This is a genomic window from Bacillus haynesii, from assembly GCF_001969855.1.
Taxonomy (GTDB): domain Bacteria; phylum Bacillota; class Bacilli; order Bacillales; family Bacillaceae; genus Bacillus; species Bacillus haynesii.
In genome coordinates this window covers 57,672-173,014 of record NZ_MRBL01000006.1, presented here as the reverse complement: position 1 = coordinate 173,014, position 115,343 = coordinate 57,672, and the positions used below count along the sequence as shown (strand labels likewise).

The following is a 115,343-nucleotide window of genomic DNA, read 5'->3' as shown; positions in this document are numbered from 1 at the left end:
TTGCTAAACAGATCCAGGCTGCCTGGGTGTCTTTTGCCCGATCCGGAAATCCAAGCACCGATCATGTCAGCTGGCCTGAATATGATGAAGATTTACGGAAAACACTCATATTTGATCAAAAAATTACGATTGAAAGCGACCCTCATTCAGAGAAGAGAAAGATGTTGACAGCCTCTAACCCGCAGATTTAGAACAAACGGCTGACCTGTGTGGTCAGCCGCTTTGATGATAGCGTTCGCTTTGAATGGCTTCAAGCGATTTGCCGCGCGTTTCCGGCGCCATACGGAGCCCGATGATCATATGAACGACGAGAAATGCAATCATGACGGCGCCGGCTGTTTTAAAGCCCAATCCCGTAATCATCGCAGGAACGACCAATGAGATGAGTCCGACGCCGATACGGACGATGAAGAACATGAAGCCTTGGGCGAGTGCCCTGTATTTCGTATGAAAAAGCTCTGCCGCCCACAGTCCGTAAAACGCCTGTGCTCCAAAACCCGCAGAAATGCCCCACAGGCATACGAATAATAAAAGCTCTGTGATGTTCATTGTGCCGAAGGTGAGGATGACCCATGCGGCGGTTGCCATAGCTGCTCCGATGCCAAAAAGCGTTTTCCGATTGACTTTATCGCCGAGACGGATAAAGACGAAGTATGTGGACGCCACTGTCAAAATCCATAAAAATGCCTGCAGCATGTTGGCTTGCGCCGCTGTTAAACCGCCGACCGTCTCATAGATATACGGCATGAAATATCCCATCGTCCCGGCAACAAGGTTCCAAAACGCGTAAATTCCGATGAGGAGAATCATGGCGTGGAGGTTCGCTTTGTTGGTCAACAGCTCTTTGATCGACGCCTTTTCTTCAACTCCTTTTGCTTTGTCTTCGGCTTCTTTTCGCTTTTGCTCCTCCCAGATGGACGATTCGTGAATCTGCTGCTGCAAAATCCAGGTGATGACTGCGACGACGAATAGTTGAGCAAAAATCAACCGGCTTCCCATTAAACCGAGCGGCGCCAAGGCAACCGATAACAGCAGCGTAAGCGCCGGTCCGACCGACCATGCCAGCTGCCCCCAGCCGACCCGTCCGGCCCGCTCATGATCAGGGGCCTCCTCAGCAATGTAAGTCCAAGCAGCCGGAATCGCTGCGCCTACCGCAATTCCCGTCACGATGTATCCGGTTAAAAGCATGGGAAAATTAAACGACACGGCGATCAGTAAAACGCCAAGCATATAGACGAATAGATCGTATTTGTATATGAATTTTCTCCCGTAACGGTCGACTAAAAAACCGCCGAGAAAAGCGCCGATCGCCGCGCCGAAACCATTTGCGCTTAAAGCGCCGAGAAGCCCGACCCGGGCGTCGTCCAACCCTAAATATTCAACCCATAACGAAAGCCCGCCGGCTCCCGCGACAATTGATCCCGCCTCCAAATAGTTGGACATGGCAACCGTGATCGTCGATTTCAAACTGCCTTTTTTTCTCCCTGGCATGATTCGCTCCCCTTTCAAATCAGAATTCTTTTCTGACAGAAGCCGGATTGATGCGTTGAATGCTGGATTTTTCCTTAGTGAGTCACGCAAAATTGTAAGCGTTATCATTTTCTGGTGATTCCGACCCTGCATCCGTTCCAGCCTGCGGGCTGTTCCGAATGTTTTGCTTATAGTATTACTTTATTCGGGAAACAAAAATAAATCAACATATAAATCAGAATATTACGTCTGAATAGTTTTGTTTTTGTTTGAAATTTTTTCTCGAAAAACTGCCATTATATCAATTTTTTATTAAAAAACCGAAACTTTTCCTCTGGAAAAATAGTATATTTAAACTAAGTATATTTTACTATGAGGAGGAATTTTTCAGATGAGTATATTAAGCAGGTTCAAAGACATTATGGCCAGCAATATTAACGCTTTGCTGGATAAAGCGGAGAACCCGGAAAAAATGGTGGATCAGTACGTCAGGAACTTAAACAGCGACTTAAACAAAGTAAAGGCGGAAACGGCGTCCGTCATGGCGGCCGAGCAAAGGGCAAAAAGAGAACTGGCGGATTGCCGGGCGGAAATCGACAAGCTCGAGCGCTATGCAATGAAGGCTTTGGAAGCCGGCAGTGAGGCGGATGCCCGAACATTTTTAGAAAAGAAAGCGGTGCTGGAAACGAAGGCGTCCGAATTAGAAACTGCATGTCAAACGGCGTCATCCAATGCGCTTCAAATGAAAAAAATGCACGATAAGCTCGTTTCAGATATCGGGGAGCTTGAAGCGCGCCGCGCCGAGATCAAAGCGAAATGGACAGCGGCGAAAACACAGGAAAGAATGAATAAACTCGGTTCATCTGCGGCAAATGCCAACCATTCAATGTCCGCTTTCGGCAGAATGGAAGAAAAGGCCAACCGGGCGCTTGATGAAGCGAATGCGATGGCTGAACTGAACGCCGCTCCTCAAGATGACATAGAAGACCTGAAGGCTAAATATGACAGCCCTTCTGACGTGAATGATGCGCTTGCCGCATTGAAAGCGAAAATGGCGGGTCAAAAGTCATAACAATTTGAAATGAATAAAGTGAGAGGTTAAGAGACATGGTGATTTCTTATAAATGTCCGGGCTGCGGGGATGACATGGCCTTTGCCGCTGAATCGGGCGCGCTCGCCTGCCGGAGCTGCGGGAGACAGGACAAGATTGAAAACATTCCGGAAGAATTGAAAACAGCGAGATTTACTGAAGATGAAGCAACAGAATATCATTGCCAAAACTGCGGCGCTATTTTGATCACTGAAAAAGAAACGACGGCTACATCCTGCAGCTTTTGCGGAGGAGCGGCAGTGATCGCCGACCGCCTGTCCGGAAACCTTGCTCCGGCAAAGGTCATTCCTTTTACAATCAGCAAAGAGGAAGCGGCAGACGCGTTTCGCAAGTGGTGCAGAAAAGGGCTGTTAACACCAAAGGGCTTTATGTCGGCTGACCGGATTAAAAGCATTACAGGCATGTATGTCCCTTTCTGGATGTACGATTTAAACAGCAAAGTTCAGGTCAGCGCCCGCTGCACAAAGGTACATAGGTATACACAGGGCGATTACATCTACACGAAGACCGAACATTATGATGCGTTTCGCGATATCAATCTCGACTACATCAAAGTCCCGGTGGATGCATCAGAAAAGATGAACGATGAATTGATGGACAAATTGGAGCCCTATCCGTATGATCAGCTGAAAGATTTTAAAACGGCCTATTTGGCAGGCTACATCGCTGAAAAATATAATTACGATGATGAAGAGCTTTTTCCGCGGGCGAAAAGCAAAATCAGCGGCTACATCGAGTCATATATCGATTCCACCCTATCCGGATACAGCTCAGTCGATGTGAAAACGAAACACGTCGATACGCAGAAAATGAAAAGCTTTTATGTGCTTTTGCCCGTCTGGATGGTCAATTACAACTACAAACAGAAGGATTACATTTTTGCCATGAACGGACAAACGGGAAAAGTCGTCGGCAAGCCGCCGATCAGCTCATTTAAAGAAAAGATGTGGTTCAGCGGACTGGCCGTCTTCATATTTGCGGTCTGGAAAATCATCGCTGCTGTGATGGGAGGCGGGGCGTGATGAGAAGTGTATTGAGAAGTGCAATGATCTTATGTATGATTTTCCTTGTCTTCATCCCTATAGCCTCCGGTGCGGCAGCCTCTGAACAGAAGCGGTATATTTATGATGAAGCCGGGCTTCTGACCAAACAGGAAATCGAGAAGCTGGAGACGCTGGCAGCCAAATTGGGCGCCGAACGGGAAACCGACTTTATCATTGTGACAACCAATGATACAAACGGCCGCGATGTGAAGAGGTATGCGGAGGACTTCTATGACGAAAAAGCGCCCGGCTATCAGAAGAAGCACGGAAATGCAGCCGTGTTAACGGTTGATATGGAGCATAGAGAAGTCTATCTTGCCGGCTTTAAAAAGGCTGAAGAATATTTGAATGACGCCAGGCTGGACAAAATTAGAGAAAAAATTACGCCGGATATATCTGACAACCATTACGAGGCCGCATTCGAAATGTTTATGAAAGCGGCGTATGATGATATGGAGAAGAAACCGTGGGCGGACAGCATTTTTTTTAAGACGTGGTTTCAATTGCTTGTGTCGGCAGTCATCGCGGCAATTGCCGTCGTCATCATGAAATACAATTCAGGCGGCAAAGTGACCGTAAGTGCAAGCACTTATATGAACGGTGATACATCCGGAGTGATCAGAAAGAATGACGAGTACATCAGAACGACCGTCACAAAACAGAGAAAACCGTCCAATAATAAAAGCTCTGGCGGCGGAACGACGAGCGGAGGACATTCGCACAGCGGCAGCCGGGGAAGCTTTTAGAAAGGGAAAGGAAGAGCTTAAATGGTGTTTTTTAAAAATCAATTTGCAAATGTAGTAGAGTGGGATGAATTTCGCGATGATATGATTTTCTATAAATGGAACAACCGCGAAATCAAAAAGGGGAGCCGGCTGATCATTCGCCCCGGTCAGGATGCCGTCTTTTTAAACAATGGAAAAATCGAAGGCATTTTCCAAGATGAAGGCGACTATGATATCGAATCCGAAATTATTCCTTTTTTATCTACTTTAAAAGGTTTTAAATTTGGCTTTAACAGCGGGATGCGCGCCGAAGTTCTGTTTGTCAACACGAAGGAGTTTACCGTCAAGTGGGGGACGAAGAATGCCATCAATATCCCGGCTGCAGGACTTCCGGGCGGCATGCCGATCAGGGCGAACGGCACATTTAACTTTAAGGTGAATGATTATGTCGCATTAATCGATAAAATTGCCGGTGTGAAAGATCAGTATGTTGTGGAAGATATCAAAATACGGATCACATCCATTCTTGATCAGCTTCTGATGAAGTGGATCACAAAAGAAGGAAAAGATATGTTCAACCTTCAAGCCAACGCCTTTGATATCGCAAAAGGGATCAGGGAAGACCTTGATATGGAGATTATCAGCGACGGTATGACGATAACAGGCTTTAACATTATGAGTTTCAATTATCCGAAAGAAATCCAGGATATGATCACGAAAAACGCATCCCACGGCATGGTCGGCGATCTGAACAGATATCAGCAGATTTCCATGACAGACGGCATGGCTTCAGGAAAGATGACAGGCGGCGGTGCCGCATCTGATATGGCCGGCATGATGATGGGGATGAACGTAGCGAACCAAATGATGAATCAGATGAACCAAAATCAGCAGGGACAGACACAGACGCCCCCAAGCGCGCCGCAGCCAGCGGCAAAGCCGAACTTCTGTCCGAACTGCGGAACGAAAACGGGCGAAGCCAACTTCTGTCCGAACTGCGGGCAGAAGCTTGTGTAAGCGAAGGGGTCGATTTAAGAAAGAAGATACCAGCAAAGTTGGTATCTTCTTTGTGAATGAGTGTTTTCACTACCGGCACGATCACCGGCAGACCAAGCTGGAAAACAGACGGAGCAGAAGCTGATCCTGTTGCGCAAGTCGGATCAATTGCATGATCAGAGCGCCCGCCGTATTCTATATATAACAATGTGAATGTCGGATGAAAAGAATGCGGCATACATCAATCAAGGATGTACAAAATAATTAAAGGAAACAACCTGGAGGAAAAGCGACATGGAATTAGGCATCAGCACCTTTGTAGAAACGACCCCTGATATCAAAACCGGAAAAGTCATCAGCCATGCAGAGCGGCTGCGTGAAGTAGTGGAGGAGATCGTCCTTGCCGATCAGGTAGGCTTGGATGTATTCGGAGTAGGAGAGCATCATCGCCAAGATTACGCAGCTTCTTCTCCTGCCGTCGTCCTGGCCGCAGCGGCTGCACAGACGAAGCGCATCAGATTAACGAGCGCGGTCACCGTGCTGTCGTCGGCTGATCCTGTCCGTGTTTTTCAGGATTTTGCGACGCTCGACGGGATTTCAAACGGCAGGGCGGAAATCATGGCGGGCCGCGGGTCTTTCATCGAATCCTTTCCGCTGTTTGGATATGATTTAGACGATTATAATGAGCTCTTTGAAGAAAAGCTTGATTTGCTGCTTGAGTTGCAAAAGTCGGAAAGGGTCACATGGAGCGGCAAGCATCGTCCGGCTATTCAAAATACAGGCGTGTATCCGCGCCCTGTGCAGAATCCGCTGCCTGTATGGATCGGAAGCGGCGGAAACCAGGAATCCGTCGTTCGCGCCGGCCTGCTCGGCCTGCCGCTGGTTCTCGCCATCATCGGCGGGAGTCCGCAGCAGTTTGCTCCGCTTGTTGAGCTTTATTATAAAGCGGCGGAACATGCCGGGCATGATGCCTCAAAGCTGACTGTCGCTTCCCATTCCCACGGCTTTATTGCAGAGGATACCGAGACGGCCGCCGATCGGTTTTTCCCATCCACCCAGCAGGCCATGAATACGCTCGCAAGGGAGCGGGGCTGGGGGCCGTACAGCCGGTCGAGCTTCGATGCAGCCAGAAGCTTTGAAGGGGCGCTCTATGTAGGCGATCCCGAGACGGTGGCGGAAAAAATTATTCATCTGCGCAAGAATGTCGGGATCACTCGATTTTTGCTTCACGTTCCGGTCGGTTCGATGCCGCACGAAGATGTCATGAAGGCGATTGAACTTTTTGGAACAAAAACGGCGCCGCTCGTCAGGGAAGAAGTGTCCCGCTGGGAGGCATCTGAAAGGTCATAACATAAAAGGCCCGCGCGTCGGTGCTCACGAATAGGAGAAGGATCGGCGGCTAACCGCTCAGGCGTCCTGCCTGAGCGCCGCCGTCATCACATCCTGTGAAAGTCAGCTTCCGATGCTCGGCCTTCCTAGACTGCAAGGGTTTTCAATCACGCTGAAAGGATGACAAAATCCCAAAACTAAGAGCAGTTTTGGGATTTTGTCAACAATTCTGAGGCCCGCGCTTTGCGCGGGCCTTTTATTTCATATAATGCTTTTTGAAATCCGGATGAATCGAAAATTTACGGCGCAAATGGATCAGGTTTTCGCCGAAACTTTCCTCCAATACCTCTCTGTGCTTCTCCATGATTTCCATCAGGTACAAATCATGAATCATCACTTCGGTAATCGGCATCACCAGGCCTACATGCATCGTCCAGGCTGCGCGGCTGTCTTTCCCGTGGGAGACAATGCCGGCCACGACTTCCGAATCGTCGACGCTGAATACGAGCCAGCGTCCGTCGTACTCTTCTGTAATTTGCGTGCTGCTGTCATGGAGATAGACATTGGCGAAGTCAGCTTCAATGTCCCCGTACGCAATGATGGTGACGATGACGCCTTTTTTTGCGGCCTCTTTGAGTTCCGGCTCCAATTCAGGAAAATCCTCTTTCCAAATTTCCAGGAGAATCCTTTTCCCGGCTGATGATATACACGCCTTTACTTTATCAAGAATCTCGCTTCGTCCGGTGATGTTCCAAATATTTTCCCGGTCATTTGCAGTGCGCTCAAACTTCTCGAAATGTTTTTCTGCCTGTTCAAAAGTCTCTTCCGCTTTCATCCGCCGGTTTTTAATCAGTTCCTTGGCGGGTACGGGAATGTATTGCGGTGTGTTGCCGTAGCTGACGAAAATATCGCCGCGGATCACGAGGCTCTCCAGCACTTCGTATATTTTCGAGCGGGGAACACCCGATTTTTTTGCCACCGCATAGCCTGTCAGCGGAGATTCTTCCAAGAGCGCCAAGTATGCTTTCGACTCATACTCGGTGAAATTCAGGTTTTTCAGTACGTCTAATATGTTTTTCTTCATAAGCCCTCCAGCTTCAACAAGAGTCGCTACCTTTGTCACTCATATTTTGCTGGATGTATTGATTTATTTCAAGTCCGCTGATACACTTTTTATAAGTGGTTACTCAAGTAGTCACTATATAAAAATCAGTATGGGGGGAGACACCTGATGGATAGCCTGCTGTCATACATATCGATTGCCGCCATGATGGTGGTGATACCCGGAGCTGATACGATGCTTGTGGTGAAAAACACGCTTCGATACGGTCCGAACGCCGGGCGCTGCAATGTTCTCGGGTTGGCGACGGGGCTTTCTTTCTGGACGCTGATTGCCGTTCTCGGCTTAGCGGTGGTGATTGCGAAGTCGGTGATTCTGTTCAATACGATCAAATACTTGGGGGCGGCCTATTTAATATATTTAGGCATTAAAAGCTTTTTCGCGAAAAAAATGTTTTCTTTGGAGGACTTACAAGCCGAGAAGAAGAAAACCGAAAACTCATCAAGCCGGCATTACAGGGATTCGTTTATGCAAGGATTGTTCAGCAACGTTCTGAATCCGAAAACTGTTTTGGTCTATATCACGATTATGCCTCAATTTATTAACTTAAGAGAAAGCGTTAACCAGCAGTTGATCATCCTCGCTTTAATCCTTACTTTTCTTGCTGTGTTTTGGTTCCTCATCCTCGTATATTTGATCGATTTCGCAAAGAAATGGCTGAGAAGCGTGAAATTCCAGAAGATCTTTCAAAAAGCTGCGGGTCTGGTGCTTGTCGGATTTGGCGTTAAAACGGGTTTAGATTGATATTGGAGAACGAGTGAGCGCTTTGGCTCACTTTTTTTGTTTATTTGTCAACGATTATTTGATAGAAAATACTAGATGAAATAAGAGTGCTATGGTTATTCGTTGACATTTTGACAACAATTCTATATATTTATACCGACTTGGTCTTTTGGCTGATAGATTGATACATTTTTAGTGTGAGAGGAGAAAAGCTCGTGGGTGAACAAAAGAAAAATCAGCTGGGAGCGTTGCTGAAAGAGCATTTGCGAAAAAGGTCATTATCTTTAAGAGAATTGAGCGAACGCGCTCAAATCGATAAAGCAACCATCTCAAGAATCATGAATGGCAAAAGAAAAGCAAACCTGAACCATTTGCAAAGGTTTTCTGAAAGCCTCGGCGTTTCTTTTGATGAGCTGATGACAGCGGCCGGCTATGCGATGGAGAAGGCGCGGGAAAGCGAACGTCAGGATATTCACTCGTCAGTTGCCGAAATTGAAGATGTTTTGCAAACCTCAAATGTCTATGATCGGTCCTTTACCATGGAAGAACTGAAAAACAAATTGAATGAGTACGAACAATATTCTCAGACGGAGGAAGGAAAGCGCACCATTATGGCTGAGTTTGAATCTAAGGTCGAGAAAGTCGCAGGCATTGGTCCTTTTCTGACCCGTTTGCACGACATGTACAGCAGATTTACCTCGGGGCGGGGGACGCCGCGTGAATTGCTGCTGATGGGCGGCGCTTTGCTGTATTTCATCGTTTCTGTTGATGTCATACCGGATTATATTTTTCCGATCGGCTATATTGATGATGCCGCAGCGGTTCATTTCGTTTTCAACCAGCTGACGCATAAATCATGATGGAGCATGTTCAAGATGAAAAGAAAGCATATCAACATTGACATCAGTCTGCTGCTCATTCTATTTTGTTTGTTTATCATCAGTCTGCTGGCCGTTTACAGCGGGTCGGGCCAGTATGAAACACAGGACCCTTTTTATTTTGCCAAACGGCAGGTCTTTTGGTATCTTGTCGGGTTTGGCGTCATGGCGGGAACGGCCTACATCGACTACGAGCTGCTTGAACGATTGGCGCTTCGTTTATTTGTGGGAGCCGTTTTTCTTTTGATTCTCGTTCATTTTTTTGGAACTTACAAAAACGGTTCGCAAAGGTGGATCAGCTTCGGGGTCATCGAAATCCAGCCTTCAGAATTTATGAAGATCATTTTGATTCTTCTGCTGGCTTCGATACTCAATCAATATCAGCATAAAAGTTTCTCCTTCACCGAGAGCATCATGCCGACGGGGAAAATCATGATGTACACGGTAATTCCGTTTTTCTTCATATTGGTTCAGCCTGATTTAGGGTCCGCATTGGTGATTTTATCGATCGCATTCACGTTGATGCTGGTCTCGGGGATTTCGGGCAGGATGATCATGTCCCTGTCACTTGGATTCATGGCATTGGTCGCCTTTTTGACATATTTGCACAATCATTACTTTGAGATTTTTTCAAAGATTATTAAGCCTCACCAGCTTGACCGGATATACGGCTGGCTCAGTCCCCATGAACATGCCTCTACATATGGATACCAGCTGACGCAGGCGTTATTGGGGATCGGATCGGGCCAGATGTCAGGAAGCGGCTTTACTCACGGAATCCAAGTTCAGGGAGGGAAAATTCCGGAGGCTCATACCGATTTTATTTTCGCTGTGATTGGGGAAGAATTCGGTTTTTTGGGTGCCGTCACATTAGTCTGTCTGTATTTTTTGATGATCTACAGAATCATTAGGATTGCGATCTCGTCCAACAGTCTGTTCGGTCTTTATATATGTGCGGGGGTTGCGGGGTTGATTGTATTCCAAGTGTTCCAAAATATCGGGATGACGATCGGGTTAATGCCGATCACGGGGCTCGCTCTTCCGTTTATCAGCTATGGCGGCAGCGCGCTGCTGACCAACATGATCGCTTTAGGTCTCGTTTTCAGTGTGAATATCAGATCTAAACATTATATGTTTGGGAATGATTGGGGATGAAGGTGTTCAAAATGATTCTTTCCCATCTAAAGAAACTGGATTATGTATTGATTGCCGCGGTTCTGTTTTTATCCGTGTTTGGCTTGCTGATGGTATACAGTGCCGGCTACCCCCTCGGATATATGAAGTATCATGATGGCAGCTATTTTTTTATGAAGCAGCTGCAGTGGCTGCTCATCGGTTTAACCTTTTTTTCAGCTGCCGTCTTTTTTCCTTACAAAGCTTACAGCAAACTCATCCGGTTTTTGGTGAAGATTTCTTTTTTGCTGCTGATTCTCGTTTTGCTGCCGGGAATCGGGATGGAGAAAAACAATTCCCAAAGGTGGATTCAATTCGGTTCGCTCATGATTCAGCCGTCTGAGGCTGTGAAGCTTGTGATGGTTATTTATTTCGCCTATGTGTATGCAAAAAAGCAGAGATACATCGCCGATTTCGGAAAGGGCGTCATGCCGCCGCTGCTGATTTTGGCCGCTGTGTTTTTTTTGATTTTAAAACAGCCCGACTTGGGGACTGCTGTTTCGATCCTGTTAAGCTGCGGAGCGGTTCTGTTGTGCGCCGGCCTCAGAATACGGCACTTGCTGCTTCTCGGAACAATGGCAGGGGCGGGCATCGCATATTTTGCTATGACAGCGCCGTACCGGTTAAAAAGGCTGACATCGTTCAGCGATCCTTTTCAAAATGAAAACGGAGACGGCTACCAGTTGATCAATTCGTACCTTGCCATTGATTCGGGCGGTTTATTGGGGAATGGATTGGGGAACAGCGTTCAAAAGCTGGGATTTCTTCCTGAAGCCCATACGGACTTTATCATGGCGGTCATCACCGAAGAACTCGGCGGTATCGGGCTGTTGATGATCATCGGGGCCTACCTGTTGATCATGTTCAGAGGCGTTCGGATCGCTGCGCAAATCGATGATCCGTTTGGAAAGTTGCTGGCAGTCGGGCTTACTTTCCAGATTATGATTCAAGCGTTATTTAACCTGGGCGCTGTTTTCGGCCTTCTTCCCATTACCGGAATTCCTCTTCCGTTTGTCAGCTACGGAGGTTCTTCGTTAATGTTCATGCTGATGTCAGCCGGGATATTGGTCAACCTCTCCTCACATGTTAAGCGGGGAGTTAAAAAGGATGAGACCTTTCTTTTGTAGAGGGCTTTTTCCAAATTTTGAAGTGGAGAATTTTAAATTTCAGCTTAAAGTTACAATTGTACAATTGACCAGATGATCCTGTCATCAGGAATATATCTTCTCATATCGTATTTGACGGTGACGCGTTTTTATCCATATAAACGCATTCATATTGATAAATAAAGGAAATCGTGATATATTCAAGATGTGAAACAGAATAATCTCTTTATATGAATGCATAAACTAAAAAAGACCGGAAGATGCGGCAACATCTCCCGGAAGCAACAGAGAGGCTCCATAAAAAGGAGTCGGCTCTATTTTTAGATCCCAATTAAAAAGTAAGATCGTCTTGGTGTGGGAATCAAGGGCGATCTTACTTTTTTTTGTCGTTAGATGACAGAATTGCCACTACAAGAATGCCGAAAGACACCATGAGTTGCAAGGCCTCTGATACTGTCACATGCTCACCCCCTTTCTCTCCAAGAGATGGAGGGTGAGCCGACCGCCCTTATATAGAACCGAACTGTTGCCAACCCTTATTATACCAAAAAGTAGAGCTGTTTCCACAAATGCCCGTTGACAAGTAAATTTGAAAAACCGCAGTTTTCTTAAAACGTTCTGCGGTCAAACTGAGTAAATGCTGTTTTTTCTTAGCCGGAACCCTGCTCATTCTTCTGCAGCTGATCTAGTGCAAAACAGGCCGGTTCATTAAACCCGGCCTGTTTGAAATATCTTGTTCATTTATGCGGGACGCGCGGCAAAAATCTGGAAGGTAACGCCGAACGGATCAGTGACAATGCCGTATGCGGGACTGAAATAAGTTTCCTTCAGCTCAAGCTTGACCTCGCCTCGCTCGCTCAGCTTGCCGAACAGCCGCTTGGCCGACGAAACATCAGCTGCCGTTACGCAAATGGACAATTGGTTTCCGCTTTGGAAAGGCAGTTCAGGAATGACGTCGGCGACCATCAGGACGGCGTCGCCGATTGTCAAAACGGCGTGTGCGATGAAATCCAATTCGTCTTCCTTAAAATTCGCCGCCTCATCTGCGGGGCCTTCACCAATCGTCTGACTGAACTTTACTTCGGCATCGAGTACATCACGGTAATAATCAATCGCTTCCTTTGCTCTTCCATTCATCAGGATATAAGGTGTGAATTGCGTTTTCATAGGGGGAACATCTCCTTTTTTTGTTGATCTAAGGAGATTGTATATTATAATGGTGACAGCTTATGTCATGGTTAAAAAATGATTGGAGGTTTTCATGTCTAAAGCGAAACGATTGAATGAAATGATCATGCTGGTAAACCGGAAAAAACGATTTACGGTCGGGGAGCTGGCGCGGGAATTCGGGGTTTCCAAGAGAACGGTTTTAAGGGATTTGCAAGAGCTCAGCGAAATGGGGGTGCCCCTCTATTCTGAAACCGGTCCCCACGGAGGATATCAGGTGTTAAATGAAAGGATACTTCCTCCCATCGCCTTCAGTGAGAACGAAGCGATCGCCATCTTCTTTGCGATCGATGCACTGAAGCATTATATATCCCTGCCGTTTGACGCCCAGTACGAATCCATCAAAAAGAAATTTTATTTAAATCTTTCAGGAGATATCCGGGATGCGATTGACAGTATGAAGGACCGTGTTGCTTTTTATACGCCTTATGAGCAAAAAGACGACATTCCGGTTTTAAAGGTGCTGCTTGAGGCGGCCGTTCAGCAAAAGGTGTTGATCATCGAATATGAAGCAAATGGCGCAGCAAGCAAGAGGAACATTCAGCCGATCGGAATCTATGCCAATCAAGGGAAGTGGTATTGCCCGGCTTACTGTTTTTTAAGAAAGGATTACCGCATCTTCAGGTGCGACCGGATCAAGTGGGCCGAGCTTGATGAACATATGGCTCCGATTGATTTGTCCGGTCTCAATTTAAAGAACCGTTTTTCGGCTTTGTCCCGGCCAAAGGAGACATTGGAATTATCCGCCGAGCTGACAAAAAAGGGAGTAGAGCGGCACGGTTCACTCAAATGGCCGCACCTTGAACTGCATGTAAGAGAAGACGGGTCCGGCGTGCTGAAAGGCGAAATCGCGCCGAAGGATATTGATTTTTTTGCGGATTATTTCATTTCATTCGGCCGGGAAGCGGTTATTCAGAAGCCTTCCGAATTAATCGAAAGGATGAGGCGGACATTATCCGATATGCTGAAACAATACGACTGAAATGAAGGCTCCGGTATACCGCAGCCTGCGTTTTTCTGCATTTAAAGCCTCGTAAAAACGCGTGAAGTTGCACATCTCCTTCATCACCCCGTTAAAGACACTCTCAGGAATCGAGAGTGTCTTATTTTTGCCGTCAGAAGAAATTTTTACCCAAAAAAGTTGACGTCAGAATTAAAAGTGAGTATCATTACAAATATGATATTAATATTACATTTGTGTTACAAAGAAAAATGATATGTTACGAGTTTAAAAGAAGATTGACAAAGGAGCATGCTTATGAAAAAAGCGATGGCTATTTTAGGATTCCTTGTACTCACAGCATCGCTGCTATTTATCATCAATAAAGGAACATCTCAAATAAACGCTTCACAAAATAGAAAAGCCGCGGTTCACACGGAATATTACAAAGACATCAGTTCGCTTTCTTTTCCGGTATTCAGCGATTTGAAGGAAGAAGATGCCCAGCTGGCCAACGATGCGGTAAAACTTCATTTAAAAAACTCCTATAAAGAATTTCAAAAAATCGTTAAAGATGCCGAAAAGAAGGATAAGGATGACGAAAACGTTTATGAAACGTCCTACAAAGTCAAATACAACGAGGAAGGCAAACTGAGCTTTTTAATCTATGACTATCAGTTCTCCGGCGGTGCGCACGGCATGTACACCGTTACATCCTACAACTTTGACTTTGACAAGCATAAACAAGTCGTGCTGACTGACGTATTAAACAATCAGGCGAAAATCGAAAAGGCAAAAAACTATATTTTCAACTATATCAACGAACATCCGGAGCAGTTTTATTCAGATCTTAATAAGAGCGATATCCGCTTGGATGAACATACGGCTTTCTATTATACAAGCAGCGGAATTTCAATCGTATTTCAGCAGTATGATATCGCCCCGTATGCGGCCGGAAACCAGGAAATAAAGCTTCCGTCGACGCTTTTATATTAGCCCGGTATTAGATCCAATATTCGTAATAGAAACAGAGAGAGCAAGTCATGAAACAGGAGAGTGAGCAGCAATGTCTGGCAAACCATCATTTCGCTGGGTTAAAATGTTGATTTTTTTAACAATATTAATAGGTGTAGCGGGGTACTCTTACAATAAGGTGTCAAGCAACAGTCAAGAGCCCCCTCAACCAAAAAAAGATCGCGGCCAATCCGGCCTCGGTGTCGAATCCATGGTCAGCGACAGCAAACAAGAGAGGTATGCCATCCACTATCCGGTGTTTCACATAAAAGAAATCGATGAACAAATAAAAGCTCATGTGAATCAAGAATTGGCCGCTTTTAAAGAGGATAACGCAAAGGCACGGGCTCAGGATGAAGACGGGCCTTTTGAACTGAACATCAAATATAAGGTTGTCTATTACACAAAAGATACGGCCAGTGTGGTGCTGAATCAATACATAGATGCCGGCGGCGTTTCGGGTACAACGTCTGTCAAGACGTTTAACGCTGATTTAAAACAGAAAAAGCTGCTGTCCCTTCAAGACCTGTTTGAAGAGAATTCAGATTTTCTGAACAGGATTTCAAGCATTGCCTATCAGGAATTGAAAAATCGGAATCCGTCTGCTGACATGGCTTTATTAAAAGAAGGGACAAGCCCTCAGGAAGAACATTTCAGCCGCTTCGCGCTCCTTGAAAACGAAGTGGAATTTTATTTTGAGAAAAAACAAACCGGTCTTGAGCAGTCTGTAAAAATAAAAAAAGATTGGGTAAAAGATATTTTAAAAGACCGATATCAGGATATGAAAAAGAATCGTCTTCAGGCAAAACCTGAGCAGAAGCCTGTTCCGCTTCCGAAACAAGCGAAAATAAATCCTGATGAAAAAGTGATTGCTCTCACATTTGATGACGGCCCGAACCCCACTACAACAAATAAAATATTAAACGCTTTACAGAAGCATGAAGGGCATGCGACCTTCTTCGTGCTTGGAAGCAGAGCTCAATATTATCCCGAAACGATAAAACGGATGCTGAAGGAAGGAAACGAAGTCGGCAACCATTCCTGGGACCATCCGTTATTGACAAGGCTGTCAAATGAAAAAGCGTATAAGGAAATTAACGACACGCAAGAAATGATCGAAAAAATCAGCGGACACCTGCCTGTACACTTGCGCCCTCCATACGGCGGGATCAATGATTCCGTCCGCTCGCTTTCAAATCTGAAGATCTCGTTGTGGGATGTTGATCCGGAAGATTGGAAGTACAGAAATAAACAAAAGATTGTCAATCATATCATGAGCCATGCGGGAGACGGAAAAATTGTCTTAATGCACGATATTTATTCAACGTCCGCAGAAGCGGCTGAAGAGATTATCAAAAAGCTGAAAGCAAAAGGCTATCAATTGGTAACTGTATCTCAGCTTGAAGAAGTGAAGAAACAGAGAGGATATTGAATAAATGAGAAGAAAGCGCCATATCGGCGCTTTTCTTTTGCAAGAAAATATAGGGAAAATGGTATTTGTTAAAAATTCCAAATATTTATACAATAGCATATGTTTCACATTGAAAGGGGAGGAGAATCATGAAACAATACAAACGGCTTTATGCCCGATTGCTGCCGCTGTTATTTGCGCTCATCTTCTTGCTGCCTCACTCTGCAGCAGCGGGGGCAAGTCTTAATGGGACGCTGATGCAGTATTTTGAGTGGTACATGCCGAATGACGGCCAACATTGGAAACGCTTACAAAACGACTCGGCATATTTGGCTGAACACGGTATTACTGCCGTCTGGATTCCCCCGGCATATAAGGGAACGAGCCAAGACGATGTGGGCTACGGCGCTTACGATCTGTATGATTTAGGGGAGTTTCATCAAAAAGGGACGGTTCGGACAAAGTACGGCACAAAGGGAGAGCTGCAATCTGCGATCAACAGTCTTCATTCCCGGGACATCAACGTTTACGGCGATGTGGTCATCAACCACAAAGGCGGCGCTGATGCGACCGAAGATGTAACCGCTGTTGAAGTCGATCCCGCCGACCGCAACCGCGTCATTTCAGGAGAACAGCGAATCAAAGCGTGGACACTTTTTCATTTCCCGGGGCGCGGCAGCACATACAGCAATTTCAAATGGCATTGGTACCATTTTGACGGAACCGATTGGGACGAGTCCCGTAAACTGAACCGCATCTATAAGTTTCAAGGAAAGGCATGGGATTGGGAAGTTTCCAATGAAAACGGCAACTATGATTACTTGATGTATGCCGACATCGATTATGATCATCCTGATGTCGCGGCAGAAATAAAGAGATGGGGAACGTGGTATGCCAATGAGCTGCAATTGGACGGATTCCGCCTTGATGCCGTCAAACACATTAAATTTTCTTTTTTGCGGGATTGGGTCCATCATGTCAGGGAAAAAACGGGGAAGGAAATGTTTACGGTAGCCGAATATTGGCAGAATGACTTGGGCGCGCTGGAAAACTATTTGAACAAAACAAACTTTAATCATTCAGTGTTTGACGTGCCGCTTCATTATCAGTTTCATGCTGCATCGACACAGGGAGGCGGCTATGATATGAGGAAATTGCTGAACGGAACGGTCGTTTCCAAGCATCTGTTGAAAGCGGTTACATTTGTCGATAACCATGATACACAGCCGGGGCAATCGCTTGAGTCGACTGTCCAAACATGGTTTAAGCCGCTCGCTTACGCTTTCATTTTGACAAGAGAATCAGGTTACCCGCAGGTTTTCTACGGGGATATGTACGGGACGAAAGGAGCCTCGCAGCGCGAAATTCCTGCCCTGAAACACAAAATCGAACCGATTTTAAAAGCGCGAAAACAATATGCGTACGGAGTACAGCATGATTATTTCGACCATCATGACATTGTCGGCTGGACGAGGGAAGGCGACAGCTCGGTTGCAAATTCCGGTTTGGCGGCGTTAATAACAGACGGACCCGGCGGGACAAAACGAATGTATGTCGGCCGGCAAAACGCCGGTGAGACATGGCATGACATCACCGGAAACCGTTCGGAGCCGGTTGTCATCAATTCGGAAGGCTGGGGAGAGTTTCACGTAAACGGCGGGGCGGTTTCGATTTATGTTCAAAGATAGAAGTATACAGTGATAGGACGGATTTTCTAAAGGAAATCCGTTTTTTTTATTTTCTCCTTCTTATAAAATTTCTTTGATTACATCTTATAATTAATTTTAACAAGGTGTCATCAGACCTAAAAAGGACTTGCTGACAGTTTGAATCGCATAAGTAAGGCGGGGATGAAATGGCAACGTTATCTGATGTAGCAAAGAAAGCAAATGTGTCGAAAATGACAGTATCGCGGGTGATCAATCATCCTGAGACTGTGACGGATGAATTGAAAAAGCTTGTTCATTCCGCAATGAAGGAGCTCAATTATATACCGAACTATGCAGCAAGAGCGCTCGTTCAAAACAGAACACAGGTCGTCAAGCTGCTCATACTGGAAGAAATGGATACGACAGAACCTTATTATATGAACCTGTTAACGGGAATCAGCCGCGAGCTGGACCGTCATCATTATGCTTTACAGCTTGTCACAAGGAAATCTCTCAATATCGGCCAGTGCGACGGCATTATTGCGACGGGGTTGAGAAAAGCCGATTTTGAAGGGCTGATCAAAGTATTTGAAAAGCCTGTCGTTGTATTCGGCCAAAATGAAATGGGCTACGATTTTATTGATGTTAACAATGAAAAAGGAGCCTATATGGCAACACGTCATGTCATTGGGCTGGGCGTCCGCAATGTTGTCTTTTTTGGAATCGATTTGGATGAGCCCTTTGAACGGTCAAGGGAAAATGGCTATCTTCAGGCGATGGAAGGCAGTCTGAAAAAACCGGCGATTTTCCGGATGGACAACAGTTCAAAAAAAAGTGAAGCACGCGCGCGGGAAGTGCTGGCATCCCTTGATGCACCGGCAGCGGTGGTTTGCGCTTCCGACCGCATCGCGCTCGGGGTCATTCGCGCGGTGCAATCGCTCGGCAAAAGAATTCCGGAAGATGTCGCGGTCACCGGCTATGACGGGGTGTTTCTCGACCGGATCGCTTCGCCTCGCCTGACAACGATCAGACAGCCTGTTGTTGAAATGGGAGAGGCTTGCGCGAGAATCCTGCTGAAAAAAATCAATGAAGCCGGAGCGCCGCAAGGCAATCAATTTTTTGAGCCGGAGCTTATTGTCCGCGAATCGACTTTGTAAGGCGTCTCATTCTGTTACCGTTAACAAGCTGAAAATGATTGTTCCTGTTATGCCGTCATGATAATTTCAGAATAAAAGCCGGTTCATCACAGCCGGACAACCAAAAAGGGGGAAACATGATGGAATATGCAGCGATACATCACCAGCCTTTCAGCTCTGATGCCTATTCTTACGATGGACGGACATTGCACATCAAAATCCGTACAAAAAAGGATGATGCCGATCACGTCCGCTTCATTTGGGGCGATCCTTACGAATACACCGGCGGCACATGGAATGCGAACGAGCTTGCGATGGCGAAAATTGCCGCAACAAGCACGCATGATTACTGGTTTGCCGAAGTGGTGCCTCCATTCAGGCGTCTGCAATACGGGTTTATCCTTACAGGCACTGATGAGCAAGACACTTTTTACGGAAGCAATGGTGCATGTCCGTTTGCCGGGAAAACGGCGGATACGGGCAAGCACTGTTTTAAATTTCCGTTTGTTCATGAGGCAGATACGTTTGATGCACCTGACTGGGTCAAATCAACCGTCTGGTATCAAATTTTTCCGGAGCGCTTTGCCAGCGGGCGGGAAGATTTGTCTCCGGAAAACGCTTTGCCATGGGGAAGCAAAGATCCCGAGGTGCACGATTTTTTCGGAGGGGATTTGCAGGGGATTATGGACAAGCTGGACTATTTGAAAGACTTGGGGGTGGGCGGCATCTATTTGACGCCGATCTTTGCCGCGCCTTCCAATCATAAATACGATACATTGGACTATTGCTCCATCGATCCGCATTTTGGCGATGAGGAACTCTTTCGCACGCTGGTCAGCCGGCTTCACGAGCGGGGAATGAAGATCATGCTTGACGCTGTTTTTAATCACATCGGCAGCGCTTCGCGAGAGTGGCAGGATGTCGTCAAAAACGGTGAAAAGTCCCGTTATAAAGACTGGTTTCATGTTCATTCTTTCCCTGTTAAAGAAGGCGGCTACGATACATTTGCGTTTACGCCCGAGATGCCGAAGCTCAATACCGCCAACCCGGAAGTTCAGGCTTATTTACTTGATATCGCGCTGTACTGGATACGCGAATTTGATATCGACGGCTGGCGTTTGGATGTGGCGAATGAAGTCGATCATGCGTTTTGGAAGAAGTTCCGTCAAGCCGTTACTGCAGAAAAGCCCGACATTTTTATATTGGGCGAAATCTGGCATCAGGCTGATCCGTGGCTTAGAGGAGACGAATTTCATTCGGTTATGAACTACCCGTTCACAGAACCGATGATTGACTATTTTGCAGACGGATCGATTTCAGCTTCGCAAATGGCGAGCCGCATCAATTCGCATCTCATGAGCGGGATGAAGCAGGTCAATGAGGTGATGTTTAATTTGCTGGACAGTCATGACACGAAGCGGATTTTGACAAGATGCGGAGGAGATGACAAAAAGGTGCGCTCTCTTTTGGCATTCATGTTTGCTCAGACAGGCTCGCCGTGCATTTATTACGGAACCGAAATCGGGCTGGACGGCGGGGATGACCCATTGTGCCGGAAGTGCATGGTTTGGGAAGAAGAGAAACAGAATCAAGAGATGCTCACATTTATGAAACGGCTGATCGCTTTGCGAAAACAAGAAAATGATGTATTGACATATGGAGCGCTCGAGTGGAGGCTGGTTGACGACGAAAACGATTTTGTCAGTTTTTCTCGAACACATGAAGGAAAAGAGTTGATCTACTTCTTCCACCAGGGCAGCGAGGTGCGCCGTGTCAGATTGCATGATTTGAAGATTGCAAGCGACAAAAGAATATATGATGCGTGGTCGGAAGAAGCGCTCCATCATGATGATGCGGTCGACATACAGCCAGGCGGTTTTTTCATTTTGGGGGCGGTTTAAATTCTGTTACCGGTAACAGAATTTAAACTATTGTAACCGCTTTCTATCGAGGATTACAATTGTCTCAGATTCTAAGATAGAAGGGGGAAAAAAGATGCAACATTTAAAAAAAGGATTTGTAGTCCTGCTGGCGTCAGTTCTGCTGTTCGGTCTTGCCGCCTGTTCAAGTTCAAAGGAAACGGGAGGCAGCGGCGGGAAAAAAGTGCTCACCGTGTCTGTGGAAGAGGTCTATAAACCTTACGTCGAAAGCATAAAGGAAGGTTTTGAAAAAGAGAATGATGTGACAGTCAAAATCGTTGAAAAGCCGATGTTTGATCAGCTTGAAGCGCTTCCTCTTGACGGCCCGGCAGGCAATGCGCCCGATGTCATGCTTGCGGCATACGACCGTATCGGCGGCTTAGGGCAGCAAGGGCATTTGCTGGAAGTCAAACCGTCTGATACAAAAAGCTTCGGCGACAAAGAAATGCAGCAGGTGACGGTTGACGGAAAAGTCTACGGAATCCCGCTTGTTATTGAAACTCTCGTACTCTATTACAATAAAGACCTGTTAAAAGCGCCGCCAAAAACCTTTAACGAACTCGAGGATTTAACAAAAGACAAGAGGTTCGCTTTTGCTTCTGAAAAAGGAAAATCGACCGCTTTTCTTGCGAAGTGGACGGACTTTTACATGTCATACGGTTTAATGGCCGGATACGGCGGATATGTATTCGGAGCTGACGGCACGGATTCCGGAGACATCGGTCTGAACAACAAGGGAGCCGTGGAGGCGGTGGAATACGCCGAAAAATGGTTCAGTGAATATTGGCCGAAAGGCATGCAGGATAATACGAGCGCTGACGATTTTATCCAGCAGACCTTTATGGACGGAAAAGCAGCGGCTGTTATCGGAGGCCCTTGGTCGGCTTCCAATTATAAAGAAGCTGGTTTGAACTACGGCGCAGCGAAAATCCCGACATTGCCGAACGGAAAAGAGTATGCCCCGTTTGCAGGCGGAAAAGGCTGGGTCGCCTCAAAATATACGAAAGAGCCGGAGCTTGCTGAAAAGTGGCTTCAATATGCCGCAAATAACGAAAGCGCTTACCGTTTTTATGAAGATACGAACGAAGTCCCGGCCAACCTCGTTGCGCGAAAGAAAGCAGGGGAGCAAAAAAGCGAGCTGACGTCGGCGGTCATCACGCAATACGAAACGGCGACTCCGACTCCGAATATTCCGGAAATGGCCGAAGTGTGGACAGGTGCAGAAAGCTTGATATTTGACGCGGCAGCAGGGAAAAAATCGGCTCAGGAATCAGCGGATGATGCCGTGCGCGTGATCAAAGAAAACATTCAAGAAAAGTATGTGAAATAAAACGGCGGTTTTAGCGTCCGGAAGAATAGAGGGCGAAAAAAATGAACAAAGACCAAACACTTGCAAAACGGAGCCGGAAGGCAGCGCTGTTATCGATAATTCCCGGTGCTGGCCAGATTGCAAACCGGCAGTTTTCAAAGGGGATCCTTTTTCTTGTCATCACAGGCTTGTTTATTTGTGAGTTAGCGGTTTTCGGTTATCAGGCGCTGATCGGTCTCGTGACGCTGGGGACTGTCCCGGGGGAAGACCACTCGCTGTTTCTCTTGATTGAGGGCACGCTGCAATTGATTTTGACGATCGTTTTTCTGATGTTTTACATCTTTAATCTGTATGATGCCCGGAAGACCGCCGCGATGAAAGCGGCGGGTTTGAAAATCAGCGAGACGGCTGGGGACATGATCAGGAATGCAGGTGACAAAGGGTTTCCGTATTTATTTACGCTGCCGGCATACCTCATGATGGTGTTTGTGATTATTTTTCCGGTGCTGGTGACTCTGTTTATCGCGTTTACAAACTACGATTTTTATCATATTCCGCCTAACAGTCTGATCGACTGGGTCGGCTTTAAAAATTTCATGAATATCTTTTTCCTTGGCTCGTATCGGCAAACATTCGCTGATGTACTGGGCTGGACGATCATCTGGACGATCTGTGCAACGACGCTGCAAATTGTTCTCGGCATCGTGACGGCGCTGATCGTCAATCAGAACTTTATTAAAGGCAAGCGGATGTTCCGGATCATCTTCCTGCTTCCGTGGGCCGTTCCGGCATTTATTACGATTATGAGCTTCGCCAACATTTTCAACGACTCGGCGGGCGCGATGAACGTTCAGGTGATCCCGCTTTTGAACCAGCTTCCGTTCGTCGACATCCCGGCTGTCGCATGGAAGACCGATCCGTTCTGGACGAAGACGGCTTTGATTATGATCCAGACGTGGCTCGGTTTTCCATACATTTATGTCATGGTGACGGGGGTGCTTCAGGCGATTCCCGGAGAGCTTTATGAAGCGGCAAAGATTGACGGCGCGACATTTATTCAGCGCTTTAAACACATAACGCTGCCGATGATTTTATTTGCGACCGCGCCCGTGATGATTACCCAGTATACGTTTAATTTCAATAACTTCTCGATCATCTATTTATTTAATGAGGGCGGTCCGGGGAGTGCGGGGGCCGGAGCCGGGTCAACCGATATTTTAATATCCTGGATCTATAAGCTGACGACGGGGACGTCGCCGCAGTATTCCGTGGCGGCTGCTGTCACACTGCTCATTTCTTTCATTGTCATCGGGGTTTCCCTGATTGCTTTTAAGAAATCGAATGCCTTTGGCAATGAGGAGGTCATGTAGATGAGAGGGATTTTAAAAAATACGCGGTTCACCGGGATGCTGAACAAGGTTTTGACCTATATATTTTTGACGTTTTTAAGCATCGTGATTATTTATCCGCTTTTGATCACGGCATCATCCGCATTTCGGGTCGGGAATGTAGCGGCTTTTACACTCGATTTTTCGGGCGCATGGACATTGGACCACTTTAAGCGGCTGTTTGCAGAGACGCTTTACCTCAATTGGTACGGGAATACGCTTGTGATCGCGTTGTCCGTTATGGTGTTCCAGGTGACGATCGTGACGCTTGCCGGCTATACGTACAGCCGCTACCGGTTTGCGGGCCGAAAAAAAAGCCTCATTTTCTTTTTGATCATTCAAATGGTGCCGACGATGGCGGCGCTGACCGCTTTTTACGTCCTGGCCATGCTGATCGGAGCTTTGGACCAATATTGGTTTTTAACTGCAATCTATATCGGCGGCGGAATTCCGATGAACACATGGCTGATGAAGGGCTACTTTGATACAGTACCGAGAGAAATCGATGAAGCGGCGCGGATTGACGGAGCGGGGCACCTGCGGATCTTTGCTTCGGTCGTTCTGCCCCTTGTGAAACCGATGCTTGCAGTCCAGGCGCTGTGGGCGTTTATGGGGCCGTTCGGCGACTATTTGCTGGCGAAATTTCTGCTTCGTTCGCCGGAAAGCCTGACTATCGCCGTCGGTTTGCAGACATTCATCTCCAATCCGCAGCAGCAAAAAGTCGCGCTGTTTGCAGCCGGAGCGATTCTTGCAGCTCTGCCGATTTGCATCTTGTTCTTCTTTCTCCAAAAGAACTTTGTGTCCGGTTTGACATCCGGCGGAACGAAGGGATAAACCGATGAACGACATGCGAAACGAAAAGCTGATCGGCCGCTTTCTTAAAGCAGCGGCATCACCGGCGGGCGTCATGCGCTGCAAACATGCATTCAGCTGGCTCGACATTTCTTTTCTGTTTATGTTTTTGTCGGCTTGTTTAATGGCGCCCATGACGATTGCGTTTATGAAAATGGACCGCTTCAATGCCGGGTATCTGATGCCGAACGTTGTTCAAGAGGCTGACGCGGCATTCATCAAGCAATTAAAAGGCTACCAATTGACAAACGGAAGATTGACAGGTGCAAATGAGCTGTACCTTGTGGAAAAAGGGAGAACCTTGCTGGCGGTCGATTTGAAGCATGAATTGAAAACAAGCGGTGAGAACGGGCGAATAAAGGCGGAAGGCTATCAAAACGCCCTCATCTTTCAGTCAGATCATCTGATCATCAGTGATCAAAATGGAACGGGGTTTTCTGTTCGCTATCCGGCAAAGGCCGGGCAGAATGATCTGGATGGCGGCCATTTGGGGGATTTTATCGGTGCAATGTGGTTTGCCCAATATAAGCCGCTCATCATCATGCTGGCCTGTTCGGCGGTTTTCATCATCTCGCTTTTTTTAACGGCCGTTCTGGCGGGAGGCATCTGGGTCTCCAAAAAATCCAACATGACCGGGATAAGGTCGTTTAAGGAAGCGGCCGCAACGGCGGTGTGCGGATCAGCGCTTCCGGCAGCAGCCGCAATGGCTTTCGGTATGATCCGCTTTGACTTCATCGTGATGCTGCTCATCCATTCATGCGGTAGTGCTTTGATGGTCTCTTTCATCTTCAGGCATATATTCAAAACCGGCCATCACAACGAAAATCTACAGTCAGGAGGAAATCATGGCAAATCAGCGGCTATTTGAGATCGACCAGTGGAAAATCAAAACAAACAAATTTGAGAAGGAACATAAACGCCTTCAGGAAAGTCTGACATCCTTGGCGAACGGCTATATGGGAATCAGGGGGAATTTTGAAGAAAGCTATTCAGGCGAAAGTCTCAAAGGCACATATATCGCAGGGGTTTGGTTCCCGGACAAAACGCGTGTCGGCTGGTGGAAAAACGGCTATCCCGAATATTTCGGGAAAGTGATTAATGCGATGAACTTCATCGGAATTGATGTATATGTAGACGACGAAAAAGTCGACCTCAATCAAAACGATATCGAATCGTTTGAATTGGAACTCAATATGAAAGAAGGCATCTTGCGGAGAAGCGCTGTCGTTCGTGTGAATCAAAAGGCTGTCAAAATTTCGTCGGAGCGCTTTCTTAGCCTTGATATCCAGCAGCTGTGCGCGATTCATTATGAAGCGGAATGCCTGAGCGATGAGGCGGTCATCACGCTTGTTCCTTATCTTGATGGAAATGTTGCAAATGAGGATGCCAATTTCGAAGAGCGGTTTTGGCAGGAAGAAGCGAAAGGCGCCGAATCTCATCGCGGCCATCTCGTAATGAAAACGATTGAGAATCCGTTTGGAACCCCGCGATTTACGGTGGCTGCTTCTATGTGCAACGTGACAGAAGGATATGCCAGCGAGCATTTTCAAACGGATGCGATGTACGCGGAAAACCGCTACTGTTACGAAGTGAAGCCGGGAACAAAGGCTTCTTTAAAAAAATTGATCATTGTCACTACGTCCCGGGACTTAGAAGAAGCGGAGCTTTTAGTAAAGGGCAGGGCGCTTTTGGCTGATGTTCTCCGGCAGGGATATGAAGAAGCGAAGCGGAGACATACCGAACATTGGATGGAAAGGTGGGCAAAAGCGGACATTGAAATTAAAGGGGATGATGAGCTTCAGCAGGGCATCCGGTACAACCTCTTTCAGCTTTTCTCGACATACTACGGAGCCGATTCGCGCTTAAACATCGGGCCGAAAGGATTCACCGGCGAGAAATACGGCGGAGCCGCCTACTGGGATACTGAGGCGTACGCCGTTCCTGTGTATTTGGCGACGGCCGAGCCGGAGGTGACGAAGAACCTGCTTTTATACCGCTATCATCATTTGGAGGCAGCTAAACGGAATGCCGCCAAACTGGGGCTGAAAGGGGCCCTTTATCCGATGGTGACCTTCACAGGCGATGAATGCCACAATGAATGGGAGATCACCTTCGAAGAAATTCACCGCAACGGCGCGATTTGTTATGCGATCTATAATTATGTCAATTACACAGGCGACCGTGACTATATGAAAGAATACGGGATAGACGTTCTCGTCGAAATCAGCAGATTTTGGGCGGACCGCGTCCACTTCTCAAAACGAAACAACAAATATATGATCCACGGCGTCACAGGACCGAATGAATATGAAAACAATGTCAACAACAACTGGTATACGAATTTGATTGCGTCGTGGACGCTTGAGTATACGCTCGAAAACCTCGCTATCCTCCCGGAGGAAAAACGCCGCCGGCTTGATGTACAGGAAGCCGAAATCGAGAGGTGGAAGGATATCATCGCGAGAATGTACTATCCATACAGTGAGGAATTAAATATTTTTATTCAGCATGATACATTCCTGGATAAAGAGCTTCAGGCAGCGGATGAACTTGAACCGGATGACCGCCCGCTCTATCAGAATTGGTCATGGGACAAAATTCTCCGCTCCAGTTTTATTAAGCAGGCGGATGTTCTCCAAGGCATTTATTTCTTTAATCATCGATTTACGATGGAAGAAAAACGGCGCAACTTTGAATTTTATGAACCGATGACGGTTCATGAATCGAGCCTCTCGCCGTCTATCCATGCGGTGCTGGCGGCTGAGCTCAAAATGGAAAAGAAAGCGCTCGAACTGTATAAGCGTACAGCGAGGCTTGACCTCGATAATTACAATCATGACACAGAGGAAGGGCTTCATATCACATCGATGACCGGAAGCTGGCTCGCCATCGTGCAAGGATTTGCCGGCATGCGAACCCGGGATGAGGCGCTGTCGTTTGCTCCGCTTTTGCCGAAGGAATGGGACGGTTATTCGTTCAACATCAATTATCGAAACCGGCTAATCAATGTGCAGGTCGAGGAAAACAGCGTCGTCTTCAACCTTTTAAAAGGAGATCCGCTTTCCATGACAGTTTATGGAGAGCAAATCGCACTGAACGGACGGTATGAAAGGAGGATGCCCGATGAGCCAATGGTGGAAAGAGGCAGTCGTGTATCAAATTTACCCGCGGAGTTTTTATGATTCCAACGGAGACGGATTCGGTGATTTGCAGGGCGTGATTCAAAAGCTCGATTACATCAAAAGCCTCGGAGCCGATGTGATCTGGCTGTGTCCTGTATTTGATTCCCCGCAGGATGACAACGGCTACGACATCAGCGACTACAGAAGCATATACGAAAAGTTCGGGACGAACGATGATATGTTTCAATTGATCGATGAAGTGCATAAACGCGGAATGAAAATCATCATGGATCTTGTCGTGAACCACACGTCTGATGAACATGCCTGGTTTGCCGAAAGCCGCAAGTCAAAGGACAATCCTTACCGTGATTATTATTTTTGGAAAGATCCAAAGGCGGACGGTTCAGAACCGAACAATTGGGGATCGATCTTTTCAGGATCGGCATGGACGTTCGATGAGCGGACAGGGCAGTATTATCTTCACTACTTTTCGAAAAAGCAGCCTGACTTAAACTGGGAGAATGAAGCGGTTCGCCGGGAAGTATACGATTTGATGACATTTTGGATGGACAGAGGCGTGGACGGCTGGCGGATGGATGTGATCGGTTCCATTTCCAAATATGTCGACTTTCCCGATTATGAAACAGATGACAGCCGTCCTTATGTCGTCGGCCGCTATCATTCGAACGGCCCCCGTCTGCACGAATTTATACAAGAGATGAACCGGGAAGTGCTGTCCCGTTACAACTGCATGACGGTCGGCGAAGCAAACGGCTCAGATGTTGAAGAAGCAAAAAAATATACGGATCCAAGCAGACATGAGCTGAACATGATTTTTACATTTGAACATATGGATATTGATACTAAACAGCATTCGCCGAATGGGAAATGGCAGATGAAGCCGTTTGATCCGATCGCTTTAAAAAAGACGATGACGAGGTGGCAGACCGCTTTAATGAATGTCGGCTGGAATACGCTTTATTTCGAAAATCATGATCAGCCGAGGGTCATATCCCGCTGGGGTAATGACCGCGAACTGCGCAAACAATGCGCCAAAGCATTTGCAACGGTCCTGCACGGTATGAAGGGAACCCCGTTTATTTATCAGGGAGAAGAAATCGGCATGACAAACAGTAAAATGCCGCTCGAGATGTATGATGATCTCGAAATCAAAAACGCATACCGAGAACTTGTCATTGAAAATAAAACGATGACAAAGGAAGACTTTCGAAAAGCCGTGGCGAAAAAAGGGCGGGATCACGCGAGAACGCCGATGCAATGGGATGACGGAAAACACGCGGGCTTCACAGCTGGAGAGCCTTGGCTGGCGGTAAATCCCCGCTATCAAGAAATCAATGTGAAAGAATCGCTCGCCGATGAAGATTCGATTTTCTATTATTATCAGAAGCTCATCGGGCTGCGCAAACAAAATAAAGTCATCGTATACGGAGACTACCGGCTGCTGCTCGGGGATGATCCGCAAATCTTTGCGTATACCCGCGAATATCAGGGCGAAAAGCTGTTAGTCGCCGTGAATTTGTCAGAAGAAAAGGCGCTGTTTCATGCTCCGCCGGAATTGCTTGAAGACAAGTGGGATGTGCTGTTGTCCAATTACGCCCGCGAGCGGCTTGATATAAGCGGCAGCATTGACATGGAGCCTTATGAAGCTTTCATGGTGATCAGCCGGGCAAAGGATTCAACATCATGAAAGCGGTCATTTTTGACTTGGACGGCGTGATCACGGATACGGCCGAGTATCATTATCTCGCATGGAAACATACTGCCGAACAAATCGGCATTGAGATTGACCGGAGCTTTAATGAACGGCTGAAAGGCATCGACAGAGAGCAGTCGCTTGACACGATATTGATTCACGGCGGTGCAGCCGGAAAGTATCGGGATGCGGAGAAACAAGAGATCATGCGCCGGAAAAACCAATACTACCAACAGCTGATCCAAAACTTGACCCCGCATGACCTGTTGCCGGGAATCGCCGGGCTTTTTGCCGGATTAAAAAGGGAAAATGTAAGCATTGCGTTAGCTTCGTCAAGCCGAAACGCGCCCGCTATTTTGGAACGGCTCGGGGTCATGGACGAATTTCAGGCTGTCGTTGATCCGGCCTTGCTTGCTCGCGGAAAGCCCGACCCCGAAATCTTTTTGACGGCCGCAGCGCTGCTCGGTGTGCCTCCTTTAGAATGTGCAGCAATCGAAGACGCTAAAGCCGGGATCGCCGCGATCAAATCCGCAGGGATGTTCGCGGTGGGAGTCGGTGATGAGTCATCGATGCGCGGGGCCGATTTGAGCGTGCGCAGCACAAACGAGCTGACATTTGAGCTGCTGAAGGAAGGATGGCAGCGCTGTTGCTGCATAAGGGAAGAAAAATGAAAAGCAACCCGAGAATCATAAAATGACAGGCCGCCGCTGGCGGCCTTATTTGCAATCAGGGAAGGGGAAGGAAAGATGAGGATCAGGGCGTTCGGCTGTCCGGAGACGTTTTTGGCTCATACTAAAGCAGACCTTTTAAAGAATGAGGCGGTCAGTCCGCCGCTTGGCATCCTTTATGCATTGAGGAGAAACAACGGCAGTGCGGATGTTTTATTAACGGCAGAAAATGAGAGTGGGCTTTAGATGATTGTTTCGGGGGACTTGATGTTGGCCGAAGAGGCAGGGCCGTTCAGATATGCGTTTTGCTGTTTATACACCGATCTTAGCAACCCGACTTCATCAGGCGATTGGATACCGTCCTGTTGCAGATTCTATCGCCTGCGCTTTTCATGAAAAACAGCCTAATCGATCCCTTTAAAAGGATGATTAGGCTGTTTGCTTATTGAGGCATTTGCAATTTGACAAATTTCCGTTTGCCGACTTGGATGATCATGTCGTGTTCGGGTGCAATGTCCGCATGAATCGCTTCCGCTTTGACGCCGTTGATTTTAACGCCGCCGTTTTGGATCATTCGGCGGGCTTCGCTTTTGGAAGGGAGGAGTCCGAGCGTCACCAATAAATCGGTGACCGGCACCGTTTCTTCACCTTGCCAGTGTACGGCCGTTATATTGTCCGGCGCGCTGTTTTGCTGAAAAACTTGTTTAAACTGCTGTTCTGCCGCTTCGGCCGCCTTGCTTCCATGATACATGGTGACGATGGTTTTCCCGAGCAGCATTTTCGCGTCTCTCGGATGAACGGCCCCCGTTTCCAAATCCTTGACAAGGCGTTTTTTATCCTCCGCCTCCAAGTCGGTCGCAAGATGGATATATTTTTTCATCAAACTGTCCGGAAGCGACATCGTTTTCCCGAACATTTCATGAGGGTCTTCATCGATGCCGATGTAATTGTTCTTTGATTTAGACATTTTTTCAACGCCGTCAAGTCCTTCAAGCAGCGGCATGAGAATGACGACCTGTTTTTCTTTTCCGTACTTTTCCTGAAAGTGTCTGCCCATGAGCACGTTAAAATGCTGATCCGTTCCGCCCAGTTCGATATCGCTGTCCAGAACGACTGAATCATATCCCTGCATCAAAGGGTAAAAGAACTCATGAAGCGAAATCGGCTTTTGTAAGGCGATTCTTTCTTCAAAATCATCGCGTTCCATTAAACGGGCGACGGTAATTTTGCCCGCGAGTTCAATGACGTCTTCCAATGTTAATCGTTTAAGCCATTTGGAGTTGTAGTGAAGTTCGACCTTGTTCTGATCAAGCACTTTTCCAAACTGTTGAAAGTATGTTTCGGCATTGCTGCGGACTTCTTCGTCTGTCAGCTGTTTCCTGGCGGCGGATTTTCCTGTCGGATCGCCGATTTTTCCTGTGAAATCCCCGATCAGGAGCTGGACGATATGTCCGTTTTCCTGAAATTGGCGCAGCTTATTCAAGACGACGGTGTGGCCCAAATGAACGTCAGGCGCCGACGGATCAAGGCCAAGCTTAATTTTCAGCGGTTCGCCGGTCAAAATCGATTTGGCCAGCTTTGCCCGCAGTTCTTCCGGGGGAATCACCTCCTCCGCTCCGTCCATATATATGTGAAGCTGCCTTTCGACTTCCCGCTTCTCTGCAGTTGTCAGTTGATCAAATTGTTGTTGCTGCATGATAACTCCTCCTTTTTTTGTATAAAAAAAGAGCCTCATCCCGATAAGGGACGTGGCTCAAATGCACGCGGTACCACCCTGATTGAAGACTTTCATCTTCCGCTCAATTTCAGGTAACGGTTTCCCGTTCTTTGCTACTTGAAGGTTCACAAAGAAAGCTCAGGGAGGTAATTCACGTCTGTCTTTGTACCGGCTCGCACCAGCCGCCGGCTCTCTGGAACAGGGAGACAGTCCGCTACTTGTTCCCGTCGTTGCTTATGATTGATGAAGATTGTCGTTCACTTTTCGAAGGAGCTCGATTAATGTATTCTGCTCCTCTTTTGTCATGCCCTTGATCAGCATTGTTTCCCCTTTGTGGAACGCGGGATAGAGCTCTTCAATAGCGGCTTTTCCTTCGGATGTGATCTCGGCGAATACGTGTCTGCGGTCTCTCGGATCCGCGCTTTTTACGCAAAAGTTCTTTTTTTCAAGCGTTTTAATGACATTGCTCGCAGTGGCTGTTGAAATGCCTGACAGTTCAGCGAGTTTTCTCGTTTCAAGCCTGCCCCATACCCATAGATCGTAAAGAATCGAAAAAGCCGTCCATGACAATTGATATGAGGAAAGGATCTCGGTCTCCATTTTGACGCGGAGCTTTTGCGCTGACCGGTAAAGGTTGGTGGCAACCGAAATGGCTTCAAGATTCAAGGACTCGATCGGCATGCGTTTCAGCTTGATGAGTGTGTCGTGTTCTTCCTGTCGAAGATGGGGGGATCTATCCAAATCGTGACGCCTGCCTTTTTATTTTCAGAATCATTAGCTATGAAACGAATTTTAACAGATGGTTTTCGTCAATGCAAGCCCTTTTTTGATATGACGAGAAAAGCCGGCATCATGATGATGACCGGCATTTGTTTCAGCTATTTTTTGGTGATCTGTTTGCGGCGCACTTCAATCCGATCCCCTTTTTGAACGTTGGCATACTGTTTTTTCGAGACGAGGACGGCATGTTCTTTTCCGTTTTGATCTTCAATCAACAGCCAATATCTTTTTTCTTTTCGTTCAGAGAGCGCTTTTTCTTTGATTCCGGCGGTGCGGAGCATGCTTTTTTGTTCTGCTGTATATCCGCCCGTGTGGAAGATCATCCAGTATGGAAAGTAGTAATTCAAAAAGGCTGATCCAGCAGGATTTTGATTGAGTGTTTGCTTGATGCTCCCTTTATACAGGGCATTGGACGGCAATGTCCGCTGAATGGCGTTGAACTGACTGCTCTTGTTTAAATATCGTTGGCTCGCAGACTGTTTCAGATAACTGCGCATTCTCTGGTTGACTGAACCCACACGTGTTTTTGGAGAGCTGTTATTAGCCGAGGAACTCGAAGCCGTGGCTCCGGATGTTCCATTGCTGACTGCTCCCTCTGCTTGAGCAAAAGGCAGCAAGAGAGACAGCGCCATGATCAAAATAAGAGGAGCGCTTTTTTTCTTCATTGTTCATCACTGCTTTTTTGTTCCACTTTATCTTTGACGACGCCCTCAAGCGGCTCCTGGTCATATTTGATGTATGGGGGACGGTAGATGAAGGCTTCATGATCACGGATTTTAATATAAGGCTGCTCGACATTTTCGACATTTTCTACATATTTTTTGAAAGTCTCCGTCTTTTCTTTTCCATTTTTCACGTATGATGCTTTCAGTAATGGTGCATTGTCGGATTCGCTGTCATTCACGTAATCAAACCATACGAGATCGTATTTTTGAATGGATTGGTCTTCTGCGACCTCCTGTGAACGGTCTGAAGCGGATGATGAACATCCTGATAAGGGAACGGTGAAAAGCATCGCAGCCGCGGATAACGAGATCAATTTCGATTTTTTCACTGTGATCATCCTATTCATTTCGGTTTTCTCTTTTATATACGAACGATCCGGGCAAAGGTGTCATCTATTCATAATAGTTTGGCAGAAAACCGGGCGTAACAATTGCATTTTAAACGTAAACAAACTGTAAAATACCATTTCTATGAAAAAAGGTATAATTTGAATGTCAGAAAAAAATCCCATTCACGGAGGATACTTTTATATGAAGAAGATACTTTTTTCTGTTTTTGTTTTGGCAGGCAGCTTGCTATTGGCATTCAATTTTGCCGGTGAAGCGAGTGCTAAAACGAAAAAAGTCAGCGGCTACATCACTTGGTACAACGGCGTAGGCAAAGTCGGCGCTGACGGCAAAAGGCTCGGCCATTGGGACTGCGCCACAAAGATGGGCTTCGATGTTCCGAGAAAAGGCACAAAAATAAGAGCCTATTCTAAAGCAAAACCAAAGAAAGTCATTACAGTCTATAAATATGATGTCGGCAGAATGCCGGGCGCTGTTTTGGATGTAAGCCCGAAAGCTTTTAGAGCTTTGGGATTTCCGACAAGCAAAGGAAAGGTCGCCGGACATTATACATATAAAAAATAGGAGAGATGAAGCAAGAAAAATCGTTTTCTTGCTTCTTTCAATTGGCGGGGTCGAATATGAAAAAAGTTTTGGTGTTTTTGTTGGCGGCAGTCATTTTAGTCGCAGGCGCATTTGCGGCCGTCCGCTATTTCGTCCCGGAAAAAGCGGAGCCGGCAAAGAGCGGCGGTTCAGATCTGCTCGTATCGATAACCGATCAGAAGCTGATGACCGCTTACTATGAAAATCAAAATAAGCTGTATGAAGAAAAGATGACGGATTACCCGGCTATGGTATTAGACCGGAAAAAACGCATTCTTTATTATACGAACACCGATAACAGCAATGTGAAGCATTTGATCAGACTGGATTTACAGTCGGGCAAAAAAACAACCCTATATTCAGGTGATGAATATGTCGACGGGCTCAGTTTATCGGCGGACGATTCGAAGCTGTTCATGAGATACAACCTTGCGGAGGAGAGGAATTTTCACCTCGCTTCCTTTGATTTAAAACAAAAGGCGTTTCACGTCATCTATCCATCGTTAAAAAACAAGGACGAAAGTGTCAGCTACTATCAGTACAACAAAGCTAACAATCAATTCGCTATGCTGCATTATTCATTGAAAGAAGACTATCAAAAAACCGATGAGGCGAACAGCAAAGGCGTACCGCCCGAACCGACGAATATGAACATTTCTCTGGCGGATGAGAAAGATCAGGAAAAGGTGAGAACGATCGCAAAATTTATCAATGACGTGGCAATCTCACCGGATGGAAAAACGATCGTCTTTACTGAATCGGCTGATGATCAGAAGGCGATTTATGCGATGGATGCCGAAACGAAGAAATATAAAGCGATCATTTCAGATCAGCGGGCATTTTCATTAGTCGACTCGGCACAGCCGCAATTCTCGAAAGACGGGAAAAAACTTTACTTTCTCGCTGAAGCAAAAGATGCGAAGCTGCTTGAAGATGAAACGGGGAGCGAAGCAAGGGTGAGAACGATTTATTCGTATGATATGGATACGAATAAAGTGAGCAAAGCCTGGGAGAAAACAAACGGGATCATCAACACCTTTACCGTCATTGATGAATAAACGACGATCAGCCGGCACAAACAGACTGTGCCGGCTGATTTCTTTTTATCATGAGCCGTTTGCCTGAGACGCCGCAGCCGAGCTCGTCATAATAGCGATTGCTGCCGTCTGCTGTGCTTGAATAACGACTTCAAGCGTTTGATAAAGTCCTGTTTCCAGAAGCGCCGGATCTTCCGTTTTTTCGCTCATGTACAAGTTGACGGCCGTTTTCAGATTCATATCTTTCTGCCACCTGAACAGTTTATCGCTGTTCAATGCGCCTGCCATGATTGTGATGGCATCTATGTCTTTTTCACCGTTCTCAAGCAACGCAAGCAGTCCGATTTCCGGGTAATGGACAGGCTTCGGTCTTCTATGCTTTTTTGTCAATTCATCGTATATCAAGAGGGAGCGGGCGACAAGTTGATCGGAATCCCGCTCCGGCATAAGCGAGAGGATGTGGCTGAGAAACTGCAAATCGTTCCCTTTGCGAAAACCCGCTTGGTTAAGCTTTTGGTAAAACGCTTCGATATAGTCAATCAGTTCACCTGTCTCCATATTTGAACCGGCCAAGAGCACGGCGAGCGGGTAGTCGCCGGCAGATGTTAAAAAGACGTGCTTGTCCTTCATTCCTTTGTAAATAGACAAAGCCCGATTAATTTTGCTTTCATGATCATGCTCATCAGGATATTTTGTCAAAAGGATAAGAGCGGACAAATAGGTGAAAATACTTTTTTGGAATCCGTTGCCGGTCATTTTGTCATAAAGGATGAAAAAAGGTCTGATATGCGTTTCAGGTTCTTCGAAGCGCACGTCAAACATAGCGGCGAATGTATAGCGATGGGACGACCTTAACGGCGAAAATGCACCGGCGGCCTGTTTGACAGCCTCACTGAGTGTTAAAAACCGTTCTTTATCAAAAGGCCGCTTGTTGACGACATACATGGAAGCAATCATCATCAATGTCCGCTGATCTGTGACTTTCCATTTTAAATCGCTTTTTAACTCAGAGTAAATTGCTTTATATTGATCCAACCGCTGCTGCAGTTTAGCAGATGCCATTTATCTGTCTCCTTCCTCGGTTTGCGTCGTGTTTGTATATACGAAGCAACGGGAAATAAGTTTCACGGATTTGACATCATACCGGGCTTTTGCCTAATAATATGGAAAAGGATACAGCGCAGCGATAAAAACAAACGGGAAGATCCTTCTCCTGAACCGCCGGAATCGTCGCCGCGGATATCCGTATCCGCCGTAAAACTGCCTTTCATCTGTTTCTGTCACGTCTTCGGGAACGAGGACAGATGCTTCCTGACGGTTCACCCCTTCAAGAATACCGTGAACGGAACTGCCGTCCTTCATTTTCAGCACGACGTGATAGTGCATGTATTTGCGGCATAAATCGTGCAAAGACCTTTGATGGTCATGGGGCATCGAGCAAACGGCATCTTTCGGAACATTCATATTCCTTTCCATCTCCTTTTAGATTCATGGTATTCACCCGATGGATGAATGTTCCGGTTTGGAGCGGTGATGCCGTGATTTTATGTAAAAAAGCCGATTATCATATATGAATCGGCTTTAAAGATCAATGGTCAGCACTTCATTCTGCGGCACTTGAACCGATCGTCATCGTCATCAGAAAAACACTTTCTTTTTCTGCATTTGAACCGGTCATCGTCAGAGCTGCGGGTTTTATCCGTTTTATCCGTTTTATCCGTTTTATCTGTTTTATTCGTATCCGCCGAACGCCGCGCATTCCTTGACTGTCTTTCTTTTTCCCGCTCAGGGCTGTATGGATCGTAATTGTCATAGTACTCTTCGTAGCTGCTCATTTTGAGGCAATCACCGCCTTTGGGTCATGATATGATAATGTATTATAAAGAGGGGCGATTTGCCTGTGCATATATAATGGTTTGTTGTGCTGTAAATAAGCTGATCAACTGACAAAATTCAACATTGAATAAAGGATTTTTCGTTTCAACCGCTAATATTATATGTATCAACCATTTTTTTACGGCTGCGCCTTCGGGTGCTTGCGGAAAGCATTCAGACGGACGGCCTGATATGATAGAAGGAGCGGAATGCCGATGAAACGATCCGGAAGTGAAGGAGAGTACTTATGAAAAATAGTAGAAAAAAAGAGATCTTATCGTGGGTGAAAACACTTGTCATCGCCGCAGCGCTTGTGATGGTTTGCCGCTATTTTCTGTTTACGCCGTCAACCGTTTTGGGAGATTCAATGTATCCGACTTTAGAGGACGGCAACATGGTCATGGTTAGTAAAATCAGCGATATTCAGCGCTTTGATAAAATTATTTTTCACGCGCCTGATTCGGATGAAAACTATGTGAAAAGGGTGATCGGGCTCCCGGGAGATACGATCAAAATGAAGGATGATGTCCTTTATATAAACGGAAAAGCATACGATGAACCTTATTTAAAGAAAAACAAACAAAAGCTGACGCTTCATGAACATTTAACCGATAACTTCACACTGGAGAAATTAACCGGTGAACAAAAGGTGCCGGAAGATCACTTGTTTGTGATGGGGGATAACCGTCAAAACAGCAAAGACAGCCGTTTTTTCGGATTTATCACAATGGACTCCGTTGTCGGCAAAGTTGAATTCCGTTATTTCCCTTTCAATGAGATTGGCGGAATAGAATAGAAAATAAAAAGGCTTCTCACGATACGAATGGGAAGTCTTTTTGTTTGTCGGCAAAGTCACCAAAAGTGGCGCGAACCAAGTCGCTATGCTTGAGCGCGGCGGCAATTCTACCTATTCACTTAAATTTAAATGAGAGCTCAGTGTTTGATGTCACAGTTGAAAGAATTTCCGTTAATTGGATATATAAGCCTGTTTGATCGTTGATCAAATTTTATTAATCAAACAAAAATAACTAAAAAATCCTCGATTTAACAATTGTGTATATGGTATTCTTTAAGAACAAAAATTCTTCATATTTTACTATAACTCTATTTTTCGCTCTGAAAATTTTATTGTTATGTGAATTCAAAAAGCGCTATACCGTATTTCTTGGTTAATTTTTAGTGTTCTAAATCAGAGGTTTCAGCTTTTCTAAAAGGCTTTTTCTAAGGGATACTCTTGATTTTTTGATTTTGATCTCAATTCTTACGTTTGCTGCAATGATTGAAGTACTATATTACATAAATTCTGATAGGAGGTCATTATGTTTCATAAAAAACAGATAGATAAGCTGCTTGGAGAAAACAAAGAAGAACTGAATAAAAAGTTTGGAAGTGGTTTTATCGCAGTTTTCTATATCTCTATTCTCCTTTCCATATGTACGTTTTTTATAGAATACAAATATTTTCTCATTGTATTATTTGCGCCCACTATTATTGTCATGTTAATCAACCCTCCATTTTCCGGAAAAAAAGGGGTGTTTCGTTTCATTGCCGGCCTTTATTTGCTTTTATTGGCACTGGCAACATACTTTTGGCTTCAAGTATAAATAGTCCGGATATAAAAATCCGGACTGTCAACAAAAGTGGCTTCAGCGCGAGTTTTTTTCGAATAGGGGAGAGAGGTTGGTTATTTTCGGCCCGCGGAGAAAAGGCGAATTTACGTTTAACGTTTTTGCTGCCAAAATCTCAAAAATCCGGTGAGCTTGACTTGAAAAGGTCCTCATCGCCAGAAAACAGAATGAATTGAATAAAAATAGGGCAGATTATAAAAGTCCGACCTATATTGTCAACAATCTGAAAGGCTGCCTACAGTGAGAATGGGGAGCCTTTTTAGCATTCGCACATTTTGGCGAGCGGGCGGTTTGAACAATTGTCTGTACAGTGAAATAATGAAAAAAGAAACCGGACAACAAGGAGGATGAGCAGATGAAAGTGTTTGTAGTGGGGGCGAACGGACAAATCGGGCGCCGCTTGACGAAAAGCTTGAATGAGAGCGGAGAACATCAAGTCAGAGCAATGGTGAGAAACGAAGAGCAGGCGCAGGCTTTGAAACAATCGGGAACAGAAACCGCGCTCGCTAATTTAGAAGGCACCGTGGAGAGCATCGCAGAAGCGGCCAAAGGCTGCGACGCGATTGTCTTTACCGCCGGCTCAGGCGGCAAAACGGGCGCTGACAAAACGCTTTTGGTCGACTTGGATGGGGCGGTTAAAACGATCGAAGCCGCCGAAAAAGCGGGCATTCGCCGTTTTATTATGGTCAGCACATTGCAGGCACACCGCCGTGAAAATTGGAATGAAGCGTTAAAACCGTATCATGTCGCCAAACATTATGCGGATCGGATGCTTGAAGGCAGCGAATTAAATTACACGATTATCCGTCCGGGAGGCCTGTTAAACGAACCGGGCACAGGCCGGGTAAAAGCCGCGGAAAATCTTGAGCGCGGAACGATTCCGCGTGAAGATGTGGCTGATACCATCTTGGCGTCGCTCACTGAGGAGCACACTTTCCAGCGTTCATTCGATTTGGTTTCGGGGGATCAAACGCCTGCCGAGGCGCTTAAAACGATATAAAAGTGATTCGGGGAACCTGTGGTCAGAAGGTTCCCCGGCGTTTTTACAGAAGCGGGATATAGATGGTCATCTTCATCTCGTTCGGCGGTACGGAACGGCACACATCAGTCACTTCAAAGTCCGGTCCTTCTGTTCTCTCGTAATTGGTATTCATCAGCCATGATCCATAGATGTATCTTCTTGTGTTCTGTACTGATTCAGTCGAGCCGTTCACATGAAATACGGCGTATTTGCCACCGGGAATTTTCATATGCATAAGCGGCTCTGGCACTTCCCCGGCTGCTGTTTCGCGAACGGCTTCCCCGATGATAAATGAGAAACCTCCGTCATCCCGGAAGCGGCATGACAGACCGTAACACATATTCGGAGCCGTTTTTTGAGGGACTTTCATAAAGTATCCATTTCGGCCGAAATCGTTGTAGAATTTCGGGATATCTTCGAAATACTTTTCATCGTTTAAATTTGTCCGGTACTCATATCCGATCATATGTATGTCGTTTAAATGAGTGATGTGCGGCTTTGGGATGTTCACATCTCCAGTCATCCTTTCTTTATATGCGAGAAAGTTAATTTTGGATTGAAAATCAAGCTTGACCTTTTCTTTGCGGTACTTGGCCGGAGTGATGCCGAAGTACTGTGAGAATGCCCTGCCGAAAGCTTCCTGTGAACCATAGCCGAAATCGATTGCGATATCGAGAATGGAACGGTCCGATTTCTCAAGCAGAAGCGCAGCTTCAGACAGGCGCCGGTTGCGAATGTATTGATAAACGGAAAAACCGGAGATCGCCTGAAAAAGCCTTTGAAAATGAAACGGGGAGAAACACGATGTAGCCGCAATATCCGTAATGTTTAAATCGTTTTGAAGGTGTTCTTCGATAAAATGAACCGCGTTTTGAATTCTTTCGTAATCATCCATATTCATCCACCCTTTACGATTTGATGATCCTATTGTACAGGAATCAAGCGATGGTTTTTTTGATGATTTGTGCTTTATTAAAAGCCCAGCGTGTCGACAAACCCTCGCATTCGCTGTCAGGCCTGCTATGTCGGTGTTCACGAATAAAAAAGGAACGGCAGCTAACGGCCCAGGCGTCCTGCCTGAACACCGCCATCATCACATCCTGTGTAAGTCAGTTCCGATGCTCAGCCTTCCTAGACTGCAAAGCGGGTCACGCTGAAGGGATGGCAAAATCGCAAAACAAAAAGCCGTTTTGCGATTTTGTCAACAATCTGAAGCCTCCAATAGCGGAGGCTTTTTGTTATTGATGACGAACATCCGTCACTTCAAGAGGGCGCATCATATCGTAATCTTCGTGCTCGAGGATGTGGCAGTGCCAAACATATCTGCCGCTGTACGGCGCAAAGGTGGCGATAATGCGCGTCACCGAGCCCGGAGGAACTTTGACAGTGTCTTTCAGCCCTTTTTCATTCGGTGCCGGAGGAACTGCCGGACCCGTAAAGACAAGTTCTCCGTTTTCCTGATACCGCTCGATATCAAATGGCCGGTGGTCGAGAATCAAAAATTGAACAAGATGTAAATGGATCGGATGGATCGCCCTTCCGGCATTGATGATCGACCAGATCTCAGTGCTGCCAAGTGCGGGAGTTTCAGTTACCGGTTCATGCCACTTTGTGTTGTTTAAAAGCAGAACAGGTCTTCCATATTGGTCAACGGCCGCGCCCAACGACAGATTTCTGAGGGCATTGATCTTGTGTCTCCGGTAAAATGGGCGTTTTCTTAATATTTTCGGCAATGAACTTGTATCTTTTTGCTTCAATGGCTTTGAGATGCGGAATTGCATGATGTCTGCATCAGTATCGGGATCTGCGTCTTGTCCGCCGCAGCCGATCCGGTTTTTCAATGTCATGGTTTTACCTTCGGCTCGTGAAAAATCGACGATGATATCGCACCTTTCAGCCGGCGCGATCACCAGTTCATTGACTTTGACCGGATGCTGCAGAAGTCCGCCGTCCGTGCCGATTTGATGACATGTGATGTCATGATCGAAATACAGCTCAAAGATTCTCGTATTGGAGGCGTTCAGTATCCGAAATCGGTATTTTCGGGGTTCAAATTCAGCAAAAGGCCATACCTTGCCGTTGACTAAAATGGTATCGCCGCAAAAAGCCGGAACAATCGACGGGTCCGGAAGATCCGGCGCAGGGTTGTCAGGCTGCCGCGGATAAAACAATGAACCATCTTCATGAAATGACTTATCCTGAATCAAGAGCGGGATTTCATATTCTCCCTTCGGCAAGTTCAATGACCGCTCTTCCCTGTCGCGAATCAAATATAAACCGACAAGCCCCGCATATACATTCAGCCTTGTAATGGCCATTGCATGGTCATGATACCAAAGGGCTGTAGCATCCTGCTCATTCGGATATTCATACACTTCCCTTTCAAAAAAAGGGCCTTTTGCATGGAAGTCTTTTGTGTACCAAGCCTCAGGATATCCGTCGCTGTCAGCAGGCGTACAGCCTCCGTGCAAATGAACAACCGTCTTCACTTCATGTTCATGATGCCCGTCATCATGAAGCGTATGGTCGACGGGGAGAAAATGACGATCCGGAAGCTTATTCAACCATTTGACCGCAACTTTTTCGTGTTTCTGCACTTCGAAGGTAGGGCCGGGATAAACTCCGTTATATCCAAACAGCCGGGTAGGCGGCAGATCGCGGTGAAGCTGTTGCTGAAATTCTTTCATGGTGACTTCATAATAGGTTATTTCCTTGCTTTTGCTGTGGGGTTTAAGCACTTTTGGAATGGGGAGCCGGTCAACGAATTTTTCAAGTTTCATGTTTCACCTGTCCTCTTTTGTTCTGATGAAAAGATCATTACATTATAAGACGGGTTGCATGGTCTGGTTCCTCATGATGAGAATAAGAAATGTGATTTGTGCTGAGAATGTTAAAAAAAAGATTCGATCATGACAAGAAGATGAACAGAATATTTCCTAACGATTAAAAATTGCCTTGAGGCGTGGTTCGCAAAGGAAGAAAGGCGGGGATGGTGGTACATTATGTGTAAACCCTTTCTTATAGGGCGAATCAGTCTGAAAGGAGATACCCGTATTGCAGAAAAGAATAGAGTGGATTGATGTTTCAAAAGGCGTGGGAATTATATTGGTCGTGTTGGGCCATACACCGACGCCGGATTGGCTGAAAACGTTCATTTTTGCATTTCATATGCCTCTGTTTTTCTTTCTGTCCGGCCTCGTTTACCATGATGGGAATATGACTTTTACATCTTTTCTCTTTAAAAAAATAAAGACGCTCCTTTTGCCGTACTTCATCTTCTCCGTTCTAGCCTATATATTCTGGGTTCTCGTCGAGAGGCATTTTACGTTCACCGGCAGTTCGGATGTCGATCCGGTTGTACCGTTTAAAGGGATTTTTTATTCGATGCCTGATGACTACATGCTGACACACAACCCGGCGCTCTGGTTTTTAACATGCTTATTCATCGTTGAAATGCTGTTTTTCATCGTGAAGAGATGGGGGAAAGGCAGGCTGTTTATCGTCATCGCCGTATTGGTCTCAGCCGTTTTGGGCTATTTGAATGATCAATATGTGGGCATCAAGCTGCCGTGGAATATTGAAGTGGCCCTGACCGCCATCGTCTTTTATTCGGCCGGTTTTCTGTTGAAAAATAATCTGAATAAGATGAGAGACCGAAGAACGCTGCTGCTCACGCTTCTTTTATTCATCGCGGTCGGCTGTTTGCAGACCCTGAACGTCAGAGTGGATATGAGGGCCAATGAGTACGGAAACATGGCGATCTTTTATATGACCTCATTTCTGGGGACGGCAGGCGTCATTTTCAGCAGCTTTAAACTCGAAAAAGCAAAGCTTCTCAAGTTCCTCGGCAAAAACTCGCTGATCATTCTCGTACTGCACTACCCGGTTATCAGGATGCTGAAAGCCGTCGTCTACTACTTCACGCAAGTTTCCCTTGATGAGACATACGGCTCCCTGGTATGGAGCGCGCTTTACACCGGCATGACATTGCTTGTAATGGTGCCTTGCATCTTTTTGTTGAACCGGTATCCGATCGTGCTTGGGCGGAAAAAATGCAATTAAAAAACTTGCAAAGATTCCTTTGCAAGTTTTTTTGAATTATTTAAGGTTGAAAGTAATTTTTTTGTCATTCCAAAATTCAGGAGTGTAGATGACCTTATATGTTTTGCTCTTTTTAGTCTCAAAAGTGATTGTTCCAGATACCTTACCGTTTGGCGTCAGATTTCCAGAGGATAGGTTGTTATCATCTGATGGTCCAAACGTATTGTGCGTAATTTGTCCATCTTCATTTTGAATTTGAAAATCAAGCGGGTTATAGGAAATATCTTCATCGCTTTTATTTTCTATGTTAAGTGTTACAACTACATATTCATTACCGTTTTTTGGTTTGAAAGATTCATTACCCATCGATTTTTTAACGTTAGTAACTGTGATGTGGGTGCCATCAAGATCAGCTGTTTCATTTAAACCAAATTCAGTTTTTTCTTCTTTGGCATCGTCATTGCTTTTTTCTTCGCTAGTTTTTGCGGCTGTCGTCTTTGCACTGCTTCCGGACGATTTGCTTTCTTGAGAAGAAGAGCCGCTTGAAGCGAACATCATGACGAATACGATGGATCCAATAATCGTGACATAGAACCACCATTTTTTAAAGACAAGACCTTTATTCTCGCCGCTGAACAATGCTTTACATCCGCCGATTAATAGCAGGATAAGCGGAACGATATATGCCAGGCTGACGCCGACAGTTCCTCCTATTGCAGCCGCGATATAAAAAGTACCCGCTAATTTAGTATGTTTTTTAACGATACATGCACCGACAATGGCCAGTGCAGATAGCAAAATAACCGCCCAGGATGATCCGATAACTTCTCCAGCGCCGTCCGCTTCTAAAGCGGCGCCTAACCCTCCGAATAATAATCCTGAAAATCCTGCAAAAATCCCAAAAATACCGCCTAGTAACCCCAGTACAAATTCTGCTGTACGTTTGACAGGGGCTTGAAGATTTGTTTGTTCTGACATGTAATGTCCCCCTCATAATCTATGTAATAATGTCTAAAACATAATAATCCAAAAAAGGAAAAAAGTCCATATGTTTTTTGTGACTATTTTACTATTAATTATAATCATCAGAGTTTTAAGGACTGTTTTCAACTTTTTTAATATCGTTTAAATTTCAGGTTTGTTTAATATTTTTTAGAAGAATCATGCAGGGGCTCTAAAGAAAAAATATTCAGAAAGAAGATACCGTCCTTTCATCCGATCCAGCGCGAATCATTTGAGATTTTCGCAAAACCCTTATATAAAAAGGGCTTTACCGGTTTTGACCCAACTGAAATTTGTTTCCTTAAATAAAAAAAGTTCAACTCTGACTATATTTCTGCAAGAAGTGAATCATGTTTCTATAGACTCACTCAAGTTTTGCTTTGTATGATTAAAAGCGAAAACACGGATGGGAAAGGAAGCTTTTTATGGAACGGTATGATGAATTAAAAAAAGGTGAAACCGGGGCTTGGGTCAGCATCATCGCTTACCTTGTGCTGTCGGCCGTGAAATTGGCCGTCGGGCTTGCATTTCACTCCGAAGCCCTCAGAGCCGACGGACTGAACAATACAACCGATATTATCGCCTCATTAGCGGTGCTGATCGGCCTCAGGATTTCGCAGAAGCCGCCTGATGAAGACCATCCGTACGGACATTTCCGCGCCGAGACGATCGCCTCGATGATCGCTTCATTTATCATGATGGTGGTCGGTCTTGAAGTGCTGTACAGCTCGGGCGAAATGCTGTTTAATCCGAAGGAAACGACACCGGATATGATTGCGGCCTGGACGGCTGCAGGCAGCGCCGTCGTGATGTTTTTGGTTTTCCTCTACAATAAAAAGCTGGCAAAAAAGGTAAACAGCCATGCTCTCTATGCAGCAGCCGCCGATAATAAATCAGATGCCTATGTCAGCATCGGAACATTCGCAGGCATCTTTGCTTCGCAGTTTAACCTTGCATGGGTCGATACGGCAGCCGCGTTTATCATCGGATTAATCATCTGCAAAACGGCATGGGGGATTTTTAAAGAGGCAGCCCATTCCTTGACGGACGGATTCGATATTAAACATATTTCAACGTATAAAGAAACGATCCGGAAAGTTCCCGGCGTCGGCAATATCAAAGATGTAAAAGCGCGTTATTTGGGCAGCGCCATCCATGTGGAAATTATCGTGGAGGTAAGGTCCGATCTCAACATTGCAGAAAGCCATGACATCGCCGATGAAATTGAGAGAAGAATGCAGGAGGAGCACTCGATCGTTCATTCCCATGTTCACATAGAGCCCTCTAAAGAAAAATAAAAGCGGTCACTGACCGCTTTTTTTGTTTTTTCACTTTGTAAATTCGAAATAAAAAAAGACAAAATTCTATTTTCCGCCAGTCAGTTGTTTTCTGGGAGCACATCGTTTATGGTAAAGTTAAATAAATTCGATTCGTCAGCAATGAGGAGGAAGAGGATGGCATACGAAGAAGCGCTGCATCCCGTTTTGGGAAAAGTAGCTGATAATATTGACAAAGTAATGGTAGGAAAGAAAGATATTGCCGTTTTAAGCCTGACTGCCATTCTTGCAAACGGACACGTCCTGCTGGAAGACGTTCCCGGCGTCGGAAAGACGATGATGGTTCGCGCCCTGGCAAAGTCAACCGGCGCTGAATTTAAGAGAATCCAGTTTACGCCAGATTTACTGCCTTCAGATGTAACAGGCGTTTCTATATATAATCCGAAAACACTGGAATTTGAATATCGTTCAGGTCCGATTATGGGGGACATCATCCTCGCCGATGAAATCAACAGAACATCGCCGAAAACCCAGTCGGCGCTTCTTGAAGCGATGGAAGAAGGAAGTGTGACAGTAGACGGTGTGACAATGCAGCTTTCAAAACCTTTTTTTGTGATGGCCACGCAAAACCCTGTCGAGTATGAAGGGACATACCCGCTGCCGGAAGCTCAGCTTGACCGCTTTTTATTCAAGCTGAGAATGGGATATCCAACAGTGCGCGAAGAGCTTCAAGTGCTCGATCTTCAGGAAAACCGCAGCCCGATTGAGGAGATTGAGCCTGTCATAGAGAAGGAAGAGCTTGCCGCATTTCAAAAAGAGGCTGAAAAGGTGTATGTAGACGTTGCGATTAAAGAATACATTGTTGAGATCACCCAAAAAACGAGGAGTCATTCCGCCGTTTATCTCGGCGTGAGTCCGCGCGGCTCAATCGCCTTGATGAAGGCTGCTCAGGCGTTTGCATTTTTATATAACCGCGATTATGTCATTCCTGATGATATTCAATACTTGGCGCCTTTTACCCTTGCGCACAGAATGATCCTGCGGTCAGAGGCGAAATTTGAAGGAAAGCGGCCTGAAGCTGTCCTTCGGGACATTATGTCAAAAACGGAAGTTCCCGTCGGAAGGCCGATGAGCAACTGATGAGAGAGCGCATTGGTCTTGTGAAGTACGGATGGAAGCTGTTTATCCTGTTTCTTCTGTTTGCTTCAACATTTTGCTATGCGATGTTCCAAGGGGGATTTGTCAGCTGGTTTCTGTTTTACTCATTTCTTCCCTTTGTGCTTTACGCTTTCCTGTTTGCCTTTTATCCGCTGAAGAACATGACAGCGGAGCGAAGGCTGAGCCGCGGGCAGTATAAAGCGGGTGATCAATTGGAGGCTTTCGTCGTGCTAAAGAGAAAATGGCCCTTTCCGATCATGTTTATGATCGTGGAAGACTGCCTGCCTGATTCGTTGGGGAGAAACGGAGGTTCGGCAGAGGCTAAACAGTTTCTCTTTCCTTGGTTTAACAAAGAAATTAAGATGGCGTACACGATCGATTCGGTTCCGAGAGGAGACCACCGTTTAACCAACATCAGAGTCCGTACAGGTGATCCGCTCGGACTGCTGGAAAGAGAATGCGAGATTCAATTGGAAGATTCCTTTCTTGTTTTGCCTTCCTATCAGGAGATCGCTTACCGCGCCAGCGGAGGCTCTTATGACGAGCATGCAGGCCGCGTTTCAGAGCTTCGCCGCAAGGACAGCACAATGGCGTCAGGTATCAGAGAATATCAGCCTGGCGACCGTTTTGCATGGGTCGACTGGAAGACGTCAGCCCGGCGCAGTCAGCTGATGACGAAGGAATTTGAGCAGACGAAAGGGGATGACCTGCTCGTCTTTATGGATCAGTCCCCGTCTGATGCTTTTGAAGAGATCGTCACGTTTACCGCTTCCATCATTCGTTCGGCAATGAGAAGCGGGACGAATGCAGGGCTTGTTTCCATTGGTAAGGAGCGGAATGTCTTCCCGGTTCGGCAGGGGGAAGAGCAGCTGAGAAAGCTGTTTTACTACTTGGCGATTGCTGACTGCGATGCAGTCCAGCCGTTTCACAGTCTGATAGAGGGTGAATTGGGACATCCCGATATGAGAAAAGCCGTCAAATATATTGTGACAAGCCGCATCACCAACGAACTTGTGCAGGCTTTGAAGAAACCGTTCTCCGGCGGACGGCCCGTCATTTGTTTGGTAAAGAAAAAAGGTGGAGATCTCTCAAACGAGGAAAGCGCGGCTGTCCAACATTTAAAAGCGCGGGGGATTGAAGTGAACGTCATTTACGGGGAACATTTTTCCCGGGGTTTTGCTGAAGCGAGGTGAGAAAATGTTGTCCGGGGGAAAAAGAAACAGGTTCGGTTTACTGCTTTTTTATGTGCTAACCTTTTTGCTGCTGTGGGAATGGCTGCGTCCTTTGCAGTATTTTACCGATACGGGGCACACCGTCTTTTTTATTTTGTTTATTGCCCTTGTATTTTTGCTTACATTTTTTAAGGTCCCTTGGTTTATCAGATTTCCGGTCAGCCTTGGCTTCGTTCTGTTAGCACTGCACACGATTTTTTACGAAGGATCGGTGTTTTCACCTTCATGGATTGCCCTGTTTTTTCAGGATTTGAATCAAAATTTCTCCTATATTTTCTCCGGCATGTGGCGGGATATGTCGCCGTTGTTTCGGACGCTGCTCTTTTACGTCCTTCTTTGGCTGCTCGTATACTTGCTGCATTACTGGGTGATCTATCAGCGCAGAATTTTATTCTTTTTTATCATGACCGTTGTTTATATCGCGGTGATCGATACATTTACGCCGTTTGACGCGTCATATGCGATCGTCAGGATCGTGCTGATCGGCTTTTTGCTTCTCGGCCTGCTGTATTTGGAACGGATCAGGGAATCAGAAGCGCTCAAATCCTCAAGATCACGGTTTGCCAAATGGTTTGCACCGCTTTTATTGATGACTGCCGTTGCCGTATGCATCGGCGCGGTCTCGCCAAAAGCCGATCCCGTCTGGCCTGATCCGGTGCCGTTTCTGCAGACGGCTGCGACCGGCGATTTTGCTTCCTCAGGCAAAAGCAAAGTCGGCTATGGAACGAATGATGAGGCATTGGGCGGTCCATTTTCAAAGGACGATACATGGGTATTTACATGGCAGGGAAATGAACGAAGCTATTTCAGGGTGGAAACGAAAAGCCGCTATACAGGTAAAGGCTGGATTGAAGACGAAAAAGCGGGCGCGTCCATCCAGCTTGACGAGGATAAGCTGGATTACCAGTGGTACGACGAAAGCGTGAAGACCGAAACGCGAAAAGCGATCGTTGATATCGATCCGGCTTATAAGTACGATCATGTCCTGTATCCGATCGGGATGACTGAAATCAAACTAAACAATTTCTTTGTGCCGCTCCGCATGAACTTAAACACGGAGAAAATAAAACCGGCCGGCAAGACAGGCGCGGACATTCGGAATCTGGAAAGCTATTCGGTCACCTATAAATCACCTGTCTTTGACGTCGATCAGCTGAGGAAGGTCAGCTTGGAGTCGGAGGGGAAATGGAGCAGGAGCCATGAGAAGTACCTGCAGCTTCCCACTTCTCTTCCCGACCGCGTGAAAACATTGGCGCGCGATTTAACGAAAGACGAAGATAATATATATGACAAAGCGAAAGCGATTGAGAAGTATCTCGGTTCTTCCGAGTTTTCTTATGAGACGGAGGATGTGGCTGTTCCTAAAGGAGACCAGGATTACGTCGATCAGTTTTTATTTGAGACGAAAATCGGCTACTGCGACAATTTCTCCACAGCTATGATCGTACTGCTGCGGTCGGCCGGAATACCGGCCCGCTGGGTGAAAGGCTACACATCCGGTGAATATGCAGGAACGACGGCAGACCGGAAACGCACGATGTACGAGGTGACAAACAACAATGCCCACTCCTGGGTTGAAGTGTACTTTGAAGGACAAGGCTGGGTTACGTTTGAACCGACGAAAGGCTTTTTAAATCCGGAGCAGCTCGTTGAAGAGTCCAGCGGTCAGCAAGCCGGTGCGGCTTCTGATAAAAAAGAAGATGCTAAGAAAAACGATGAAGGCCAGCGTCCGCAGGATGCAAAAGAACAAGACAACAAAGAAAAGCCCGAATCTCAGGCAAAGCATGATGCCAAAGCCGATTCCCGTGCCGGAAGCGATGATGCAGACCGCACCCTTTTGACTGGTGCGGCCGTACTCGGCCTGTTGCTGGCGTTTGCAGCGGTGCTTTACTATACAAGGGCAAAATGGATGCCGCACATGATCATCAACAGGCTGAAAAAACGGCGTGATGACGCGGTATTTTTCAAAGCTTACGATGAGCTGCTCCGCCAGCTGAAGCGCCAAGGCATGCACAAAGAAGAAGGCCAGACGCTGCGCGAGTTTGCGAAGACGGTTGATGAACGCTTTCAAAGCGGGGACATGACGGCTTTGACCCGTCAATATGAACGGGCTTTGTATCGCAAGGAAGACGCCGCAAAACTTTGGAATGATTCGGCGGAGTTATGGGAAAATTTAATTAAAAAGAGATAGTCTTGACCGCTTTCAGTCGTATTGTTAGAATAAGTGAATATTAAAAACCCTTATATATTCTTGCTGGCAGGCTCGGCGGCTTATCTATCGGACAAGCCGGGCCTTGTCCCGTGAATGGGGGCAGGACGGCCGTGTGTCTGCCGCCATTTTTTCTGTGCAAAAAGACAATTTGATAAAGAGGTGACACCATGACGAAGTTAGTAAATGAAATGATTCTTGTGTTGGATTTTGGAAGTCAGTACAACCAGCTGATTACCCGCCGCATTCGTGAGTTTGGTGTATATAGTGAATTGCATCCTCATACGTTGACGGCAGAGGAAATCAAAGAAATGAATCCGAAAGGAATTATTTTGTCCGGCGGTCCGAACAGCGTTTACGACGAAGGATCTTTCCGCTGCGACGAAAAGATTTTCGAACTGGATATCCCTGTTCTTGGCATTTGCTACGGCATGCAGCTGATGACGCATTACCTTGGCGGAAAAGTAGAAGCGGCAAGCCAGCGCGAATACGGAAAAGCGAACATTCATATCGAGGGAGAACCGGATCTGTTTAGAGATCTTCCAAACGAACAAGTCGTCTGGATGAGTCATGGTGATCTAGTTGTTGAAGTTCCAGAAGGCTTTACCGTTGATGCGACAAGCCATCATTGCCCGAATTCAGCAATGAGCAAGAAGGATAAGAAATGGTACGGCGTTCAATTCCATCCGGAAGTCCGCCATTCAGAATACGGAAACGACCTTTTGAAAAACTTTGTTTTCGGTGTTTGTGAATGTGCCGGCGAATGGTCAATGGAAAACTTTATTGAGATTGAAATGCAGAAAATCCGCGAAACAGTCGGCGATAAGCAAGTGCTGTGCGCGCTGAGCGGCGGGGTTGACTCCTCTGTCGTTGCGGTCTTGATCCATAAAGCGATCGGCGACCAGCTCACTTGTATTTTCGTAGACCACGGGCTCCTTCGAAAAGGTGAAGCGGAAGGCGTGATGAAGACGTTCAGCGAAGGCTTCAACATGAACGTGATTAAAGTGGATGCGAAAGACCGCTTCCTGAACAAGCTTAAAGGCGTCTCAGACCCTGAACAAAAACGCAAAATCATCGGTAACGAGTTTATTTACGTGTTTGACGATGAAGCGGAAAAACTGAAAGGAATTGACTTCCTTGCACAGGGAACGCTTTACACTGACATTATCGAGAGCGGAACAGCGACGGCTCAGACGATCAAATCGCATCACAATGTCGGCGGCCTTCCTGAAGACATGCAGTTTGAATTGATCGAACCGCTGAATACGCTTTTCAAAGACGAAGTGCGTGCGCTCGGAACCGAGCTCGGCATCCCTGACGAAATTGTTTGGCGCCAGCCGTTCCCGGGTCCAGGCCTTGGCATCCGCGTCCTCGGAGAAGTGACGGAGGAGAAGCTTGAAATCGTCCGCGAATCAGACGCGATCCTCCGCGAAGAAATCGCCAAAGCTGATCTTGAAAAAGATATTTGGCAATACTTCACCGTTCTTCCTGATATCCGCAGCGTCGGCGTCATGGGAGACGCAAGAACTTATGACTATACGATCGGTATTCGCGCCGTGACATCAATTGACGGCATGACATCCGACTGGGCGAGAATTCCTTGGGATGTCCTTGAGACAATCTCGACACGGATCGTCAATGAAGTGAAGCACATTAACCGTGTGGTTTACGACATTACGAGCAAGCCGCCTGCAACAATCGAGTGGGAATAAGACAAATGCCTCAGCCGCATAAAGGCTGGGGCGTTTTTTTATTGGTGGAGCAAAGCTGATACCGCTTATATCCACCGCTTTCATCGCCGCAACCGCTGTGCCATGTATTAACCGAATAAGGCATTCAAACAGTATTCGAAACGACGGTTTGTCGCAGGATATAAAACGGGAATACAATATCACGATAAAAAAGAACGTGCAGCCGTGTTTGATTTGAGTTGAAGAAAACCGGGAATTAACCTGCTTCAGACCTCGGTCAGAATTTGGAAAAACAACGAACGAAACGAACATTAAAAATCATGAATGTTCGTTTTTTTATATTGTGTTCAGCGTTAGATATTGCTACAATAGTATAGTAAATTAAAAAAGACTTGTCGTATAATCATGGGGATATGGCCCATAAGTTTCTACCAAGCTACCGTAAATAGCTTGACTACGCTTGTATACAATATTTTGTGCGTGAAAAAACATTTTTTCAGTATGAAATATGCCGTAGTCAAGCGTCCCGTCAATTGGGGCGTTTTTTGTTTAAAAGCAAAGGTTTATGAAACAATAAAAGCGACAGACAAACGAGAGGAGTATACCATTTTGAAGCGTTACTTTCAGTTTGAAGAATTGGGCACAAATTATCGGAGAGAAATGATCGGCGGACTCACCACATTTTTGTCCATGGCATATATTTTGATTGTCAACCCGCTTACGCTTTCTCTGGCGTCGGTGGAAAATTTTCCAGATGCATTGAGAATGGATCAAAGCGCGGTCTTTACGGCAACGGCGGTTTCAGCAGCTGTCGGTTGTTTTATCATGGGGCTGCTCGCGAAGTATCCGATCGCCCTTGCGCCCGGAATGGGGCTTAACGCATTCTTTGCATTCTCTGTCATCCTGAACATGCAGATTCCATGGCAGACGGCTCTCTCCGGCGTTATGGTTTCCGGACTTATTTTTATCGTTCTTTCGCTATCCGGTTTAAGGGAAAAAATTATCAATTCGATTCCTTATGAACTGAAAATGGCTGTCGGTGCGGGGATTGGTCTGTTTATCGCTTTCGTCGGTTTGCAGGGCTCCAAAATCGTCGTATCCAACCCGGATACGATTGTGTCGTTTGGGAATATTCATTCAGGTCCCGTTCTTTTGACTGTTTTCGGACTGATCATCACTGTCATTTTAATGGTATTGCGTGTGAACGGAGGTATTTTCTTCGGGATGTTGATCACGGCGATTGTCGGCATGATCTTCGGCCAGATTGACGTTCCGGACAAAATCGTCGGTGCCGTTCCTAGTCTTGCGCCGACATTTGGACAATCCTTTATCCACCTTCATGATATCTTTACGGTGCAAATGCTTGTCGTCATTTTAACGTTTTTATTCGTCGACTTTTTTGATACGGCCGGTACACTGGTGGGTGTTGCATCACAAGCCGGTTTAATGAAGGATAACAAACTGCCGCGCGCGGGAAGGGCTTTGCTTGCCGATTCTTCCGCAACTGTCGCCGGAGCGATCCTTGGGACATCGACCACGACGGCTTATGTTGAGTCAAGTGCCGGGGTAGCGGCTGGAGCGAGAAGCGGTTTTGCGGCGATCGTAACAGGCGTTTTGTTCTTGCTGTCGCTGTTTTTCTCGCCTGTCCTTAGCGTTATCACTTCGCAAGTGACGGCGCCTGCTTTAATCATCGTCGGCGTACTGATGGTGGCGAATCTCAACAAAATCGACTGGACCAAGTTTGAGATTGCGGTGCCCGCATTCTTAACGATGATTGCGATGCCGCTGACATACAGCATCGCCACCGGAATCGCGATCGGATTTATTTTCTACCCGATCACGATGATCTTTAAAGGCAAAGCAAAAGAGATCCATCCGATTATGTACGGATTGGCTGTCGTATTTATTCTTTATTTCATTTTCTTGAAATAAGCTGTGTGAAAAGCGCTTGTTCAAATGAACAAGCGCTTTTTTATTTCCAAATCATTAAAAACGGAACCTTCCGCCTTCGTTTTTCGTCATATATAAGGGCTGCCGCATCTATGATAAAAAGAGGTTTGTCTTGACTGTTTCACACAGCTTATGTAATTTATAAAAGTGCTTTTCATTTATGTAAAGCTTTTGAATAGAATAGGAGTTGCTTATATGATTGAAGAACATCACAAACGAAATGAAGATGATATAGAACAAGAACCTGCTTCGAGGATGTCGAGGAATTCCCGGAAAAAAGCGAGGAAGAGCAAGGAGACGAATCCGTCTGCGGCGAAAGTCAAATCGGTGATGGAGAGCGTGATTGCCGCTTTGTTCCGCTATTTCAGCTTTGTGCTCGATATTTTAAAATCCCCGGTGCGCAGCGCACTTGATTATGACCGGTCTTATTTTAAGTATTCCGTTATTTCAATGACGCTTTTAGCCGTTTTCTTTTCGCTCGGCAATTTTTATCAGCTGCTTGCGGGACGGGGGAGAGTTCTCGGGTTCGGCGTATCAGTGCCGTTCATGGAAGTATTTTTGGTTGTGTTTATCTACTGCATGGCTTTCATGTTTTGGATGGCGGCAGCGAGCTGGATTGTATCGAATTTTATGCTCAGATATAAAGCTTCATTTTTCGATATCACGGCAAAGTACGGCTCTCTATTGGTTCCGTTTATCGTCCCTGCCGCTTTGTGGATGATATTCGCGATTATCAACTTCACGGCCGCGACGGTGATTCTCTCGATCGTCATCTTTATGGGATTGACATTCGGCACTTTTACGCTGATTCAATCGATTTATGAAAAAAGCGAAAAAGCGCGGTTTGACCTGATGTACTGCGTGTTTACCGTCTTTTTGCTTGAATTAGTATTCGTTGCGGCAACATGGAAGCTGGTAGGCGGATACTTGCTGTCGTCGCTTATCCCGGTATAAGGAGATATTGCCGGTTCTTCAAGAAGAACCGGTTTTTTCTCCACATTAATTCTGAGTTGACTCATAAGAATAATGTGTATATATTGTAACCAATCATACGAACGGATGGGGGAGTGATCGATGGCTAACTTTCTTCGAAAAGCCGTAAAGCAAAAAAAGGAGTATTTAATCAGACAGCTCGCAAAATCAGGGCGGCTGGACAATTTGAAAGACCTCTCGTCATACACGCTGAGCGATTTGGAAAAGGAACACCGGAAGCTGCACGAATCTGATGCAGATCGTCAGCGGGATCATAAACACCAGCTCTGAAAGACGTTCATTTGAACGTCTTTTTTAATAGAGTTTCAATGCTTTGAAACCGGCAGAAAAAGGGTAAACTGATGGGAGTGAGCAATGTCGAAAAATTTTTTGGTGAAGCAGGGCCATTACAGGATTGTGTATGGAGAATTTCTCTAGTAGAATATGATTGCTTTGCATCTAAAGGAGGGATTTCAATTGCTTCACTCAGCACTATTGAACAGTGTGATCATGGTTGGAATTATTCTGGTTATCAATATTATATATGTAACGTTTTTAACCCTTCGAATGATACTGACTCTTAAAGGCCAGCGGTATCTCGCCGCTTTTATCGGGACAATCGAAATGCTTGTTTACGTCATCGGGCTTGGGCTCGTTCTAGATAATTTAAATCAAATTCAAAACGTGATCGCTTATGCGGTTGGATTTGGAATCGGCATCATCGTCGGCACGAAAATTGAAGAAAAGCTCGCTTTGGGCTATATTACCGTTAACGCCATTACGAAAGAGCTCGATTTGGATCTGCCGAAACAGCTCAGGGAAAAAGGCTACGGGGTCACCCATTGGGTCGTCAGCGGACTTGAGGGAGACAGAACGGCGATGCAGGTTTTGACACCGAGAAAATACGAACTGCAACTATACGAAACGATTAAATCAATCGATTCAAAAGCATTTATCATTTCCTACGAACCGAAGACGATACACGGCGGATTCTGGGTTAAAGCCGTAAAGAAAAGGAGAATTAAAGAATAATGACAAAGCCGAAAAAAAAGCGCTTTGAAGTAACGGAAGGCGAAACGATCGAAACCGTGTTGACGAAGATGCAGGAAGAAGGCTATACACCGGTGCGCCGAATGGAGGAGCCGGTCTTCAAAGAAACAAAGGAAAATGGAACGATTCAGGTTGTTCCGTGCGGAAGAAAAATTATATTCGAAGGGAAATTGCTCTAAACCCGAACATTAGACCAACAAAATATACTATCGTTCGATAATGTCGTTGACATTATCACAGTCCGTTGTTAAGATAAACATGACATGAAAACACATCCTCATATAATCTTGGGAATATGGCCCATAAGTCTCTACCCGATGACCGTAAATCATCGGACTATGCAGGAAAGTGGACAATAAACTGACATGGAGATCGCGAGAAGCGGACTAACTGACGATACACGCGCCATGCCCGGTTTGTGTTGCTTCCTACAATGCAATACATGCCGGGCTTTTTATTTGCGAAGAATAACAGCTAAAGGTGGGACAAAAAGATATGCAGCCTCTTCTTGGTGTTATCATGGGAAGCACATCTGACTGGGAAACGATGAAACATGCCTGCGGCATACTCGATGAACTGGGAATTCCGTTCGAAAAAAAGGTCGTTTCCGCACATCGGACGCCTGATTTAATGTTTGAATATGCCGAAACGGCGCGGGAAAGAGGCTTGAAAGTCATCATTGCCGGAGCGGGCGGAGCCGCTCACCTGCCGGGAATGGTCGCAGCCAAAACGACGCTGCCTGTCATCGGTGTGCCGGTTCAGTCAAAAGCGCTGAACGGTCTCGATTCGTTGCTTTCAATCGTTCAAATGCCGGGTGGTGTACCCGTTGCGACCGTTGCCATCGGCAAAGCGGGAGCGGTCAACGCCGGACTGCTTGCGGCGCAGATTTTGTCAGCCTTTGACGAAAAACTTGCTGAAAGATTGGACGAACGAAGGGAAAGCATCAGACAAACCGTATTGGAAAGCAGTGATCAGCTTGTATAAACAAACGATTTTTCCGGGAGCGACAATCGGCATTATCGGAGGCGGACAGCTTGGCAAAATGATGACGGTCGCGGCTAAACAAATGGGCTATAAAATCGCGGTGGTTGACCCTGTTCCTTCATCACCGTGCGGCCAGGTCGCCGACCTTGAGATTACGGCTGCCTATAATGACAGGGAAGCGATACGGAAGCTTGCCGAAGCGAGCGACGTGATCACTTACGAATTCGAGAACATCGATTATGATGCGCTGAACTGGCTGAAGGAGCACGCTTACCTTCCGCAGGGGAGCGAGCTGTTGCTCCTTACGCAAAACAGGGAGACCGAGAAAAAAGCGATTGAATCAGCGGGCTGCAAAGTCGCGCCGTACCGGATCATTCACGACCGGGCGGAACTGGAAGCGTCCGTAGCGGAGCTCGGTTTTCCGGCGGTGCTGAAAACTTGCCGCGGCGGGTATGACGGAAAAGGGCAGTACGTCCTGAAAGAACACGCACAAATCGGGGAAGCCGCAGCTCTTTTACAGCACGGCACATGCATTTTGGAAAGTTGGGTTCCTTTCAAAATGGAATTGTCCGTGATCGTGACAAGATCGGTTCACGGAGAGACAACCGTCTTTCCGGCGGCAGAAAACATCCATAAGCAAAATATTTTATTCCAGAGCATCGTCCCGGCGCGAGCCGATGAGGCGATTCAGGAACAAGCGGCAGCACTTGCCCTCAGGCTTGCCGAAAAGCTTCAGCTTGTTGGAACGCTGGCCGTTGAGCTTTTCCTGAAGGAAGACGGCGGGCTTCTCGTCAATGAGCTGGCGCCGCGGCCGCATAATTCCGGCCATTACACCCTTGATCTTTGCGAAACGAGCCAGTTTGAACAGCATATCCGTGCTGTCTGCGGGCTGCCGCTCGGCAAAACGGACCTTCTGAAGGAAGGAATGATGGTGAACCTTCTCGGAGACGAAGTGTACATGGCTGAAGAAGACCCCGAACTTTTAAAAGAAGCGAAGCTTTATATATACGGAAAGCATGAAGTCAAACCGGGCCGCAAAATGGGGCACATCACATTTTTAAGAACACCCGACGATGAATGGATCGGGAAGATGACAGAAAAGTGGACTGAAAGAGATGGAGGACGAAAACAATGATCGAACGTTATTCAAGACCGGAAATGGCTGCGATTTGGACGGATGAAAACAGATTCCAAGCATGGCTTGAAGTTGAAATACTGGCTTGTGAAGCTTGGGCTGAACTCGGCGTGATTCCGAAAGAAGATGTGAAGGTTTTGCGGGAAAAAGCGTCATTTGACATCAACCGCATCTTCGAAATCGAGCAGGACACGCGTCACGATGTCGTCGCATTTACCCGCGCCGTATCGGAAACGCTTGGCGAAGAGAAAAAGTGGGTGCACTATGGGCTGACATCAACAGATGTGGTCGATACCGCTCTTTCCTATCTATTAAAACAGGCGAACGATATTTTGCTCAAGGATCTTGAGAGATTTATTGACATCTTAAAAGAAAAAGCGAAAGAACATAAATATACGGTGATGATGGGACGTACACACGGCGTACATGCAGAACCGACGACGTTCGGCTTAAAGCTCGCCCTTTGGTATGAAGAGATGAAGCGCAACCTGGAACGCTTCAAGCAAGCGAAAGAAGGCATCGAAGTCGGCAAAATCTCAGGCGCCGTCGGAACGTACGCGAACATCGATCCATTCGTCGAGCAGTACGTATGTGAGAAGCTCGGTTTAAAACCTGCGCCGATTTCAACGCAGACGCTGCAGCGCGACCGCCACGCCGATTACATGGCTGCACTGGCGCTCGTTGCGACAAGCATCGAGAAATTCGCCGTTGAGATCCGCGGCCTTCAAAAAAGCGAAACCCGCGAGGTCGAAGAATTTTTCGCAAAAGGCCAAAAAGGTTCATCTGCGATGCCGCATAAGCGCAATCCGATCGGCTCGGAAAACATGACGGGAATGGCCCGCGTCATCCGCGGCTACATGCTGACCGCTTATGAAAATGTACCGCTTTGGCATGAACGCGACATTTCGCATTCATCAGCAGAGCGCATCATTCTGCCTGATGCGACGATCGCGCTGAACTACATGCTGAACCGCTTCGGCAACATTGTGAAAAACTTGACCGTGTTCCCTGAAAATATGAAGCGCAACATGGACCGCACACTCGGATTGATCTACTCCCAGCGCGTCCTTCTCGCTCTCATTGATACCGGCATGGCGCGCGAAGAGGCGTATGATACCGTTCAGCCGAAAGCAATGGAAGCATGGGAGAAACAAGTGCCGTTCCGCCAGCTTGTCGAGGCTGAGGAAAAAATTACGTCCCGACTGTCTCCGGAACAAATTAACGACTGCTTTGATTACAATTACCACTTGAAAAATGTCGACTACATTTTTGAACGTTTAGGCTTGGCATAGAATAGACCGCCCGCTTTTACAGGCGGGGGTCTAACTGCTTAAATATTTCCAACATTCGGGTTAGGAGGCCTTCTGTGAATATTGCGAAAAATGAACTTTTATACGAAGGAAAAGCGAAAAAGATTTACCGGACGGATGATGACAACACTTTGTTTGTCGAATACAAAAACTCAGCGACGGCTTTTAACGGAGAAAAAAAAGCCGAGATTGACGGAAAAGGCCGTTTAAATAACGAAATTTCCAGCCTGATTTTCACAAGGCTTCACGAGAAGGGAATCAACAACCACTTTGTTGAACGAATTTCTGAAACGGAGCAGCTCATTAAAAAAGTGACGATCATCCCGCTTGAAGTCGTTGTCCGCAATGTCGTTGCCGGAAGCATGTCCAAAAGGCTCGGCATTCCGGAAGGCACGGAGCTGGGGCAGCCGGTTATCGAGTTTTACTACAAGGATGACGCGCTTGGCGATCCGCTGATCACAGAAGACCATATCCGGATTTTAAAAGCGGCTGAGCCTGAACAGGTGGAGAAAATCAAATCGATTACGAGACAGGTAAACGAAGAGCTGCAGACGATTTTCGCGGCTTGCGATGTCAGATTGATAGATTTCAAGCTTGAGTTCGGACTCGATAAAGACGGCGAGGTCCTGCTGGCCGACGAGATTTCCCCGGATACGTGCCGGCTGTGGGATAAAGAAACGAATGAAAAGCTTGATAAAGATGTGTTCAGAAGAAACCTGGGCGGATTGACGGATGCATACGAAGAAATATTCAAAAGACTTGGAGGCATGTAATATGTACAAAGTGAAAGTGTATGTCAGCTTAAAAGAGAGTGTTTTAGATCCTCAGGGGAGCGCCGTTCAGCATGCTTTGCACAGCATGTCCTACAAAGAAGTTCAGGACGTCCGCATCGGCAAATACATGGAGCTCACAATCGAAAAATCGGACCGCGACCTTGACGTTCTCGTCAAAGAAATGTGCGAAAAACTTTTAGCCAACACGGTGATTGAAGATTACAGATACGAAGTCGAGGAGGTTGTCGCACAGTGAAATTTGCGGTGATTGTGCTGCCTGGCTCAAACTGCGATATCGATATGTTCCACGCGATTAAGGATGAGCTTGGCGAAGAAGCTGAATACGTCTGGCATACAGAAACAAGTCTTGATGAATATGACGGTGTCCTCATTCCGGGAGGATTCTCATACGGTGATTATTTAAGATGCGGCGCGATCGCCCGCTTCGCAAACATTATGCCGGCCGTCAAAAAAGCGGCTGAAGAAGGGAAGCCGGTGCTCGGCGTCTGCAACGGATTTCAAATTTTGCAGGAGCTCGGTCTTTTGCCGGGCGCAATGAGACGAAACAAAGATTTGAAATTTATCTGCCGTCCGGTTGAACTGATCGTCCAAAACAATGAAACGCTTTTTACATCTTCCTACGGCAAAGGCGAATCCATCACGATTCCGGTCGCTCACGGTGAAGGAAACTTCTACTGTGATGAAGAAACGCTTGCCGGATTAAAAGAAAACAATCAAATCGCTTTCACATACGGAACGGATATTAACGGAAGCGTCGCCGATATTGCAGGCGTCGTCAATGAAAAAGGCAATGTATTAGGCATGATGCCTCACCCTGAACGCGCAGTCGATTCTCTGCTCGGAAGCGCCGACGGTCTTAAACTGTTTCAATCTATCGTGAAAAATTGGAGGGAAACTCATGTCGCTACTGCTTGAACCAAGTCAAGAACAAATTAAGGAAGAGAAACTCTATCAGCAAATGGGTGTCAGCGATGACGAGTTTGCCATGATTGAATCGATTCTCGGAAGGCTTCCAAACTATACGGAAATCGGGGTTTTTTCGGTCATGTGGTCAGAGCACTGCAGCTACAAAAATTCCAAGCCGATCCTGAAAAAGTTCCCGACAAAAGGCGAACGCGTCCTGCAAGGACCAGGGGAAGGCGCAGGAATCGTCGATATCGGCGACAATCAGGCGGTTGTCTTCAAAATCGAATCGCATAACCATCCGTCAGCGATTGAGCCGTACCAGGGAGCTGCAACGGGTGTGGGCGGCATCATCCGCGACGTCTTTTCAATGGGCGCGCGTCCCATCGCTGTTTTGAACTCTCTCCGGTTTGGCGAACTCACTTCACCGCGTGTGAAGTACTTGTTTGAAGAAGTAGTCGCGGGCATTGCCGGATACGGCAACTGCATCGGCATTCCGACCGTTGGCGGGGAAGTTCAGTTTGACAGCTGCTATGAAGGCAATCCGCTTGTCAACGCGATGTGTGTCGGTTTGATCAACCATGAAGATATTAAAAAAGGGCAGGCGAAAGGCGTCGGCAATACCGTCATGTACGTCGGCGCGAAAACGGGGCGCGACGGTATCCACGGTGCAACGTTCGCCTCAGAAGAAATGTCTGACCAATCAGAAGAAAAGCGCTCGGCCGTGCAAGTCGGCGATCCGTTCATGGAGAAGCTGCTTCTTGAAGCGTGTCTGGAAGTCATTAAATCAGACGCCTTGGTCGGTATTCAGGACATGGGTGCGGCAGGACTGACAAGTTCCAGCGCGGAAATGGCATCCAAAGCCGGATCGGGCATCGAGATGAACCTTGACTTGATTCCGCAGCGCGAAACAGGGATGACGCCGTACGAAATGATGCTTTCAGAATCCCAGGAGCGCATGCTTTTGGTCATCGAACGCGGCCGCGAACAGGAAATCATCGATATTTTTGACAAGTACGATCTTGAAGCTGTGGCTGTCGGTCATGTGACAGATGACAAGATGCTGCGCCTTTTCCACAACGGGGAAATGGTTGCCGAGCTTCCGGTCGATGCGCTTGCAGAGGAAGCGCCCGTTTACCATAAGCCGTCAAAAGTACCGGCTTATTACAAAGAGTTCCTTGAAACAGACGTCCCTGCACCAAAAGTCGAAGATGCGAAAGAAACGCTTCTTGAGCTGCTAAAGCAGCCGACCATTGCGAGCAAAGAATGGGTTTATGACCAATATGACTACATGGTCAGGACGAACACGGTTGTCGCACCGGGCTCTGATGCAGCCGTCCTCAGGATTCGCGGCACGAAAAAGGCGCTTGCCATGACAACGGACTGCAATGCCCGCTACTTGTACCTCGATCCGGAAAAGGGCGGGAAAATCGCTGTCGCAGAAGCAGCCCGCAATATCGTCTGCTCCGGAGCAGAACCGCTAGCCGTTACGGATAACCTCAACTTTGGAAATCCTGAAAAGCCGGAGATTTTCTGGCAGATTGAAAAAGCGGCAGACGGGATCAGCGAGGCGTGCAACGTGCTCAGCACACCGGTCATCGGCGGAAACGTCTCTCTTTACAACGAATCAAACGGAAGCGCGATCTACCCGACGCCTGTCATCGGAATGGTCGGACTGATCGAAGATACGGAACATATTACGACACAGCACTTTAAAGCAGCGGGCGATTTGATTTATGTCATCGGCGAAACATTCCCTGAGTTCGCCGGAAGCGAGCTGCAAAAACTGACCGAAGGAAAGATTTACGGCAAAGCGCCTGCCATTGACTTGGAAGTCGAACAATTGCGTCAAAAAGCGCTTCTGAAAGCGATCCGCACCGGTCTCGTTCAATCGGCGCATGACGTCTCAGAAGGCGGCATCGGCGTGGCGCTGGCGGAAAGCGTCATATCTTCTCAAGGGCTCGGCGCCAATGTGACGCTTGCAGGCGAACCTGCATTGTTATTCAGCGAAACACAATCACGGTTTATCGTCTCTGTGAAAAAAGAGCATCAAGAAGCGTTCGAAAAGCTTGTCAAAGATGCCGATCTCATCGGCGAGGTAACGTCAGACAGCGCGCTTGCTGTTCAAAGCCAGGAAGGACAACAATGGATTCATGCGCAGACAGAAGAGCTCGAAAGCGCATGGAAAGGAGCTATCCCATGCTTGCTGAAATCAAAGGCTTAAATGAAGAATGCGGCGTATTTGGGATTTGGGGGCATGAAGAAGCACCGCAAATTACGTACTACGGCCTTCACAGCCTTCAGCACAGAGGCCAGGAGGGCGCCGGCATCGTCGCGACAGACAGCGAAAAAATGTCCTCCCACAAAGGCCAGGGGCTGATTACTGAAGTTTTTCAAAACGGCGAGCTCAAAAAGGTGAAAGGAAAAGGAGCGATCGGCCATGTCCGCTATGCAACAGCGGGCGGCGGCGGTTTCGAAAACGTCCAGCCGTTCCTTTTCCATTCGCAAAACAACGGCAGTCTTGCGCTTGCGCACAATGGAAACTTAGTGAACGCCACTCAGCTGAAACAGCAGCTTGAAAACCAGGGCAGCATTTTTCAAACGTCTTCTGATACGGAAGTGCTCGCCCACTTAATTAAAAGAAGCGGTCACTTCGAGCTGAAAGATCAGATCAAAAACGCTCTTTCCATGCTGAAAGGCGCTTATGCTTTCCTGATCATGACGGAAAAGGAAATGATCGTGGCGCTTGACCCGAACGGACTCAGACCGCTATCCGTCGCAATGCTCGGCGACGCGTACGTTGTCGCTTCTGAAACGTGTGCGTTTGATGTGGTCGGCGCAACATATCTGCGCGATGTAGAACCGGGCGAGATGCTGATCATCAATGATGAAGGCATGAAGTCAGAGCGGTTTTCCATCAACATCAACCGCTCGATCTGCAGCATGGAGTACATTTATTTCTCAAGGCCTGACAGCAATATTGACGGCATTAACGTTCACAGCGCGAGAAAGAATCTCGGCAAAAAGCTCGCCGAAGAGTCAGGCATTGAAGCAGATGTGGTAACAGGCGTTCCGGATTCAAGCATTTCAGCGGCGATCGGCTATGCGGAAGCGACGGGAATTCCTTACGAACTCGGACTGATCAAAAACCGCTATGTCGGCAGAACGTTCATTCAGCCGTCACAGGCGCTCAGGGAGCAGGGCGTGAGAATGAAGCTGTCAGCCGTCCGCGGGGTCGTTGAAGGCAAGCGCGTCGTCATGGTGGACGATTCCATTGTGAGAGGCACGACGAGCCGCAGGATTGTAACGATGTTGCGCGAAGCCGGAGCGACGGAAGTGCACGTCAGAATCAGTTCCCCGCCTATTGCCCATCCGTGCTTTTACGGAATTGACACATCGACGCACGAAGAACTGATCGCTTCCTCTCATTCAGTGGAAGAAATCCGTCAGGAAATCGGCGCCGACACATTATCATTCTTGAGCATTGAAGGACTCCTTTCCGGGATCGGAAGACAGTATGAAGGCGAAAACTGCGGCCAGTGCATGGCCTGCTTTACAGGAAAATACCCGACCGAAATTTATCAGGATACTGTTCTTCCTCACGTGAAAGAAGCCGTTTTGACAAAATAAACCGGGCGGCGCTTGAAGCGCCTGGCCTGCTGAAATGAATAAAGGGCAGCAGAAGCGATGCGCGGCTGCTCTTTTGATTTTGAATATCACGAATGGACAAGCGCGGAATAAGGAGTGATTGTGTTGTCTGAAAGCTATAAAAACGCCGGGGTTGATATCGAAGCCGGATATGAAGCCGTAAAACGAATGAAAAAACATGTGGAAAGAACGAAGCGAATCGGCGCAATGGGCGGTCTTGGCGGGTTTGGCGGCATGTTTGACCTGTCGGAACTGCCGTACAAACAGCCGGTTCTGATTTCGGGAACGGACGGTGTCGGCACAAAGCTGAAGCTCGCTTTTGCGATGGACAAGCATGACACGATCGGCATCGATGCCGTCGCTATGTGTGTCAACGATGTGCTCGCTCAAGGAGCGGAGCCGCTGTTCTTCCTCGATTATCTTGCGGTCGGAAAAGCCGATCCCGTCAAAATTGAAGAGATTGTAAAAGGCGTTGCAGAAGGCTGTGTACAGTCAGGATCAGCGCTTGTCGGCGGAGAAACGGCGGAAATGCCTGGTCTTTATACAGAGGATGAATACGATATTGCCGGGTTCTCGGTCGGAGCTGCTGAAAAAGATGGCATCGTTACGGGCGAAAACATCAGCGAAGGACATCTTTTAATCGGACTTTCTTCAAGCGGACTTCACAGCAACGGCTTCTCTCTCGTTCGGAAAGTTCTTCTTGAAGATGCCGGTCTGAACCTTGATGAGACGTATACACCTTTTGAACGGCCTCTTGGGGAAGAGCTTTTAGAGCCGACGAAAATTTATGTCAAGCCTGTCCTTGAAGCGGTGAAATCAGGCAAAATCGCCGGTATGGCGCACGTGACCGGGGGCGGCTTTATCGAAAACCTGCCGCGTATGATGCCCGATGGCCTTGGTGTTGAAATCGACATCGGCTCCTGGCCCGTCCCTCCTATCTTTCCGTTCATTCAGGAGAAAGGCGGCCTGAAATCCGAGGAAATGTTCAATGTTTTCAATATGGGAATCGGCTTTGTCCTTGCGGTGAAAGAAGAGGATATGACAGACGTAATCCAAACGCTCGAAACTAACGGTGAAAAAGCCTATCTCATCGGCAGAGTAAAAGCCGGAAGCGGCGTTGTGTTTGGCGGTGCCGGTCTTTCATGAGAAAATTCGCGGTATTTGCATCAGGAAGCGGAACGAATTTTGAAGCGATCGAGAGAAGAATGAGAGAAGAGAACTGGGATGCCGAAATCGTCCTCGTCGTCTGTGACAAGCCCGATGCGAAAGTGCTTGAAAGGGCGGAAAAAGCCGAAATCCCGTCGTTCGCATTCCAGCCGAAATCATTCGAAAATAAAGCGGCTTTTGAACAGGTGATCGTTGAACAGCTCCGCCTCCACGGAGCGGAATGGATTGTCCTGGCGGGGTATATGAGGCTGATCGGCGATACGCTTCTTTCGGCTTACCGGAATAAAATCATCAACATCCATCCGTCGCTCCTGCCGGCGTTCCCCGGCATCGACGCGATCGGACAAGCGTACAGAGCAGGCGTGAAAGTGGCAGGCATCACGGTTCATTATGTTGACGAAGGCATGGACACCGGTCCGATTATCGCCCAGCGTGCCGTTGAACTTGAAAAAAGCGAAACACTCGCGTCTCTTGAAAAAAAGATCCACAAATTGGAGCATGAGCTTTATCCCGAAGTAATCAAAGAGCTTCTTGAACTAAATGGCAGAGGTGAGAAGGAATGACGATCAAACGCGCATTAATCAGCGTATCTGATAAAACGAACATTGTCCCTTTTGTAAAAGAATTGACAGAGCTTGGCGTTGAAGTGATTTCAACAGGCGGCACAAGCAAACTTCTTCAGGAAAACGGCGTTGACGTCATCGGCATTTCTGAAGTGACGGGCTTTCCTGAAATCATGGACGGCCGTCTGAAAACCCTTCATCCGAATATTCACGGCGGGCTTCTTGCCGTACGCGGCAACGAAAAGCACATGGCGCAGCTGAATGAGCAGGGGATTCAGCCGATCGACCTTGTCGTTGTCAATTTATATCCGTTTAAAGAAACGGTTTCTAAAGAAGACGTTACATTCGAAGAAGCGATTGAGAATATCGACATCGGCGGTCCCGGCATGCTTCGCGCTGCAGCGAAAAACCACCAGGACGTGGCGGTCATCGTCGATCCCCGCGATTACAGCCCTGTGCTGAACGACTTGAAAGAAAACGGCAGCGTCTCTCTTGAGAAAAAACGTGAGCTGGCGGCGAAGGTGTTCCGCCACACGGCAGCATATGACGCGTTGATTGCTGACTACTTAACAAACGTAACCGGTGAAAAAGAACCTGAACAGTTCACCGTCACTTTTGAGAAAAAACAATCGCTCCGCTACGGCGAAAATCCGCATCAGGAAGCGGTCTTTTATCAAAGCGCACTCCCTGTCAAAGGGTCAATCGCTTCAGCTGAACAGCTGCACGGAAAAGAGCTCTCCTACAACAACATCAAAGACGCGGATGCGGCACTTCAAATCGTCCGCGAGTTCACCGAGCCGGCTGCGGTTGCCGTCAAGCACATGAACCCTTGCGGCGTCGGGACGGGCAACACGATCGAAGAGGCGTTTAACAAAGCATACGCCGCTGACGAAACGTCGATTTTCGGCGGCATCATCGCCCTGAACCGTGAAGTGGATAAAGCGACGGCTGAAACGCTTCACAAAATCTTTTTGGAAATCATTATCGCACCATCATTCAGCCAAGAAGCGCTTGATATTTTAACATCCAAGAAAAACCTTCGTCTCTTGACCCTCGATGTCAATCAGCCTGTGAAAAACGAAAAGCAGCTGACATCTGTTCACGGCGGGCTCTTGATTCAGGATCTGGATATGCACGGCTTTGACGACGCTGACATTACGATTCCGACGAAAAGGGAGCCGACCGAACAGGAATGGGCTGACCTGAAGCTTGCTTGGAAAGTCGTGAAGCACGTCAAATCGAATGCGATTGTTCTGGCAAAAGACGATATGACGATCGGCGTCGGCGCCGGCCAAATGAACCGCGTCGGCTCCGCGAAAATCGCAATTGAGCAAGCCGGCGAGAAAGCGAAAGGAAGCGCGCTCGGATCAGATGCCTTCTTCCCGATGCCTGATACGGTCGAAGAAGCGGCTAAAGCCGGTGTGACTGCGATCATTCAGCCGGGCGGCTCGGTTCGTGATGAAGATTCGATTAAAAAAGCGGATGAATACGGCATCACGATGGTGTTCACCGAAATCCGCCATTTCAAACATTAAGGGAGTGACCAGCGTGAACGTATTGATTATCGGCAGAGGCGGCAGGGAGCACACGCTCGCCTGGAAAGCGGCGCAAAGCTCTCTCGTCGACACTGTATATGCGGCGCCCGGCAATGACGGAATGGCGGGAACCGCCGTACTCGTTGATCTTGACGAGGGCAATCAAGAAGGGCTTCTCGCTTTCGCAAAGGAAAACAATATCGGACTGACGATCGTCGGCCCTGAGGTCCCTTTAATCGAAGGGCTTGTTGATGCATTTGAAAAAGCGGGCCTTCCGGTGTTCGGACCGTCGAAAAAAGCAGCGGTGATTGAAGGAAGCAAGCAGTTTGCCAAAGATCTCATGAAAAAATACCAGATTCCCACAGCAGAATACGAAACCTTTACATCTTTTGAAAACGCAAAGGCGTATGTTGAGGAAAAAGGCGCTCCGATCGTTATCAAAGCCGATGGACTTGCCGCCGGAAAAGGCGTCACAGTCGCGATGACAGAGGAAGATGCGGTTCAGTGTCTGCATGACTTTTTAGAAGATGAAAAGTTCGGCGAAGCAAGCGCATCTGTCGTCATTGAGGAATTTTTGAGCGGTGAAGAATTTTCGCTGATGGCTTTTGTCAAAGGGGAAAAAGTGTATCCGATGGTGATCGCACAAGATCACAAGCGGGCATTTGACGGAGACAAGGGCCCGAATACAGGAGGAATGGGCGCATATTCCCCGGTGCCGCAGATTTCGGATGCGGTCGTCGAAGACGCCGTTAAAACGATTTTGGAGCCGGCGGCCGAAGCGATGGTTAAAGAAGGCCGTTCGTTTACGGGAGTCTTGTATGCCGGCTTAATGCTGACCGAAAAAGGAACAAAAGTGATCGAATTCAACGCGAGATTCGGAGATCCGGAAACCCAGGTCGTCCTGCCGCGTCTTGACTCAGACCTTGTACAAGTCTTGCTTGATCTCCTTGCGGACAAAGAAGTGGAGCTGAAGTGGAAGGATACGGCGGCAGTCACCGTTGTTCTTGCATCTGACGGCTATCCAGAAAGCTATGAAAAAGGCACTCCGATCGGCACGCTTGAGCCTGACAAGGAACAGACCGTCGTCTTTCACGCAGGCACGAAAAAAAGCGGCGATCAGTTTGTGACGAACGGCGGCCGCGTCGCCAATGTCACGGCGTTTGCCGAGACGTTTGAAGCGGCAAGGGAAGCAGCCTATCAAGCTGTGGAACGAGTAGGAAAACCGGGGCTGTTTTACCGGACAGATATCGGCGCGCGTGCGCTCAAGGCAGCGCAGAAGTAACAGGTGAAGAGACAGAGCGGGAGCGCCCGTTTTGTCTCTTTTTTTGAGCTCAGTTTTTTTGGATCATCTTGATCATCGATTCAGCCATCAATTCAGGCGGAAAAGGCATGCCGTTTTCAAGCCACCATGCGGCTGTGCCCGCAAAGGCGGAAATCACAAACCGCCGCTGGATATCGAGAGGCACTGAACGGTCAGTATCAGCAGCTGCCGTTTTTTTGATTCCTGTCAAAAAGCTGTCATTCCAAAAATCATTGAGCAGCTCCTTAATGTTCAGCTCATATCTTCTGTTGATAATAATCGCAAAATCACCGCAGTTCTGTTGTAAATGCTGATAAAAGCGCAGCACATACCAGTACGCTTCAGGCTTTTCCCCGCTGCAATCTATATCAAGCGGCGAAAAAATATCCTCTTTCATCGCTTCAAACATGTCTCTCATATTTTGATGAAGCAAATCGTCTTTATCTTGATAATGCTGATAAAATGTCGTTCGATTCAAGTTTGCCCGTTGCGTAATATCCTGTACAGAGATTTTTCCCCATTCTTTTTCAGCAAGCAGTTCAAACAAGGCTTTTTTTAAGTTTGTTTTCGATTTTGTGATCCGCTTGTCCCCGCGGTAGCTATCAGCCACTTCATTCGCCTCCTCAAAACACTATTTCGACACTTCTTTGCCATTTGTTGGTTGAATGGTCAGGTGGAATCTTTTAATTTAAAACTAACATATTGAACTTCATGAATCAGCTGACAAGCAACCGAAGGAGTGAAAGCGAATGAGTCAAACAAAACAGCAAAACCCCATTCAGAAAGCACTGATTAACGGAAAGAACAAACAAGACCCGTATGATCCGTTTCCATGGTATGAAAAAATGCGCACCGAATCACCGATTCACTATGATGAAGACAGCAAAGTGTGGAGCGTGTTCCGTTATGAAGATGTCAAAAGAGTGATCAGCGACAAAGACTTTTTTTCAAATCAATTCCCTCAGCTTGAAACTGGCAATACGTTTGCGAAAACGATGATCAGCATGGATCCGCCGAAACACACGAGAATCAGATCGATCGTCAACAAGGCTTTTACACCGCGCGTCATGAAAGAGTGGGAGCCGCGCATTCGCGAACTGACGAATGAACTGCTCGCTGATGTCCGCGGCAGGGAAGAGATCGACCTTGTACAGGATTTCTCATATCCGTTGCCCGTAATCGTCATTTCGGAATTGCTCGGCGTTCCTTCAGTGTATAAGCATCATTTCAAAGAATGGTCCGACCTGTTGGTCAGCCTGCCGAAGAGCGATCGGCCAGAAGATGTGAATGAGTGGAAAAACATCAGGGATCAAGGCGAAGAAGAGCTGACCGCATTTTTTGAAAAGATGATTGAAGAGAAAAGACAAAATCTTGGCAATGATCTGATTTCGCTTTTGATCAAAGCCGAACAAGAAGGGGACAAGCTTTCCCCTGATGAATTGGTTCCGTTTTGCAATCTGCTCTTGATGGCGGGGAATGAAACGACGACGAATTTGGTTTCAAATGCGGTCTACAGCATTCTCGAAACACCGGGTGCGTATAACGAGCTCGCCAGGCATCCTGAACTGATTCCGCAGGCCGTCGAGGAAGCCGTCCGTTTCCGGGCGCCAGCGCCGATGATCGTGCGCTTCGTTAAACAGGATACCGAAATCAGAGGAGTGAGCTTGAAAAAAGGAGAAGGTGTGGTCGCTTTCCTTGCCTCTGCCAACCGTGATGAAACGAAATTTGAGAGGGCGCACGAATTTGATATTCACCGCCATCCGAACCCGCATATCGGATTTGGGCACGGCATCCACTTCTGTTTGGGCGCCCCGCTCGCGAGGCTGGAAGCGGCGATCGCCATTGAGGCGCTCTTAAAGCAGTATTCCTCGATGGAAAAGCTTGCGATCGTGCCGATGGCCGACAGCAGCATGTACGGCTTGAAACATTTCCGTCTGCGGGTGAAGACAGCAGGGGAAACGGCGCCTAACTAATTAAAAAAGCACCCGAAAAGGTGCTTGCAGCGTGTCGAGAAACCCTCGCATTCGTTGTCAGGCCTGCGCGTCGGTGCTCACGAATAGGTGAAGGATCGGCGGCTAACCGCCCAGGCGTCCTGCCTGAACGCCGGCGTCATCACCTCCTGTGAAAGTTCGCCCAATGCTCGGCCTTCTAGACTGCAAGGGGTTTCAATCACGCTGAAGGGATGACAAAAAAAGCACCCGAAAAGGTGCTTTTTTATTGTCGGTGGGAAAATCGCCCAACCTTTAGTAACATTTTATTAAGACAGTGACAGGAAAGGAGAAAGTATATGAGTCATGTAACCTGCAAAAGGTGTAAAAAACAAATATCAAAAGACGAGACGTTTTATTACATAGACAAGCCTGTCGGACTATCAGGATTCGTCCATGTCAAAAGGTTTTTGGAGAGCAACGGCTTGATTTTATGTGAAGGCTGTATAAGAGAGCATTTGCAAAAATGACATCATTCAATATAAAAAAAGCCCCTATAAAAGATAACGAAATCCTAAAACTTTAAACCGTTTTAGGATTTCGTCAACAATTGCCACCTTCTTTCCCAAGAAGGTGTTTTTTACGGACAGGGCATTTCTTTCATAAGCCGGTCAGCAGGAATTTGACTGGATTAGCCTTGTGCTTTAAAATGAAAGTAATAAAAATGAATACTCCAAAGGGGAGTAGCTGTCACAGTAAAGTCGTCATTACGGGATGTCCTAGATCCTCGGCTTTGCTGGCAATCTAATTGTTAGCGAGACCTTTGCCAAATCTGATTTGGTGAAGGTCTTTTTGTTTATCCACTTCACCAAATCGGTGGAGTTTTTTCATTTTTATCAAAAGGGAAAGGAGACTGACGTGTCTAAGCTCGGGAAATGGCTGAAGCGTGAATTGGTGAAGAAAGGTCTGCCTTTGGTGAAAGAAAAGTTAATTCCGATTTTGAAAGAAAAAATGAAAAAGAAACGATAAGGAGGCAAACAATGAAAAGAATTCTTATAGTTCTTGCCGGAATGGGCCTTTTAGGTGCGGGCGGATGCGGAATGCTTGATCAGGTGAATGACGGATTGAACTATACAAATGAAGCGGCCGGCTATATCCAAAAAGTGAAGACATTTGCGGAGGAGGCGCCTTCCTTGGCTGAACAGGCTGTAAACGACACGGGTGCAAAAGAAAAGCTGGAAACTCAGCTTGAGTCTATCCAGCAGGCTGCAGCCGATTTTAATGAATTAACCCCTCCCGATGCCGCAGCCGAGATTCATAACACGATCGAGAAGCATAATGAAACACTGCAAAAAAGCGCTGAGGATGTGTTGAAAAGTGTTGAGGAAGGAAAATTAACAGTCGAGAAGCTGGAGCAGTCAGAATTGGTGCAAAGCGCTCAGCAGATCAGCGATGTGATGGGCCAGATTGAAAAATTGACCGAATAGAAAAAAGCATCCCGGTTTGGGATGTTTCAGCTTGTCGACAAAGTCATAAAAAGTGGCTTCATCGACAAGCTTTTTTTAAAAAAATGTGAGTGGAATCTAGATGATGTTGTCCAAGCACTCAAAAGATTAACGTGAACAGCTTGAAGTCGTTGCCTTAAGCGAACTTGTCTCTGAAGATCATCTGGTCAGGAAGATGAAAGAAGCCGTGGATTTTTCATTTATTTATGAAAAAGTTGCCCCTCTTTATTCTTCAAAAGGACGTCCAAGCATTGATCCCGTTGCATTGATCAAAATGATTCTGATTCAATACGTGTTTGGGCATCGCTCCATTCGCGAAACGATCGAACGGGTTTTGCGGATTTAAAACACAAGCATGGCCTGTGCTGGATAACCCTGCGGAGAAAGAAAAAGTTGTCCATGCAGGTGATGCTTGTTTTCGCTGCCATGAATCTAAAAAACTGGCGAATTGGACGTGGAAAGGCCCTAATCGCCGGCCTTTTCATCGGAAAAACAAAATAAACTGGACAAAAATAGGTAGGACCTTAAAAATCCGACCTATTTTGTCAACGGTCTGAAAGCACCTAAAAGGTGCTTTTTATGATTGTTCGCCAGTCTCTCCTTGCTGCTTCATATAAGTTTGGCAAACATACGTCATCGGACAAAATCGTAAAATGCCGGAAGCGGCCTTCATCGCCCCCATAAACATGCAGAAAAGCGTCATTCTGCACCACGGTTTTCTCGTAAACTTTGCCGCTGCCGCCGACAGGATCGTCAGTCCGCAGGCAATCCGAAAAACGGCGTCAAACAGTCCGATATTTTGCTTCATACTTCATTCCTCCTATTTAAATAATTAAATAAAGTGTTTTTTCAAAAAATTGTAACGGATTGGTAATGCGTGACGATAGTAAATGTGTTAACATGGGATCATTACATGTAAAGGAGAGTATGTGAATGTCCGAACGCACCTTAATTTGGAAAAACAAGCACATCAGATCGCAAGTTGATGTTGTAAGTTCAAGGCTGCAGCCAACGCTCCTTTTACGAAATGCATCTGTACTGAACCCGTATGTAAAGCAATGGATTCAGGCAAACGTATGGATTCATCATGACAGAATCGTTTACGTCGGCCGTGACTTGCCGAAGACGGCTGTTAAAACTACAATAGATTGTGAAGGAAAATACATTGTACCCGGGTATATGGAGCCGCATGTACATCCTTTTCAAATTTATAATCCCCAAACTTTGGCTGAATATGTGTCACAGTTTGGAACGACGACATTCGTAAATGACAACTTGTTTCTGCTTTTACATTGCGGAAAAAAGAAAGCGTTTTCTATATTGGAAGAACTGAAAAAACAGCCTGTCCACTACTATTGGTGGTCAAGGTATGACTTGCAGACTGAAGTGCTGAATGAAGATCAAATTTTATCGATCGATTACCGAAAACATTGGGGAGAACACCCGGATGTCATCCAGGGAGGAGAAATGACAGGCTGGCCTCGCCTTTTGGACGGCGATGATCTGCTCCTTCACTGCATGCAGTGCACGAAAAGAAGGAGAAAGCGGATCGAAGGCCATTTTCCGGGTGCATCGGAAAAAACGCTGACAAAAATGAAACTTTTCGGCGCTGACGCCGATCATGAAGCTATGACAGGAAAGGAAGTACTGAAGCGTCTTGAACTTGGATACCACGTCGGCTTGAGACAGTCTTCCATTCGCCCTGATTTGCGAAAGATTTTGCGCGAGCTGCACGAAGAAGGCTTTCACCATTATGACCATATGTTTTATACAACAGACGGCGCAACACCGAACTTTTATAAGGAAGGCATGACAAACAAGCTGATTGAAATTGCCATCGAAGAGGGCGTGCCGCTGATCGACGCCTATAATATGGCTTCGTTTAATATCGCCAAGTATTACCATATGGAAGACATTCTCGGTGTGGTTGCACCGGGCAGATACGCGACGCTCAATATTTTAAAGAGCCCTGATGAGCCGAATCCAGAGACGGTTTTGGCAAAAGGGCGGCTGATCAAATCAGACGGCGCAAATATGAATGCGTTTTCTATCCCGGACTGGCAAAAAGGGGGTCTTGTCCCTCTGAACCTTTCATATGATCTAACGATGGATGATTTGCAGTTTTCGATGCCGCTCGGCTTAAAAATGAGGAATTCCGTGATTATGGAGCCTTATACGATTGAAATTGACAACTCTGTGAACCAGCTTTCTTTTGACCATGATGAAAGCTATCTCTCGCTGTTCGACAAATACGGAAAGTGGCGTGTCAATACGATGCTGAAAGGCTTTGCAACCCGCGTCCAAGGGTTCGTCAGCTCCTATTCGACAACGGGAGATATTATTGTGATCGGCAAAAACAAGGAAGACATGCTTCTGGCCTTCAAACGGATGAAAGAAATCGGAGGAGGTATCGTATTAGCGGAAAACGGAAAAATTCTGCACGAAATTCCTCTTCATTTAAGCGGCGGCGCATCAAATGAGACGTATGAAAAGGTGCTTGAAAGGGAAAAAGCGTTAAAAGAGCTTCTGTATGAAAGAGGCTATACGTTTGACGACCCGATCTATACCCTGCTCTTTTTGCAAAGCACTCATCTGCCTTATATCAGGGTGACGCCGAAAGGGATCTTTGATGTGATGAAAAAAACTGTACTCTTTCCATCGATAATGCGTTAAAATATAAAAGAGCGGGAGCTAATCTATGGTGAATCGATATGTAAGAGTACTGCTTTGTTTTGCTTCGCTTTTACTGCTTGCAGCGTGCCAGTCGCAGGAACAGCAGGAAAAGGAAAAGACCATTCATCCGCTGACAGGATTGAAGGCGGACGGAGATATTCGGCAGCGGCCCATTGCCGTTGTGGTGAACAATCATTCAAAAGCAAGGCCGCAGTCGGGATTAAGCAAGGCTGACATTGTCATTGAAGCTCTCAGTGAAGGACCGATCACACGATTGTTGGCGATCTATCAAAGCGACATGCCTGAAGCGGTTGGCCCAGTCCGCAGCGCCCGGGAGTATTTCATTGATTTGGCTCTCGGTTTTGACAGCATCTTGGTGCATCACGGCTGGAGTCCGGGTGCAAAAAGCCGCCTGTTGAACGGCGACGCCGATCATATCAATGGAATGGATTACGACGGGAGCCTGTTTTGGAGGGCCGATTTTCGGGAGGCGCCGCATAATTCGTATACGTCGTTCAAAAACGTAAAGCAAGCAGCAGATAACAAAGGATATGCCATCGAAACCCGCACAGAACCGCTCACTTTTAAAGCAAGCCCTGACAAACCTTCGGATGAGCTTTATTCTATACGGTTAGATTATGGAACAAAATCCGTTACAAACCGTGTCGAATATGGTTATGATAAAAAGGTTGAAGGCTATGTGAGAAAGTCAGACGGCGTTTTGACAACAGACCTTGAAACAGAAGAACCGGTTGTTCTTCAAAACATTCTAATAGCGGAAGCCGAACATCATATGAAAGATGCATACGGGAGAAGGGATATTGACCTTCGTTCAGGCGGAAAAGGACTCCTTCTGCAAAACGGGGAAGTCCATCGGATCAGCTGGAAGAACGAAAACGGCCGGATCATACCGAAGACGGACGGCAAAACGGTTCCGTTCGTGCCGGGAAAAACGTGGATCAATATCGTTCCCGATCTCAGCAAGGTTTCTATTAGCAAAGGAGAAGGTGTGTAAAGATGCAGATCGATAAATTGCGCGGGAGAGAGCTGGACCAGCTTTTTCAATCCATACTATCACTAAAAGATCTCGAAGAATGCTATCGTTTTTTCGATGATTTATGCACAATAAATGAAATTCAATCATTGGCTCAGCGGCTCGAAGTAGCCAGAATGCTGCGCGACGGCAACACGTATCATAAAATTGAGACGGAAACCGGAGCGAGCACCGCAACCATTTCCAGGGTGAAGCGCTGCCTGAACTACGGAAATGACGCTTATACCATGGCGCTGGACCGCGTCAAAGCAAATCAATCTGAAACATCATCATGATGTCATGAAACCGCCTAGCTCAGGGCACTGAGCACCGGCGGTTTTTTTATGCTTTCTGCCCGTTTATCGTTTATTCGTTATCCGTTTTTCGAAAGGGGCTGAATTTGTTATAATATTTAAATGGTAAGAACGAATGGAGGAGCTTTTTTCATGTACGATATTACCGAGTGGAAGCACGTCTTTAAACTCGATCCGAATAAAGATATTACGGATGATCAGCTTGAACAGCTGTGCGAATCCGGAACAGACGCGGTTTTGATCGGCGGAAGCGATCATGTTACAGAAGATGACGTCCTTCGGCTGATGTCAAAGGTGCGCCGCTTTTTAGTGCCGTGCGTCCTTGAAGTGTCGACGATTGACGCGATCGTCCCGGGGTTTGACCTCTATTTTATACCGACTGTGCTCAACAGCAGGGATACCGACTGGATTGCCGGCTTACATAAAAAGGCGATGAAAGAATACGGCGAGCTGATGTCGCCTGAAGAGATTGTTGTTGAAGGGTACTGTATTTTGAATCAGGACTGCAAGGCTGCCGCTTTGACGAACGCAGATACCGAGCTTGACATTGAGGATATTAAAGCGTACGCCCGCGTGGCTGAACACCTTTTCCGCCTTCCGGTCTTTTATCTTGAATACAGCGGTATGCTGGGTGATGCAGAAACCGTTAAGGAAACAAAAGCCGTTCTTCAGGAAACGACACTGTTTTACGGCGGCGGCATCAAAGATGCAAAGACGGCGGTTAAAATGGCTGAACACGCCGATGTAATTGTAGTCGGAAACGCGATTTATGAGAACTTCGAAGAAGCGTTGAAAACGGTACAGGCCGTAAAAGGATGAGCACAACGAACCGGATTGGTTTATAATAGAACATATGTTTGAATAGGCGGTGAACGGAATTGAATTACATTAGCGACCAATTATTAAGCGGATTAAACAAGATGCAGCAGGAAGCGGTCAAAACGACGGACGGTCCGCTTTTGATCATGGCCGGAGCAGGAAGCGGAAAGACGCGGGTATTGACGCACCGCATTGCGTATTTAATGGCGGAGAAGCGCGTTGCCCCGTGGAACATTTTGGCGATTACGTTTACGAACAAAGCGGCCAGAGAAATGAAAGAGCGTGTGGAACGCATTCTCGGACCGGGAGCGGATGACATCTGGATTTCGACGTTCCACAGCATGTGCGTCAGAATTTTGCGGAGAGACATCGACAGAATCGGCATCAACCGGAATTTCTCGATTCTTGATACGTCTGATCAGCTTTCCGTCATTAAAGGAATCCTCAAAGAAAGAAACATCGATCCGAAAAAATTCGATCCCAGAAGTATACTCGGATCGATCAGCGGTGCGAAAAACGAATTGATCGACCCGGAAGAGTACGAGAAAACTGCCGGCGGTTTTTTTGAACAAGTCGTCAGCGATGTCTATAAAGATTATCAGAAGAAACTGCGGAAAAACCAGTCGCTCGATTTTGACGATTTGATCATGACGACGATTGTCCTGTTTGACCGTGTGCCGGAAGTGCTTGAATACTACCAGCGCAAATTCCAATACATTCATGTTGATGAATATCAGGATACGAACAGGGCGCAGTATTTGCTCGTCAAAAAAATGGCGCAGCGCTTCCAAAACATCTGCGTTGTCGGGGACTCCGACCAGTCGATCTACAGATGGCGCGGAGCGGACATTGCCAACATTCTGTCGTTTGAAAAAGACTATCCGAATGCAAGCGTCATTCTGCTCGAACAAAACTACAGATCGACAAAGCGGATATTGAATGCGGCCAATGAAGTGATTCAGAACAACTCAAACAGAAAGCCGAAAAACCTCTGGACCGAAAATGACGAAGGGGCGAAAATCTCTTACTTCAGAGGCGACAACGAATTTGGCGAAGGCCAATTTGTCGCGGGCAAAATCAGGGAGCTCGTTGGCTCTGGAAAACGATCCTTCTCAGATATCGCGATTTTGTACCGGACGAATGCCCAGTCGCGGGTCATCGAGGAAACGCTGATGAAAGCGAACATCAACTACAACATCGTCGGCGGCACGAAATTCTATGACAGAAAAGAGATCAAAGACATCCTTGCATATTTACGCCTCGTCGCAAACCCTGACGACGATATCAGCTTTGCGCGGATCGTGAACGTGCCGAAGCGCGGCGTCGGAGCGACTTCAGTCGATAAAATCGCAGCTTATGCCGATATGAACGGAATGTCTTTATTTGAAGCGCTCGGCCAGGTTGACTTTATCGGCCTCAGTGCAAGAGCGGTCAACGCGCTTGATGAGTTCAGACAGACGATTGAAAACTTGACGAATATGCAGGAATACTTATCCGTCACAGAGCTTACGGAAGAAATTCTTGAAAAAACCGAATACCGCGAAATGCTGAAAGCGGAAAAATCCCTGGAGGCGCAGAGCCGCCTTGAAAATATCGACGAGTTTCTCTCCGTAACGAAAAACTTTGAGCAGCAAAGCGAAGATAAATCGCTCGTCGCCTTTTTGACGGATTTGGCGCTCATCGCCGATATCGATCAGCTTGATCAGAAGGAAGAAGAGACCGGAAATCAAGACGCGGTCATCTTAATGACGCTTCATGCCGCAAAAGGACTCGAATTCCCGGTCGTGTTCCTGATGGGGCTTGAAGAAGGGGTATTCCCGCACAGCCGCTCCCTGATGGAGGAAGCGGAGATGGAAGAAGAGCGGAGGCTCGCATACGTCGGCATCACGAGGGCTGAGGAAGAACTTTATTTAACAAACGCGCGAATGCGGACATTGTTCGGGAGAACGAATATGAACCCGGAATCAAGGTTCATTGCGGAAATACCGGAGGGATTATTGGACAATCTAAACGAGAAGAAAAAAGATCTGAAAACGCCGTTTGGAAGAAAGCCTGAGCGGAGAGGCCCCGTTACCCGGCCGGCTGCATCGTACAGCAAAACCGGCGGCGACGGTGTCAATTGGGCAGTCGGCGATAAAGCCTCCCATAAAAAATGGGGCGTCGGAACCGTTGTCAGCGTTAAAGGATCCGGCGAATCGACAGAGCTTGACATCGCCTTCCCGAGCCCGACCGGAGTGAAGCGTCTTCTCGCGCCCTTTGCGCCAATTGAAAAGCAATAATGGCAAAAGACCTGAAATGAAAGGACGAAACCAATGGAAAAAGAAGCAGCTAAACGCCGTGTGGAACAACTGCATGCATTGATTAACAAATACAACTACGAATATCACACCCTTGACGATCCAAGCGTGCCTGATTCCGAATATGACAAGCTGATGAAGGAACTGATTGCTCTTGAAGAAGAGCATCCCGACCTGAAAATGCCGGACTCTCCTTCTCAGCGCGTCGGCGGAGCCGTTTTGGACGCCTTTCAAAAAGTGCTGCACAAAACGCCGATGCTGAGCCTCGGCAATGCGTTTAATGAAGAAGATCTGCGCGACTTTGACCGCCGCGTCCGCCAGGCGGTCGGAGATGTTGAATACAACGTCGAGTTTAAAATAGACGGTCTTGCTGTTTCACTGCGCTATGAAAACGGCGTATTTGTTAGAGGTGCGACGAGAGGCGACGGAACGACGGGCGAGGATATTACGGAAAATTTGAAGACCATCAGAAACATTCCCCTCAGAATGAAGCGCGACTTTTCAATTGAAGTGCGCGGCGAGGCTTTTATGCCGAAGCGCTCCTTTGAACTGCTGAACCAAGCGCGGCTCGAACGGGATGAAGAGCCGTTTGCCAACCCGCGGAACGCCGCTGCCGGTTCATTAAGGCAGCTCGATCCGAAAATTGCCGCGAAACGAAATCTCGATATCTTCGTCTACAGTATAGCGGAGCTTGATGAAATGGGCGTTGAAACGCAAAGCCAGGGTCTCGATTTCCTTGACGAACTCGGCTTTAAAACCAATCATGAAAGAAAAAAATGCAGCACGATCGAAGAAGTCATTGAGATTGTCGAAGAGCTCAAGACAAAACGCGCCGATCTCCCGTATGAAATTGACGGGATCGTCATTAAAGTCAACTCCCTTGATCAGCAGGAAGAGCTCGGCTTTACGGCGAAAAGCCCGCGCTGGGCGATCGCCTACAAGTTTCCTGCCGAAGAGGTTGTCACGACGCTTTTGGACATTGAATTAAGCGTCGGCCGGACGGGGGCAGTGACCCCGACTGCGATTCTCGAACCTGTAAAAGTGGCGGGAACGACCGTCCAAAGAGCTTCTCTCCACAACGAAGATTTAATTAAAGAGAAGGATATCAGACTGCTGGACAAAGTCGTCGTCAAAAAAGCGGGAGACATCATTCCGGAGGTCGTCAACGTGCTTGTCGAACAGCGGACGGGCGAAGAAAAAGAATTCAACATGCCGAAGGAATGCCCGGAATGCGGAAGCGAGCTTGTCAGAATCGAAGGAGAAGTCGCGCTTCGCTGTATCAATCCGGAATGTCCTGCTCAGATCAGGGAAGGCCTGATCCATTTCGTTTCCCGGAACGCGATGAATATAGATGGTCTTGGCGAGCGCGTCATCACTCAGCTGTTCCACGAAGACCTCGTCCACAATGTCGCCGATCTGTATAAGCTGACGCGCGAGCAGCTGATCAATCTCGAGCGGATGGGGGAAAAATCGACCGACAACTTATTGAAATCGATTGAAAAATCGAAGGAGAACTCATTGGAACGGCTTCTCTTCGGACTCGGCATCCGCTTCATCGGCGCCAAAGCGGCCAAGACACTGGCGCTGCATTTTGAAACGCTCGACAAGCTCAAAAAAGCGACAAAAGAAGAATTGATCGAAGTCGATGAAATCGGGGACAAGATGGCGGACGCCCTCGTCACCTATTTTGAAAAAGAGGAGATTCTGAAGCTGTTGGACGAGCTTGAAGAACTCGGGGTCAACACCGTGTACAAAGGCCCGAAAAAAGCGGCCGCTGAAGCGAGCGATTCGTATTTTGCGGGGAAAACGATCGTCTTGACCGGGAAGCTCAGCGAGATGTCGCGGAATGACGCGAAAGCGGAAATCGAAGCGCTCGGCGGAAAAATCACAGGCAGTGTAAGCAAAAAAACCGATCTCGTCATTGCCGGCGAAGCGGCAGGCAGCAAACTGGCGAAAGCTGAAGAGCTAAACATCGAAGTATGGGATGAGGCAAGACTGATCAGTGAGCTAAAGAAATAAGAGGAGTGTTTTCTATTGAAAAAGATATTATGTTTGGCGGCTGCTGCGGGTATGCTCATGCTCTCAGCCTGTGCGCCGAATTTTGGGGGAGAAGAAGAGCAGGAGATGGTGCAGAAAACGGATAAGTCGAAAGAAAAAGCCATCATTCCGAAATACAACATCTCCGATTCTTATTATAAAATGGTTCTTCCTTTCAAGGCGGGGAAAGCCCGCGGCTTGACGACCGAACGCCTGAATACGCGGCTGGATATCGATGAATTTGAGACAGGCATGATGCGCCTTGCGCAAGATTCATTTTCTACTGACGATTACCTTTTTCAAGAAGGACAATACCTGGATGAGGATACAGTATCGAGCTGGCTCGCCCGCAAAAAAACGGGGGACGACCTGAAAAAAGCGGAGAAAGACGATAAAAACTTCAAAAACCTCGGGCTGAACCCTGCCCTTTCCGGAAGCGGATCAACAGAGAAGCAAAACGAAGAAAGCCCGGTATACCTCGCCCATATGCTTGAGCACGACTACCTCGTCCGCAAAGACAAGGATACGATTGAGCTCGGCGGCGTCGTGATCGGCCTTGCGCTGAACTCTGTCTACTACTACCGCGAAAATGTCGGCGACCCGCAAAAAGAGGTGACCATCAGCGACAAAAAGCTGAGGCAGGAAGGCGAAAAAATCGCTGAAGAAGTGGCGAAACGGATCAGAAACATGGATGATTTAAAAAATATTCCGTTGACCATCATGCTGTACAAGCAGGCGCCTAAGTCATCGATCGTCCCTGGAAACTTTATCGCCAAAACCGATGTGAAAGCAGGGACAAGCGAGATCGGCGGCTGGGATAAAATCAATGAAGAATACACGTTCTTCCCTTCAACAGAAGGTTCGGAGAAGCATCCGGATGACGCGGAACTCTTCAAACGCTTTAAAAACAAAGTCGATACGTATTTTCCAAACTACACAGGGGTTGTCGGCACAGCTCTCTATAAAGACGACCAAATGCAGGACATGAAAATCAACATCCCGATGCAGTTTTACGGCAAAAGCGAAGTCATCGCCTTCACCCAGTTCTTGACCGGTGAAGTGATGGATTACTACGGCAAAAGCGGACTGAACGTTGAGATCAACATTAATTCGTCAGCCGGACAGGAAGCCGTTATTCTGAAAAAGCCGGGAGACAAGGAACCGACCGTTCATATTTATGATTCTTAAAAAAGCAGCCTTTTCGGCTGCTTCTTTTTTATCACGCAGAAAAAGGGACAAGGAGGACCTATCATTCATTCATGAGGCGGCAACAAATTTTTGTTATAGTATGCTGAAATAAAATACTATTGCAAAATTAGAATACAACTCTTATAATTGATTATACAGAATATAGTATATTGTTTTGAGGAAGATGAAGTATGTGGGAAAAATTTTACTCTAAAAATGGTTTGGCAGCTAAAAATATTGCTAAAGAATTGATGAATATCAAAGCAGGTGAAAAAATTCCCCGCATCTCAGACTACTGTCATAAGTTATCCATCGGCAGGGGGACTGTGCAAAGTGCGCTGAATTTATTGGTTGATATGAAAGCGATTCATTTGGAGGCTAGAGGCCATTTAGGAACGTTTTTAGTAAGTAAGGATAACAATTTATTACTTGAGATTGCAGGTATAGCACCATTAATCGGCTCAATGCCACTTCCGTATTCAAGGAAATATGAGGGTCTGGCAACAGGGATAGTGGAAGGGTTTGAATCAACCGGAAAAACAGTTAACTTGATCTACATGCGTGGCGGAGTGAATCGAATCGAAGCAGTCCGAACAAAAAGAAGTGATTTTGCAATTGTTTCTAAGATGACGGCTGATCATTTAATAGCAGAATATCCAAACTTGAAAATTTTCAAGAAATTTGGGGAAAGTAGTTATGTATCTTCCCATAAAATCTTCTTAGCTCATCCAGATGAGGAAATTGGTAAGGATGCCGTAAGAGTAGGTGTTGATTTGGAATCTCTAGATCAGAAACAATTAACATTGGCTGAATTTGAAAATAAAAATGCTGAATTTGTCAATGTGAATTATATGCAGCTTTTCGATATGCTTCTTTCAAAGCAAATTGATGCAGCAGTTTGGAATGCTGATGACAAAAGAATGATTCAAACGTTTAAAGCAATCGATTTTTTTTCCCCGAAAGCAAAGAAAATTTCCAAGGATACAACAGAAGCCGTTATTGTTATTGAATGTGACAGAGAAAAAGAAATAGCAGAAAAGTGGAATTTGGTTAATGAGAAACAAATATTAGACACCCAAAAAAGTGTAGAAAAGGGAGAGAAAATACCGCGCTACTAAAATGCCGGCCCATCCGACTTGTCATTCAATATAATGAGGCGATGGGTTAGCATTTAAAATTTAAACCAAAATACTAAATACAGTATATTGGAGGGGATGGCATGAATCAAGTACAGCTGGAAGAAAAGTTGTCTATTTTACTAACAAGTCGAGTGATGACAAAAAATGCTTTCAACACAACTTTGAACACATTTGTTTTCTTATCAAAAAAGCTGAAAAAGGAGGTGATCGAAGACTCTGAAATGTTTTGGACACACATGGCGATGGCTTTAACTAGAATTGAGAGGGGAGAAAGCGAAGAAGGTCCTGCAAATGCCATCATCAATGAAGTGTACGAAACACCATATAAAAATGCTATAGAAGAAGTGATAGACTTTATAGATTCACTGGCAGGTTTAGAACTTCCAGAAGGTGAGCGCACCTATTTTTATCTTCATCTTCATAAAGTCATAGAATCTAATAAATAGGAGGGTTTTATTATGGTGAGAATTGTAATAGGCGGACAGTTGAAAAAACAAGCGATTGAAAAACTTGTTAAGGAAATTGGGGGAAGCAATGTAGAAGTTTTGGTCAAAGGTGATTTGGACGCTGTTATGGCTGTGAAAAACAATAAGGCAGACTATTATATTGGCGCCTGTGAAACAGGATCTGGTGGTGCGCTTGCAATGGCAATTGCATTATTAGGTAAAGATAAATGCGTCACCTTGGCTTCTCCAAGTACCATAAAAAACAAGGAAGAGATCGAGAAGGAAGTAGAAAACGGCAAAATTGCTTTTGGTTTCACAGCTTCAACATCACAAAATATATTAAACATTTTAATTCCTTATTTATTAAAATAAATGAACCTTTTCTTTATATTTTGTTATACCGGCTTCATTTGTATAAATTTTTTTAGAAAAAGAAAGCGTTTTCCCGAGTGGTTTAAGAAGCACGGATAACATGATGTACAGAAGATGAGAAAAAACATAGAGGTGAATAATGTAATGGACCTTTCTTTAATTCAATGTCTTGTCATAGCTGCTGTTGGAGCACTAGGTTCTATACTAGTTAATCGCGGGGTAGCTGTGTTTAATGATGGTTTGCGTCCGATTATGCCCGAATACCTTGAGGGGAGAATGACAAGAGGGGAGCTTGCTGCAACAAGTTTTGCATTAAGTTTTGGCTTAATCATAGGGTTTGGTATTCCGCTTTCCATAGGAGCAACAATCATTATTGGACACAGTATTTTATTGGCGTGTGACATTATTGGCATTTGGACTCCGGAAAACAAAATAGGCATGATAACCGCAGGAGTTATTGGTGCTGTTTATAGTATTGGAATCGTTTTAGGACTGCAATTTGTAGTAGATTTATTTGGCATGTTTCCCGTGAATTTTATAGATTCTTTAAGTCTTATTGGTCAGCCTATTATTATTGCATTTACAGTATTTCCAGCTGTAGCGGTCGGATATCAGCACGGTTTAAAAAAAGCCGCCGTCACTGCAATCGTAACTTTGGCCTCTCTTCTTTTATTCGAAAAGTTTGGAACATTTCAAGCGGCGGGATATAAAATTTCGCTCAGTCCTGAAGGGATGGCTTTATTAGCAGGAATGTTAATGATGATTTATTATGCAGCGAGAATTAGAGGTGGAAATGAATCTACTAATGCAAATTTAGTGAATATATTTAATGAGCGTGTAAATCGAATTAAGAAAAACCGCTGGTTATTAGCTCTTATGGGAGGACTTGTTTCTTTAACATCATCCATGCTGATTTTAGCCGTGGATGCAATGCCTCAAGCATTGATTAATAAAGAGCTTTACACAGAGGCGGCAATCGCTACATTTGCACGCGGAATTGGCTTCATCCCTTTAGTTTTTTCAACTGCGATCGTAACAGGAGTTTATGGTTTAGCTGGTACCACACTAGTATTTGCAATCGGTCTTATTTTCAGGGATATACCGATTTTAGCATTTCTGTTGGGCTTTTTAGTCATGTATTTAGAGGTCATATCATTATCCGCTGTATCAAAAAGCATGGACAAACTGCCTGGTGTAAGGGAGATGGGGGAGCATATCCGCACTTCGCTGTCAGATGTTCTAGGAATGGCTATATTGATTGGCAGTGCGATGGCAGGGGAAAAAATTGCTCCCGGTATTGGCTTCTTCTGGGTGATTGGATTTTATTTAATAAACCGAATAGCATCAAAACCACTTGTTGAATTGGCTGTCGGCCCTATTGCCGTTATATTGTTGGGGATTATTGCTAATCTCCTCTATGCCGTCGGTTTATGGCAGGTTGGCTAAATCATCGAAAGAGGGGAAGTTTCCGAATGTTGAAAGACGGAATGACCTATATGCATGAACATACAACGATAGACCTTTCCGAAGTAAAAAACAATGAGGATTGTAAGTTGGATGTATTTCCTGAAACCGTTAGAGAATTTAAAAGTTTATACGAAAAGGGCGTACGCAATATTGTTGATGTCACGAATATTGGAATGGGGAGAAATATTACATACGTCCAAAAAGTTGCAAAAGAGACAGGCATTAATATTGTCTTTGCAACTGGTTTCTACCAAGATTCTTTTTACCCGATCCATGTGTTTCGTGAATCGAAAGAAAAGTTGGCAGAAAGAATGATACTGGAGATTGTTGAAGGAATTAGAGGAACAGATGCTAAGGCCGAGATCATCGGTGAAATTGGAACAAGTTACAATGAATGGACGGAAACCGAACAAAAAGTATTTGAAGCGGTTGTTGTGGCACATAAGCAAACAAAAAAACCAATATCAACCCATACTTCCATAGGAACACTGGGACATGAACAAGTAGAATTTTTCAAAAAACATGAAGTTGATTTAAACCGAGTGGTGATAGGGCATGTTGATTTATCTGGAGATGCCGATTATATATTGAAAATGCTGAGAGAAGGTGTATATGTAGAATTCGATACAGTAGGTAAAGAAAATTATATGCCTGATCGTGTTCGGGCAGAAATATTGAAAAAAATACAGGATAAAGGGTATATAGACAAGGTTCTTCTGTCTATGGATATCACAAGAAAATCACATCTGGTATATAAAGGCGGGGTGGGCTATTCATATTTGATAGACACGTTTATCCCTCTCTTGCAAACCTATGGAATAACTGGTGAATCAATTGATAAGATGTTGATTAAAAATCCTCGCGCTTTTATGAAAGGGGAGACTGAATGAGCATGGAAACTTATCCTCTAGATAGCCTATCTATTGAAGAAGCCATGTATAGACAATTTAAGTTGGTTGATGTCATGACAAGACATTTTCGAGGAGAAGAATTGCTTTCACTTGGCGATTTAGGCGTTGTAAAAGGAATCAATAAACCGCGGTTCACAAAAAAAATAGAAGAGACACTAGCTGATTTCTTTGGCACAGAGAAAGCAATGTTAGTTCGTGGTGCAGGAACAGGGGCATTGAGGTTTGGTTTTATGAGCTTTTTAAAGCCAGGTGACGAGATTCTTGTCCATGATGCACCGATATATCCAACAAGCAAAACAACGTTAGAGTCGATGGGGATCTTGCCAATATACACGGATTTTCATGATTCTGAACAAATAAAAGACGCCATCCTCAAACACCCGAAGTTAAAAGGTGTATTAATTCAGCATACAAGGCAAAAAATAGAAGACCATTATGATTTGGCTGAAACGATAAAAAAAATACGTTCCATTCATTCTGATCTAGTCATTATTACGGATGACAACTATGCTGCGATGAAAGCGGAAAAGATTGGAGCACAAGTCAAAGCCGATTTGTCCACCTTTTCATTGTTCAAGCTATTAGGTCCGGAAGGTATTGGAGTCATTTTAGGCAAAAATGATTTGATAGAAAAAATAGAAAAATTAAACTATTCAGGCGGAAGTCAGGTTCAAGGTTATGAAGCTTTAGAAGCATTAAGGGGTCTGATATATGCTCCGGTTATGCTGGCAATACAAGCAAGTGTCAATGATCAGTTGGTACACTCGCTTAATAATGGAGCCATTAAGGGTGTTAAAAAGGCTTATTTGGCAAATGCACAATCAAAAGTCTTACTTGTAGAGTTTGTTAAACCAATTGCCGAAAAAGTGCTACATCATGCTAATGAATTGGGAGCAGCACCCCATCCGGTAGGTGCTGAATCAAAATACGAGTTTGCACCGATGTTTTATAGAGTGTCTGGCACTTTTTTATCTGCAGATCCATCACTGGCCAAAAAAATGATACGCATTAACCCATTAAGAAGCGGCCCTGAGACCATTTTAAGAATTCTAAACATATCCGTTCATCGAGCAATTGAAAATCTTAGTGTAAATCCTTCAAAAGGGGATGATATATATGAATAAAAGAGTCATTATCATAATATTAGACAGCTTAGGTGTCGGTTATATGGAAGATGCAAGCGATTATCATCCTTTAGATGTTGGCGCCAATACTTTCTATCACATAATTGATACGGTGCCTTCTTTAAACATTCCGAATCTCGAAAAACTGGGTATTAATAAAATTTTGCACCATCCTAAATTGAAAAATATAGATCATATTGCCAGCCATGGTGTTTTGAATCTGATGCATCAAGGAGCAGACAGTTTTGAAGGTCATAATGAAATCATGGGAACAAAGCCTAAAAAGACATATTTAGCTCCTTTTATAGAACATATCAATCATGTTAAACTCGCTTTAGAAGATCAAGGTTATAAAGTTAACATACCAAATTCAGATTTGCCGTATCTATTGGTAAACGATTTAGTGGTCGTGGCTGATAATATCGAAACAGATTACGGGCAAATTTATAATGTAAGCGCTCCGCTGGATTATATTCCGTTTGATGAAGTATTGAAAATAGGAAGATGCGTCCGTCATCATGTTAAAGTAAATCGCGTGATTGTTCTTGGAGGAGAAAGCGTAACACCTGAACACTTGCAGAGGTCAGTTGAAAAAAGAGAAGACGGATTAGTAGGGGTGAATTCGCCTAAATCTAATGTATACAAGCAAGGATATCAAGTTCGTCACTTAGGTTTTGGTATCTCTCCTGAAAATCAGTTGCCGACATTGGCGAAAAATAGGGGAATGGAAGTCTCTCTTATCGGAAAAATGCAGGACATCATTTATTGTGAAGGTGCAAATAGATTTCCGGGTGTAGATACAGAACAAGTCATGATGGATATTATACAGGAGATGGACCGTGTCACAAAAGGCGTGATTGCTGCCACAGTACAAGAAACCGATTTAGCCGGACATGCACAGAATCCCGTGCGTTATGCGAATCGGATTGAAATGGTAGATCAATATTTGCCGGAAATTCTCCGGAAAATGACAGATCAGGATCTGCTGATGATTAGTGCAGATCACGGGAATGATCCTACGATCGGCCATAACCAACACACACGGGAAAAAACGTATTTGCTGGCTTATCATAAAAAGTTATCCCCCGTTAATATCGGGGAAAGAAAAACGCTATCCGACATTGCTGCAACTTCTGCTGATTATCTAGGGCTTTGCAATACTGAAAACGGCAGTTCATTCCTTCATTTAATGCAAAAAGGAAAAGAGGAGACAGACTGATGTTTTTGGAATCTACATTAAAATATAATAAAAAATTAATAGAAGCTGCATTGGATTTTCATCAGCAGGGAATCATTTCACCTAACACTTATGTATTAGACTTGGACACCGTCAAGAAAAACGCAAAAGTTTTAGGTGAAAAAGCCAGAAAACAGGATATTGAATTATTTTTTATGACAAAGCAATTTGGCCGTAATCCGTTGGTTGCACAAGCTATCGCCGAAAGCGGAATCGGCAAAGCGGTTGCTGTAGACCCGTGGGAGGCAATCACACTAAGCCAAAACGGAATTAAGATTGGGCATGTCGGACATCTTGTTCAAATACCTATTCATATGATACCGGCTATATTGGAGCTTCATCCTGATTATGTTACGGTTTTCAGTCTTGAAAATGCTCAAAACATTAGTAGAGTCGCTAAGGAAATGGGAAGAAAACAAAAAGTGTTTTTACGTATCGCAAACAAAGAGGATTATATATACAAAGGTCAAGAGGGAGGGTTCACTTACGAACAAATCGTTAAGGATATCGAATCGATTGAACAATTAGAAGGACTTGAAATTGCTGGTTTAACAAGCTTTCCTTGCATATTGATCCAAGGCGGTCTTCCATCAGTTACTCTGAATGTAACATCCATGCAAACCGTAAAATCGTTTTTAATGGAAAGAGGGTATAAAAAGCTTGAGATGAATATGCCAAGTGCAACATCTTGTGCAACAATGCAATTGTTGAAGGAAAATGGCGCAACTCAAGGCGAACCCGGCCATGCTTTAATTGGAACGACACCCATTCATGCAACGAAAAAACTCGCAGAAAGACCTGCGATGGTATATGTAACTGAAGTATCCCACAAATCTAATCATCATGCTTATGTTTTCGGAGGTGGGTTCTATCCGCGTTCGCATATGGAAGCGGCGCTCGTTGGAACAGACAAAGATCATCTTAAGAAGGTTCAAGCTATTGAAATGTCATCTGATCATATTGATTATTATGGTTCATTAAACACAGTTGACGCGAAAGTCGGCGATACGGCAATATTTGCTTTTCGTACACAAGTCTTTGTTACGAATGCACATATAGCAATCTTAAAAAACATTTCTGAAGATCCTAAACTTATCGGTGTATTTGATTCTAAAGGAAATAAAATCGAGTGAATGATCGTTCGTGCCTGAAATATGGATTGTTTTACTGAGGTATAGCGAAGATGCTTGGCCTTTTTGCAGTGCAGTTTAATACAGGAGTCAGTCTTGGACATTTTATTTTGTGGAAAGGAGAACGACGTGAAAATTATTCATGTATCAGGTTATGAAGAAATGAGTGAAAAATCGGCGGATCTAATGGCCGAGCTTATGAACAATTCAAAAAATCCTGTTATCGGTTTTGCAACAGGTTCGACACCGCTTGGTTTATATAAATGCCTGATAAAAAAGTATCGGCAAAAGGAAATTTCATTTAAGAATGTTACTGCTTTTAATTTAGACGAGTACGTTGGACTGGCTAAAGAAAATAAAAACAGCTACCATTATTATATGAATGAAAATTTGTTCAAACATCTGGATATTAGTCAAAGGAATATCAATATCCCAAATGGGATGGCGGAAGATTTGGAACAAGAATGTATCAGCTACGACAGACTTGTTTCTGAAAAAGCAATTGACATACAAATATTAGGGATGGGATTGAATGGTCATATCGGTTTTAATGAACCGGGGACAAGCTTTAAAAGCAGAACCCATATCGTTGATTTGGATAAATCAACCCGACAGGCAAATTCCCGGTTCTTTCGTTCCTTGGACGAAGTACCGACAAAGGCATTGACCATGGGCATTGAAACAATAATGGAAAGTAAGCGGATCCTTCTGCTCGTATCTGGAAATGAAAAATCTGAAGCTTTGGCACGGCTGCTGAACAGCACCCGTGTCTCCCAAGAGTTCCCTGCTTCAATTTTAAGGGAACATAAAGATGTGATGGTGATGGCAGATGACGCAGCCTTAAATAAAATTTAATGAATTGAATGACTGACAAAATGGTAGACTACATTTTAAAAATTTACACAAGGCATTGCCTCAAGATATTCTCTAGTGATCAATCAGTAAAAAACGACTTAATATAGCAAAAAATTCCATCCTGTTGATAAGGACTTCATATACAGGTTTTGATTGCCCTCGTATTGTTTACTCGAACAGTGGAAAAGGAGAGTATGGATGATAATGATTTAATCTCTAGGCAAGAGGAAGCCATCATCCTAAAAAAGATGATTCATAAAAGAAAAAGCAGCCTTTTTTTCGGCTGCTTCTTTTGAATCAAGCTTGCGTTTACAGCGTATCGCATTTTACGCCGACGACGCCGTCGATCGCTTTGATATCGTAATAGACATCAGTGACATACCGTTTCTTATGAACCATGATTTTCGTCTCCATGATCGGAAATTCATTATCGCGCATATCATCGATCCGGACAGAATGAATCCGGATTTTTTTCGCTTTCATTTCCTTAAGGATATCCGTCAGTTTATCCTTGTCATTCAGCGACATGCGGACGCGGATTTCTTTTTCCTGCAGGCGGTTCGGACCGATTTTGCCGACGATCCACGGCAAAAACTCGACGCTGATCAAAATGAAAATCAGACTGACAAATGCTTCTTTATAAAAGCCTGCTCCGATGGCGACGCCGAGGCCGGCCGCTCCCCAGATCATCGCTGAAGTGGTCAGGCCGGAAATGACGTCGTTGCTTTTTCGTAAAATCACGCCCGCTCCGATAAAGCCGATCCCTGATATGATTTGTGCGGGAAGCCGCAAAGGGTCCATCATGATTCTGTTTGACTTTGGAAAATGGTATGCCGCATCAATGCTGATCATTGTCAGAACACAGGAACTGATCGCAATCACGATGCACGTTTTTAAGCCGAGCGGCTTGTTTTTCAGCTCCCTTTCGAGACCGATGACCATTCCGATTAATGTTGCGATTCCAAGCTTCAACAACGTTTCTGTTTCAATATGCCAATCCATGCCCATGATCTCCTTTCCGACAATATCTTATATGATTGATATGATTTTCTCACAGACGTTATGGATGGACAACTGTTTTTGAAGTGGCGGGGGATGTCCTGGAACCATTCATCTGCAAGAAGCCTATACTCCTATCATTATATTGCCGGCGTGGCAGCAAAAGAATTCCGCCTGAGCAAAAAAGCCGCCGGATATCGCCCGGCGGCTTTCATAGCCTGATCATTTAAGAATGTTCTTCTTCATGCGTCTGTTCCATTTCTTCAAACATCTCTCTTGCCTCTTTTGCCGGCTTGTTCGTGATCATGCTGACAGCGTAAACGACAATCAAGCTGAGGAAGAAACCAGGGATCATTTCATAGATTCCTGTCTTATCCTGCAGGCCGGTCAGAATGCAGATCAGCACGGTCACGGCTCCTGTGATCATACCGGCCAATGCGCCCCACTGGTTCATCCGTTTCCAGTACAAGCTGAGAAGGATGGCGGGTCCGAATGCAGAACCAAACCCGGCCCACGCATAGCCGACTAGATCAAGGATCGTGTTGTTCGGTGTCAGAGACAGAAGGATCGCGATGACGGCGACAAGCAGAACGCTCAGACGTCCGACAAGAACGAGTTCCTTATCCGAAGCATCGCGCCGGAAAAACGTCCGGTAAAAATCTTCCGTCATGGCGCTTGATGTAACAAGCAGCTGGGAAGACACCGTACTCATAATCGCCGCAAGCAAAGCGGAAAGTAAAAATCCGGTAATCAGCGGATGGAATAATACCTTTGAGAATACGATAAAAATCGTTTCCGGATCTTTAAGCGCTGTACCTGTTTCATGGACATACGCCACACCGATCAGTCCGACAAGCAGGGCGCCGATTACGGAAATGATCATCCAGCCCATTGCAATACGGCGCGCAGGCTTCAGCTCTTTTACAGATGAAATCGCCATAAAGCGGACGATAATATGCGGCTGACCGAAATAGCCCAGTCCCCAGGCAAGAAATGAAATAATGCTAATGACGGTCGTTCCTTTGAAGAAATCGAGCAAACTTGGATTGATTTCTTCGATCACATTGAAAGTCGGCGTAATTCCGCCTAATTGGGTAAAGGCAACGATCGGCACGAGCACTAAAGCGATAAACATAATCAAACCTTGCACAAAGTCAGTCAGACTGACGGCCAAAAACCCTCCGAACAGCGTATAAGCAATCACGACTGCGGCCGTTAAGAAAAGACCCATTTTATAATCGAGACCGAACGCCGTTTCAAACAGTCTTCCTCCGGACACCATACCCGCCGACGTGTACAGTGTGAAAAACACCATAATGACGATGGCTGATGCCAGGCGCAAAATTCTCGTTGTATCATTAAACCGATTTTCGAAAAAGTCCGGAATTGTAATCGCATCATTTGCTACTTCTGTATATGTGCGCAGCCGGGGAGCGACAACCAAGTAGTTCACATAAGCTCCGATTGTTAAACCGACGGCAAGCCAGGCGCTCGAAAGTCCTGTCACATACATGGCTCCGGGCAGTCCCATCAGCATCCAGCCGCTCATGTCCGACGCGCCGGCCGATAAAGCCGTAACAGCAGGCCCAAGACCTCTGCCGCCGAGCATGTAGTCATTCAAATTGGATGTCTTTCTGTAGGAATACCAGCCGATTAAAAGCATCGCGGCAAAATAAATCCCTAACGAAATAAATATTTCAACACTCACGTTTCATATCTCTCCTCTTTAAAAATAATGTGGCATCACCTCTTTAAAATTTTCAACAATACTGTTTTGCGGGTACGAAGAAAATTGCAGGGCCTCCTCTTTAAAAGATCAAGTATTGGAATTAAGGCGCTGCCGCTAAGATCGTACTTAGTTACCTAACCTATCAAACTATTCCCCATCAATCAACCGTGAAAAACATCCGATTTTATTGAAAAAGGGCGTGATGGTTTTGATAAGCATCACAATGAAAGCGCTTACAAATACTATATAAAGTAAAAATATTCTGAATATTAGTACGTGCTATTTTACTGAATTTTTCATGTACAATGAAATAAAAGCTGCAAATGGGGCGAAGATCGCGGTTTTGTTGATTTAGAAGGCTAAAATTTGATATGATCAGTATTATATGACTAAGCGAGAATAACCTTGGAGGTGTTTTTAGTATGTCGCGTATTTCTATAGAAGAAGTAAAGCATGTCGCCCATCTTGCCAGACTGGCGATTACGGACGAGGAAGCGGCGATGTTTACCGAACAGCTTGACAGCATTATTTCATTTGCAGAAGAGCTGAATGAAGTCGATACAGAGAATGTTAAACCAACAACGCACGTATTGCAAATGAAGAATATCATGAGGGAAGATGTCCCTGATAAAGGGCTTCCGGTTGAAGACGTCGTCAAAAACGCGCCTGATCAAAAAGACGGCTACATCCGCGTGCCGTCAATCTTGGACTAAATAAAGGAGGGAGCGAGAAAACATGTCACTGTTTGACCATAAAATATCTGAATTAAAACGTCTCATACATAATAAAGAGATCAGCATATCAGATTTAGTCGATGAATCTTACAAACGGATTCACGAAGTTGACGGAAAGGTGCAAGCCTTTTTGCAGCTTGATGAAGAAAAAGCCCGCGCTTACGCCAAAGAATTGGACGAAGCGCTTGATACACGGGACGAGCACGGCCTTCTTTTCGGAATGCCGATCGGAATCAAGGATAATATCGTCACAAAGGATCTGCGCACTACCTGTGCCAGCAAAATCCTCGACAATTTCGACCCGATCTATGATGCGACGGTTGTCGAGCGGCTTCATGAAGCTGAAGCGGTTACCATCGGGAAGCTGAACATGGACGAGTTTGCGATGGGGTCTTCTACAGAGAATTCAGGTTTCCAAAAAACGAAAAACCCGTGGAACCTCGAAACCGTTCCGGGCGGATCAAGCGGAGGCTCAGCGGCTGCGGTTGCAGCAGGTGAAGTGCCGTTTTCACTTGGATCTGACACGGGCGGATCGATTCGCCAGCCGGCATCTTTCTGCGGCGTCGTCGGCTTAAAGCCTACATACGGACGTGTTTCCAGATACGGTCTTGTCGCATTTGCTTCTTCATTGGATCAAATCGGTCCGATTACAAGATCTGTCGAAGACAACGCCTATCTGCTTCAAGCGATTTCCGGCGTCGACAAAATGGATTCGACAAGCGCCAATGTGGACGTTCCCGACTATTTGTCAGCGTTAACCGGCGACATTAAAGGACTTAAAATCGCCGTACCGAAAGAATACCTTGGCGAAGGAGTGGGAGAAGAAGCGAGAAATTCCGTGCTTGAAGCGTTGAAAGTGCTCGAAAGCCTTGGCGCGACATGGGAAGAGGTATCGCTTCCGCACAGCAAATACGCGCTGGCGACTTACTACCTGCTTTCTTCATCTGAAGCATCAGCAAACCTGGCACGCTTCGACGGTATCCGCTACGGCTACCGCACGGACAATGCCGACAACCTGATCGACCTGTACAAACAGACGCGTTCCGAAGGATTCGGAAACGAAGTCAAACGCCGCATCATGCTCGGTACGTTTGCACTGAGCTCTGGCTACTATGATGCATACTATAAAAAAGCGCAAAAAGTCAGAACACTGATCAAAAAGGACTTTGAAGACGTATTTGCGAACTATGACGTCATCATCGGACCGACAACGCCGACGCCGGCATTTAAAATCGGCGAAAAAACGAGCGATCCGCTGACCATGTACGCCAATGACATCCTGACGATTCCTGTCAACCTTGCGGGCGTCCCGGGAATCAGCGTACCGTGCGGACTTGCGAACGGCTTGCCGCTCGGCTTGCAAATCATCGGCAAACACTTTGACGAAAGCACAGTATACCGCGTCGCCCACGCATTCGAACAGGCGACAGACCATCATAAAGCAAAACCTGAACTGTAAGGGGTGAAAAAACATGAACTTTGAAACGGTAATCGGACTTGAAGTCCACGTGGAGCTCAAAACAAAATCGAAAATTTTCTCCAGTTCTCCAACGCCATTCGGCGCAGCGGCCAACACGCAGACAAGCGTTATCGACTTAGGCTATCCGGGTGTGCTGCCTGTGTTGAACAAAGAAGCCGTCAATTTCGCGATGAAAGCCGCAATGGCGCTCAACTGCGAAATTGCGACAGAAACGAAATTCGACCGGAAAAACTATTTCTACCCCGACAACCCGAAAGCTTATCAAATTTCACAATTTGATAAACCGATCGGCGAAAACGGCTGGATCGAAATCGAAGTCGGCGGAAAAACGAAGCGCATCGGCATCACCCGCCTTCATTTGGAAGAGGATGCGGGAAAACTGACGCATACAGGCGACGGCTACTCCCTTGTCGACTATAACCGCCAGGGAACACCGCTCGTTGAAATCGTCTCCGAGCCGGATATCAGAACGCCTGAAGAAGCTTACGCCTACCTTGAAAAACTGAAATCAATCATTCAGTATACCGGCGTTTCCGACTGTAAGATGGAAGAGGGCTCGCTCCGCTGCGACGCCAACATCTCGCTTCGTCCGATCGGACAAGAGGAATTCGGTACAAAGACAGAGCTGAAAAACCTGAACTCATTCGCCTTTGTTCAAAAAGGCCTTGAGCACGAAGAAAAACGCCAGGCGCAAGTTCTTTTGTCAGGCGGTGTCATTCAGCAGGAGACGCGCCGTTATGATGAAGCGTCCAAAACGACGATTTTGATGAGGGTCAAAGAGGGATCTGACGACTACCGCTACTTCCCTGAGCCTGATCTTGTCGAGCTTTACATTGACGATGAATGGAAACAGCGTGTGAAAGACAGCATTCCTGAGCTTCCGGACGAGCGTCGCAAGCGCTACATCGAAGAGCTTGGCCTGCCTGCCTATGACGCGAAAGTGCTGACTTTGACAAAAGAAATGTCCGACTTCTTCGAAGCGGCCGTTGAAAAAGGCGCAGACGCAAAATTAGCGTCGAACTGGCTGATGGGTGAAGTGTCGGCTTACTTGAACGCCCAGCAAAAAGAGCTTGAGGATGTCGCGCTCACACCTGAGGGCCTTGCCGGATTGGTCAAGCTGATCGAAAAAGGCACGATTTCATCGAAAATCGCGAAAAAGGTCTTCAAAGAATTGATCGAAAAAGGCGGAGACGCAGAAAAAATCGTTAAAGAAAAAGGCCTTGTGCAAATCTCTGACGAAGCGACGCTCAGAAAGCTTGTCACAGAAGCACTCGACAACAATCCGCAATCGATCGAAGACTTCAAAAACGGAAAAGACCGTGCAATCGGCTTCCTTGTCGGCCAAATCATGAAAGCCTCAAAAGGACAAGCGAACCCGCCGATGGTCAACAAGCTTCTTCTTGAAGAGATTAATAAACGATAACCCAAAAAAACCTTGGAGAATCACTCTCCAAGGTTTTTTTATTCCACAACAGGCGTCAAAGAATCGCCGTCCCATATGTCTCCCTTATTCAGCGTCCATGGATGAAGATAGAGGGTGTTCGCTCCCTTATTCACAGCAGGGCTCCACTCATCATTCCACGCCAGGAAGTACGTCGTGTTCGGGTATTTTTCTTTAATTGCGTGGATAAACCGCGCGTAATCCAGCCCGCCGTTTGTCGTTTGCGGTCCGACCTCTGTAAAGGCAAACGGCTTGTTCAGAGATGTGAGCTGATCGTAGCCATCAATGGCGTACGGGTCATCAAAATAAGCGTCAAGCCCGACGATGTCCACATATGATGCGCCCGGATAAAAGTCTGTTTTAAAGTCTCTGTTGGCGTCCGGCGCATACACCCATAACAGATTTTCCAAGCCTCTTGTCTTTGTCATATAGTCATAGATTTTCACATAGAGCTGTTTGTACAAGGAGATTCTCTCGCTGTCTTTTTGATTATATTGCGTCAGCCCCCACCAGAACCATTCGCCGTTCATTTCGTGAAGGGGTCTGAATAGAACGGGCACGCCTTCATTTTCAAGCTCCTGCAGGCCATCGGCGATTTTGCTCAGCATCGCCTCAAGCCGTTTTCCTTCGGGTGTGGAAGAATCTAAAATTCTCTCATACTGGCTGTTTGAAATCTGAGTTTTATAATGTCCTGAAGTAAACGCGGGGTTTGCGAGGTGCATGCTGATTTGCGGAATGCCTCCGCTTTTCCAGTATGCGATCAAATCACGGTTGCAGCTGTAGTCAATCGTATCGGTGATCTCCGCCGGCTCCAGCCATCCTCTTGCATAATCGCAGCCGTATATGGCTGGCAGCTGTCCTGTTGCCTGTTTGATCCGGTCGGCTTCAGCCATTGAAAATGTGTCGAGGCTGTATCCTCCGAATGCCCCGGACATCACCCGGCTTTCCGTCCGATTGGGTAGGTGGGCGAGCCAGTTCATCACCGCTTTCGTCGTCGGCTGAGCATTTGGATTCACCGGAGAAACGGTATGTGCGTAGCTCGGCTGCGAAACGGCAAAAGCAAGGAGCAGCGCGAAGATGGAGCAAACGATGGTTTTTTTCACTAAGGTAAAACCTCCTATTTAAAAAAATATAGATTGTGTAGAGCGATCTTATTATACATGCTGCTTCCAAAAAATACATGATCGAATCGTCGTATTGTAAGGAAAGAAAAAAAGCAGCCGAAGGGCTGCTTTACGAATGAAGGAAACGGGTGATCATTCCATATAGATGCTGAACATCGTCCTGATGCTCCAAGTTTGTCAGCATGCCTTGGAGCACGGGTGTGCGGGGCGAATCTTTTCTCAGCTCTTCCTCGATCACATCCAGTGTAATGAGAATGTCTTCCGCGAGCGCCGGCTGACGTTTGGCATCTTCAAGCTCCCGCAAAATCGCATGTTTATCGGCCGTATTGCCGGCGTTCCGGTAATAGCTGTACGTCCGGCCGGCCAGGATCGGCTGTTCCCCGTTTTGAACCATGCCATCAATCATGTCATCGATTCTTCTCATAATAAAATCCGCAAGTTCGTAAAAATCGATGTCCAGTTCATTAAAGATAAACAAATTTTGATAAGACTGCACGATGCCTTGAACGATCACGGACAAGTCTGACAAGTAAGGCTTCACAATGTCACCGTAGGCGGCTGACAGCGCATTTTGATACGTCTCATGGAATTTTTGGCTGACATTTTTAAAATATTCTTCGATCTTGCTGTTTTCCGGTATGCTGTGTTCGCTGATCATCACGAGAATAAAGTCGCGGTGCTCCTTGCTCTCACTGAATTGATAAGCAATCTGCTCCTTGAACGTTTCCTTTGGAGGGAAATTCTTTTGCTGAATGATCTTCATATTTTCCATTGTTCGATCGATATAATACTTAATGATTGCGAGCAAAAGCGCTTCTTTCGACTTGAAATGCAGGTAGAAAGCTCCTTTTGAGATGTTGCATTCATTGGCGATGTCCTGAATCGTTGTGGAAGCAAAACCGTTTTTCGCGAACAGGTGCAGACCTGCTTTAATGATTTTTTCTTCTTTTTCTGTCATGAATGTACCCCTTTAACACTTCTTTAAAATTGAATAAATTTTAACATATATAAGTTGACGCTGTTTACTTTTGAAGTTTATTATTGTATAGAATGACCAGTCAGTCAATCTGTATTCTGAAAATGATACACAATGGAGGTCGTAATGAATTCTATCATTAATTTTGTACTAAAGAACAAGTTCGCTGTGTGGCTGATGACGATTATTGTTACGGTTGCCGGCATTTATGCGGGTTTAAATATGAAGCAGGAATCGATTCCTGATGTGAACATGCCTTATTTGACCATCAGCACGACATATCCCGGAGCGACTCCGAGCCAGGTAGCTGATGAAGTCACAAAGCCGGTTGAACAAGCCGTGCAAAACCTGGACGGCGTCAGCATTGTGACGTCAACTTCGTATGAAAACGCATCATCGGTGATGATTGAATACGATTATGAAAAGGATATGGACAAAGCGAAGACGGAAGCGGCTGAAGCATTGGCGAATCTCGATCTGCCGGACAATGCAAAAGAGCCGAGCATTTCGCGCTACAGCATGAATTCTTTCCCGATCCTCGCGCTCAGTGTGTCCAGTGATAAAGACGATCTTCAAAGCTTGACGAAAAAAGTGGAAGACAGCCTCCTGACGAAGCTTGAAGGCCTTGAAGGCGTAGCTTCCGTTCAGCTTTCCGGACAGCAGGTTGAAGAAGTCGAATTTTCATTTAAAAAAGACAAGTTGAAGCAATACGGGCTTGACGAGGATACAGTCAAGCAGGTGATTCAAGGATCTGATGTAACGACTCCGCTTGGGTTGTACACATTCGGCAAAGAAGAAAAATCGGTCGTCGTCAGCGGCGATATCGATACAATTAAAGACTTGAAAAATATGAGAATTCCAGCGGCGTCTGCCGGAGGCGCAAACGCTCAAGCCGGAGCGCAAAGTGCGCAAGCGGCCCAGGGTGCGCAGGCTCAAGCCGGAGCACAGAGCGCCGGACAGGCTCAGCAAAGCGCGGGAATCCCGACGGTTAAGCTGTCTGACATCGCAACGATTAAAGATGTCAAAAAAGCCGAATCCATTTCACGAACCAATGGTAAAGACAGCATCGGCATCAGCGTCATTAAAGCAAACGACGCCAATACCGTCGAGGTAGCCGACAACGTCAAAGCTGAACTCGAACAATTCAAAAAAGACCACAAAGGCTTCAAATACAGCTCGACATACGATCAGGCCGAACCGATCACTGAGTCGGTCGAGACGATGCTGAGCAAAGCGATTTTCGGAGCGATCTTTGCGGTTGTGATTATTCTCTTATTCCTAAGGGATATTAAATCAACATTAATCTCGGTCATTTCGATTCCATTGTCATTGTTAATCGCACTGCTTGTCCTGAACCAGCTTGACATCACGCTGAATATCATGACGCTCGGTGCCATGACGGTCGCCATCGGACGGGTTGTCGACGACTCGATCGTCGTCATCGAAAACATTTACCGCCGCATGAGGCTGAAAGATGAGCCGCTGCGCGGAAAAGCGCTCGTGCGCGAAGCAACGAAAGAAATGTTCATGCCGATCATGTCATCTACGATCGTGACGATCGCGGTATTCCTGCCGCTCGCACTTGTCGGCGGTCAAATCGGTGAATTGTTCATGCCGTTTGCCTTGACAATTGTATTCGCGCTTGCCGCATCCCTGCTGATCGCGATCACGCTCGTGCCGATGCTTGCGCATACCCTGTTCAAAAAATCGTTGACAGGTGCGCCGGTGAAGGCGAAAGAACACAAGCCTGGGGTACTGGCCAACTTCTACAAAAAAGTGTTGAATTGGTCGCTCAGCCATAAATGGATCACATCGATCATCGCGGTTCTGATGCTGGTCGGAAGCTTGTTCCTCGTGCCGCTGATCGGAGCGAGCTACTTGCCTGCCACAAAAGAAAAAATGGTGCAGATCACGTACACCCCTGAACCGGGAGAAACGAAAAAAGAAGCGGAAAAGGAAGCGCAAAAAGCTGAAAAAATCCTATTGGACCGCAAACACGTCGATACGGTTCAGTATACGTTAGGAGCGGGAAACCCGCTGATGGGCGGAAGCTCAAACGGCGCATTGTTCTATATCAAATATGAGGAAGACACGCCTGATTTTGATAAAGAAAAGGACAATGTTCTAAAAGACATTCAGAAGCAATCCAAACGCGGAGAATGGAAAACTCAGGATTTCAGCTCCTCAGGCAATAACAATGAGTTAACGTATTATGTGTACGGGGATTCAGAAAAAGAGATTAAAGGCACTGTAAAAGAAATCGAAAAGATTATGAAAGACCAAAAAGACCTGAAGAACGTAAGCTCGGGCCTGTCCAGCACATATGACGAATTTACTTTTGTCGCTGACCAGGAGAAGCTGAGTAAACTTGGGTTAACGGCATCACAGATTTCTCAGGCGCTCATGAAAGAAACATCGCAGGCGCCGCTTACAACCGTGAAAAAAGACGGAAAAGATCTTGATGTCACGATTAAAACAGAAGAAGAAACATATAAGAGTGTCAAAGATTTAGAAGACAAAAAGATTACAACAGCGACCGGCCAGGAAGTGAAAATCGGTGATGTCGCGAAAGTGAAGGAAGGCACGACATCTGACACGATTTCGAAACGCGACGGCAAAATCTATGCCGATGTCACGGCGGAAGTCACCTCAGACAACATCACAGCCGTATCAGTCGACGTACAGAAAAACATCGACAAGATTGAGCTGCCTGACAACGTCACAATTGATACCGGCGGAGTATCCGCTGATATCGAGGATTCCTTTACAAAACTCGGACTCGCAATGCTTGCGGCGGTTGCGATCGTCTACCTCGTGCTTGTGATTACATTCGGCGGAGCACTGGCGCCATTTGCGATCCTGTTCTCGCTGCCGTTTACGATCATCGGCGCTTTGGTGGGACTATACGTATCAGGAGAAACGATCAGCCTGAACGCAATGATCGGAATGCTGATGCTGATCGGTATCGTTGTCACAAACGCGATTGTCTTAATCGACCGCGTCATCCATAAGGAAGCGGAAGGGCTCTCAACGAGAGAAGCGCTTCTAGAAGCCGGCTCTACAAGGCTCCGTCCGATCCTGATGACGGCTATCGCCACAATCGGTGCCCTGATTCCGTTGGCGCTCGGATTTGAAGGCGGCAGTCAGGTCATTTCAAAAGGACTCGGTGTCACCGTTATCGGCGGTTTGATCAGTTCGACGCTCCTTACCCTTCTGATCGTACCGATCGTATACGAAGTACTGGCGAAATTCCGCCGGAAAAAACCGGGTATGGAAGAAGAGTAAGCTGATATAACATCAACCCCTTGGAATGGAACGCAGGAAATGGTCCATTCTAAGGGGTTTTTTCTTGAAAGAGACGATCGTCGGTGTTTAGCAAAAATATCCTGTGTTATGCTTGGTTATAGAAAAGGCAACTTGATGAGGAGGCAGTGAATGGAATCAAAAGGAAACAGCGAACCAAGCCCCAAAGTCGTAAAGCGGCTCACCTGGATCATACCGATCGTGTTGATCGGAGTCATATTTCTCTTAAAAAATATAAGAAATCCTGTGACTGATGTTTTATTTTATATTGTATGTGCAGGTGTGATCATCTTAGTGATTTTCAGCATCATAAAAGAGACGAAAAGCAGATGAAAGCATGTTTTGAGCTTGTCGATAAAGGTTGAAATGATCTTTATCGACAAGCTTTTTTAATGCTGTGATTTCGTTCTCCAGTCGGCGAAGAAGCGGCTAATCATGCGGATTGATCACAGCCAGCAGCTGATGATTTTCCCATTTTCCGTTGATCTTGACGTTTTTCCGGGCGATGCCTTCTTTATGAAACCCTGCCTTTTCAAGCACCCGGATCGAGGCAAGATTATGGGGCATGACGCCGGCTTCGATGCGATGGAGCTTAAGATCGTGAAAGGCGAACTCGACCATCAGCTTGACGGCTTCGGTCGTGTAGCCTTTGCCGTTGTGCTTCTGATCCAAAAAATAGCCGATAAAGGCGCTTTGCAAGGAACCGCGCAGCACCTGGAAAAGGTTGATCGTTCCGATCAGCGCATCGTTTGCCAGATCAAAGATGCCAAAATAATAGTCTTCATCGTTCTCCATATTTTCATATAATCTTTGAAGCCTCTTCTTTTGTCCTTCGATTGTATAAAACTCTTCGTTCCGCTCCATTGAAAACTGTTCAAAGAACGGGCGGTTTGCGTTCTGCAATTCAAGGCATGCCTTGGCGTCTTCAGCCGTGAGCGGCCTGATATAAATGTTTGTCCCTTTTTTGATCATGGAAAGTCTCCTTTTATAAAGATGGAATGCGGTCGGCTTTTTTCATCAGTGCTTCAAAATACGCAAAAAATTGATCCCTGTCGACTTGATCGACGACTTTGACCATTCTGCCGTCAGGATGCTCTTCTGTCGTTCCTTGGCGCGGGCTTTGTGTATGGACAACCGCCTTGACGGTGCGCGAGCGTGTCATATCAACCGCGCCGAGCGTCAGCGTCGTCAGCACATCCCAAAGGTAGTATGTCGAATTCGTCTCGTTATGGACAAGCGGCGGACACATCGCATAGCATTGGCCGATAAAGTCGATCCCGATATGCTTTCTGAGGCTCGCCCAATGGGAGCGGATGTCGTTTGTCAAAGGCACCTGGTTCGTGCTTTCAAAGGCGACCATTTCGATCTGAATATCGCTCTCGAATACCGTCTTGACGCTGTAAGGGTCCCAAAAGGCGTTCCATTCCGCTGTCCCGTCGTGCTCAGGCTCTTCCACATTTCCTTTCTCAAGGAAGGTGCCGCCCATCCAGACAAGCTTTGCAATGTGCTTGATGATCGCCGGTTCTTCCTCAAGCGCCCTCGCCAAGTCTGTCAGCGGGCCGGTGAACAGCAGCGTCACCGGTTCCGGGCTCTGTTTGACACATTCAATCAGATGAAGGTGGGCGGGCAGGTCTGACACCGGAGTCCGGACTTCGCCTTTTTCATTTAAAATCGGCAGGGCGTCGACATAAAAGGCGTGCATGCGCCACTCCTTCGGGAACGGGTGCACCCCTCGCGAATCGGACGCCGCAGTCTCGACCTTGTACGAGCCGAAGCGGTCAATGATTTTTCGACTGGCGGCTAGGGCCGGCTCCAAATAGCAATCCGCCGGTATAACGGATGTTCCGATCAATTTGACATCTTCCATCTGCAATAGCAGAAATAAAGAGACGAGATCATCGACGCCTCCGTCATGGTTAAAATAAACGGGCTTTTTCACAGTAACAGCTCCTTTTTTCTTAATATTAATTATTTTACATCAATTAGATTCCAAAGTCTTTTTTACCATGAATTAGGATGTTTTATCTAAAATTAAACAAATGATGATACCCATTTTGTTGCGATTTTTTCAACAACTAGTATAATTAAAGGTTGTTGGTAAAGAAATGATACGGATACTCTAATAGGATGATGAAAACATGAAACGTGCACGAATCATATACAATCCGACTTCCGGTCGTGAAATCTTCAAAAAAAACCTTGCCCAAGTTCTGCAGAAGTTCGAGCAAGCAGGCTATGAAACGTCATGCCATGCGACAACAGGGGAAGGGGATGCCGTACAGGCGGCCAGAAACGCCGCTGAGCGGGAATTTGACTTAATTGTTGCGGCCGGAGGAGACGGCACATTAAATGAAGTCATCAACGGACTGGCGCCGTTGGAACACCGCCCCAAGCTCGGAGTCATTCCGGTCGGAACGACGAATGACTTTGCGAGGGCGCTCGGCATTCCGCGCGAGGATATTTTAAAGGCGGTTGACACAATACTAGAGGGAGAAGCCCGTCCGATTGACATCGGCCGCGTCAACGGCCAATATTTCATCAATATCGCCGGCGGCGGACGCCTCACAGAACTGACATATGACGTACCAAGCAAATTGAAGACGATGCTCGGCCATCTTGCCTATTATTTGAAAGGAATGGAAATGCTCCTTCCTTCACTGAGGCCGACCGAGGTCGAAATCGAATACGACGGCAAGCTGTTTGAAGGAGAAGTGATGCTGTTTCTCGTCATGCTGACCAACTCCGTCGGCGGCTTTGAGAAGCTCGCCCCCGACTCAAGCTTGAATGACGGCATGTTTGACCTCGTCATTTTAAAACGGGCAAACCTCGCCGAATTCATCAGACTTGTCGGACTTGCCCTCCGCGGAGAACACATCAATGACGAGCATGTCATCTACACGAAAGCGAACCGCGTCAAAGTGACGGTCAAAGACAAAATGCTCCTGAATCTTGACGGCGAATACGGAGGCGAACTGCCGGGCGAATTCGAGAACCTCTACCGCCATATCGACGTCGTCATGTCAAAAGAAAAAGCGAGAAAATTGGATGAATGAACTTGGTCTAAAGAGCTGGCCAAGTTTTTCTTATAGTAGGTGAAAAAGATGAAACAAAAAGCCCCCGTTCAAAAAAATGAATATTACAATGTCGTATTTGAAGATTTAACACACGAAGGAGCCGGCGTCGCCAAAGTCGACGGCTTCCCGATTTTCGTGCCGAACGCGCTGCCTGACGAAAAGGCGCAGATCAAAGTGACCCGGGTCAAAAAAGGCTTCGCCTTCGGCCGCCTCATCGACTTGAAAGAAGAAAGCCGCTTTCGCACGGACGCGCCGTGCCCGATCTACAAGCAGTGCGGCGGCTGCCAGCTTCAGCACATCAACTACGAAGGCCAGCTTTTATACAAGCAGAAGCAAGTCAAAGACGTGCTCGAGCGAATCGGCAAGCTCGATTTAAGCCGGATCACCGTCCACCCGACTCTCGGCATGGAAGACCCGTGGAACTACCGAAACAAAGCGCAGGTCCCTGTCGGCGAAAGAGAAGGCGGCCTGATCGCAGGCTTCTACCAGCAGCGCAGCCATGAAATCATCGACATGAACGAATGCCTGATCCAGCAGTCGGAAAACGACCGCGTCGTTCAAGCGATTAAAGAAATCTGCGGCAAATACGGCATCAAAGCGTACAACGAAGAACGCCACAAAGGCTGGCTCAGACACATTATGGTCAGATACGGCGCCGTCACAGGCGAAATGATGGTCGTCTTCATCACAAGGACAAACGACTTCCCGCACAAAGCGAAAATCGTCAAAGAGATCACCGCGGCATTCCCGCACGTCAAATCGATCGTCCAAAACATCAACCCGAAAAAAACAAACGTGATATTCGGTGACGAAACAACCGTCATCTGGGGAGAAGAATACATCTACGACACCATCGGAGAGATCAAATTCGCCATCTCTGCGAGATCCTTTTACCAAGTCAACCCTGAGCAAACGAAAGTGCTCTACGACAAAGCGCTTGAATACGCCGAATTGAACGGCGAAGAAACCGTCATTGACGCATACTGCGGCATTGGCACGATTTCGTTGTTTTTAGCGAAGCAGGCGAAGAAGGTGTACGGCGTTGAGATTGTACCGGAAGCGATTGAGGACGCGAAACGGAATGCCGAGTTGAATGGTATTGAGAACGCTGAATTTGCCGTGGGCGAAGCGGAGACCGTGATTCCGAAGTGGTATGAGGAAGGAATTACGGCTGACACGCTAGTCGTTGACCCGCCACGCAAAGGGTGCGATGAGGCTTTGCTGCAGACGATTATTGAAATGAAGCCGAAGCGTGTAGTGTATGTGTCTTGTAACCCGGGGACTTTGGCGCGCGATTTGCGGGTGCTGGAGGATGGCGGGTATGCAACGCGTGAAGTGCAGCCTGTTGATATGTTTCCGCATACGAGCCATGTGGAGTGTGTGGCTGTACTTTTCAAAAAAGATAAATAAAAATTTAAAAACATAAGCCTCTCCAACCCAGGAGAGGCTTATAATGTTATATGAGGGTTCCATTTCTTGCATAAAGTCCTACTTAATAAAGAGGTGTATCAAAATAGAACACAAAATATCAAATCAACTAACGATTAGTGAACAAATGAAGCGTGTTTTATCAACATATCAACAAGCAAAAAATGAGGAGTTTAAGGGACACCCTTTGTCACACCTTATTTGTCATGAAATAAAGGATACTCTTTTTAAAGTTGTTGACTTAGATCCTAATATATATCATGTAGCAGGTTCGGTTGGAAAAGGCCGTTGGGCTGAGATTCCTTGGGTTTCAATTTTTTTAAAGAACTTAACGACTTCGGCGACAAGAGGCTACTATATTGTCTACTTATTTAGTGCAGATGGAAGCGGTGTTTACGTTAGTTTGTATCAGGGGTGGACATATTTCAAGGAGAAGTATGGTACAAAGATAGGTAGGGCCAAAATCCAAAAAACAGCTTCTATTATTAGAGAAAAACTAAATACCATACCTCAAAATATGAGTCTTTCAAATATCGATTTAAAGGGTGAAGGTAATCTTGCGAGGGGATATGAGTTAGGACATGTATGTGGTCGTTTTTATGATGTAAGCGATTTTCCGAGTTCAGAAGACATTATAAGCGATTTACAAGCTCTATTAGTTACATACAGAGAAATAGAAGGCCTTATCGGACAGCGATCGATAGAACAGTTTAATGATTTTATTCTGTCCCAGGAAGATGGCCAATTTTTAGAAGACTGGAATAATGAAGAGGAATATCAATTAGCAGCCCAAACATTCATCATATCTGAGAATGCGAGTGTTGGATATGAAGTCAATCAAAAGAGAGAACGTCCGCAACCAATCATTAATCAAGGTGGTCAAAGGCAATGGACAAGACATGCAAGTCTTGCCTCAAAAGCTATGATGCTTTCAAACTATACTTGTGAAATTGACCATTCCCATCAAACCTTTATCTCTAAATCTACCAACAAGCCTTATGTTGAATGCCATCATCTTGTCCCTATCGCTAAGCAAGAGGAGTTCAGATATGACTTAGATCAACTGGCAAACTTGATAAGCCTCTGTCCACACTGTCATCGTCTTATTCATTATGGTCAAGATGAGGAGAAAGAAAGACTGTTGAAAAAATTATATGATCGGCGGAAGGATCACTTGAAAAAGGTAGGAATTGAAATTACTTTTTCAGAACTTAAACGAATATATGAAATATCGAATATTTAGATTCAGATTAAAAGCTTTGGTCAAGCACTAACAAGGCTTTTTGATGATTAACCCTAATTGACAAAAGATCATTACCAAAATTCACAAATATAATAAGAGCATTTTAAGATAGATAACAATCTTAAAGAAAAAAAGGGGGTTCGGCATGAACAAGGTCGCTTCAGAAGTGGTTGCGGGGGTGTTGAACGAATTCCATTTGGCAACTAAAAAGCATAAATATTGGACAGACGAAGTCAATGTTTTTCGAGTTGGAAGAAAATTAGAAACTACTTCTCGCTACTTGAGGAGCGGTGCGATGAGGCTTTGCTGCGGACGATGATTGAGATAAAGCCGAAGCGTGTAGTTTATGTGTCTGTAACCCTGGAGCCTTTGCGCACGATTTGCGGGTCTTGAAGATGTTTATGATAGCTGTTGAGAATAAATTGCAGGCCATTCGACCAAGAAATTTACTTTTTTAAGAAAAATAAAATAAATGTTGACGCTTTCATAAAACCGATATATACTTTAATCAAATCCAATATTGATAAATTAGACATGTGACTGGTCATGCAGGCAGGATCTAAAACCGATAAATTCTTTAATTTGTCGGTTTAGGTCCTTTTTTTATTGCCTAAATATAGGTCTCATGTTTCAGAAAAGGGGGAGAAACAGTGAATTATACACAAACAGCAAGAGACGTATTGCAGCATGTAGGCGGTAAAGAGAATATTGCCCATTTGGAGCATTGTTCGACACGACTCCGTTTTACATTGATTGATCAAAACAAGGCGAATGTGCCGGCGCTTGAGAAAACACCAGGTGTCATCGCTGTCCGTATGTCGGGCCAATGCCAGGTTGTGATTGGAAACGATGTCATCGAAGTCTATGAGGAATTGACCGGCCTTCTCGGCGGAGCACTTTCTGGACAAAATGGGTCTACCCATCAGCCGAAGGAAAAGCGAAAAGTGGGGACTGTACTATTAGACTTCATTGTTGGTGTTTTTCAACCGCTTGTTCCAGCCATTGCGGGTGGAGGGATTTTAAAATCGTTTCTCCTCCTCTTCTCGTTATTCGGATTAATGGATGCCAAAGGGCAAACGTATCAGATTTTAAATATGGTTGGCGATGCGCCGCTTTACTTTTTGCCATTGCTAGTCGCCGTGACGACAGCCAATAAACTAAAAGTGAATCCGCTTGTTGCATTATCGGCAGTCGGGGCTCTTATTCTGCCAAACATGACGGCTATGCTGACAGAAGGCGCTCAATTATTTTCATTTGATTTGAAAAATATTGCGTATGCCTATCAGGTGTTTCCGGCGATTTTATCTGTCCTGTTGTATGCACAGGTGGAAAAATGGTTTACTCGCATTTCACCAAAACCCATTCGTATCTTCTTCGTACCGATGATGTCTTTGGTTATTACAGTTCCGATCACTCTCCTGCTGCTGGGACCAATCGGTTTTACAGCAGGGCAAGGCTTCACAGCGCTCATCCTTGCTATGTTTGACAAAGTAGGCTGGGTTGCGGTTGCGATCCTGGCAGCAGTCCTTCCATTTATGGTGGCATCAGGGATGCACAAAGCGATGGTGCCATACGCTGTAACAACAATGGGCAATCTCGGAAAAGAAGCACTTTACTTGCCTGCATCACTTGCACATAATATCGCTGAAAGTGGGGCGTGTTTCGCAGTTGCCCTTCGCACAAAAGATAAAGTGCTTCGTTCAACTGCCATTTCTGCAGGGATTTCCGCATTTTTTGGCATTACCGAACCGGCATTATACGGGGTGACACTGCAAAATAAACGTGTGCTTGGCAGTGTCATGATCGGTTCTTTCATCGGCGGTATCTTCATTGGGCTTGTCGGACTTCAAGCGTTTGTTCTTGTTGGACCTGGTCTTGCAAGTATGTCGATGTTTATATCTGACGATCTTCCACGCAACTTCATGTTTGCAGTGATTGGTTTTGCCATCTCATTTGTTGTTGCGTTTGTTGCTGCCTTTATTTTAGGAAAGGATCGAAAGACAGAAGAAACGGAAAAAGAAGCAGAGCCAGGTGCTTTCGCTGAAAAACTTGGCGCAGATGAGACATTCAAAAGTCCAGTCATCGGTCAAATGATTTCACTATCTGATGTAGAAGATGACATATTTTCTTCAAAGGTAATGGGGGAAGGAATTGCCATTATTCCTTCAAAGGGTGAGCTATATGCACCGGTAGATGGCGAGGTTTCCCTTCTCTTTGAAACAAACCATGCGCTCGGTATGAAAACAGCAAACGGAGTTGAGGTTCTTTTCCATATTGGGATCGACACCGTTCAGCTAGAGGGCAAGTTCTTTAAACCTTTGGTTCAAGCAGGAGACAAAGTCAAAGCAGGTGATCTGCTCATTCAATTTGACCTAGAAAAAATTAAAGAGGCAGGTTATGATCCAGTTACACTAGCAGTTATTACGAATACGGATCAATATGATATAAAAGTAACGCAATTAAAAGAGGTCAATCGTCAAGATACGTTGATGGTTGTCACACAAATAGGAGGGTAATTATGATGACAAAGACTAAAGGATTTCCGAAAGATTTTTTATGGGGCGGTGCGATTGCCGCAAACCAGGCAGAAGGAGCTTGGAATGTTGATGGAAAAGGACCGTCTGTTGCAGATATTGCCATGTACCGTTCGAATTTGAGTGTAGAAGATTACGAAGGACACCTTGCTGTTTCTTCTGAAAACATTGAACGTGCAATGAAGGACCCGGACGTAAAAAAATATCCGAAGCGCAGAGGGATTGACTTTTATCATCACTATAAAGAAGATTTGGCTCTCTTTGCAGAAATGGGTTTTAAAACATTGCGTATATCGATTGCATGGAGCCGAATTTTCCCGACAGGAGAAGAAGCTGAGCCGAACGAGAAAGGCCTTCAGTTTTATGATCGTCTGTTTCAAGAAATGAAAAAACATAACATTGAACCGATCGTGACGCTGTCACATTATGAAATGCCATTAGCACTTAGTTTGAAATATAACGGATGGGTTGAAAGAAAAGTGATCGACCTCTTTGTGAAGTTCGCCAATGTGTGTTTTGAACGGTATAAAGATGTTGTGAAATATTGGCTTACCTTTAATGAAATTGACAGTATACACCGTCATTCTTTCATTACAGCGGGCATCATTCCTGATCGCTGTCCAGAGGGGAAGGTAGAAGAAACCGTTTATCAAGCATTGCACCATCAATTTGTGGCATCCGCTCTTGTGACTGCAGATTGTCATCGCATTATTCCAGGCAGTCAGGTGGGATGTATGTTAACAAAACTTACGACTTACCCGCACACTTGTCATCCGAATGATGTTGAACGCGCACTGAAGCAAAACCTCGATAACTATTTCTATGCAGATGTTCAAGTGTTTGGCGAATATCCGCCATTGATCAAACGCATGCTGGAACGAAAAAATATCAATATTAAGATGGAAGCGGACGATCTTGCCATATTGAAAGAACATACGGTAGACTTCATTTCATTTAGTTACTATATGTCCCTGACAGAATCTGCACAGGAAGGGCTGGAAAAAACAGATGGCAACACGATTCGCGGTGTGAAAAACCCATATTTGCCTGCAACAGATTGGGGTTGGCAAATCGATCCGGTCGGCTTAAAGATTTCGCTCATTGAATTGTATGACCGCTATCAAAAACCTCTCATGATTGTGGAGAACGGCATGGGTGCGAAAGATGTTGTTGAAAGCGATGGATCGATCCATGACGATTATCGTATAAACTATTTCAGAGAGCATTTCCGGCAGATGAAAGAAGCCATTGAAGAAGGTGTTGATCTCTTTGGATATACCAGCTGGGGATCGATTGACATTATTAGTGCGGGAACATCTCAAATGTCCAAACGATATGGATTTATCCATGTTGATCAAGATGACGATGGCAACGGGACATTGAAGCGCTCACGTAAAGATTCATTCTATTGGTATAAGAAAGTGATCGAGTCAAATGGAGAAGTATTAGACTAAAAAACCGCATTCATGAAAAGGTGATGGCGATGTTTAAAATAAAAAAGGTTTTAAACTCGAGTGTGGTACTGGCTGTAGATCAGAACCAACAGGAGATGGTTTTATGCGGCAGGGGCATCGGTTACGGACGAAAACCTGGGAATAGGATTGAAGAAAAACAGGCTGATCAAGTGTTTATGCCAGTAGACAATATGAAGGCAAAGGAATTTCTCAAACTGTTGGATTCAATACCGCAAGAATTTATTGAATTGACACAGCAAATTGTTCATTATGCAGAAGAAAAATTAAAAACAAAGCTAAATTCCGGTGTATACTTCACATTAATGGATCACTTGAATTTTGCAGTAGAGCGTTATAAAAAGAACATCAATATTACAAATCGCGTCTACTGGGAAATTAAAAACTACTATACAGAAGAGTTTGAGGCAGGGAATTATGCGCTGCAGCTCATCAATGAAACACTCGGGATCAAATTACCGAAAGAGGAAGCGGCAAATATTGCGTTCCACTTAATTAATGCATTAGGTGAAGAGACAGAATCAAAAAATGGAATGAAATATGCAAAAATGATCGGGAGTATTGTCAACCTTGTCCGTTACACATTAAACATGAAATTAGATCAAGAAAATATCCATTACAGCCGATTTATCACACACGTTAAATTTTTCGTTGAAAGATTTTACGCTGATAAATTGCTGGCAGATCAGGAGAATGAATTGTTTGAGCAAATTGCTAATTTATATCCGCAAGCAATGGATGTAGCTTTCAAAATTAAGGATTATATCAAGCAGGTACACGGAAACGTCATTCCGAATGATGAACTGACTTACTTGGCTGTTCATATTCATCGATTGATTTCTTATCAACAATTAAAATAAATGAAGAACCACTTGCCTTTGTGGAAAGGCGAGTGGTTTCTTGTTTTTGAAAAAGAAGGAGCGTTTTTAGTTTATAGGCAAGATGAGTTGTTGATCTATACCAACAGATAAAATTGACAACAAAAGGCTTTTTTTCATTCGAGAAAGGTCTCATATCGAATTGTTGACAAAAACATATCACTAATTGACAAAAGGTCATTACAAAAATTTACACATGTGATAAGATCATTTTACAGATAGAGAACAATCTTAAAGAGAAAGAGGGGGTTCGGCATGAGCAAGGTCGCTTCAGAAGTGGTTGCGGGGGTGTTGAACGAATTCCATTTGGCCATTAAAAAGCACGATACTGAGCAGGCGAAAAGTCTTTTTGATGAGGCGAAGTCGATGTTTTCCGAGATGGAAGAGGATCAGAATGTGCTGGCTTATTTTTCGCTTCTTGAGGAGCGGTACCGGATGATGCTTTATGATGCGAGGGGAAAGCGGCTGCCGCGGGAGTCTTACTTTAATGATTCGCAAATCGAGTGCATCGAGCAGACGGATCATATGATCGATTACTATTTCTACTTTTTTGAGGCGATGCATGAAGCGTACAACAAGAATGTTGAGCGGGCGATCAGCCTGTACAAGGTTGCCGAGAAAAAACTGGCGAAGGTGCCCGATCAGATCGAAGCGGCCGAGTTTTATTTTAAAGTGTCCTGGCTGTATATGTCTCTTCGGCAAAATGCGGTTTCTCTCAATTATGCGAGAGACGCGATGAATATTTACAAAATGCATGACGGGTACGAAAAAAAGCTGGCGATTTCCCAGGTTGTAA

Annotated in this window: 106 protein-coding genes, 3 pseudogenes, 2 riboswitches and 1 other annotated feature (2 of these 112 cut by a window edge); of the genes and pseudogenes, 86 read left to right on the top strand and 23 right to left on the bottom strand. The window is 46.0% G+C overall.

Annotated elements, in window-relative coordinates; translation table 11 throughout:
* Nucleotides 1-191 carry the 3' end of a carboxylesterase/lipase family protein gene (locus BTA31_RS06760; RefSeq protein WP_076790166.1) on the top strand. Its footprint begins 1,282 nt before the window's first position, so 191 of the gene's 1,473 nt are visible here — the last part of the coding sequence; its start codon lies beyond the left edge, outside the window; it ends in the stop codon at nucleotides 189-191.
* 22 nt (nucleotides 192-213) lie between these two features.
* On the opposite strand, the gene BTA31_RS06755 is transcribed toward BTA31_RS06760, so the two are convergent.
* The gene (locus BTA31_RS06755) at nucleotides 214-1,491 is read right to left on the bottom strand and encodes an MFS transporter (RefSeq protein ID WP_043928550.1); all 1,278 of its coding nucleotides are present in this window, start codon (nucleotides 1,489-1,491) and stop codon (nucleotides 214-216) included.
* Between the two features lie 370 nt (nucleotides 1,492-1,861).
* On the opposite strand from BTA31_RS06755, the gene BTA31_RS06750 reads away from it, so the two are divergent.
* The 5 genes from BTA31_RS06750 (at nucleotide 1,862) to BTA31_RS06730 (ending at nucleotide 6,695) form a co-directional block, all read left to right on the top strand.
* Nucleotides 1,862-2,542 carry a PspA/IM30 family protein gene (locus BTA31_RS06750; protein WP_076790163.1) on the top strand — a complete coding sequence of 227 codons (681 nt, stop codon included), beginning with the start codon at nucleotides 1,862-1,864 and terminating at the stop codon, nucleotides 2,540-2,542.
* A gap of 35 nt (nucleotides 2,543-2,577) precedes the next feature.
* Nucleotides 2,578-3,603 carry a TFIIB-type zinc ribbon-containing protein gene (locus BTA31_RS06745; protein ID WP_076790160.1) on the top strand — a complete coding sequence of 342 codons (1,026 nt, stop codon included), beginning with the start codon at nucleotides 2,578-2,580 and terminating at the stop codon, nucleotides 3,601-3,603.
* Entirely contained in the window at nucleotides 3,603-4,370 is a 768-nt protein-coding gene (locus BTA31_RS06740; RefSeq protein WP_076790156.1) for a TPM domain-containing protein, read from the top strand. The genes BTA31_RS06745 and BTA31_RS06740 overlap by 1 nt, the downstream gene beginning before the upstream one ends.
* Before the next feature lie 21 nt (nucleotides 4,371-4,391).
* Complete coding sequence (locus BTA31_RS06735; RefSeq protein ID WP_076790154.1) at nucleotides 4,392-5,366, top strand: SPFH domain-containing protein; 975 nt, start codon at nucleotides 4,392-4,394, stop codon at nucleotides 5,364-5,366.
* A 273-nt stretch (nucleotides 5,367-5,639) separates the two neighbouring features.
* Entirely contained in the window at nucleotides 5,640-6,695 is a 1,056-nt protein-coding gene (locus BTA31_RS06730; RefSeq protein ID WP_076790151.1) for an LLM class flavin-dependent oxidoreductase, read from the top strand.
* Nucleotides 6,696-6,930: 235 nt separating this feature from the next.
* Here the strand turns inward: BTA31_RS06730 and BTA31_RS06725 are convergent, their stop codons facing one another.
* Nucleotides 6,931-7,758 (bottom strand): TrmB family transcriptional regulator, encoded by an 828-nt coding sequence (locus tag BTA31_RS06725; protein ID WP_076790149.1) that lies wholly within the window; start codon nucleotides 7,756-7,758, stop codon nucleotides 6,931-6,933.
* A 147-nt stretch (nucleotides 7,759-7,905) separates the two neighbouring features.
* On the opposite strand from BTA31_RS06725, the gene BTA31_RS06720 reads away from it, so the two are divergent.
* From BTA31_RS06720 to ftsW, 4 genes are all read left to right on the top strand, one after another.
* Nucleotides 7,906-8,538: a homoserine/threonine efflux transporter gene (locus tag BTA31_RS06720; protein WP_076790147.1), complete on the top strand. Its 633-nt coding sequence runs from the start codon at nucleotides 7,906-7,908 to the stop codon at nucleotides 8,536-8,538.
* A 194-nt stretch (nucleotides 8,539-8,732) separates the two neighbouring features.
* Complete coding sequence (locus BTA31_RS06715) at nucleotides 8,733-9,377, top strand: helix-turn-helix domain-containing protein (protein WP_076790144.1); 645 nt, start codon at nucleotides 8,733-8,735, stop codon at nucleotides 9,375-9,377.
* 15 nt (nucleotides 9,378-9,392) lie between these two features.
* Nucleotides 9,393-10,550: a rod shape-determining protein RodA gene (rodA, locus tag BTA31_RS06710; RefSeq protein WP_076790142.1), complete on the top strand. Its 1,158-nt coding sequence runs from the start codon at nucleotides 9,393-9,395 to the stop codon at nucleotides 10,548-10,550.
* Nucleotides 10,547-11,695 carry a putative lipid II flippase FtsW gene (gene ftsW / locus BTA31_RS06705; RefSeq protein WP_076790138.1) on the top strand — a complete coding sequence of 383 codons (1,149 nt, stop codon included), beginning with the start codon at nucleotides 10,547-10,549 and terminating at the stop codon, nucleotides 11,693-11,695. Before rodA ends, ftsW begins: the two co-directional genes overlap by 4 nt.
* A gap of 352 nt (nucleotides 11,696-12,047) precedes the next feature.
* Here ftsW and BTA31_RS23685 read toward each other — a convergent pair whose 3' ends face one another.
* Both BTA31_RS23685 and BTA31_RS06700 read right to left on the bottom strand, forming a co-directional pair.
* Entirely contained in the window at nucleotides 12,048-12,134 is an 87-nt protein-coding gene (locus tag BTA31_RS23685) for a putative holin-like toxin (protein WP_003179417.1), read from the bottom strand.
* Nucleotides 12,135-12,415: 281 nt separating this feature from the next.
* Nucleotides 12,416-12,841 carry a VOC family protein gene (locus BTA31_RS06700; protein ID WP_043928101.1) on the bottom strand — a complete coding sequence of 142 codons (426 nt, stop codon included), beginning with the start codon at nucleotides 12,839-12,841 and terminating at the stop codon, nucleotides 12,416-12,418.
* A gap of 94 nt (nucleotides 12,842-12,935) precedes the next feature.
* Here BTA31_RS06700 and BTA31_RS06695 point away from each other — a divergent pair, with 94 nt between their 5' ends.
* The 14 genes from BTA31_RS06695 to BTA31_RS22840 all read left to right on the top strand — a co-directional run bounded on the left by BTA31_RS06695 (nucleotide 12,936) and on the right by BTA31_RS22840 (nucleotide 30,269).
* Nucleotides 12,936-13,883 carry a helix-turn-helix transcriptional regulator gene (locus BTA31_RS06695; protein ID WP_076790134.1) on the top strand — a complete coding sequence of 316 codons (948 nt, stop codon included), beginning with the start codon at nucleotides 12,936-12,938 and terminating at the stop codon, nucleotides 13,881-13,883.
* Between the two features lie 276 nt (nucleotides 13,884-14,159).
* On the top strand, nucleotides 14,160-14,837 hold the full coding sequence (locus BTA31_RS06690; protein ID WP_076790127.1) for a DUF3298 and DUF4163 domain-containing protein: 678 nt from the start codon (nucleotides 14,160-14,162) through the stop codon (nucleotides 14,835-14,837).
* Nucleotides 14,838-14,907: 70 nt separating this feature from the next.
* Nucleotides 14,908-16,287, top strand: a complete 1,380-nt coding sequence (locus BTA31_RS06685) for a polysaccharide deacetylase family protein (RefSeq protein WP_076790123.1) — start codon at nucleotides 14,908-14,910, stop codon at nucleotides 16,285-16,287.
* Nucleotides 16,288-16,415: 128 nt separating this feature from the next.
* Nucleotides 16,416-17,954, top strand: coding sequence for an alpha-amylase (gene amyS, locus BTA31_RS06680; RefSeq protein ID WP_076790119.1), 1,539 nt, complete (start codon nucleotides 16,416-16,418; stop codon nucleotides 17,952-17,954).
* A gap of 167 nt (nucleotides 17,955-18,121) precedes the next feature.
* Nucleotides 18,122-19,072, top strand: a complete 951-nt coding sequence (locus BTA31_RS06675; RefSeq protein ID WP_076790116.1) for a LacI family DNA-binding transcriptional regulator — start codon at nucleotides 18,122-18,124, stop codon at nucleotides 19,070-19,072.
* 116 nt (nucleotides 19,073-19,188) lie between these two features.
* Nucleotides 19,189-20,952 carry a glycoside hydrolase family 13 protein gene (locus tag BTA31_RS06670; protein WP_076790110.1) on the top strand — a complete coding sequence of 588 codons (1,764 nt, stop codon included), beginning with the start codon at nucleotides 19,189-19,191 and terminating at the stop codon, nucleotides 20,950-20,952.
* Between the two features lie 94 nt (nucleotides 20,953-21,046).
* Nucleotides 21,047-22,300: an extracellular solute-binding protein gene (locus BTA31_RS06665; protein ID WP_076790107.1), complete on the top strand. Its 1,254-nt coding sequence runs from the start codon at nucleotides 21,047-21,049 to the stop codon at nucleotides 22,298-22,300.
* A 41-nt stretch (nucleotides 22,301-22,341) separates the two neighbouring features.
* Nucleotides 22,342-23,649, top strand: a complete 1,308-nt coding sequence (locus BTA31_RS06660; RefSeq protein WP_076790103.1) for a carbohydrate ABC transporter permease — start codon at nucleotides 22,342-22,344, stop codon at nucleotides 23,647-23,649.
* Nucleotides 23,650-24,501, top strand: coding sequence for a sugar ABC transporter permease (locus BTA31_RS06655; protein ID WP_076790100.1), 852 nt, complete (start codon nucleotides 23,650-23,652; stop codon nucleotides 24,499-24,501).
* Nucleotides 24,502-24,505: 4 nt separating this feature from the next.
* Nucleotides 24,506-25,387 carry a DUF1189 domain-containing protein gene (locus BTA31_RS06650; protein ID WP_076790097.1) on the top strand — a complete coding sequence of 294 codons (882 nt, stop codon included), beginning with the start codon at nucleotides 24,506-24,508 and terminating at the stop codon, nucleotides 25,385-25,387.
* On the top strand, nucleotides 25,365-27,701 hold the full coding sequence (locus tag BTA31_RS06645) for a glycoside hydrolase family 65 protein (protein WP_076790092.1): 2,337 nt from the start codon (nucleotides 25,365-25,367) through the stop codon (nucleotides 27,699-27,701). Before BTA31_RS06650 ends, BTA31_RS06645 begins: the two co-directional genes overlap by 23 nt.
* Nucleotides 27,643-29,349 (top strand): glycoside hydrolase family 13 protein, encoded by a 1,707-nt coding sequence (locus BTA31_RS06640; RefSeq protein WP_076790087.1) that lies wholly within the window; start codon nucleotides 27,643-27,645, stop codon nucleotides 29,347-29,349. The genes BTA31_RS06645 and BTA31_RS06640 overlap by 59 nt, the downstream gene beginning before the upstream one ends.
* Nucleotides 29,346-30,026, top strand: coding sequence for a beta-phosphoglucomutase (gene pgmB, locus BTA31_RS06635; protein ID WP_076790083.1), 681 nt, complete (start codon nucleotides 29,346-29,348; stop codon nucleotides 30,024-30,026). Before BTA31_RS06640 ends, pgmB begins: the two co-directional genes overlap by 4 nt.
* Before the next feature lie 75 nt (nucleotides 30,027-30,101).
* The gene (locus tag BTA31_RS22840; RefSeq protein WP_158039107.1) at nucleotides 30,102-30,269 is read left to right on the top strand and encodes a hypothetical protein; all 168 of its coding nucleotides are present in this window, start codon (nucleotides 30,102-30,104) and stop codon (nucleotides 30,267-30,269) included.
* Nucleotides 30,270-30,465: 196 nt separating this feature from the next.
* Here BTA31_RS22840 and tyrS read toward each other — a convergent pair whose 3' ends face one another.
* The 4 genes from tyrS to BTA31_RS06615 all read right to left on the bottom strand — a co-directional run bounded on the left by tyrS (nucleotide 30,466) and on the right by BTA31_RS06615 (nucleotide 33,583).
* Entirely contained in the window at nucleotides 30,466-31,719 is a 1,254-nt protein-coding gene (tyrS, locus tag BTA31_RS06630; RefSeq protein WP_076790080.1) for a tyrosine--tRNA ligase, read from the bottom strand.
* A 43-nt stretch (nucleotides 31,720-31,762) separates the two neighbouring features.
* Nucleotides 31,763-31,980: a binding site (T-box leader), on the bottom strand.
* Nucleotides 31,975-32,421 carry a MarR family transcriptional regulator gene (locus tag BTA31_RS06625; RefSeq protein ID WP_239693149.1) on the bottom strand — a complete coding sequence of 149 codons (447 nt, stop codon included), beginning with the start codon at nucleotides 32,419-32,421 and terminating at the stop codon, nucleotides 31,975-31,977. It overlaps the preceding feature by 6 nt.
* Before the next feature lie 197 nt (nucleotides 32,422-32,618).
* Nucleotides 32,619-33,185, bottom strand: a complete 567-nt coding sequence (locus BTA31_RS06620) for a hypothetical protein (protein WP_076790074.1) — start codon at nucleotides 33,183-33,185, stop codon at nucleotides 32,619-32,621.
* Nucleotides 33,182-33,583: a hypothetical protein gene (locus BTA31_RS06615; RefSeq protein WP_239693148.1), complete on the bottom strand. Its 402-nt coding sequence runs from the start codon at nucleotides 33,581-33,583 to the stop codon at nucleotides 33,182-33,184. Before BTA31_RS06615 ends, BTA31_RS06620 begins: the two co-directional genes overlap by 4 nt.
* 193 nt (nucleotides 33,584-33,776) lie before the next feature.
* Here BTA31_RS06615 and BTA31_RS06610 point away from each other — a divergent pair, with 193 nt between their 5' ends.
* Nucleotides 33,777-34,157: an RlpA-like double-psi beta-barrel domain-containing protein gene (locus tag BTA31_RS06610; protein ID WP_020450411.1), complete on the top strand. Its 381-nt coding sequence runs from the start codon at nucleotides 33,777-33,779 to the stop codon at nucleotides 34,155-34,157.
* A 56-nt stretch (nucleotides 34,158-34,213) separates the two neighbouring features.
* Entirely contained in the window at nucleotides 34,214-35,233 is a 1,020-nt protein-coding gene (locus BTA31_RS06605; protein WP_076790258.1) for a PD40 domain-containing protein, read from the top strand.
* Between the two features lie 48 nt (nucleotides 35,234-35,281).
* Here the strand turns inward: BTA31_RS06605 and BTA31_RS06600 are convergent, their stop codons facing one another.
* From BTA31_RS06600 to BTA31_RS06590, 3 genes are all read right to left on the bottom strand, one after another.
* Nucleotides 35,282-36,274, bottom strand: a complete 993-nt coding sequence (locus BTA31_RS06600; RefSeq protein WP_076790071.1) for a DUF4003 domain-containing protein — start codon at nucleotides 36,272-36,274, stop codon at nucleotides 35,282-35,284.
* A gap of 93 nt (nucleotides 36,275-36,367) precedes the next feature.
* Complete coding sequence (locus tag BTA31_RS06595) at nucleotides 36,368-36,676, bottom strand: small nuclear ribonucleoprotein (RefSeq protein ID WP_076790068.1); 309 nt, start codon at nucleotides 36,674-36,676, stop codon at nucleotides 36,368-36,370.
* Between the two features lie 131 nt (nucleotides 36,677-36,807).
* Nucleotides 36,808-37,047: a hypothetical protein gene (locus tag BTA31_RS06590; protein ID WP_076790065.1), complete on the bottom strand. Its 240-nt coding sequence runs from the start codon at nucleotides 37,045-37,047 to the stop codon at nucleotides 36,808-36,810.
* A 287-nt stretch (nucleotides 37,048-37,334) separates the two neighbouring features.
* Here BTA31_RS06590 and lepB point away from each other — a divergent pair, with 287 nt between their 5' ends.
* From lepB to BTA31_RS06575, 3 genes are all read left to right on the top strand, one after another.
* A complete protein-coding gene (gene lepB / locus BTA31_RS06585) occupies nucleotides 37,335-37,883 on the top strand; it encodes a signal peptidase I (protein ID WP_076790061.1) in 549 nt (182 codons plus the stop codon).
* A gap of 523 nt (nucleotides 37,884-38,406) precedes the next feature.
* Nucleotides 38,407-38,691, top strand: a complete 285-nt coding sequence (locus BTA31_RS06580; RefSeq protein WP_076790057.1) for a methyltransferase — start codon at nucleotides 38,407-38,409, stop codon at nucleotides 38,689-38,691.
* Between the two features lie 379 nt (nucleotides 38,692-39,070).
* Complete coding sequence (locus BTA31_RS06575; RefSeq protein WP_076790053.1) at nucleotides 39,071-39,715, top strand: SDR family oxidoreductase; 645 nt, start codon at nucleotides 39,071-39,073, stop codon at nucleotides 39,713-39,715.
* A gap of 43 nt (nucleotides 39,716-39,758) precedes the next feature.
* On the opposite strand, the gene BTA31_RS06570 is transcribed toward BTA31_RS06575, so the two are convergent.
* Nucleotides 39,759-40,631: an AraC family transcriptional regulator gene (locus tag BTA31_RS06570; protein WP_076790049.1), complete on the bottom strand. Its 873-nt coding sequence runs from the start codon at nucleotides 40,629-40,631 to the stop codon at nucleotides 39,759-39,761.
* Between the two features lie 343 nt (nucleotides 40,632-40,974).
* Nucleotides 40,975-42,516 carry a multicopper oxidase family protein gene (locus BTA31_RS06565; RefSeq protein ID WP_076790046.1) on the bottom strand — a complete coding sequence of 514 codons (1,542 nt, stop codon included), beginning with the start codon at nucleotides 42,514-42,516 and terminating at the stop codon, nucleotides 40,975-40,977.
* Between the two features lie 274 nt (nucleotides 42,517-42,790).
* On the opposite strand from BTA31_RS06565, the gene BTA31_RS06560 reads away from it, so the two are divergent.
* A complete protein-coding gene (locus BTA31_RS06560) occupies nucleotides 42,791-43,798 on the top strand; it encodes an acyltransferase family protein (protein ID WP_076790041.1) in 1,008 nt (335 codons plus the stop codon).
* A 36-nt stretch (nucleotides 43,799-43,834) separates the two neighbouring features.
* Here the strand turns inward: BTA31_RS06560 and BTA31_RS06555 are convergent.
* Both BTA31_RS06555 and BTA31_RS06550 read right to left on the bottom strand, forming a co-directional pair.
* Nucleotides 43,835-44,188: pseudogene (locus tag BTA31_RS06555) on the bottom strand (DUF4352 domain-containing protein); the annotation flags it as partial.
* A 222-nt stretch (nucleotides 44,189-44,410) separates the two neighbouring features.
* Nucleotides 44,411-44,755: pseudogene (locus tag BTA31_RS06550) on the bottom strand (DUF4064 domain-containing protein); the annotation flags it as partial.
* A gap of 449 nt (nucleotides 44,756-45,204) precedes the next feature.
* On the opposite strand from BTA31_RS06550, the gene BTA31_RS06545 reads away from it, so the two are divergent.
* The 22 genes from BTA31_RS06545 to purD all read left to right on the top strand — a co-directional run bounded on the left by BTA31_RS06545 (nucleotide 45,205) and on the right by purD (nucleotide 69,639).
* Complete coding sequence (locus tag BTA31_RS06545; protein ID WP_076790036.1) at nucleotides 45,205-46,077, top strand: cation diffusion facilitator family transporter; 873 nt, start codon at nucleotides 45,205-45,207, stop codon at nucleotides 46,075-46,077.
* Between the two features lie 156 nt (nucleotides 46,078-46,233).
* Nucleotides 46,234-47,196, top strand: coding sequence for an AAA family ATPase (locus BTA31_RS06540; protein ID WP_076790032.1), 963 nt, complete (start codon nucleotides 46,234-46,236; stop codon nucleotides 47,194-47,196).
* Entirely contained in the window at nucleotides 47,196-48,407 is a 1,212-nt protein-coding gene (locus BTA31_RS06535; protein WP_076790029.1) for a DUF58 domain-containing protein, read from the top strand. Before BTA31_RS06540 ends, BTA31_RS06535 begins: the two co-directional genes overlap by 1 nt.
* A gap of 4 nt (nucleotides 48,408-48,411) precedes the next feature.
* Nucleotides 48,412-50,637: a DUF4129 domain-containing transglutaminase family protein gene (locus tag BTA31_RS06530; RefSeq protein WP_076790024.1), complete on the top strand. Its 2,226-nt coding sequence runs from the start codon at nucleotides 48,412-48,414 to the stop codon at nucleotides 50,635-50,637.
* Between the two features lie 188 nt (nucleotides 50,638-50,825).
* The gene (gene guaA / locus BTA31_RS06525) at nucleotides 50,826-52,367 is read left to right on the top strand and encodes a glutamine-hydrolyzing GMP synthase (RefSeq protein WP_076790020.1); all 1,542 of its coding nucleotides are present in this window, start codon (nucleotides 50,826-50,828) and stop codon (nucleotides 52,365-52,367) included.
* A gap of 354 nt (nucleotides 52,368-52,721) precedes the next feature.
* Nucleotides 52,722-52,823, top strand: a riboswitch (purine riboswitch).
* Nucleotides 52,824-52,955: 132 nt separating this feature from the next.
* Nucleotides 52,956-54,278, top strand: a complete 1,323-nt coding sequence (locus BTA31_RS06515) for an NCS2 family permease (RefSeq protein ID WP_076790251.1) — start codon at nucleotides 52,956-52,958, stop codon at nucleotides 54,276-54,278.
* 213 nt (nucleotides 54,279-54,491) lie between these two features.
* The gene (locus BTA31_RS06510) at nucleotides 54,492-55,250 is read left to right on the top strand and encodes a hypothetical protein (RefSeq protein ID WP_043928930.1); all 759 of its coding nucleotides are present in this window, start codon (nucleotides 54,492-54,494) and stop codon (nucleotides 55,248-55,250) included.
* 120 nt (nucleotides 55,251-55,370) lie between these two features.
* Entirely contained in the window at nucleotides 55,371-55,559 is a 189-nt protein-coding gene (locus tag BTA31_RS06505) for a hypothetical protein (RefSeq protein WP_076790016.1), read from the top strand.
* A gap of 219 nt (nucleotides 55,560-55,778) precedes the next feature.
* Nucleotides 55,779-56,300 (top strand): DUF2179 domain-containing protein, encoded by a 522-nt coding sequence (locus BTA31_RS06500; protein WP_375846283.1) that lies wholly within the window; start codon nucleotides 55,779-55,781, stop codon nucleotides 56,298-56,300.
* Complete coding sequence (locus tag BTA31_RS06495; RefSeq protein ID WP_003179527.1) at nucleotides 56,300-56,497, top strand: NETI motif-containing protein; 198 nt, start codon at nucleotides 56,300-56,302, stop codon at nucleotides 56,495-56,497. The genes BTA31_RS06500 and BTA31_RS06495 overlap by 1 nt, the downstream gene beginning before the upstream one ends.
* A 78-nt stretch (nucleotides 56,498-56,575) precedes the next feature.
* Nucleotides 56,576-56,678, top strand: a riboswitch (purine riboswitch).
* 135 nt (nucleotides 56,679-56,813) lie between these two features.
* Complete coding sequence (gene purE, locus BTA31_RS06490) at nucleotides 56,814-57,302, top strand: 5-(carboxyamino)imidazole ribonucleotide mutase (protein WP_076790012.1); 489 nt, start codon at nucleotides 56,814-56,816, stop codon at nucleotides 57,300-57,302.
* Nucleotides 57,295-58,437: a 5-(carboxyamino)imidazole ribonucleotide synthase gene (gene purK / locus BTA31_RS06485; RefSeq protein WP_076790009.1), complete on the top strand. Its 1,143-nt coding sequence runs from the start codon at nucleotides 57,295-57,297 to the stop codon at nucleotides 58,435-58,437. Before purE ends, purK begins: the two co-directional genes overlap by 8 nt.
* Complete coding sequence (gene purB / locus BTA31_RS06480) at nucleotides 58,434-59,729, top strand: adenylosuccinate lyase (RefSeq protein WP_076790005.1); 1,296 nt, start codon at nucleotides 58,434-58,436, stop codon at nucleotides 59,727-59,729. The genes purK and purB overlap by 4 nt, the downstream gene beginning before the upstream one ends.
* A gap of 74 nt (nucleotides 59,730-59,803) precedes the next feature.
* Nucleotides 59,804-60,520 carry a phosphoribosylaminoimidazolesuccinocarboxamide synthase gene (gene purC, locus BTA31_RS06475; protein ID WP_043928935.1) on the top strand — a complete coding sequence of 239 codons (717 nt, stop codon included), beginning with the start codon at nucleotides 59,804-59,806 and terminating at the stop codon, nucleotides 60,518-60,520.
* A 1-nt stretch (nucleotide 60,521) separates the two neighbouring features.
* Nucleotides 60,522-60,776 (top strand): phosphoribosylformylglycinamidine synthase subunit PurS, encoded by a 255-nt coding sequence (gene purS, locus BTA31_RS06470; RefSeq protein ID WP_003179532.1) that lies wholly within the window; start codon nucleotides 60,522-60,524, stop codon nucleotides 60,774-60,776.
* Complete coding sequence (gene purQ, locus BTA31_RS06465; RefSeq protein ID WP_076790002.1) at nucleotides 60,773-61,456, top strand: phosphoribosylformylglycinamidine synthase subunit PurQ; 684 nt, start codon at nucleotides 60,773-60,775, stop codon at nucleotides 61,454-61,456. Before purS ends, purQ begins: the two co-directional genes overlap by 4 nt.
* Complete coding sequence (purL, locus tag BTA31_RS06460; RefSeq protein ID WP_076789997.1) at nucleotides 61,440-63,668, top strand: phosphoribosylformylglycinamidine synthase subunit PurL; 2,229 nt, start codon at nucleotides 61,440-61,442, stop codon at nucleotides 63,666-63,668. Before purQ ends, purL begins: the two co-directional genes overlap by 17 nt.
* The gene (gene purF, locus BTA31_RS06455) at nucleotides 63,644-65,074 is read left to right on the top strand and encodes an amidophosphoribosyltransferase (protein WP_076789992.1); all 1,431 of its coding nucleotides are present in this window, start codon (nucleotides 63,644-63,646) and stop codon (nucleotides 65,072-65,074) included. Before purL ends, purF begins: the two co-directional genes overlap by 25 nt.
* A gap of 123 nt (nucleotides 65,075-65,197) precedes the next feature.
* Nucleotides 65,198-66,238 (top strand): phosphoribosylformylglycinamidine cyclo-ligase, encoded by a 1,041-nt coding sequence (gene purM / locus BTA31_RS06450; protein WP_076789987.1) that lies wholly within the window; start codon nucleotides 65,198-65,200, stop codon nucleotides 66,236-66,238.
* Nucleotides 66,235-66,822 (top strand): phosphoribosylglycinamide formyltransferase, encoded by a 588-nt coding sequence (purN, locus tag BTA31_RS06445; RefSeq protein ID WP_076789982.1) that lies wholly within the window; start codon nucleotides 66,235-66,237, stop codon nucleotides 66,820-66,822. The genes purM and purN overlap by 4 nt, the downstream gene beginning before the upstream one ends.
* Complete coding sequence (purH, locus tag BTA31_RS06440; protein WP_076789979.1) at nucleotides 66,819-68,357, top strand: bifunctional phosphoribosylaminoimidazolecarboxamide formyltransferase/IMP cyclohydrolase; 1,539 nt, start codon at nucleotides 66,819-66,821, stop codon at nucleotides 68,355-68,357. Before purN ends, purH begins: the two co-directional genes overlap by 4 nt.
* Before the next feature lie 13 nt (nucleotides 68,358-68,370).
* Nucleotides 68,371-69,639, top strand: coding sequence for a phosphoribosylamine--glycine ligase (purD, locus tag BTA31_RS06435; RefSeq protein ID WP_076789977.1), 1,269 nt, complete (start codon nucleotides 68,371-68,373; stop codon nucleotides 69,637-69,639).
* A gap of 49 nt (nucleotides 69,640-69,688) precedes the next feature.
* Here the strand turns inward: purD and BTA31_RS06430 are convergent, their stop codons facing one another.
* Entirely contained in the window at nucleotides 69,689-70,267 is a 579-nt protein-coding gene (locus tag BTA31_RS06430) for a TetR/AcrR family transcriptional regulator (protein ID WP_076789974.1), read from the bottom strand.
* 139 nt (nucleotides 70,268-70,406) lie between these two features.
* Between BTA31_RS06430 and BTA31_RS06425 the strand changes: the two genes are divergently transcribed.
* The 5 genes and pseudogenes from BTA31_RS06425 to BTA31_RS23675 all read left to right on the top strand — a co-directional run bounded on the left by BTA31_RS06425 (nucleotide 70,407) and on the right by BTA31_RS23675 (nucleotide 73,591).
* A complete protein-coding gene (locus BTA31_RS06425; protein WP_043928945.1) occupies nucleotides 70,407-71,630 on the top strand; it encodes a cytochrome P450 in 1,224 nt (407 codons plus the stop codon).
* 314 nt (nucleotides 71,631-71,944) lie between these two features.
* On the top strand, nucleotides 71,945-72,115 hold the full coding sequence (locus BTA31_RS22720) for a Fe3+ hydroxamate ABC transporter substrate-binding protein (RefSeq protein ID WP_142243746.1): 171 nt from the start codon (nucleotides 71,945-71,947) through the stop codon (nucleotides 72,113-72,115).
* A gap of 510 nt (nucleotides 72,116-72,625) precedes the next feature.
* On the top strand, nucleotides 72,626-73,072 hold the full coding sequence (locus tag BTA31_RS06420; protein ID WP_043928952.1) for a DUF6376 family protein: 447 nt from the start codon (nucleotides 72,626-72,628) through the stop codon (nucleotides 73,070-73,072).
* A 103-nt stretch (nucleotides 73,073-73,175) separates the two neighbouring features.
* Nucleotides 73,176-73,424, top strand: a pseudogene (locus BTA31_RS23680) (transposase); the annotation flags it as partial.
* Complete coding sequence (locus BTA31_RS23675) at nucleotides 73,355-73,591, top strand: transposase (protein ID WP_142243747.1); 237 nt, start codon at nucleotides 73,355-73,357, stop codon at nucleotides 73,589-73,591. The pseudogene BTA31_RS23680 and the gene BTA31_RS23675, both read left to right, overlap by 70 nt.
* A 76-nt stretch (nucleotides 73,592-73,667) precedes the next feature.
* On the opposite strand, the gene BTA31_RS06410 is transcribed toward BTA31_RS23675, so the two are convergent.
* Nucleotides 73,668-73,898, bottom strand: a complete 231-nt coding sequence (locus BTA31_RS06410; protein WP_003179554.1) for a YgaP family membrane protein — start codon at nucleotides 73,896-73,898, stop codon at nucleotides 73,668-73,670.
* Between the two features lie 125 nt (nucleotides 73,899-74,023).
* Here BTA31_RS06410 and BTA31_RS06405 point away from each other — a divergent pair, with 125 nt between their 5' ends.
* The 16 genes from BTA31_RS06405 (at nucleotide 74,024) to nagB (ending at nucleotide 92,132) form a co-directional block, all read left to right on the top strand.
* Nucleotides 74,024-75,763, top strand: a complete 1,740-nt coding sequence (locus tag BTA31_RS06405; protein ID WP_076789969.1) for an adenine deaminase C-terminal domain-containing protein — start codon at nucleotides 74,024-74,026, stop codon at nucleotides 75,761-75,763.
* Between the two features lie 28 nt (nucleotides 75,764-75,791).
* Nucleotides 75,792-76,778, top strand: coding sequence for a DUF3048 domain-containing protein (locus BTA31_RS06400; protein WP_239693146.1), 987 nt, complete (start codon nucleotides 75,792-75,794; stop codon nucleotides 76,776-76,778).
* A gap of 2 nt (nucleotides 76,779-76,780) precedes the next feature.
* Nucleotides 76,781-77,092 carry a YerC/YecD family TrpR-related protein gene (locus tag BTA31_RS06395; protein ID WP_043928948.1) on the top strand — a complete coding sequence of 104 codons (312 nt, stop codon included), beginning with the start codon at nucleotides 76,781-76,783 and terminating at the stop codon, nucleotides 77,090-77,092.
* A 150-nt stretch (nucleotides 77,093-77,242) separates the two neighbouring features.
* Nucleotides 77,243-77,929 (top strand): heptaprenylglyceryl phosphate synthase, encoded by a 687-nt coding sequence (pcrB, locus tag BTA31_RS06390; RefSeq protein WP_076789963.1) that lies wholly within the window; start codon nucleotides 77,243-77,245, stop codon nucleotides 77,927-77,929.
* 59 nt (nucleotides 77,930-77,988) lie between these two features.
* Nucleotides 77,989-80,208 carry a DNA helicase PcrA gene (pcrA, locus tag BTA31_RS06385; RefSeq protein ID WP_076789958.1) on the top strand — a complete coding sequence of 740 codons (2,220 nt, stop codon included), beginning with the start codon at nucleotides 77,989-77,991 and terminating at the stop codon, nucleotides 80,206-80,208.
* Between the two features lie 33 nt (nucleotides 80,209-80,241).
* The gene (gene ligA, locus BTA31_RS06380) at nucleotides 80,242-82,245 is read left to right on the top strand and encodes an NAD-dependent DNA ligase LigA (RefSeq protein ID WP_076789955.1); all 2,004 of its coding nucleotides are present in this window, start codon (nucleotides 80,242-80,244) and stop codon (nucleotides 82,243-82,245) included.
* Nucleotides 82,246-82,260: 15 nt separating this feature from the next.
* The gene (locus BTA31_RS06375) at nucleotides 82,261-83,451 is read left to right on the top strand and encodes a CamS family sex pheromone protein (protein WP_043925749.1); all 1,191 of its coding nucleotides are present in this window, start codon (nucleotides 82,261-82,263) and stop codon (nucleotides 83,449-83,451) included.
* A gap of 191 nt (nucleotides 83,452-83,642) precedes the next feature.
* Nucleotides 83,643-84,569, top strand: a complete 927-nt coding sequence (gene yhfZ, locus BTA31_RS06370; protein ID WP_076789952.1) for a GntR family transcriptional regulator YhfZ — start codon at nucleotides 83,643-83,645, stop codon at nucleotides 84,567-84,569.
* A 101-nt stretch (nucleotides 84,570-84,670) separates the two neighbouring features.
* Nucleotides 84,671-85,036 carry a PRD domain-containing protein gene (locus BTA31_RS06365; RefSeq protein ID WP_076789949.1) on the top strand — a complete coding sequence of 122 codons (366 nt, stop codon included), beginning with the start codon at nucleotides 84,671-84,673 and terminating at the stop codon, nucleotides 85,034-85,036.
* Nucleotides 85,037-85,048: 12 nt separating this feature from the next.
* Nucleotides 85,049-85,408: a DUF2620 domain-containing protein gene (locus BTA31_RS06360; protein ID WP_076789944.1), complete on the top strand. Its 360-nt coding sequence runs from the start codon at nucleotides 85,049-85,051 to the stop codon at nucleotides 85,406-85,408.
* A gap of 144 nt (nucleotides 85,409-85,552) precedes the next feature.
* Nucleotides 85,553-86,854, top strand: coding sequence for a YhfT family protein (locus BTA31_RS06355; protein ID WP_076789941.1), 1,302 nt, complete (start codon nucleotides 85,553-85,555; stop codon nucleotides 86,852-86,854).
* A gap of 26 nt (nucleotides 86,855-86,880) precedes the next feature.
* Nucleotides 86,881-87,765 carry a phosphotriesterase family protein gene (locus BTA31_RS06350; protein ID WP_076789936.1) on the top strand — a complete coding sequence of 295 codons (885 nt, stop codon included), beginning with the start codon at nucleotides 86,881-86,883 and terminating at the stop codon, nucleotides 87,763-87,765.
* A complete protein-coding gene (locus BTA31_RS06345) occupies nucleotides 87,762-88,910 on the top strand; it encodes an aminotransferase class V-fold PLP-dependent enzyme (RefSeq protein WP_076789932.1) in 1,149 nt (382 codons plus the stop codon). The genes BTA31_RS06350 and BTA31_RS06345 overlap by 4 nt, the downstream gene beginning before the upstream one ends.
* Complete coding sequence (locus BTA31_RS06340) at nucleotides 88,903-90,129, top strand: phosphopentomutase (RefSeq protein ID WP_076789927.1); 1,227 nt, start codon at nucleotides 88,903-88,905, stop codon at nucleotides 90,127-90,129. The genes BTA31_RS06345 and BTA31_RS06340 overlap by 8 nt, the downstream gene beginning before the upstream one ends.
* Nucleotides 90,129-91,280, top strand: a complete 1,152-nt coding sequence (locus tag BTA31_RS06335; protein WP_076789924.1) for a YhfX family PLP-dependent enzyme — start codon at nucleotides 90,129-90,131, stop codon at nucleotides 91,278-91,280. The genes BTA31_RS06340 and BTA31_RS06335 overlap by 1 nt, the downstream gene beginning before the upstream one ends.
* A gap of 126 nt (nucleotides 91,281-91,406) precedes the next feature.
* The gene (gene nagB / locus BTA31_RS06330; protein ID WP_076790247.1) at nucleotides 91,407-92,132 is read left to right on the top strand and encodes a glucosamine-6-phosphate deaminase; all 726 of its coding nucleotides are present in this window, start codon (nucleotides 91,407-91,409) and stop codon (nucleotides 92,130-92,132) included.
* Between the two features lie 309 nt (nucleotides 92,133-92,441).
* On the opposite strand, the gene BTA31_RS06325 is transcribed toward nagB, so the two are convergent.
* Both BTA31_RS06325 and putP read right to left on the bottom strand, forming a co-directional pair.
* The gene (locus BTA31_RS06325) at nucleotides 92,442-93,134 is read right to left on the bottom strand and encodes an MgtC/SapB family protein (protein ID WP_076789921.1); all 693 of its coding nucleotides are present in this window, start codon (nucleotides 93,132-93,134) and stop codon (nucleotides 92,442-92,444) included.
* 223 nt (nucleotides 93,135-93,357) lie between these two features.
* The gene (putP, locus tag BTA31_RS06320; RefSeq protein ID WP_076789918.1) at nucleotides 93,358-94,839 is read right to left on the bottom strand and encodes a sodium/proline symporter PutP; all 1,482 of its coding nucleotides are present in this window, start codon (nucleotides 94,837-94,839) and stop codon (nucleotides 93,358-93,360) included.
* A gap of 443 nt (nucleotides 94,840-95,282) precedes the next feature.
* Here putP and gatC point away from each other — a divergent pair, with 443 nt between their 5' ends.
* From gatC to gatB, 3 genes are read left to right on the top strand one after another with little or no spacing between them, the layout of a single operon-like run.
* Nucleotides 95,283-95,573, top strand: a complete 291-nt coding sequence (gatC, locus tag BTA31_RS06315; protein WP_043925747.1) for an Asp-tRNA(Asn)/Glu-tRNA(Gln) amidotransferase subunit GatC — start codon at nucleotides 95,283-95,285, stop codon at nucleotides 95,571-95,573.
* A gap of 22 nt (nucleotides 95,574-95,595) precedes the next feature.
* Nucleotides 95,596-97,053 carry an Asp-tRNA(Asn)/Glu-tRNA(Gln) amidotransferase subunit GatA gene (gene gatA / locus BTA31_RS06310; RefSeq protein WP_043925746.1) on the top strand — a complete coding sequence of 486 codons (1,458 nt, stop codon included), beginning with the start codon at nucleotides 95,596-95,598 and terminating at the stop codon, nucleotides 97,051-97,053.
* Nucleotides 97,054-97,066: 13 nt separating this feature from the next.
* Nucleotides 97,067-98,497 carry an Asp-tRNA(Asn)/Glu-tRNA(Gln) amidotransferase subunit GatB gene (gatB, locus tag BTA31_RS06305; protein WP_043925745.1) on the top strand — a complete coding sequence of 477 codons (1,431 nt, stop codon included), beginning with the start codon at nucleotides 97,067-97,069 and terminating at the stop codon, nucleotides 98,495-98,497.
* A gap of 38 nt (nucleotides 98,498-98,535) precedes the next feature.
* Here the strand turns inward: gatB and BTA31_RS06300 are convergent, their stop codons facing one another.
* Both BTA31_RS06300 and BTA31_RS06295 read right to left on the bottom strand, forming a co-directional pair.
* Nucleotides 98,536-99,618: a glycoside hydrolase family 26 protein gene (locus tag BTA31_RS06300; protein WP_076789914.1), complete on the bottom strand. Its 1,083-nt coding sequence runs from the start codon at nucleotides 99,616-99,618 to the stop codon at nucleotides 98,536-98,538.
* A 130-nt stretch (nucleotides 99,619-99,748) separates the two neighbouring features.
* On the bottom strand, nucleotides 99,749-100,597 hold the full coding sequence (locus BTA31_RS06295) for a TetR/AcrR family transcriptional regulator (protein ID WP_076789909.1): 849 nt from the start codon (nucleotides 100,595-100,597) through the stop codon (nucleotides 99,749-99,751).
* A 144-nt stretch (nucleotides 100,598-100,741) separates the two neighbouring features.
* Between BTA31_RS06295 and BTA31_RS06290 the strand changes: the two genes are divergently transcribed.
* Complete coding sequence (locus tag BTA31_RS06290; protein ID WP_076789903.1) at nucleotides 100,742-103,900, top strand: efflux RND transporter permease subunit; 3,159 nt, start codon at nucleotides 100,742-100,744, stop codon at nucleotides 103,898-103,900.
* 150 nt (nucleotides 103,901-104,050) lie between these two features.
* Nucleotides 104,051-104,251: a hypothetical protein gene (locus tag BTA31_RS06285; protein WP_076789899.1), complete on the top strand. Its 201-nt coding sequence runs from the start codon at nucleotides 104,051-104,053 to the stop codon at nucleotides 104,249-104,251.
* A 96-nt stretch (nucleotides 104,252-104,347) separates the two neighbouring features.
* Here the strand turns inward: BTA31_RS06285 and BTA31_RS06280 are convergent, their stop codons facing one another.
* On the bottom strand, nucleotides 104,348-104,890 hold the full coding sequence (locus BTA31_RS06280) for a GNAT family N-acetyltransferase (RefSeq protein WP_076789895.1): 543 nt from the start codon (nucleotides 104,888-104,890) through the stop codon (nucleotides 104,348-104,350).
* A 13-nt stretch (nucleotides 104,891-104,903) separates the two neighbouring features.
* A complete protein-coding gene (locus BTA31_RS06275) occupies nucleotides 104,904-105,857 on the bottom strand; it encodes a nucleoside hydrolase (protein ID WP_076789889.1) in 954 nt (317 codons plus the stop codon).
* A gap of 199 nt (nucleotides 105,858-106,056) precedes the next feature.
* Between BTA31_RS06275 and BTA31_RS06270 the strand changes: the two genes are divergently transcribed.
* From BTA31_RS06270 to BTA31_RS06240, 8 genes are all read left to right on the top strand, one after another.
* Nucleotides 106,057-106,971 carry a diacylglycerol kinase gene (locus BTA31_RS06270; protein WP_076789886.1) on the top strand — a complete coding sequence of 305 codons (915 nt, stop codon included), beginning with the start codon at nucleotides 106,057-106,059 and terminating at the stop codon, nucleotides 106,969-106,971.
* Nucleotides 106,972-107,019: 48 nt separating this feature from the next.
* On the top strand, nucleotides 107,020-108,402 hold the full coding sequence (gene rlmD, locus BTA31_RS06265; RefSeq protein ID WP_076789881.1) for a 23S rRNA (uracil(1939)-C(5))-methyltransferase RlmD: 1,383 nt from the start codon (nucleotides 107,020-107,022) through the stop codon (nucleotides 108,400-108,402).
* A gap of 145 nt (nucleotides 108,403-108,547) precedes the next feature.
* Nucleotides 108,548-109,663, top strand: a complete 1,116-nt coding sequence (locus BTA31_RS06260) for a DUF3578 domain-containing protein (RefSeq protein ID WP_076790244.1) — start codon at nucleotides 108,548-108,550, stop codon at nucleotides 109,661-109,663.
* A 145-nt stretch (nucleotides 109,664-109,808) separates the two neighbouring features.
* On the top strand, nucleotides 109,809-109,982 hold the full coding sequence (locus tag BTA31_RS22835; protein ID WP_158039105.1) for a hypothetical protein: 174 nt from the start codon (nucleotides 109,809-109,811) through the stop codon (nucleotides 109,980-109,982).
* A 331-nt stretch (nucleotides 109,983-110,313) separates the two neighbouring features.
* Nucleotides 110,314-112,179: a beta-glucoside-specific PTS transporter subunit IIABC gene (locus BTA31_RS06255; protein WP_076789879.1), complete on the top strand. Its 1,866-nt coding sequence runs from the start codon at nucleotides 110,314-110,316 to the stop codon at nucleotides 112,177-112,179.
* Between the two features lie 5 nt (nucleotides 112,180-112,184).
* Entirely contained in the window at nucleotides 112,185-113,651 is a 1,467-nt protein-coding gene (locus tag BTA31_RS06250) for a glycoside hydrolase family 1 protein (protein WP_076790239.1), read from the top strand.
* 29 nt (nucleotides 113,652-113,680) lie between these two features.
* Entirely contained in the window at nucleotides 113,681-114,529 is an 849-nt protein-coding gene (locus BTA31_RS06245) for a PRD domain-containing protein (RefSeq protein WP_076789876.1), read from the top strand.
* Between the two features lie 273 nt (nucleotides 114,530-114,802).
* Nucleotides 114,803-115,343, top strand: the 5' portion of a protein-coding gene (locus tag BTA31_RS06240; RefSeq protein ID WP_076789874.1) for a Rap family tetratricopeptide repeat protein. Its footprint extends 572 nt past the window's final position; 541 of the gene's 1,113 nt are visible here — the first part of the coding sequence; it begins with the start codon at nucleotides 114,803-114,805; its stop codon lies off the right edge, out of view.

Coding starts and splice junctions, on each gene's coding strand:
- BTA31_RS06755 (WP_043928550.1), bottom strand. CDS start 1,491: ATGCCAGGGAGAAAAAAAGGCAGTTTGAAATCGACGATCACGGTTGCC.
- BTA31_RS06750 (WP_076790163.1), top strand. CDS start 1,862: ATGAGTATATTAAGCAGGTTCAAAGACATTATGGCCAGCAATATTAAC.
- BTA31_RS06745 (WP_076790160.1), top strand. CDS start 2,578: ATGGTGATTTCTTATAAATGTCCGGGCTGCGGGGATGACATGGCCTTT.
- BTA31_RS06740 (WP_076790156.1), top strand. CDS start 3,603: ATGAGAAGTGTATTGAGAAGTGCAATGATCTTATGTATGATTTTCCTT.
- BTA31_RS06735 (WP_076790154.1), top strand. CDS start 4,392: ATGGTGTTTTTTAAAAATCAATTTGCAAATGTAGTAGAGTGGGATGAA.
- BTA31_RS06730 (WP_076790151.1), top strand. CDS start 5,640: ATGGAATTAGGCATCAGCACCTTTGTAGAAACGACCCCTGATATCAAA.
- BTA31_RS06725 (WP_076790149.1), bottom strand. CDS start 7,758: ATGAAGAAAAACATATTAGACGTACTGAAAAACCTGAATTTCACCGAG.
- BTA31_RS06720 (WP_076790147.1), top strand. CDS start 7,906: ATGGATAGCCTGCTGTCATACATATCGATTGCCGCCATGATGGTGGTG.
- rodA (WP_076790142.1), top strand. CDS start 9,393: ATGAAAAGAAAGCATATCAACATTGACATCAGTCTGCTGCTCATTCTA.
- ftsW (WP_076790138.1), top strand. CDS start 10,547: ATGAAGGTGTTCAAAATGATTCTTTCCCATCTAAAGAAACTGGATTAT.
- BTA31_RS06700 (WP_043928101.1), bottom strand. CDS start 12,841: ATGAAAACGCAATTCACACCTTATATCCTGATGAATGGAAGAGCAAAG.
- BTA31_RS06695 (WP_076790134.1), top strand. CDS start 12,936: ATGTCTAAAGCGAAACGATTGAATGAAATGATCATGCTGGTAAACCGG.
- BTA31_RS06690 (WP_076790127.1), top strand. CDS start 14,160: ATGAAAAAAGCGATGGCTATTTTAGGATTCCTTGTACTCACAGCATCG.
- BTA31_RS06685 (WP_076790123.1), top strand. CDS start 14,908: ATGTCTGGCAAACCATCATTTCGCTGGGTTAAAATGTTGATTTTTTTA.
- amyS (WP_076790119.1), top strand. CDS start 16,416: ATGAAACAATACAAACGGCTTTATGCCCGATTGCTGCCGCTGTTATTT.
- BTA31_RS06675 (WP_076790116.1), top strand. CDS start 18,122: ATGGCAACGTTATCTGATGTAGCAAAGAAAGCAAATGTGTCGAAAATG.
- BTA31_RS06670 (WP_076790110.1), top strand. CDS start 19,189: ATGATGGAATATGCAGCGATACATCACCAGCCTTTCAGCTCTGATGCC.
- BTA31_RS06665 (WP_076790107.1), top strand. CDS start 21,047: ATGCAACATTTAAAAAAAGGATTTGTAGTCCTGCTGGCGTCAGTTCTG.
- BTA31_RS06660 (WP_076790103.1), top strand. CDS start 22,342: ATGAACAAAGACCAAACACTTGCAAAACGGAGCCGGAAGGCAGCGCTG.
- BTA31_RS06655 (WP_076790100.1), top strand. CDS start 23,650: ATGAGAGGGATTTTAAAAAATACGCGGTTCACCGGGATGCTGAACAAG.
- BTA31_RS06650 (WP_076790097.1), top strand. CDS start 24,506: ATGAACGACATGCGAAACGAAAAGCTGATCGGCCGCTTTCTTAAAGCA.
- BTA31_RS06645 (WP_076790092.1), top strand. CDS start 25,365: ATGGCAAATCAGCGGCTATTTGAGATCGACCAGTGGAAAATCAAAACA.
- BTA31_RS06640 (WP_076790087.1), top strand. CDS start 27,643: ATGAGCCAATGGTGGAAAGAGGCAGTCGTGTATCAAATTTACCCGCGG.
- pgmB (WP_076790083.1), top strand. CDS start 29,346: ATGAAAGCGGTCATTTTTGACTTGGACGGCGTGATCACGGATACGGCC.
- BTA31_RS22840 (WP_158039107.1), top strand. CDS start 30,102: ATGAGGATCAGGGCGTTCGGCTGTCCGGAGACGTTTTTGGCTCATACT.
- tyrS (WP_076790080.1), bottom strand. CDS start 31,719: ATGCAGCAACAACAATTTGATCAACTGACAACTGCAGAGAAGCGGGAA.
- BTA31_RS06625 (WP_239693149.1), bottom strand. CDS start 32,421: ATGCCGATCGAGTCCTTGAATCTTGAAGCCATTTCGGTTGCCACCAAC.
- BTA31_RS06620 (WP_076790074.1), bottom strand. CDS start 33,185: ATGAAGAAAAAAAGCGCTCCTCTTATTTTGATCATGGCGCTGTCTCTC.
- BTA31_RS06615 (WP_239693148.1), bottom strand. CDS start 33,583: ATGATCACAGTGAAAAAATCGAAATTGATCTCGTTATCCGCGGCTGCG.
- BTA31_RS06610 (WP_020450411.1), top strand. CDS start 33,777: ATGAAGAAGATACTTTTTTCTGTTTTTGTTTTGGCAGGCAGCTTGCTA.
- BTA31_RS06605 (WP_076790258.1), top strand. CDS start 34,214: ATGAAAAAAGTTTTGGTGTTTTTGTTGGCGGCAGTCATTTTAGTCGCA.
- BTA31_RS06600 (WP_076790071.1), bottom strand. CDS start 36,274: ATGGCATCTGCTAAACTGCAGCAGCGGTTGGATCAATATAAAGCAATT.
- BTA31_RS06595 (WP_076790068.1), bottom strand. CDS start 36,676: ATGAATGTTCCGAAAGATGCCGTTTGCTCGATGCCCCATGACCATCAA.
- BTA31_RS06590 (WP_076790065.1), bottom strand. CDS start 37,047: ATGAGCAGCTACGAAGAGTACTATGACAATTACGATCCATACAGCCCT.
- lepB (WP_076790061.1), top strand. CDS start 37,335: ATGAAAAATAGTAGAAAAAAAGAGATCTTATCGTGGGTGAAAACACTT.
- BTA31_RS06580 (WP_076790057.1), top strand. CDS start 38,407: ATGTTTCATAAAAAACAGATAGATAAGCTGCTTGGAGAAAACAAAGAA.
- BTA31_RS06575 (WP_076790053.1), top strand. CDS start 39,071: ATGAAAGTGTTTGTAGTGGGGGCGAACGGACAAATCGGGCGCCGCTTG.
- BTA31_RS06570 (WP_076790049.1), bottom strand. CDS start 40,631: ATGGATGATTACGAAAGAATTCAAAACGCGGTTCATTTTATCGAAGAA.
- BTA31_RS06565 (WP_076790046.1), bottom strand. CDS start 42,516: ATGAAACTTGAAAAATTCGTTGACCGGCTCCCCATTCCAAAAGTGCTT.
- BTA31_RS06545 (WP_076790036.1), top strand. CDS start 45,205: ATGGAACGGTATGATGAATTAAAAAAAGGTGAAACCGGGGCTTGGGTC.
- BTA31_RS06540 (WP_076790032.1), top strand. CDS start 46,234: ATGGCATACGAAGAAGCGCTGCATCCCGTTTTGGGAAAAGTAGCTGAT.
- BTA31_RS06535 (WP_076790029.1), top strand. CDS start 47,196: ATGAGAGAGCGCATTGGTCTTGTGAAGTACGGATGGAAGCTGTTTATC.
- BTA31_RS06530 (WP_076790024.1), top strand. CDS start 48,412: ATGTTGTCCGGGGGAAAAAGAAACAGGTTCGGTTTACTGCTTTTTTAT.
- guaA (WP_076790020.1), top strand. CDS start 50,826: ATGACGAAGTTAGTAAATGAAATGATTCTTGTGTTGGATTTTGGAAGT.
- BTA31_RS06510 (WP_043928930.1), top strand. CDS start 54,492: ATGATTGAAGAACATCACAAACGAAATGAAGATGATATAGAACAAGAA.
- BTA31_RS06505 (WP_076790016.1), top strand. CDS start 55,371: ATGGCTAACTTTCTTCGAAAAGCCGTAAAGCAAAAAAAGGAGTATTTA.
- BTA31_RS06500 (WP_375846283.1), top strand. CDS start 55,779: ATGGTTGGAATTATTCTGGTTATCAATATTATATATGTAACGTTTTTA.
- BTA31_RS06495 (WP_003179527.1), top strand. CDS start 56,300: ATGACAAAGCCGAAAAAAAAGCGCTTTGAAGTAACGGAAGGCGAAACG.
- purE (WP_076790012.1), top strand. CDS start 56,814: ATGCAGCCTCTTCTTGGTGTTATCATGGGAAGCACATCTGACTGGGAA.
- purB (WP_076790005.1), top strand. CDS start 58,434: ATGATCGAACGTTATTCAAGACCGGAAATGGCTGCGATTTGGACGGAT.
- purS (WP_003179532.1), top strand. CDS start 60,522: ATGTACAAAGTGAAAGTGTATGTCAGCTTAAAAGAGAGTGTTTTAGAT.
- purL (WP_076789997.1), top strand. CDS start 61,440: ATGTCGCTACTGCTTGAACCAAGTCAAGAACAAATTAAGGAAGAGAAA.
- purF (WP_076789992.1), top strand. CDS start 63,644: ATGCTTGCTGAAATCAAAGGCTTAAATGAAGAATGCGGCGTATTTGGG.
- purN (WP_076789982.1), top strand. CDS start 66,235: ATGAGAAAATTCGCGGTATTTGCATCAGGAAGCGGAACGAATTTTGAA.
- purH (WP_076789979.1), top strand. CDS start 66,819: ATGACGATCAAACGCGCATTAATCAGCGTATCTGATAAAACGAACATT.
- BTA31_RS06425 (WP_043928945.1), top strand. CDS start 70,407: ATGAGTCAAACAAAACAGCAAAACCCCATTCAGAAAGCACTGATTAAC.
- BTA31_RS22720 (WP_142243746.1), top strand. CDS start 71,945: ATGAGTCATGTAACCTGCAAAAGGTGTAAAAAACAAATATCAAAAGAC.
- BTA31_RS06420 (WP_043928952.1), top strand. CDS start 72,626: ATGAAAAGAATTCTTATAGTTCTTGCCGGAATGGGCCTTTTAGGTGCG.
- BTA31_RS06410 (WP_003179554.1), bottom strand. CDS start 73,898: ATGAAGCAAAATATCGGACTGTTTGACGCCGTTTTTCGGATTGCCTGC.
- BTA31_RS06405 (WP_076789969.1), top strand. CDS start 74,024: ATGTCCGAACGCACCTTAATTTGGAAAAACAAGCACATCAGATCGCAA.
- BTA31_RS06395 (WP_043928948.1), top strand. CDS start 76,781: ATGCAGATCGATAAATTGCGCGGGAGAGAGCTGGACCAGCTTTTTCAA.
- pcrB (WP_076789963.1), top strand. CDS start 77,243: ATGTACGATATTACCGAGTGGAAGCACGTCTTTAAACTCGATCCGAAT.
- ligA (WP_076789955.1), top strand. CDS start 80,242: ATGGAAAAAGAAGCAGCTAAACGCCGTGTGGAACAACTGCATGCATTG.
- yhfZ (WP_076789952.1), top strand. CDS start 83,643: ATGTGGGAAAAATTTTACTCTAAAAATGGTTTGGCAGCTAAAAATATT.
- BTA31_RS06365 (WP_076789949.1), top strand. CDS start 84,671: ATGAATCAAGTACAGCTGGAAGAAAAGTTGTCTATTTTACTAACAAGT.
- BTA31_RS06360 (WP_076789944.1), top strand. CDS start 85,049: ATGGTGAGAATTGTAATAGGCGGACAGTTGAAAAAACAAGCGATTGAA.
- BTA31_RS06355 (WP_076789941.1), top strand. CDS start 85,553: ATGGACCTTTCTTTAATTCAATGTCTTGTCATAGCTGCTGTTGGAGCA.
- BTA31_RS06350 (WP_076789936.1), top strand. CDS start 86,881: ATGTTGAAAGACGGAATGACCTATATGCATGAACATACAACGATAGAC.
- BTA31_RS06345 (WP_076789932.1), top strand. CDS start 87,762: ATGAGCATGGAAACTTATCCTCTAGATAGCCTATCTATTGAAGAAGCC.
- BTA31_RS06340 (WP_076789927.1), top strand. CDS start 88,903: ATGAATAAAAGAGTCATTATCATAATATTAGACAGCTTAGGTGTCGGT.
- BTA31_RS06335 (WP_076789924.1), top strand. CDS start 90,129: ATGTTTTTGGAATCTACATTAAAATATAATAAAAAATTAATAGAAGCT.
- BTA31_RS06325 (WP_076789921.1), bottom strand. CDS start 93,134: ATGGATTGGCATATTGAAACAGAAACGTTGTTGAAGCTTGGAATCGCA.
- gatC (WP_043925747.1), top strand. CDS start 95,283: ATGTCGCGTATTTCTATAGAAGAAGTAAAGCATGTCGCCCATCTTGCC.
- gatA (WP_043925746.1), top strand. CDS start 95,596: ATGTCACTGTTTGACCATAAAATATCTGAATTAAAACGTCTCATACAT.
- gatB (WP_043925745.1), top strand. CDS start 97,067: ATGAACTTTGAAACGGTAATCGGACTTGAAGTCCACGTGGAGCTCAAA.
- BTA31_RS06295 (WP_076789909.1), bottom strand. CDS start 100,597: ATGACAGAAAAAGAAGAAAAAATCATTAAAGCAGGTCTGCACCTGTTC.
- BTA31_RS06290 (WP_076789903.1), top strand. CDS start 100,742: ATGAATTCTATCATTAATTTTGTACTAAAGAACAAGTTCGCTGTGTGG.
- BTA31_RS06285 (WP_076789899.1), top strand. CDS start 104,051: ATGGAATCAAAAGGAAACAGCGAACCAAGCCCCAAAGTCGTAAAGCGG.
- BTA31_RS06280 (WP_076789895.1), bottom strand. CDS start 104,890: ATGATCAAAAAAGGGACAAACATTTATATCAGGCCGCTCACGGCTGAA.
- BTA31_RS06270 (WP_076789886.1), top strand. CDS start 106,057: ATGAAACGTGCACGAATCATATACAATCCGACTTCCGGTCGTGAAATC.
- rlmD (WP_076789881.1), top strand. CDS start 107,020: ATGAAACAAAAAGCCCCCGTTCAAAAAAATGAATATTACAATGTCGTA.
- BTA31_RS06260 (WP_076790244.1), top strand. CDS start 108,548: ATGAAGCGTGTTTTATCAACATATCAACAAGCAAAAAATGAGGAGTTT.
- BTA31_RS22835 (WP_158039105.1), top strand. CDS start 109,809: ATGAACAAGGTCGCTTCAGAAGTGGTTGCGGGGGTGTTGAACGAATTC.
- BTA31_RS06250 (WP_076790239.1), top strand. CDS start 112,185: ATGACAAAGACTAAAGGATTTCCGAAAGATTTTTTATGGGGCGGTGCG.
- BTA31_RS06245 (WP_076789876.1), top strand. CDS start 113,681: ATGTTTAAAATAAAAAAGGTTTTAAACTCGAGTGTGGTACTGGCTGTA.